Annotated in this window: 92 protein-coding genes, 1 tRNA gene and 9 pseudogenes (1 of these 102 only partly in view); 50 read left to right on the top strand and 52 right to left on the bottom strand. The window is 58.6% G+C overall.

Going from position 1 to position 115,343, the window contains the following annotated elements; genetic code table 11:
- The 8 genes from MUN84_RS07125 to MUN84_RS07090 all read right to left on the bottom strand — a co-directional run.
- Nucleotides 1–695, bottom strand: partial view of a LytR/AlgR family response regulator transcription factor gene (locus MUN84_RS07125; protein ID WP_244697248.1) — the 5' portion only. The gene continues 34 nt to the left of window position 1, outside the view; the window shows 695 of its 729 coding nt (coding positions 1–695); the start codon lies at nucleotides 693–695; its stop codon lies off the left edge, out of view.
- 42 nt (nucleotides 696–737) lie between these two features.
- Nucleotides 738–1,853 (bottom strand): ATP-binding protein, encoded by a 1,116-nt coding sequence (locus MUN84_RS07120; RefSeq protein WP_244697247.1) that lies wholly within the window; start codon nucleotides 1,851–1,853, stop codon nucleotides 738–740.
- Nucleotides 1,844–3,526, bottom strand: a complete 1,683-nt coding sequence (locus MUN84_RS07115; RefSeq protein ID WP_244697246.1) for a histidine kinase dimerization/phospho-acceptor domain-containing protein — start codon at nucleotides 3,524–3,526, stop codon at nucleotides 1,844–1,846. Before MUN84_RS07115 ends, MUN84_RS07120 begins: the two co-directional genes overlap by 10 nt.
- Nucleotides 3,493–4,377, bottom strand: coding sequence for a two-component regulator propeller domain-containing protein (locus MUN84_RS07110; RefSeq protein ID WP_244697245.1), 885 nt, complete (start codon nucleotides 4,375–4,377; stop codon nucleotides 3,493–3,495). The genes MUN84_RS07115 and MUN84_RS07110 overlap by 34 nt, the downstream gene beginning before the upstream one ends.
- 204 nt (nucleotides 4,378–4,581) lie before the next feature.
- On the bottom strand, nucleotides 4,582–5,610 hold the full coding sequence (locus MUN84_RS07105; protein ID WP_244697244.1) for an OmpA family protein: 1,029 nt from the start codon (nucleotides 5,608–5,610) through the stop codon (nucleotides 4,582–4,584).
- Nucleotides 5,607–6,620, bottom strand: a complete 1,014-nt coding sequence (locus MUN84_RS07100; protein ID WP_244697243.1) for a tetratricopeptide repeat protein — start codon at nucleotides 6,618–6,620, stop codon at nucleotides 5,607–5,609. The genes MUN84_RS07105 and MUN84_RS07100 overlap by 4 nt, the downstream gene beginning before the upstream one ends.
- 153 nt (nucleotides 6,621–6,773) lie before the next feature.
- A complete protein-coding gene (locus tag MUN84_RS07095; RefSeq protein ID WP_244697242.1) occupies nucleotides 6,774–7,838 on the bottom strand; it encodes a tetratricopeptide repeat protein in 1,065 nt (354 codons plus the stop codon).
- Nucleotides 7,839–7,987: 149 nt separating this feature from the next.
- Nucleotides 7,988–8,281 carry a hypothetical protein gene (locus tag MUN84_RS07090; protein WP_244697241.1) on the bottom strand — a complete coding sequence of 98 codons (294 nt, stop codon included), beginning with the start codon at nucleotides 8,279–8,281 and terminating at the stop codon, nucleotides 7,988–7,990.
- Nucleotides 8,282–8,471: 190 nt separating this feature from the next.
- Here MUN84_RS07090 and MUN84_RS07085 point away from each other — a divergent pair, with 190 nt between their 5' ends.
- Complete coding sequence (locus MUN84_RS07085) at nucleotides 8,472–8,894, top strand: BrxA/BrxB family bacilliredoxin (protein ID WP_188556178.1); 423 nt, start codon at nucleotides 8,472–8,474, stop codon at nucleotides 8,892–8,894.
- 108 nt (nucleotides 8,895–9,002) lie between these two features.
- Here the strand turns inward: MUN84_RS07085 and MUN84_RS07080 are convergent.
- From MUN84_RS07080 to recQ, 3 genes and pseudogenes are all read right to left on the bottom strand, one after another.
- Nucleotides 9,003–9,781: pseudogene (locus MUN84_RS07080) on the bottom strand (carbamoyltransferase C-terminal domain-containing protein).
- A 55-nt stretch (nucleotides 9,782–9,836) separates the two neighbouring features.
- Nucleotides 9,837–10,709 (bottom strand): carbamoyltransferase N-terminal domain-containing protein, encoded by an 873-nt coding sequence (locus tag MUN84_RS07075; RefSeq protein ID WP_244697240.1) that lies wholly within the window; start codon nucleotides 10,707–10,709, stop codon nucleotides 9,837–9,839.
- A gap of 178 nt (nucleotides 10,710–10,887) precedes the next feature.
- A pseudogene (gene recQ / locus MUN84_RS07070) lies at nucleotides 10,888–13,085 on the bottom strand (DNA helicase RecQ).
- Between the two features lie 174 nt (nucleotides 13,086–13,259).
- Here recQ and MUN84_RS07065 point away from each other — a divergent pair.
- Complete coding sequence (locus tag MUN84_RS07065; protein ID WP_410780075.1) at nucleotides 13,260–14,237, top strand: SIS domain-containing protein; 978 nt, start codon at nucleotides 13,260–13,262, stop codon at nucleotides 14,235–14,237.
- 257 nt (nucleotides 14,238–14,494) lie between these two features.
- The gene (locus MUN84_RS07060; RefSeq protein ID WP_244697238.1) at nucleotides 14,495–15,622 is read left to right on the top strand and encodes a mannose-1-phosphate guanylyltransferase; all 1,128 of its coding nucleotides are present in this window, start codon (nucleotides 14,495–14,497) and stop codon (nucleotides 15,620–15,622) included.
- 95 nt (nucleotides 15,623–15,717) lie between these two features.
- Here the strand turns inward: MUN84_RS07060 and rlmB are convergent, their stop codons facing one another.
- From rlmB to MUN84_RS07040, 4 genes are all read right to left on the bottom strand, one after another.
- Nucleotides 15,718–16,680, bottom strand: a complete 963-nt coding sequence (gene rlmB / locus MUN84_RS07055) for a 23S rRNA (guanosine(2251)-2'-O)-methyltransferase RlmB (RefSeq protein ID WP_244697237.1) — start codon at nucleotides 16,678–16,680, stop codon at nucleotides 15,718–15,720.
- The gene (locus MUN84_RS07050; protein WP_244697236.1) at nucleotides 16,644–17,858 is read right to left on the bottom strand and encodes a GWxTD domain-containing protein; all 1,215 of its coding nucleotides are present in this window, start codon (nucleotides 17,856–17,858) and stop codon (nucleotides 16,644–16,646) included. The genes rlmB and MUN84_RS07050 overlap by 37 nt, the downstream gene beginning before the upstream one ends.
- A 102-nt stretch (nucleotides 17,859–17,960) precedes the next feature.
- Entirely contained in the window at nucleotides 17,961–20,951 is a 2,991-nt protein-coding gene (locus MUN84_RS07045) for a DUF2723 domain-containing protein (protein ID WP_244697235.1), read from the bottom strand.
- Between the two features lie 1,012 nt (nucleotides 20,952–21,963).
- The gene (locus MUN84_RS07040) at nucleotides 21,964–22,725 is read right to left on the bottom strand and encodes a biotin--[acetyl-CoA-carboxylase] ligase (protein ID WP_244697234.1); all 762 of its coding nucleotides are present in this window, start codon (nucleotides 22,723–22,725) and stop codon (nucleotides 21,964–21,966) included.
- Nucleotides 22,726–22,767: 42 nt separating this feature from the next.
- On the opposite strand from MUN84_RS07040, the gene rsfS reads away from it, so the two are divergent.
- Entirely contained in the window at nucleotides 22,768–23,163 is a 396-nt protein-coding gene (gene rsfS, locus MUN84_RS07035) for a ribosome silencing factor (protein ID WP_188556187.1), read from the top strand.
- Nucleotides 23,164–23,262: 99 nt separating this feature from the next.
- Nucleotides 23,263–25,380, top strand: a complete 2,118-nt coding sequence (ftsH, locus tag MUN84_RS07030) for an ATP-dependent zinc metalloprotease FtsH (RefSeq protein WP_244697233.1) — start codon at nucleotides 23,263–23,265, stop codon at nucleotides 25,378–25,380.
- A 78-nt stretch (nucleotides 25,381–25,458) separates the two neighbouring features.
- On the opposite strand, the gene MUN84_RS07025 is transcribed toward ftsH, so the two are convergent.
- Complete coding sequence (locus MUN84_RS07025; RefSeq protein ID WP_244697232.1) at nucleotides 25,459–25,659, bottom strand: hypothetical protein; 201 nt, start codon at nucleotides 25,657–25,659, stop codon at nucleotides 25,459–25,461.
- A 278-nt stretch (nucleotides 25,660–25,937) separates the two neighbouring features.
- On the opposite strand from MUN84_RS07025, the gene MUN84_RS07020 reads away from it, so the two are divergent.
- The 6 genes and pseudogenes from MUN84_RS07020 to MUN84_RS06995 all read left to right on the top strand — a co-directional run bounded on the left by MUN84_RS07020 (nucleotide 25,938) and on the right by MUN84_RS06995 (nucleotide 32,453).
- Nucleotides 25,938–26,600: a lactate utilization protein C gene (locus MUN84_RS07020; RefSeq protein WP_244697231.1), complete on the top strand. Its 663-nt coding sequence runs from the start codon at nucleotides 25,938–25,940 to the stop codon at nucleotides 26,598–26,600.
- Nucleotides 26,575–27,368: pseudogene (locus MUN84_RS07015) on the top strand (UDP-2,3-diacylglucosamine diphosphatase). Before MUN84_RS07020 ends, MUN84_RS07015 begins: the two are co-directional and overlap by 26 nt.
- Nucleotides 27,369–27,483: 115 nt before the next feature.
- Complete coding sequence (locus MUN84_RS07010) at nucleotides 27,484–28,284, top strand: hypothetical protein (protein ID WP_244697230.1); 801 nt, start codon at nucleotides 27,484–27,486, stop codon at nucleotides 28,282–28,284.
- Nucleotides 28,285–28,477: 193 nt separating this feature from the next.
- Nucleotides 28,478–29,640 (top strand): annotated as a pseudogene (locus tag MUN84_RS07005) (zinc-dependent alcohol dehydrogenase).
- 186 nt (nucleotides 29,641–29,826) lie between these two features.
- Entirely contained in the window at nucleotides 29,827–30,522 is a 696-nt protein-coding gene (locus MUN84_RS07000; protein ID WP_244697229.1) for a hypothetical protein, read from the top strand.
- Entirely contained in the window at nucleotides 30,429–32,453 is a 2,025-nt protein-coding gene (locus tag MUN84_RS06995; RefSeq protein WP_244698700.1) for a S8 family peptidase, read from the top strand. Before MUN84_RS07000 ends, MUN84_RS06995 begins: the two co-directional genes overlap by 94 nt.
- 384 nt (nucleotides 32,454–32,837) lie before the next feature.
- Here MUN84_RS06995 and MUN84_RS06990 read toward each other — a convergent pair whose 3' ends face one another.
- Nucleotides 32,838–33,641: a M57 family metalloprotease gene (locus MUN84_RS06990; protein ID WP_244697228.1), complete on the bottom strand. Its 804-nt coding sequence runs from the start codon at nucleotides 33,639–33,641 to the stop codon at nucleotides 32,838–32,840.
- 528 nt (nucleotides 33,642–34,169) lie between these two features.
- Between MUN84_RS06990 and MUN84_RS06985 the strand changes: the two genes are divergently transcribed.
- From MUN84_RS06985 to MUN84_RS06975, 3 genes are all read left to right on the top strand, one after another.
- Nucleotides 34,170–35,384, top strand: coding sequence for a stage 0 sporulation family protein (locus MUN84_RS06985; RefSeq protein WP_244697227.1), 1,215 nt, complete (start codon nucleotides 34,170–34,172; stop codon nucleotides 35,382–35,384).
- Nucleotides 35,385–35,463: 79 nt separating this feature from the next.
- Nucleotides 35,464–35,718, top strand: a complete 255-nt coding sequence (locus tag MUN84_RS06980; protein WP_244697226.1) for a hypothetical protein — start codon at nucleotides 35,464–35,466, stop codon at nucleotides 35,716–35,718.
- Nucleotides 35,654–36,160 carry a gliding motility lipoprotein GldH gene (locus MUN84_RS06975; protein WP_244697225.1) on the top strand — a complete coding sequence of 169 codons (507 nt, stop codon included), beginning with the start codon at nucleotides 35,654–35,656 and terminating at the stop codon, nucleotides 36,158–36,160. The genes MUN84_RS06980 and MUN84_RS06975 overlap by 65 nt, the downstream gene beginning before the upstream one ends.
- 94 nt (nucleotides 36,161–36,254) lie before the next feature.
- On the opposite strand, the gene MUN84_RS06970 is transcribed toward MUN84_RS06975, so the two are convergent.
- On the bottom strand, nucleotides 36,255–36,446 hold the full coding sequence (locus MUN84_RS06970; RefSeq protein WP_044003100.1) for a cold-shock protein: 192 nt from the start codon (nucleotides 36,444–36,446) through the stop codon (nucleotides 36,255–36,257).
- 141 nt (nucleotides 36,447–36,587) lie between these two features.
- Between MUN84_RS06970 and MUN84_RS06965 the strand changes: the two genes are divergently transcribed.
- Nucleotides 36,588–37,535, top strand: a complete 948-nt coding sequence (locus MUN84_RS06965; protein ID WP_244697224.1) for a hypothetical protein — start codon at nucleotides 36,588–36,590, stop codon at nucleotides 37,533–37,535.
- 63 nt (nucleotides 37,536–37,598) lie between these two features.
- On the opposite strand, the gene MUN84_RS06960 is transcribed toward MUN84_RS06965, so the two are convergent.
- The 4 genes from MUN84_RS06960 to MUN84_RS06945 form a co-directional block, all read right to left on the bottom strand.
- On the bottom strand, nucleotides 37,599–38,465 hold the full coding sequence (locus MUN84_RS06960) for a hypothetical protein (RefSeq protein ID WP_244697223.1): 867 nt from the start codon (nucleotides 38,463–38,465) through the stop codon (nucleotides 37,599–37,601).
- A gap of 189 nt (nucleotides 38,466–38,654) precedes the next feature.
- Entirely contained in the window at nucleotides 38,655–39,383 is a 729-nt protein-coding gene (locus MUN84_RS06955; RefSeq protein WP_244697222.1) for a ComEA family DNA-binding protein, read from the bottom strand.
- A 56-nt stretch (nucleotides 39,384–39,439) separates the two neighbouring features.
- Nucleotides 39,440–39,685, bottom strand: a complete 246-nt coding sequence (locus MUN84_RS06950; protein ID WP_244697221.1) for a hypothetical protein — start codon at nucleotides 39,683–39,685, stop codon at nucleotides 39,440–39,442.
- Nucleotides 39,686–39,784: 99 nt separating this feature from the next.
- Entirely contained in the window at nucleotides 39,785–40,759 is a 975-nt protein-coding gene (locus MUN84_RS06945) for a hypothetical protein (protein WP_244697220.1), read from the bottom strand.
- A 123-nt stretch (nucleotides 40,760–40,882) separates the two neighbouring features.
- Here MUN84_RS06945 and MUN84_RS06940 point away from each other — a divergent pair, with 123 nt between their 5' ends.
- From MUN84_RS06940 to MUN84_RS06920, 5 genes are all read left to right on the top strand, one after another.
- Nucleotides 40,883–41,464, top strand: coding sequence for a DinB family protein (locus MUN84_RS06940; protein ID WP_244697219.1), 582 nt, complete (start codon nucleotides 40,883–40,885; stop codon nucleotides 41,462–41,464).
- A 243-nt stretch (nucleotides 41,465–41,707) separates the two neighbouring features.
- Nucleotides 41,708–43,402: a hypothetical protein gene (locus MUN84_RS06935; RefSeq protein WP_244697218.1), complete on the top strand. Its 1,695-nt coding sequence runs from the start codon at nucleotides 41,708–41,710 to the stop codon at nucleotides 43,400–43,402.
- A complete protein-coding gene (locus MUN84_RS06930) occupies nucleotides 43,386–45,263 on the top strand; it encodes an MG2 domain-containing protein (RefSeq protein ID WP_244697217.1) in 1,878 nt (625 codons plus the stop codon). The genes MUN84_RS06935 and MUN84_RS06930 overlap by 17 nt, the downstream gene beginning before the upstream one ends.
- A 137-nt stretch (nucleotides 45,264–45,400) precedes the next feature.
- Nucleotides 45,401–48,010: an alpha-2-macroglobulin family protein gene (locus tag MUN84_RS06925; protein ID WP_244697216.1), complete on the top strand. Its 2,610-nt coding sequence runs from the start codon at nucleotides 45,401–45,403 to the stop codon at nucleotides 48,008–48,010.
- A 153-nt stretch (nucleotides 48,011–48,163) separates the two neighbouring features.
- On the top strand, nucleotides 48,164–48,607 hold the full coding sequence (locus MUN84_RS06920) for a hypothetical protein (RefSeq protein ID WP_244697215.1): 444 nt from the start codon (nucleotides 48,164–48,166) through the stop codon (nucleotides 48,605–48,607).
- A gap of 10 nt (nucleotides 48,608–48,617) precedes the next feature.
- Here the strand turns inward: MUN84_RS06920 and MUN84_RS06915 are convergent, their stop codons facing one another.
- The 4 genes from MUN84_RS06915 to MUN84_RS06900 form a co-directional block, all read right to left on the bottom strand.
- The gene (locus tag MUN84_RS06915; protein WP_244697214.1) at nucleotides 48,618–49,475 is read right to left on the bottom strand and encodes a hypothetical protein; all 858 of its coding nucleotides are present in this window, start codon (nucleotides 49,473–49,475) and stop codon (nucleotides 48,618–48,620) included.
- A 163-nt stretch (nucleotides 49,476–49,638) separates the two neighbouring features.
- Nucleotides 49,639–49,893 carry a 2Fe-2S iron-sulfur cluster-binding protein gene (locus tag MUN84_RS06910; RefSeq protein ID WP_244697213.1) on the bottom strand — a complete coding sequence of 85 codons (255 nt, stop codon included), beginning with the start codon at nucleotides 49,891–49,893 and terminating at the stop codon, nucleotides 49,639–49,641.
- Between the two features lie 173 nt (nucleotides 49,894–50,066).
- Nucleotides 50,067–51,080, bottom strand: a complete 1,014-nt coding sequence (locus MUN84_RS06905; RefSeq protein ID WP_244697212.1) for an NAD(P)/FAD-dependent oxidoreductase — start codon at nucleotides 51,078–51,080, stop codon at nucleotides 50,067–50,069.
- A 134-nt stretch (nucleotides 51,081–51,214) separates the two neighbouring features.
- Nucleotides 51,215–51,634, bottom strand: coding sequence for a hypothetical protein (locus MUN84_RS06900; protein ID WP_244697211.1), 420 nt, complete (start codon nucleotides 51,632–51,634; stop codon nucleotides 51,215–51,217).
- Nucleotides 51,635–52,110: 476 nt separating this feature from the next.
- Between MUN84_RS06900 and MUN84_RS06895 the strand changes: the two genes are divergently transcribed.
- The 3 genes from MUN84_RS06895 to MUN84_RS06885 all read left to right on the top strand — a co-directional run bounded on the left by MUN84_RS06895 (nucleotide 52,111) and on the right by MUN84_RS06885 (nucleotide 56,534).
- On the top strand, nucleotides 52,111–54,966 hold the full coding sequence (locus MUN84_RS06895) for a TonB-dependent receptor (RefSeq protein WP_244697210.1): 2,856 nt from the start codon (nucleotides 52,111–52,113) through the stop codon (nucleotides 54,964–54,966).
- A gap of 48 nt (nucleotides 54,967–55,014) precedes the next feature.
- Complete coding sequence (locus MUN84_RS06890) at nucleotides 55,015–55,164, top strand: hypothetical protein (RefSeq protein ID WP_244697209.1); 150 nt, start codon at nucleotides 55,015–55,017, stop codon at nucleotides 55,162–55,164.
- A gap of 83 nt (nucleotides 55,165–55,247) precedes the next feature.
- Nucleotides 55,248–56,534, top strand: a complete 1,287-nt coding sequence (locus MUN84_RS06885; RefSeq protein ID WP_244697208.1) for a T9SS C-terminal target domain-containing protein — start codon at nucleotides 55,248–55,250, stop codon at nucleotides 56,532–56,534.
- A gap of 328 nt (nucleotides 56,535–56,862) precedes the next feature.
- Here the strand turns inward: MUN84_RS06885 and MUN84_RS06880 are convergent.
- Together MUN84_RS06880 and MUN84_RS06875 are read right to left on the bottom strand one after the other, a co-directional pair.
- A tRNA-Arg gene (locus tag MUN84_RS06880) sits at nucleotides 56,863–56,939 on the bottom strand.
- 131 nt (nucleotides 56,940–57,070) lie between these two features.
- On the bottom strand, nucleotides 57,071–58,804 hold the full coding sequence (locus MUN84_RS06875; protein ID WP_244697207.1) for a DUF2167 domain-containing protein: 1,734 nt from the start codon (nucleotides 58,802–58,804) through the stop codon (nucleotides 57,071–57,073).
- Between the two features lie 212 nt (nucleotides 58,805–59,016).
- On the opposite strand from MUN84_RS06875, the pseudogene MUN84_RS06870 reads away from it, so the two are divergent.
- The 10 genes and pseudogenes from MUN84_RS06870 to MUN84_RS06825 all read left to right on the top strand — a co-directional run bounded on the left by MUN84_RS06870 (nucleotide 59,017) and on the right by MUN84_RS06825 (nucleotide 69,336).
- Nucleotides 59,017–60,155, top strand: a pseudogene (locus MUN84_RS06870) (cystathionine gamma-synthase).
- The gene (locus MUN84_RS06865; protein ID WP_244697206.1) at nucleotides 60,155–60,682 is read left to right on the top strand and encodes a hypothetical protein; all 528 of its coding nucleotides are present in this window, start codon (nucleotides 60,155–60,157) and stop codon (nucleotides 60,680–60,682) included. The pseudogene MUN84_RS06870 and the gene MUN84_RS06865 overlap by 1 nt, the downstream one beginning before the upstream one ends.
- Nucleotides 60,683–61,035: 353 nt before the next feature.
- Nucleotides 61,036–61,563, top strand: a complete 528-nt coding sequence (locus MUN84_RS06860; RefSeq protein ID WP_317239141.1) for an SGNH/GDSL hydrolase family protein — start codon at nucleotides 61,036–61,038, stop codon at nucleotides 61,561–61,563.
- Nucleotides 61,564–61,692: 129 nt separating this feature from the next.
- Nucleotides 61,693–62,037, top strand: coding sequence for a hypothetical protein (locus MUN84_RS06855; protein WP_244697205.1), 345 nt, complete (start codon nucleotides 61,693–61,695; stop codon nucleotides 62,035–62,037).
- An 8-nt stretch (nucleotides 62,038–62,045) separates the two neighbouring features.
- A pseudogene (locus tag MUN84_RS06850) lies at nucleotides 62,046–62,590 on the top strand (MBL fold metallo-hydrolase).
- A 707-nt stretch (nucleotides 62,591–63,297) separates the two neighbouring features.
- Nucleotides 63,298–63,609 (top strand): carboxypeptidase-like regulatory domain-containing protein, encoded by a 312-nt coding sequence (locus MUN84_RS06845; RefSeq protein WP_244697204.1) that lies wholly within the window; start codon nucleotides 63,298–63,300, stop codon nucleotides 63,607–63,609.
- Complete coding sequence (locus MUN84_RS06840; RefSeq protein ID WP_244697203.1) at nucleotides 63,579–66,041, top strand: TonB-dependent receptor plug domain-containing protein; 2,463 nt, start codon at nucleotides 63,579–63,581, stop codon at nucleotides 66,039–66,041. Before MUN84_RS06845 ends, MUN84_RS06840 begins: the two co-directional genes overlap by 31 nt.
- Nucleotides 66,042–66,500: 459 nt before the next feature.
- Nucleotides 66,501–68,069 carry a TonB-dependent receptor gene (locus tag MUN84_RS06835; RefSeq protein WP_244697202.1) on the top strand — a complete coding sequence of 523 codons (1,569 nt, stop codon included), beginning with the start codon at nucleotides 66,501–66,503 and terminating at the stop codon, nucleotides 68,067–68,069.
- A gap of 44 nt (nucleotides 68,070–68,113) precedes the next feature.
- Nucleotides 68,114–68,728 carry a TonB-dependent receptor plug domain-containing protein gene (locus MUN84_RS06830; RefSeq protein WP_244697201.1) on the top strand — a complete coding sequence of 205 codons (615 nt, stop codon included), beginning with the start codon at nucleotides 68,114–68,116 and terminating at the stop codon, nucleotides 68,726–68,728.
- Complete coding sequence (locus MUN84_RS06825; RefSeq protein WP_244697200.1) at nucleotides 68,722–69,336, top strand: hypothetical protein; 615 nt, start codon at nucleotides 68,722–68,724, stop codon at nucleotides 69,334–69,336. The genes MUN84_RS06830 and MUN84_RS06825 overlap by 7 nt, the downstream gene beginning before the upstream one ends.
- An 80-nt stretch (nucleotides 69,337–69,416) precedes the next feature.
- Here MUN84_RS06825 and MUN84_RS06820 read toward each other — a convergent pair whose 3' ends face one another.
- The gene (locus tag MUN84_RS06820; RefSeq protein ID WP_244697199.1) at nucleotides 69,417–70,187 is read right to left on the bottom strand and encodes a hypothetical protein; all 771 of its coding nucleotides are present in this window, start codon (nucleotides 70,185–70,187) and stop codon (nucleotides 69,417–69,419) included.
- 784 nt (nucleotides 70,188–70,971) lie between these two features.
- Complete coding sequence (locus tag MUN84_RS06815; protein ID WP_244697198.1) at nucleotides 70,972–71,979, bottom strand: flagellar motor protein MotB; 1,008 nt, start codon at nucleotides 71,977–71,979, stop codon at nucleotides 70,972–70,974.
- 177 nt (nucleotides 71,980–72,156) lie between these two features.
- On the opposite strand from MUN84_RS06815, the gene MUN84_RS06810 reads away from it, so the two are divergent.
- The 5 genes from MUN84_RS06810 to MUN84_RS06790 all read left to right on the top strand — a co-directional run bounded on the left by MUN84_RS06810 (nucleotide 72,157) and on the right by MUN84_RS06790 (nucleotide 77,255).
- Nucleotides 72,157–73,209 carry a class I fructose-bisphosphate aldolase gene (locus tag MUN84_RS06810; protein ID WP_244697197.1) on the top strand — a complete coding sequence of 351 codons (1,053 nt, stop codon included), beginning with the start codon at nucleotides 72,157–72,159 and terminating at the stop codon, nucleotides 73,207–73,209.
- A gap of 182 nt (nucleotides 73,210–73,391) precedes the next feature.
- Nucleotides 73,392–74,279 (top strand): acetyl-CoA carboxylase, carboxyltransferase subunit beta, encoded by an 888-nt coding sequence (gene accD, locus MUN84_RS06805; RefSeq protein WP_244697196.1) that lies wholly within the window; start codon nucleotides 73,392–73,394, stop codon nucleotides 74,277–74,279.
- Nucleotides 74,280–74,504: 225 nt separating this feature from the next.
- Complete coding sequence (locus MUN84_RS06800) at nucleotides 74,505–75,248, top strand: OmpA family protein (RefSeq protein WP_244697195.1); 744 nt, start codon at nucleotides 74,505–74,507, stop codon at nucleotides 75,246–75,248.
- Between the two features lie 378 nt (nucleotides 75,249–75,626).
- On the top strand, nucleotides 75,627–76,334 hold the full coding sequence (locus MUN84_RS06795; RefSeq protein WP_244697194.1) for an OmpA family protein: 708 nt from the start codon (nucleotides 75,627–75,629) through the stop codon (nucleotides 76,332–76,334).
- Nucleotides 76,335–76,493: 159 nt separating this feature from the next.
- The gene (locus MUN84_RS06790) at nucleotides 76,494–77,255 is read left to right on the top strand and encodes an endonuclease III domain-containing protein (protein ID WP_244697193.1); all 762 of its coding nucleotides are present in this window, start codon (nucleotides 76,494–76,496) and stop codon (nucleotides 77,253–77,255) included.
- A gap of 9 nt (nucleotides 77,256–77,264) precedes the next feature.
- Here MUN84_RS06790 and MUN84_RS06785 read toward each other — a convergent pair whose 3' ends face one another.
- Complete coding sequence (locus tag MUN84_RS06785) at nucleotides 77,265–77,735, bottom strand: hypothetical protein (RefSeq protein WP_244697192.1); 471 nt, start codon at nucleotides 77,733–77,735, stop codon at nucleotides 77,265–77,267.
- 136 nt (nucleotides 77,736–77,871) lie between these two features.
- Between MUN84_RS06785 and MUN84_RS06780 the strand changes: the two genes are divergently transcribed.
- The 3 genes from MUN84_RS06780 to MUN84_RS06770 all read left to right on the top strand — a co-directional run bounded on the left by MUN84_RS06780 (nucleotide 77,872) and on the right by MUN84_RS06770 (nucleotide 79,889).
- Nucleotides 77,872–78,855 carry a radical SAM protein gene (locus tag MUN84_RS06780; protein ID WP_244697191.1) on the top strand — a complete coding sequence of 328 codons (984 nt, stop codon included), beginning with the start codon at nucleotides 77,872–77,874 and terminating at the stop codon, nucleotides 78,853–78,855.
- 158 nt (nucleotides 78,856–79,013) lie between these two features.
- Nucleotides 79,014–79,547, top strand: coding sequence for a gamma carbonic anhydrase family protein (locus tag MUN84_RS06775; protein ID WP_244697190.1), 534 nt, complete (start codon nucleotides 79,014–79,016; stop codon nucleotides 79,545–79,547).
- Nucleotides 79,548–79,607: 60 nt separating this feature from the next.
- Entirely contained in the window at nucleotides 79,608–79,889 is a 282-nt protein-coding gene (locus tag MUN84_RS06770) for a hypothetical protein (RefSeq protein ID WP_244697189.1), read from the top strand.
- 99 nt (nucleotides 79,890–79,988) lie between these two features.
- Here the strand turns inward: MUN84_RS06770 and MUN84_RS06765 are convergent, their stop codons facing one another.
- Entirely contained in the window at nucleotides 79,989–81,317 is a 1,329-nt protein-coding gene (locus tag MUN84_RS06765; protein ID WP_244697188.1) for a hemolysin family protein, read from the bottom strand.
- A 229-nt stretch (nucleotides 81,318–81,546) separates the two neighbouring features.
- Between MUN84_RS06765 and MUN84_RS23655 the strand changes: the two genes are divergently transcribed.
- From MUN84_RS23655 to MUN84_RS06750, 4 genes are all read left to right on the top strand, one after another.
- Nucleotides 81,547–82,236: a protein-disulfide reductase DsbD domain-containing protein gene (locus tag MUN84_RS23655; RefSeq protein ID WP_317239140.1), complete on the top strand. Its 690-nt coding sequence runs from the start codon at nucleotides 81,547–81,549 to the stop codon at nucleotides 82,234–82,236.
- Nucleotides 82,206–83,771, top strand: coding sequence for a protein-disulfide reductase DsbD family protein (locus tag MUN84_RS06760; RefSeq protein ID WP_317239139.1), 1,566 nt, complete (start codon nucleotides 82,206–82,208; stop codon nucleotides 83,769–83,771). Before MUN84_RS23655 ends, MUN84_RS06760 begins: the two co-directional genes overlap by 31 nt.
- Nucleotides 83,772–84,415: 644 nt before the next feature.
- Nucleotides 84,416–84,901, top strand: a complete 486-nt coding sequence (locus tag MUN84_RS06755) for an AsnC family transcriptional regulator (protein ID WP_244697187.1) — start codon at nucleotides 84,416–84,418, stop codon at nucleotides 84,899–84,901.
- A gap of 324 nt (nucleotides 84,902–85,225) precedes the next feature.
- Entirely contained in the window at nucleotides 85,226–86,110 is an 885-nt protein-coding gene (locus MUN84_RS06750; RefSeq protein WP_244697186.1) for an energy transducer TonB, read from the top strand.
- A 69-nt stretch (nucleotides 86,111–86,179) separates the two neighbouring features.
- Here the strand turns inward: MUN84_RS06750 and trxA are convergent, their stop codons facing one another.
- The 16 genes and pseudogenes from trxA to MUN84_RS06670 form a co-directional block, all read right to left on the bottom strand.
- Nucleotides 86,180–86,509 (bottom strand): thioredoxin, encoded by a 330-nt coding sequence (gene trxA, locus MUN84_RS06745; protein WP_135397675.1) that lies wholly within the window; start codon nucleotides 86,507–86,509, stop codon nucleotides 86,180–86,182.
- A 200-nt stretch (nucleotides 86,510–86,709) separates the two neighbouring features.
- A complete protein-coding gene (locus MUN84_RS06740; protein ID WP_244697185.1) occupies nucleotides 86,710–87,078 on the bottom strand; it encodes a hypothetical protein in 369 nt (122 codons plus the stop codon).
- 67 nt (nucleotides 87,079–87,145) lie between these two features.
- Nucleotides 87,146–88,066: a TIGR01777 family oxidoreductase gene (locus MUN84_RS06735; RefSeq protein ID WP_244697184.1), complete on the bottom strand. Its 921-nt coding sequence runs from the start codon at nucleotides 88,064–88,066 to the stop codon at nucleotides 87,146–87,148.
- 102 nt (nucleotides 88,067–88,168) lie between these two features.
- Nucleotides 88,169–88,624 (bottom strand): GbsR/MarR family transcriptional regulator, encoded by a 456-nt coding sequence (locus tag MUN84_RS06730; RefSeq protein WP_244697183.1) that lies wholly within the window; start codon nucleotides 88,622–88,624, stop codon nucleotides 88,169–88,171.
- 820 nt (nucleotides 88,625–89,444) lie between these two features.
- Nucleotides 89,445–90,881 (bottom strand): hypothetical protein, encoded by a 1,437-nt coding sequence (locus tag MUN84_RS06725; RefSeq protein WP_244697182.1) that lies wholly within the window; start codon nucleotides 90,879–90,881, stop codon nucleotides 89,445–89,447.
- An 87-nt stretch (nucleotides 90,882–90,968) separates the two neighbouring features.
- Entirely contained in the window at nucleotides 90,969–94,685 is a 3,717-nt protein-coding gene (dnaE, locus tag MUN84_RS06720; RefSeq protein WP_244697181.1) for a DNA polymerase III subunit alpha, read from the bottom strand.
- A 173-nt stretch (nucleotides 94,686–94,858) separates the two neighbouring features.
- Entirely contained in the window at nucleotides 94,859–95,287 is a 429-nt protein-coding gene (locus MUN84_RS06715; RefSeq protein ID WP_244697180.1) for a hypothetical protein, read from the bottom strand.
- Between the two features lie 331 nt (nucleotides 95,288–95,618).
- Nucleotides 95,619–96,446 carry a LysM peptidoglycan-binding domain-containing protein gene (locus tag MUN84_RS06710; RefSeq protein WP_244697179.1) on the bottom strand — a complete coding sequence of 276 codons (828 nt, stop codon included), beginning with the start codon at nucleotides 96,444–96,446 and terminating at the stop codon, nucleotides 95,619–95,621.
- Nucleotides 96,447–96,491: 45 nt separating this feature from the next.
- The gene (locus tag MUN84_RS06705) at nucleotides 96,492–97,040 is read right to left on the bottom strand and encodes a LysM peptidoglycan-binding domain-containing protein (RefSeq protein ID WP_244697178.1); all 549 of its coding nucleotides are present in this window, start codon (nucleotides 97,038–97,040) and stop codon (nucleotides 96,492–96,494) included.
- An 89-nt stretch (nucleotides 97,041–97,129) separates the two neighbouring features.
- Nucleotides 97,130–98,749, bottom strand: coding sequence for a lytic transglycosylase domain-containing protein (locus tag MUN84_RS06700; RefSeq protein ID WP_244697177.1), 1,620 nt, complete (start codon nucleotides 98,747–98,749; stop codon nucleotides 97,130–97,132).
- 173 nt (nucleotides 98,750–98,922) lie between these two features.
- Nucleotides 98,923–101,109, bottom strand: coding sequence for an outer membrane beta-barrel protein (locus MUN84_RS06695; RefSeq protein ID WP_244697176.1), 2,187 nt, complete (start codon nucleotides 101,107–101,109; stop codon nucleotides 98,923–98,925).
- Nucleotides 101,106–101,909: a carboxypeptidase-like regulatory domain-containing protein gene (locus MUN84_RS06690; RefSeq protein ID WP_262920702.1), complete on the bottom strand. Its 804-nt coding sequence runs from the start codon at nucleotides 101,907–101,909 to the stop codon at nucleotides 101,106–101,108. The genes MUN84_RS06695 and MUN84_RS06690 overlap by 4 nt, the downstream gene beginning before the upstream one ends.
- 147 nt (nucleotides 101,910–102,056) lie before the next feature.
- Nucleotides 102,057–102,703 (bottom strand): annotated as a pseudogene (locus MUN84_RS06685) (O-methyltransferase).
- Between the two features lie 101 nt (nucleotides 102,704–102,804).
- A complete protein-coding gene (locus tag MUN84_RS06680; RefSeq protein ID WP_244697174.1) occupies nucleotides 102,805–103,248 on the bottom strand; it encodes a YDG/SRA domain-containing protein in 444 nt (147 codons plus the stop codon).
- Between the two features lie 187 nt (nucleotides 103,249–103,435).
- A pseudogene (locus MUN84_RS06675) lies at nucleotides 103,436–104,667 on the bottom strand (M16 family metallopeptidase).
- A 338-nt stretch (nucleotides 104,668–105,005) separates the two neighbouring features.
- Nucleotides 105,006–106,043 (bottom strand): glycosyltransferase family 9 protein, encoded by a 1,038-nt coding sequence (locus tag MUN84_RS06670; RefSeq protein WP_244697173.1) that lies wholly within the window; start codon nucleotides 106,041–106,043, stop codon nucleotides 105,006–105,008.
- Between the two features lie 261 nt (nucleotides 106,044–106,304).
- Between MUN84_RS06670 and MUN84_RS06665 the strand changes: the two are divergent.
- The 4 genes and pseudogenes from MUN84_RS06665 to MUN84_RS06645 all read left to right on the top strand — a co-directional run bounded on the left by MUN84_RS06665 (nucleotide 106,305) and on the right by MUN84_RS06645 (nucleotide 110,105).
- Nucleotides 106,305–107,593, top strand: a pseudogene (locus MUN84_RS06665) (aminopeptidase P N-terminal domain-containing protein).
- Nucleotides 107,594–107,923: 330 nt separating this feature from the next.
- Nucleotides 107,924–109,390: an OmpA family protein gene (locus tag MUN84_RS23650; RefSeq protein WP_317239138.1), complete on the top strand. Its 1,467-nt coding sequence runs from the start codon at nucleotides 107,924–107,926 to the stop codon at nucleotides 109,388–109,390.
- A 155-nt stretch (nucleotides 109,391–109,545) separates the two neighbouring features.
- Nucleotides 109,546–109,836 (top strand): hypothetical protein, encoded by a 291-nt coding sequence (locus MUN84_RS06650; protein WP_244697172.1) that lies wholly within the window; start codon nucleotides 109,546–109,548, stop codon nucleotides 109,834–109,836.
- Nucleotides 109,836–110,105, top strand: coding sequence for a DUF4252 domain-containing protein (locus MUN84_RS06645; RefSeq protein ID WP_244697171.1), 270 nt, complete (start codon nucleotides 109,836–109,838; stop codon nucleotides 110,103–110,105). The genes MUN84_RS06650 and MUN84_RS06645 overlap by 1 nt, the downstream gene beginning before the upstream one ends.
- Nucleotides 110,106–110,353: 248 nt before the next feature.
- On the opposite strand, the gene MUN84_RS06640 is transcribed toward MUN84_RS06645, so the two are convergent.
- The 4 genes from MUN84_RS06640 to MUN84_RS06625 all read right to left on the bottom strand — a co-directional run bounded on the left by MUN84_RS06640 (nucleotide 110,354) and on the right by MUN84_RS06625 (nucleotide 113,229).
- The gene (locus MUN84_RS06640) at nucleotides 110,354–111,748 is read right to left on the bottom strand and encodes a hypothetical protein (RefSeq protein ID WP_244697170.1); all 1,395 of its coding nucleotides are present in this window, start codon (nucleotides 111,746–111,748) and stop codon (nucleotides 110,354–110,356) included.
- Between the two features lie 181 nt (nucleotides 111,749–111,929).
- Nucleotides 111,930–112,337, bottom strand: a complete 408-nt coding sequence (locus MUN84_RS06635) for an EVE domain-containing protein (RefSeq protein ID WP_244697169.1) — start codon at nucleotides 112,335–112,337, stop codon at nucleotides 111,930–111,932.
- 51 nt (nucleotides 112,338–112,388) lie between these two features.
- Complete coding sequence (locus MUN84_RS06630; RefSeq protein WP_244697168.1) at nucleotides 112,389–112,745, bottom strand: hypothetical protein; 357 nt, start codon at nucleotides 112,743–112,745, stop codon at nucleotides 112,389–112,391.
- Nucleotides 112,746–112,833: 88 nt separating this feature from the next.
- Entirely contained in the window at nucleotides 112,834–113,229 is a 396-nt protein-coding gene (locus MUN84_RS06625) for a hypothetical protein (protein WP_244697167.1), read from the bottom strand.
- A 182-nt stretch (nucleotides 113,230–113,411) separates the two neighbouring features.
- Between MUN84_RS06625 and MUN84_RS06620 the strand changes: the two genes are divergently transcribed.
- Nucleotides 113,412–115,166 (top strand): helix-hairpin-helix domain-containing protein, encoded by a 1,755-nt coding sequence (locus tag MUN84_RS06620; protein ID WP_244697166.1) that lies wholly within the window; start codon nucleotides 113,412–113,414, stop codon nucleotides 115,164–115,166.
- Nucleotides 115,167–115,343 lie beyond the last annotated feature (177 nt).

Here is a 115,343-nt window from a genome sequence, read left to right as displayed (position 1 = left end):
TGATACGTCTGGCCAATAGGAATGTGCTTCTCGTCGATGACCACCGTGTTGTCTTCAATGGTCTGCACCCGTTTCAGATTAACGATGAAAGAGCGGTGCACCCGCACAAACAGGGTAGAAGGAAATTTTTCCTCTACCGCCCGCATCGTGCTGTACACAATCAGCTTGCTCTTGGCCGTCACGATGTGTACGTAGTCGCCCAAGGCTTCCACGTAGCGGACGTCATCGAATAACACCTTCAGCAGCTTGTTATCCACTTTCACGAAGGTGAACTGCGTGTTTGTGGGCGCGACAATGGTATCGAGGGCTGGGTTCAGGTGAGTTTCGTGGGCGGCAAGAGCTTTCTGGGCGGCCTGCAGGAAGCGGGCGTAGCTGATGGGCTTCACCACGTAGTCAAGTACTTCGTGCTCAAAGGCTTCCACGGCGTAGCTCTTGCTGCTGGTAATAAGAATAACCAGCGGCGGGTGCTGCAAAGTGCGGACTAAATCCAGCCCCGACATCAGGGGCATTTCCACGTCGAGAAACAGCAGGTCGATGGGCTCCGTGCGCAGCACTTCGGCGGCAGCAATGGCGCTGGAGCAGCTGCCGGCGTGCACTAGAAAAGGCGTAGTTGCCACGCAGTTTTCAACGATCTGCAGAGCAAGCGGGTCGTCGTCAACAACCAGGCAGCGGAGAGTGGTAGCAGTTTCGGCCATAACGTCAAAGGTACAAGGTGCCCCGGAAAAAGCACAGGTGGTTTACCCGGTACTTTGTGACAAACGCCGCTGAAGAAGCGGATATAAACGGGTGAACTGCTGTTCTATATCCTCCAACAATTCCGCTAGCGTCCCGGGCTCATGACCTAACCGGCTTTGCTGCTCCAACTGCTCCAGTTGTTGCGCCAGGCCCTCAACGCCAAAATAAGCAACCTGCCCCGGAGCTTGTGCGCCAGAGCGGCTATTTCCGTGCCCGAGGCCGCTGCCGCCGCCAAGTGGAGCTGGCCCAGAAGGGCTGGCGCCTGCGTCAGAAACGTTCGAACAATCTGGTGCACGAAGGCCTCGTTCCCGCCCGCTAACTCCTCCAACAAGCTCCAATCGGGCGGCTGTATGGCCGGCCCGCCCGCAGCCAAACTTGCTGGGCGTACGGGGGTAGGGAAGTAGGGACCGAGCTGGGGCTTCGGTGCGGCCCGTGAAATAGGCCAAGCGGGCGTAGAGTACGGCGGGGTCAAAGGGCTTGGCCAGCGTATCGTTCATGCCGGCGGCCAGGGCCAGGGCCCGGTCTTCGGGTAGGGCCGAGGCTGTAAGGCCGATAAGGGGTAGGCGCCCGGCGTCGGGGAAGAGCATGCGCAGCTGGCGGGCCGCCTCGTACCCATCCATTTCCGGCATCTGCACATCGAGCAGCACGGCATCGAAGGGGTGCTGCTGGGCGGCTGCCACGGCCAAGCGGCCGTTGGCGGCAATAGTTACCTGCACATTCCAGGCTTCCAGGGTTTTGCGGGCTACCAGTTGGTTCAGGTCGTTGTCTTCGGCCACCAGCACCCGCAGGGCCGGCTCGAAGGGCGCTAGGGAAGCCGCCGCTTCGGGCCGGACGCTGGCTTCGTCGGCGGGTAGGCAAGGAATTTCAAACCAGAACGTGGAGCCCTGGCCCTCCGCACTTTCCACCCACACCCGGCCGCCGTGCAGGTGCACAAGGTTACGGGCAATGCTTAGGCCCAGCCCCGTGCCGCCAAACTGCCGGGTGGTGCTAGCGTTGGCCTGGGAAAAATCCTCGAAAATGGCGTCCAGCTTATCGGCGGCAATGCCAATCCCGGTGTCCTGCACGGCAAAGCGCAGCCGGAGGGGCGCTTCTGCCTCTGCCGTTACGCTTACCCGCACGCTAACGCCCCGCGGGTTGTGAATTTGATGGCATTGCCCACGAGGTTTACCAGCACCTGGTTTAGGCGCACGGAGTCGCCGAGAATAGCGGCGGGTACCTCGGCCGCTACCTCGGTGCGCAGGTACAAACCCTTGGCTTCGGTGGCAAACTGGAACATGCGCGCCACCCGTTCCACCAATTCGGGCAGGCGGAAGGGCGCTTGCTCCAGGGTAAGCTTACCGGCCTCCATTTTTGAGGAGTCCAGGATGTCGTTGATGATAACCAGTAGGTTCTGGGAAGACGACTGAATGGCCTCCAAATACTCGCCCTGCTCAGCATCTACGGGAGTATTGCGCAGCAAGTGAGTCAGGCCGATAACCGCATTCATGGGCGTTCGGATTTCGTGGCTCATGTTGGCCAGGAACTGAGCCTTCGCCCGGCGCGACGCCTCGGCCGCGTCCCGGGCTACCACCAAGTCGGCGTTGATCTGCTCGGTTTGGGCTTTTTGCTGGCGCAGCTCGGCGGTTCTTTCGCGCACGGTGGTTTCCAGCTGTAGCTTTTGGCGGCGCAGCGTGATTTCGCGCCCCCGTACAAACGCCCAAATAGCTGCTCCCGCTGCCAGCACGCTCAGCGCGGCAAACCACCACGTGCGCCAGAAGGGAGTTGCAATGCTGAAGTTGGCGGCAACCGGCCTCGACCAAGGGCCGTGTTCCCCGGAGCGGGCCCTAACTTCGAAGGTATACTGGCCCGCGTCGAGGCGCGGAAACTGCGCTTCGTCCACAGTGGTAGGACGGCTCCATTCCGCGTGGTAGCCCCGCAGTCGGTACTGGTACTGTACGCCCGCCCGGCCCGGCAGCAGGCTGATGCCCCGAAACCGAAATGACACCCGGTGCTGGGTAGGCGACAAATCACCTAGTTGCTGGGGCGGGCGGGCAGCACCATCTACCTCGCTGGTTAGCAGGGCTGGCTGCGGCGCGCTGGAGGTAGGCAACAGGTGTGGCGCATCGGTGCGCAGGCGCAGCAGGCCGGAGCGGGTGCTAACCCACATGCAATACTCGTCTTGGGCTGCGGCAACCTGGGGTAGCAGGCCTTGGACCAGTGGATTGTCGGGCAACGTAGCCGGGGCAAAATGCTGCCTGGAATCCGCGAAACTGATGGCATTGCGGTGAATGACTGCCACCTGCTTCCGGCGAAAGTTGGGCTGGAAGCTGCCGCCCCAACGTATGGGTAGCAAGGTGTAGACATAAGGCGAAGCCAACCCCTGCGCAGTGCTGTAGGCTTGAAATTTACCTTTCGAGTAGCACAGGATTCCAGTGCCTTCCGTTCCAATCCACACGCGACCGGCCTCATCAGTCAGCAACGCCGCTACATCAATGCCACCTTGGGGAAAACGATGGTACCGAAACTGCCCGCGCTGCCACACGGCCAGGCCCGTGTCGTGGGTGCCCACCCAAATGCCGCCGGCCGTATCAGTTGTGAGGGCGTAGATGGTGTTGTGCAGCAAGCCATTGGCCGTGGTGAAGTGCTGGGCTGGCCGGGCGGAATCAGCGGGCAAACGGTACACGCCGTCTAGTGCCGTGCCTACCCATAGGTCGCCGTTGGGGTGCTGGGTGAGGGCCGTAATGCTTGCGTCCGTTGGCAGCCGTCGTACCCGCTTCATCATGGGCTTGGGGCGGTTAGCTGAGAGTTGCATTTGCCAGAGACCATGCCCGGTGGTGCCCGCCCACACAGAGGCGGGGGAGAGTTAGGGTTGGAGCCATCGGCAACCGGGTGCCCACGCTCGTCCGGCGTTTCTAGCACCACGCTCGGTGGGTAGGGTAGCAGCTTGCCGGGGAAAACAGTCAGCGGCGAAGTGCGCCGGGAATTCTTATCTAACTGAAACAACTGCCCCGTGCTGAGCATACCAAAGGCTTTATTCTGACTGAACAGCGCCCGCACTGTGCCCGTGGGCGAGTTTTCGGCGAAAGGAAAAAAGGTAATATGCCGGTCTGACCAGCGCCACAACCCCCGCCCGGCAGTCCCAATCCAGACATTATGCTCCCGGTCGGTTAGCACGCATTGGGCTACGGTGCCAGGGGGTAGTACTTGCGATAAGGAAACCGCACCATTAAGAGCAGCCAGTGTTGTATCCGGGGGCGCAATACCCTGCGGGGCCGAAAAACCCGCTGCCCGTGCCGCCTGGGCAGATACCCGCTGCAGCCGCTGCCCCTGCCAGCGCGACACCGCGCCCTGATAGTGCCCAACCCACAGCTGGCCGGTGCGCGGGTGCACGTACAGGCGAGTGACAAAATCCTCGGCTAGCCCATTGGCGGTAGTAAACGTGACGAATTCTGTGCCATCAAAGCGTACCAAACCCTCGGCGGTACCAATCCAGAGGTAGCCGGCACGGTCCTGGGCCAGGGCATAGATGAAGGGCTGCGGTAGGCCCTCAGCGGCCCCAAACTGCGTTACAAACCGCTTAGCCGGCAGTAGCTGCGCCGTAGCCGCGGCACTAAACAGCGCCCAGCACAGGAAAACTAGAACAAACCAACGGCAAAAGCGCATGAACGAAACGGGTAGGATCAGCAAGTTACGCCCTTGCCCTACGGCGCGGGTGGCGCTTTGGCCGGGCGGTAGATTTTCCTCGTTGAATCCCGAGAACAGGCCGCTTGGTGAGCTGCAACTAAACCATAAGACTGCGTTACTACCCGCTGCCTAGGCTGGCAACGGCGGGTAGCAGCGCAGTCTTTTCGCCTTCCTTCGTAGCTCCTACTTGCCTGTCACTTTAAACTCGGTGCGGCGGTTGAGCTGGCGGCCGGCCTTGGTAGTATTGGGCGCCACCGGCTGGGCGTCGCCGTAGCCAGCAAAGGTCAGGCGGCCTTTGTCGATGCCCTTCCCGACTAGGTATTCCACGACGGCTTTGGCGCGGCGCTGAGACAGGTCCTTGTTGTATTCAGCTTTACCTACGTTGTCGGTGTGGCCGGAAATTTCCAGGCGCAGGGCAGGGGTTTCGGTGAGTAGCTTCTGCAGGCGCTCCAGCTCCCCGGTGCTTTCCTTGCGTAGGGTAGCCTTGTCGAAGTCGAAGAAAATATTGTTGAGCACCACTTTCACCCCTACGTCCAGCTTCTTGAGGGCAATGTCTTTCATTACCTCCGAGTAGGCGGCGCCGGCCGGCAAATCAAAGTTTTCGGAGTGGAACAGGTAGCCGTCTTTGCGCACCACAATGCCATAGTTGATACCTGAAGGCAACGATACCAGGTAGCGCCCTGACTGCGCATTGCTCTGAAACGAGGCAATAACTTGGTTCAGGGAGTTGTCGATAACGTCGATGGTAGCCTCGGTGGGTTGCTTGCTGGCCTCGTCGGTAACTACTCCTTTCAGGATAGTTACCTGGGCCGAGGCAATGGCTACCGGCGGGGCCAGCAGGGTTTCCTTAACCGGCTGCACGCGCGAGGCCAGTAGTTGGTCTTCCTGGCTGAGCAATGGCGGCTTTTCGGGCCCGAGAAAGGTAATCTGGTATATGTCCTTGGAGCCTAGCCCATCATCCCGGAACGAGGAGTAGTAGCCGTGGCGGCCCGAGGCGGAAATCACGAAGAATACGTCGTCATCGGGCGTGTTGATGGGCCAGCCCAGGTTTTCCGGCGGGCTCCATTTGCCGTTCTGGAACACCGATTTGAAGATGTCGTAGCCGCCCATGGAGTTGTGCCCCTCCGAAGAGAAGTACATGGTCTTGCCATCGGGGTGCAGAAATACGCCCTCCTCCCCGTACTGGGTGTTAATGGTGGAGCCTAGGTTCACAGCTGGGCCCCGGCCCTCAATTTCAATCCGGTAAATGTCGCGCCCCCGATGCCGCCTTCCTTGTCGGTGACGAAGTACAGGCTGCGCCCGTCCGGGGTGTAGGCCGCCGACGACTCGTGGGCCTTGGAGTTGATGCGGGAGCCTAACTTCTGGGGCTTGCGCCACTGCGCGCCTCGCAGGTTGGCCTCGTTCAGGTCGCCGCCGTTTTCCTCCAGGTATACCAGTAGCCGCTGCCCGTCGGGCGCCAGGCCTACGGTGGCATCGTGGCCCTCGGTGTTTACCGGCTCGCCCAGGTTGCGCGCCGCTGACCACTCGCCCTTGCCCGTGCGGGTGCTTTGGTACACGTCCTCAAAGAAGCCACCGGTTTCGGGGTCCTTTTGGCCACCCATGGAGTTGTCGCGGCGCGAAGTGAACAGGATGACGGATTCATCGGCGGTGATTACCGGCCCGTAATCGGCGAAGGCCGAGTTTACGCCCGGCCCGGCATTGTCGATAAACACGCGGCTGGGTTTAGCCGCCAGCTTCCGGCCGTTCTCGCACTCCCGGATTTTCTTCTGAATATCCTGGCTGAAACCCGCCGTATTCTTGGCGCCGGCCGCCGGGGTAGCACGCTTGTACTCGGCAATGGCCTCGTCCCACTTGGCATTTAGGTGTAGCCCGCGGCCTAGCAAGTAATGAATGCGCGGGTCTACGTCGGGGTTGAGCTGGTAGGCTTTCTGCAGGTATTCCAGGGCCCGGGGCTTAAAGCCGGAGTGCAGGTAACAGTCCCCGATTTTGAGGTTGAGTTGGGCGTTATTGGGGTTGAATTTTTGGGCTGCCAGGTAGTGGGGGAGGGCCTGCTCGTAGCGGGGTGGGTCCAGGTCGTAGAACTCGTCGCCGGCCTTAATTTCCTTCTGTGCCGTTTTCAGCCCTTCCTTATCACTGCCGAACTGGTCTTTGCTGAACTCCACGTTCTGGGCCGTAGCCGCCGTGGCCGAGAGTAGCAGCAGGGCGAGTAAATACTTGTGCATATTCAATGGTGGCGTTACCGGCTCATCATGCAGAGGCGAAGGCGAAGCATCTGGCGTGCTGACGGTGGTATGGTAATTTGATTACTCACGAGCGAGATGCTTGGGCTGCGCCTCTGCAGGACGTTCTGAGTTTAACAGGAGGTAGGTTGCGCCTTATTCAGCTCCGCAGCCGGAATTGGCCGCGTGGGTGTTACCTATTTCCAGCCCCAACTCGGCCGCTTTGCGCCAGTCTTGGCAGGCGGCTTCGGGTTGGCGGAGCATTTCGCGGGCATGGCCGCGGTTGAGGTAGGCTTCGGCGTACTGCGCGTTTAGGCCAATGGCTTTGGTAGCATCGGCTTCGGCGCGCTGGTAGTCCTCTAATTTGAGGTAAGCGGCGGCGCGGTTGTTCCAGGCAAAGGCATAGCTGCCATCCAGGGCCACGGCCTTGCTAAAATCTTCCACTGCGCCTTTGTAGTCGGCCTGCTCGAAGCGGGTGCTGCCGCGGTTGGTGTAGGCGAGGGCGTTATCCTGTTTTTTGGCGAGGTAGTCGTTGTAGTCCTGCAGGGCACCTTTCAAGTCGCCGGCGCGGCGGCGGGTAGCGGCTCGGTTCAGCAGGGCCGGTAATAGCTCGGGCTGCAGCTTCAGCGCTTGGGTATAATCCTGAATGGCGGCGGGCAGGTTGCCTAACTGGCGCTGAGTGCTGGCCCGGTCGTGCCAGGCGTAGGCGTAGGTAGGGTCCGCTTTGATGGCCGCGTCGAAATCAGTCTTGGCAGCTTGGTATTCGGCTTTCTCGAAGCGTAAGGCGCCGCGGTAGTACCAGGCGGGCGCGTAATCAGCCCTCAACTCGGTGGCTTTGCCGTAGTCTTGTTCTGCCTCCGTTGGCTGTTTCAGGGCCTCGCGGGCCTGGCCACGTCCGAAGTAGGAGCCAAAGGTGCTAGGGTCGAGCTTAATGGCCTGGTCGTAATCCTGCACGGCGGGCTGGAAGTCTTTCAGCTCGTAGCGTACAGCAGCCCGGTTGTAGTACGCTTTGGCAAAATCAGGCTTGGCGGCCAAAGCCCGGTCGAAATCCTGCAGGGCGGCCCGGTAGCTTTTTTGATTGTACTTGGCTACGCCGCTGTTATAAAGCTTCTCAGCAAGCTGGGCTGGCGGCAGGGTAGTAGCCCGCACCGTATCTACCTGAGCATGGGCCGCAACAGCTGCCAGCAGTAAGGTAGCGGACAAGAAAGGTATCTTTTTCATAGCATCCCGCCAGTTTCAACGGCGCGGGATAAATATAATTTTAATTACGCAATGGTCAGCAAATCAGATCAATGAATGTAGGCAAGTGTAAATTTATCAAGATGTAATATACCCAATTGTGTTACGCTGCTTATAGGCCGCACGCCGATTTAAGCGGTGAGCTGGGTCCGAACTAACTCTTCCCACTCCCGGCGCAACGTGCCATGGAACGCGGGACGCCCGGCGCGGCGGTACCAATACGCGGCGTTGCCCTGGTCACCTTCTTGGCGGTGCAAAAAGGCGTGCAGCCAGTTCTGCAGTGGGTCGTGTTCATTATCCTGGGCAATGTCGTGGGCTTGGTGCCACTCGTCGCGGCCGGCGTGCCAAAGGGCAATCAGCAGGGGCGACAGGCCGGCGGGCGGCTCCGGCTGGGTCTGCGAGGCAAGGAAAGCGGCGTAGGTCATAGTGGTAAACAAACGGTCCGGTAAAAGCTACCCGCAATTGCCGGACCAAGCTTTACGGAAAGTAAACTTCCGGGCCCGGTTCGTGGTTCTATACGCCGACCGTGGCAGTGCGGCGGCAGTTACGTAATTTCGTGCTGCCGCCGGCCTTCCCGTCGTCGGAATAGTTCACCTTAAAGCCTAGCTTTCACCTATGGCCACGTATCCCGAATACATGGTAGCGCCGATTCGCCAGGACCTCGTTGAGGCCGGTTTCGAGCAGCTGATGACCCCCGAAGAAGTTGACACGGTGCTCAACGAGCAGAGCGGTACCGTACTGGTGGCCGTTAACTCGGTGTGTGGCTGTGCCGCCGCCAAAGCCCGTCCGGCCCTGAAAATGGCCGTTTCTAGCTCCGACAAAAAGCCCGCTAAACTGGTAACAGTATTCGCTGGCATGGAAACGGAAGCCGTGGCCAAGGCCCGCGAGCATATGCTGCCCTACCCACCCAGCAGCCCTTGCATTGCCCTGTTTAAAGATGGTGAGCTGGTGCACATGATTGAGCGTTACCACATTGAGGGCAACGATTTGATGCGCATCGTGAACAACCTGCAGGGTGCCTTCGAGGAGCACTGCTAAACCTGAGCTGCTGCTTTTGCCCATCAGCAAGAGTATCTGACCCAAGCAAAAGCCCGTCACAACATTCGGTGTGACGGGCTTTTCTATTAGCTGCCGGGTGTAGCTAGCTTATTTCCGCAGCAGAAACGGCCCCAGTACCAAGGCATCGAGGCCGGAGCGTAGGTAGCAATCCAGGGCGTCGGCCGGCGACTCTACCATGGGCATGCCGTTGAGGTTGAAGGATGTGTTCAGCAACACAGGTACCTCACTTCGCTTTTCGAAGGCGAGCAACAACTCGTGAAACAGTGGATTATCGTCGGCCCGGACGCTTTGGAGCCGGCCCGTGCCATCGTCGTGTGTGACGGCCGGGAGGCGCTGCTGGGCTAGCGGGAGCAGCGGAAATACCTTTTCCATGAAATAAGCCGTTTCACCCGCTGGCAAATCGAAGAACTCGTGCTGACGTTCCACGGGCACTGCGGGGCAAAGGGCCGAAAGGCTTCGCGGTATTTGATGCTGGCATTTACCCGGGCTTTCATGTCGGGCAGGGTAGGATTCGCCAGAATACTCCGGTGACCTAGGGCGCGCTGGCCCAGCTCCGAAGCTCCCTGAAACCAGCCTATTACCAACCCTTCGTGAAGCAAATCCGCCGTAGCTTCAGTGAGATTAGATGGGCACTCATACTGCAGCTTGCGGCGCTGGAGCTCCTTTTCAACGTCAGCCGCCGCGTATTCCTGGCCAAAGAAATTATGCGTGCTAGCCCGGCTTGGTTCGGCCGGAAGGTTGAGCACGTACTGCCAGCCGTACAAGGCGCTGCCCACGCTGATGCCGGTATCGTCGGGGGTAGCGCCGATGTATACTTCCTGGTAAGGTATCCGTTGGGTGAGCTTGCCGTTGAGCACCGAATTCATGAGTACGCCCCACCCAGCACCAGGCGCCGCTGGCCGGTACGAGCGTGCAGGTTGCCTAGAAGCTCAAACACGACCTCCTCAGTGATGCGCTGCACGGCGGCCACAATATCAAATTCGCGCTGGGCGGGCTCAGCGCCGGGGGTAGGGGCGCTCCGAGCAGCTCCACTAGCTTGGGCGAGTAATAGTGCGGCGTAAAAAACAGGAAGAACTCGAAATAGCGTAGGTCCAGCTCAAAGTGCAGGCCGCTTACCTGAATTAGGGGCCGCAGCACTTCGTAATAGGTCTGCGGATTGCCGCGCGCCGCCAAGGCCATAATCTTCCACTCGTCGCCGTTGGGACGGAAGCCCAGGAACTCCGTGAAAGCGCCATAAAACAGTCCCAGTGAGTGAGGTGTGCGGTTGGCGGCCAGTTCCTGTAGGCCTGCCGTGGTAGCCGTGCCCATCAGCCCCGTGGTGGTTTCGCCAAAGCCATCGGCTACAAAGAAGTCGGCCTCCGCGAAGCCTGATTGCAGCAGGGCATTAGCCAGGTGGGCGCGGTGGTGGTCCACATAATGCAGCCGCATCTGAGTGCCCTCCGAACCGGTCAGCGTTTGATTGATGCAGCTGACGCCGCCTTGCAGTGCGGCCAGTTCATTGAGTGTGAGCTGGGCCAGCTTGCCCCGGTTTTGGAAGGCATCGGCTAGGGTTTGCTGGGGCTGCAGCAGGTAGGGAGCTGGGTTCCAGCCGATAAACACGTCAGCAATATCCGTCAGCTCAATGCCGGCCACCTCGCAGCAATACCGAATAGCCAGCCGCGGAAACGACTTATCCTGTTTCACCCGGCTCAGCCGCTCCTCCGCAATGGCTACCCGCACCCGCCCATCTGGCCCCAGCAAACACGCCGAGGAATGAAAGCCGCTGCAATTGATACCAAGAATGTACTGTGCCATTAGAAATCAGGAAATGCTACCTACCCGTCAAAAGTACACATTCTGAAAACGGCCATTTCGGCCCGGCAACTGGACCCCAACGCTACCCCACCACGCAGCAAAAAGCCCGCCATCTGGCGGGGCTTTCCACTAAATCAACTCCAACACAAAATCCGACAAATCCGTCTGAATCCGTTGTTTAGTTGGCTACCTCACTCAGGAATTTGATGCGCATCAGGCGCAAGTCCTCTTCAGTGTAGTCGTCGGTGCCGAGTTCCTTGAGGGCCGCGGCAATGTTATCGGTTTGGGCCGTCATGAAGTAGTCATAAATCTCCTCCTGCCGCTCCTCATCCAGCACTCCGTCAATGTAGTAATCGAGGTTGAGCTTGGTGCCGGCGTAGCAGATGTGCTCAATTTCCTCCATCAGCTCCCGCATGTCGATGCCCTTAGAGGAAGCAATTTCCTCCAAATCCATCTTCTTGTCGATTTGCTGAATGATGTAAATCTTGATTTTCGACTTATTAACGGCTGATTTTACCACCACGTCGGCGGCCGTTACAATGTCATTCTCGTCCACATACTTCTGGATCAGGGCCAGGAAGGGCGCACCAAACTTCTGGGCCTTGCCCTGGCCTACCCCCGACACGTGGGCCAGGTCATCCATTTTGGTGGGGAAGGTCGTCGCCATTTCCTTCAGACTCGGGTCCTGAAATAGCACGTAGGGGGCAGATTTTTCTGCTGGGCCACTTTCTTACGCAGGGCCTTCAGCATGTCAAACAGGGCCTCGTCATGACCGGCGGCCTGCTGAACTTCTTCTTGTTCCTGTTCCTCTTTCACCTCTTCCTCGTAGTTATGGTCCTTGGTGAGCTTGATTGAATGCGGATTTTCAATGAAGTCAATCCCCTTGGCCGTAATCTTGACCACGCCAAAGTTTTCGATGTCCTTTTCCAAGTAACCACTGAGCAAGGTCTGGCGCAAGAGCGAGTGCCAGAATTGAGCGTCGTGGTCTTTGCCCTGCCCGTAGATGGGTAGTTTGTCGTGGCCGTAGCTTTCCACGTGCGGGTTGTTCATGCCCATGAGCACGGTGCCAATGTGGTCGAGGCCAAACCGTTCGTCGGTTTGCACTACCGCTTTCAGGGCCATGCACACTTCCTCCTTGGCCTCAAACCGCTCTTTAGGGTGCTTGCAGTTGTCGCAGAAGCCGCAGTCCTTCTCGAAATGCTCGCCGAAGTAGTGCAGTAACTGCTTACGCCGGCACACCGCCGAGTCGGCGTAATTGGCCATTTCCTGCAAGAGCAGCTTGGAGTTGTCGCGCTCCGTGACGGGCTTGTCCTTGTTGAACTTCTCCAGCTTCACAATGTCGTCGTAGCTGTAGAACATCAGGCAGTCGCCCTCCAGGCCGTCGCGGCCACCGCGGCCGGTTTCCTGGTAGTAGCCCTCAATGCTTTTGGGCGTGTCGTAGTGAATGACAAAGCGCACATCGGGCTTGTCGATACCCATGCCGAAGGCAATGGTGGCCACAATTACGTCGCAGTCTTCGTTCAGGAAGGCGTCTTGGTTGGCCATGCGCACGTGCGGGTCGAGGCCGGCGTGGTAGGGGAGGGCGCGCACGTCGTTGACTTTCAGCAGCTCAGCAATTTCCTCTACCTTCTTGCGGCTCAGGCAGTACACAATGCCGGCCTGGCCCTTGCGCAGCTTCACGTACTGAATCAGCTGCTTTTTGGTGTTGTGCTTGGGCCGCACCTCATAGTAGAGGTTGGTGCGGTTAAAGGACGTTTTAAAAACCGAGGCATCATCCATCTGCAGGTTCTTCTGGATGTCCTGCTGCACTTTGGGGGTAGCCGTAGCCGTGAGGGCAATGATGGGCACCTGCACGCCCAGCCCATCAATAATGCTGCGAATCTTGCGGTATTCGGGCCGGAAGTCGTGGCCCCACTCCGAAATACAGTGGGCTTCATCAATGGCCACAAAGCTGATGGTAGCCTTGTTGAGAAACTCGATGGTCTCGTCCTTGGTAAGGGATTCGGGCGCTACATACAGCAGCTTCACTTCGCCGCTAATCACGTCCTTCTTGACCTTATTCATTTCCGACTTCGACAAGGTCGAGTTCAGGAACTGGGCATTCACCCCGAAGGCATTCAGCTGGTCCACCTGATTTTTCATCAGGGCAATAAGCGGCGAAATGACGATGGCCGTGCCCGGCAACACCAGCGCGGGAAGCTGATAGCACAGGCTTTTGCCGGCGCCAGTAGGCATGATGACGAACGTGTTATTGCCCGCAATAACGTTCTGAATGATGTCTTCCTGTACGCCCCGGAACTGACCGTACCCGAAAACTTCCTTTAACTTGCCTTTCAAATCAGCCTCTTGCTGCACTTGTTGTTTCACGGCTGGCATGGACATCCTCACTTACTCAATTGGGGTGGTAGATTGGATAAACAACACAACGTGTTGCTTATCCAATCTAAGGATTTTATGGTATTCGGTGCTAAGCGAAGGAGGTAAAGAATTGGGGCCAACCCCAAAGTCACCGGCACTGTTCAGCTCCCGATACGCAATATCAAATTTAGATTGAAACCGCAGAACGAACTCAACTTACTTGCAAAAAAAGTGCTTCAGCAAGAAGCGGAAGCAATTCAGGGAGTTGCCGATGCCTTAGCCCGTACTCCCGATTTTGCACAATGCGTAGAAGCCATTCTCTCTTTGCGGGGAAGGGTAGTGGTAACCGGCATTGGCAAGAGCGCCCACATTGCGGCTAAAATGGTGGCTACCTTCAACTCCACGGGTACGCCAGCCCTGTTCATGCACGCCGCCGATGCCATCCACGGTGACCTGGGCATGATTCAGGCCGAGGACTTTGTAATTGCCATCAGCAAGAGCGGTGATACGCCCGAAATCAAGGTGTTAGTGCCCCTGCTCAAGCGCAAAGGAGTGCCGCTGGCGGCCCTGGTCAGCAACGCTGAGTCCTACCTAGCTGTGCAGGCCGACTACGTTCTGCACGCTCCTGTGGAGCGCGAAGCTTGCCCGCACAACCTGGCCCCAACTACCAGCACTACCGCGGCCCTGGCCCTAGGCGATGCGCTGGCCGTGTGCCTACTGGAGTGCCGCGACTTCAGCCGACAGGATTTTGCCCGCCTGCACCCCGGTGGTACGCTGGGCAAACAGCTTTACCTAAAAGTTGGTGACCTAAGCCGGCAAAATCAGCAGCCGCGGGTGGTAGACACGGCTCCGCTCAAAGAAATCATTCTGGAAATTTCGGGTAAGCGCCTGGGCGCTACGGCCGTACTGGACAGTGATAATGCCCTAATTGGCATCATCACCGACGGCGACCTGCGCCGGATGCTGACCACGTTTGAAGGCCGGCTGGAAGCCGTCCGGGCCCGCGACATTCTAACGCCTGCCCCCGTGACAATTGACGTGGACGATTTCGCCGCGGAAGCCCTCACGCGCATGCAGGACCGCAACATCACCCAGCTGGTAGTGACTGAGCATGGGCACTTCGCAGGCTTTATTCATTTGCATGATTTGCTGCGGGAAGGATTGGTATAGTAGCTCGTTCAGTATGAGTACTTAGGTGCTTCAGCTACAAGTACTGGATGTAGTTGAGGGTTAATGAGTATAATTAAATAATTTACAAGAATTATTATATATAACAAATATTCCGTTATCATTGCCCAAAGTCATAGTAGAGAATAAGCTGCTTATTGGTACATTTTACGCTTCTCGTAACCAGCTTAAGTTTCTCGGTTTGGGCTTTTAATCAGCTTACATCCTCTTGCTAAACACGGGCTTCACGTCCGGCTTCGATGGAACAGCATACGTATCTCGTTGTGATGGCTGGCGGCATTGGCAGCCGCTTCTGGCCCTTTAGCCGCACGCATCATCCTAAACAGTTTCATGATGTGCTGGGGCTCGGGCGCTCCATGCTTCAGCTCACTGTCGACCGGTTTCGGGGAATTTGTCCGCCCAGCAACGTATTTGTCGTCACGAACCGTGATTATACCGAGTTGGTCCAGCAGCACCTGCCGGAGCTTCCGGCCGATCAAATTTTGGGCGAGCCCATTGGGCGGAATACAGCGCCTTGCATTGCCTACGCCAGCTACCGCATAGCCCAGCGCGACCCGGAGGCCATCATTGTGGTAACGCCGGCTGACCACGCCGTCATGCACGAGGAAAACTTCCGGGCGGCCATTCGCACGGCTCTCGACGGGGCCCGCACCCACAATGTGCTCATTACCCTTGGCATCCAGCCCTCCCGCCCCGATACCGGCTACGGCTACATCCAGTTCATCGACGAGCCAGTGCAGCCCCAGCACGTGCAAACCGCTCCTGGGCACGAGGATGGTGTTTTCCCGCAGGAGCTACGGAAGGTGAAAACCTTTACCGAGAAACCTAATTTGGAGCTAGCCAAGATGTTCGTGGCCAGCGGAGACTTCCTGTGGAACTCCGGCTTGTTCGTGTGGCGCGCTGATGCCATAATTCAAGCTTTCCACCAGTACCTAAGCGACATTGCTGAGGTATTCGATGAGGGCTGGAACGAGCTAGGAACTCCTGAGGAGGAAAACTTTATTTCCCGGGCTTATACCCGCTGCCGCAACATCAGCATCGACTACGGGGTGATGGAAAAGGCTGATAACGTATACGTGCTACCCGCTGACTTCGGGTGGAGCGACCTAGGCACCTGGGACTCCCTGCACCGCATGGGCCACCACGACGCCGACGAAAACGTGGTAGACGGCAACGCCCTACTCTACGATACGAGCGAGTGCGTTATTAAAACACCGCCCGAGCGCCTCGTGGTAGTACAAGGCCTGGAAGGCTACATTGTAGCCGAGTACGACAACGTGCTGCTCATTTGCAAGCGCACCGAGGAGCAGCGCGTAAAAGAGTTCGTAGCCGACGTGAAGTCCAAAAAGGGCGTAGGCTATAATTAAGCATTAGGAATCGGAAGCAAAAAATCGAACCGGCTATCATCCTGATACAGAAAGGATGACAGCCGGTTCGATTTTTTGATCTTAGCTACAGCTTTCTACTTCTTCACTAGGCGTTGGCGTAGCACTTCGTAGAGCATAATGCCGCTGGCTACCGATACGTTGAGGGAGCTAATTTGCCCGGCCATCGGGATGCGGAGCTTGTGGTCGGCAAGGCGCAGGTATTCGGGGCTGATGCCGTCTTCCTCGCTACCCATCAGCACGGCTAAAGGACCCGTCAGGTCCACGGTTTCGGCTTCCAGGCTGGCGTCTGACTTTTCGGTACAAGCCACCACCTGCACCCCCGATTCGCGTAGGAAGGTCAGGGTGTCTTTCAGGTTGGGCTCCCGGCACACCGGAATCAGGTTCAGGGCGCCGGCCGAGGTTTTTAGCGCGTCGCCGTTTACTTGGGCGGCGCCGCGGCTGGGCACTACAATGGCGTGTACGCCCATACACTCGGCGTTGCGAGCAATAGAGCCGAAGTTGCGCACATCCGTAATGCGGTCCAGCACCAGCAGAAGCGGGGTTTTGCCTTCCTCGTACAAGCCCGCCAGAATGCTGTCTAGGGGCATGTACTCAATCGGCGACACGTAAGCCACGGCGCCCTGGTGGTTTTTGCGGGTAATGCCGTCGAGCTTCTCCACGGGCACCATCGACACCGGAATGTTGGCCGTTTTGGCCAGGGCCGTAATGTCCTGGGTCATGGAGTTCTTCGTGCCACGCAGCAGGAAAATCTTGTCCAAGGTGCGACCGGCGTTCAGGGCTTCCAGGATGGGCCGTAGCCCGAAAATCATGTCGATGCTACGGTCCTGGGCTGGGCGGTGGGGGTAGCGTGGCTTGTCTGAACGGCTACCTTCAAAACGGCCACCTTCGGCCCGGCTTCCCTCGAACCGTCCTTCCTCAGAGCGGCCTTCTTGCTCGCGCGGAGCTGGCCGCCGGTTAGGAACGGGGCGGTTTTCAGAATCAAAAAATTGGCGGCGCTCAGTTAGCGGCCGGGGCGGGCGGTTCGTCCTTTTCTCCATTGCTCCACGGCGGCATACCAGAGTTGTTCGTACTCGGGACGGCGCACCAGTTCATAGTTATCGGGGGCAAAGGTACTGGGTTTAGCGCGGAACACGAAGGTTCCGCCCAATCCCTGGTCGGCGCGGTAAAGCCACCGTTCTTCGCCTGCCTCCCGGTACACGGTTTCCGGCGGGCCCAGTACTAAGTACAGCATCCCTCGGTCGGAAAGCCAGCCGGCTTTATGGGCGGAAAAAAGTTGGTTGGCTTCCTGTACGCGGCCATAATAGGTGCGAATCAGCTGGCGGGCAATGGTTTGGTTATTGCCGGCCACCGTAAGCCAGAATTGGTCCACGGCTTTTTTGGGGTCAGGGGCATCAAACAGCTTTTTACGCTCAGCTGAAGTTGTCAGGTAGAGTAGGGGTGCAATCAATTCATCGGCCGACGTTAGGGCTGGAAAGGTATTATCCTCCACTAGCAGCCCACTGCGCGGCTCCTGCTCGCTAACCCGCAGCAAATACAGTCCCGCTTGAAACCGGAGCAAGCTGCCTGCCCGGTAGCGCACCGAGTCTTGGGCACTGAGCTTGCGCGGTTGGGCAGGCTGGGCGCCGGGCCCGGCCATGGGCGGAGCGGCGGCTAGGGAACTGAGCGGGTAGCGGTAGGCCTGCACGTTCAGGTCGGGGCCGTAGGAATCAATCATGAACGGTTCCCCGGCGCGTACATAGTGACGCAGCAACGGCTGCCCCACGGAATCAGTCAGAATGAAGGACCGGGACAAATGCTCCGGCGTCAGGCGGAGCCAGGCGGCTTCGCCCGAAGCAGCTTCGTCGGCGGGGCCCGTCGCCAGGCTAAGCACCTGGCCCACGCGCAGGCGGTTCAGAGGTAGGCAGAAATCCAGGGTAGCCGTTTCGCCTTCCCGGCGTAGGCGGCGTGCAACATGACGAACGGTATCTTGCCACAGCACCCGTTTGGCGTCGTAATCAGCCCATAGGGCAACATGCAGCGGAAAGCCGCGCCGGATCTGGGCAGCGCTGGGAAAACGGAGGTAGAGCCGCACACTGTCGCCTTCCCGCCGGGTATCTATTACAATGCGTCGGTCGGGCCGGTACTGGGCAGCAAAATCCCGGCGCGGTGCGGCTGCCAACGGCAGGCTGCTCCCCAGACTTAACAGTGTGAATAACAGGTAGTAAAACGGTTTCACGAGTGGGAGCAGATAAAGAGTAGGAGGACAAGGTAGGCTTTCTAACGACAGAAGCCGACCCCATTGCTGGAGCCGGCTTCTGAGCGGCAAAAACTGTGCAGCTTAGCGCTGGTAGTACTGCTGGAGCAAGCCAATGGCCTTGGTAGCCCGTTGCTGGTCGCCAATCTGCTCGGCGGCGCGGCCGATGCTGTTCAAGGACATTAGGTAGGTCTGGAACTCCTGATCGAAGAGGGCGCTGTTGTGGGTGCTGTAGTAAGCCAGGGCCCGCTCGGCGCGGCCGGTCATGGTGTCCATAATTTCGTTGGCGCGGTCTTTTTCGCCCACGGCCACCAGAGCCGGAATAAACTGCGGCACGTAGTAATCATAAGGAATAGCCTTGTCGGGCATTACCTCGAAAGCCTTGTCGAGCACTTGCTTAGCGCGGGCTTTGTCGCCCTGAGCCAACAAGCTGTTCGCTAGGCGCGAGAACTTGTCGCGGTAGTTAGCCGGGAAGCGCAGGTTGTTCTCGTCGTAGAAGATATTCGGGTTGTTCAGGCCCCGGAAGGCGAATTTCTTCATCAGGTTGTCATACATCAGCTCCGTAGCCACGTAACCCTCGTCGCTACCACCTTTGGGGTCGTAATTCGGGTCTTTGGCGGGCAGGATGCGGTAGGCCATGCCATCGAGCTGGAAGTAGGGTTGCAAGCCCATGAAGTCGCGCGAGTCTACGGTGCTGGAGAAGTACACCGGACGCTGCCAGTTGTTGGTGGCCAGAATGTCCAGAATTACGAGGCTCTTCTTCTCAATGGCGCTCTTGCCTACTTCCCATTCCATGCGCGGCACCAATTGGTCAAGACGGTCGGCGGGAATAATGCCCATTTTAGCCACGGCGGCCGTATCAATGGGCAGGTAGAACTTGCGGGAAGGGAAGGAAAGCAAGGACTTCGAGCCGTCGCCGTAGCTTACTTGCAGCAGCGGGCTGTTCTGTCCTACCAACTGCATAAACTGGCGCACGTCTATCTCCTTAACCGAAGGATTCTCGGCGTAGGGGAGGTAGTCGTTGGTGCCCTGCTTGTAATTAGCATTCTCCATCGAGATGGGCAGCGGCTGCGACTTATACGAGCGGCGCTTCATCTGGTCGATGTACCAGTCGGTGTTCAGGTAGCTCAGTACGGCCACGCGCACGTCGGTGCGTACGCCTTCCACCTCCTGGGCGTACCAGAGCGGGAAGGTGTCGTTGTCGCCGTTGGTGAAGACAATGGCGTTGGGAGCCAACGAGTTCAGCAGGTTCTTGGCCGAATCCACGGAGTTGTAGCGGTCCGAACGGTCATGATCGTCCCAGCCCTGGGCCACCATAATGCCCGGTACTACCAGACCCAGCAGCGTAACCACGCCCGCCCGCGCTGTTTCCGACTTCACCGCTTTTTCCAGCAGCTCAGCCAAAGCCAGCACGCCCAAGCCAATCCAGATGGCAAAAGCGAAAGTGGCGCCAGCAAAGGTGTAGTCCCGCTCGCGGGGCTCAATGGGCGGCTGGTTTAGGTACACCACAATAGCCAGGCCCGTCAGCAGGAACAGCAACCCTACTACCAGGGCATTGCGTCCGTCGCGACGCACTTGGAAGAACAGGCCTAACAAACCCAAAATCAGGGGCAAAGCGAAGAAAGCGTTGCGAGCTGGACTGTCGGCAATGCGCTCCGGCAGGCCCGCGCCGGTGGGGCTACCCCACAAAATGCCTGACTGCTGAATGTCGCCCTCGCGGCCCACGTAGTTCCACATGAAGTAACGCCAGAACATATGGCCCATCTGGTACTTGAACAGGAACGACAAGTTCTGGCCCATGGTGGGCTTCACGCCATCCTGAATGTCAACCCACTTTTTGTAGTTGTAGAGGTGAAGTGGATCAGAGCTATACAGGCGCGGGAGCAGCATTTTCTCGCCGGGCGCGTACTGCAGTTCCGGACGGTACTCGGCCACCACATACTTGTCGCCCTGGCGCACGTAGCGCGGCGCACCGTCTTCCTGAGCAATGGGCTGAGCGTTAAACTGAGGACCATACAGCAGGGGCCGGTCACCGTACTGCTCGCGCTTCAGGTAACTCACGAAGGAAAGCACATCCTCCGGGGCGTTTTCGTTGATGGTAGGGTGGTAGGAGCTGCGGATGGGAACAATCAGGTAGCTGGAGTAGCCAATCAGAATGAACACGAAGCTCAGCATCACGGTGTTCAGCAGGCGGCTGCGGCGCCGGAACGACTGCCGGAAGCCAAACCAGATTAGCCCCACGAACAGCAGCAGAAAAATCACCAGGCCCGAGTTGAAGGGTAGGCCGAAAGAATTGATGAAGAATACTTCAAATGCGCCGGCCAGAGTAGGTAGGCCCGGAATGATACCGGCCAGAATCAGGCCCACAATTACGCTGCTCACTACCAGCGTAATAATGCCGCCCTTGGTGGTGGGGTTTTGGGTACGACGGTAGTAGTAGATAAAGCCTAGGGCCGGAATAGCCAGCAGGTTCAGCAAGTGCACGCCAATGCTCAGACCAATCACGTAGGCAATCAGCACGAGCCACCGGTCCGAATCAGCCTCGTCAGCGCGGTTTTCCCACTTTAGCATTAACCACACCACGGCTGCCGTGCACAACGACGACATGGCGTATACCTCAGCTTCTACGGCATTAAACCAGAACGAATCGGAAAAGGCGTAGGCCAGAGCTCCCACGGCGCCTGCTCCCAGAATCAGCAGGGTTTGGCCGAAGGTAGGCTCCAGGTTCCGGTCGTCGTGCATGCCGGGGCGGTGCAGCACCAGCTTCTTGGCCAGCATGGTGATAATCCAGAATAGGAAAAGCACCGTGAACGAGGAACTCAGGGCCGAGAGCGTATTTACCAGCACCGATACCTTCGTGACGTCGCCGAAGGAAAGCAGGGAAAACAAGCGGCCCAGCAAGAGAAAAGTAGGGGCTCCGGGCGGGTGGGGCACCAGCAGCTTATAGGAGCAAGCAATAAATTCGCCGCAGTCCCAGAAGGAAGCCGTGGGCTCCAGGGTGAGCAGGTAGGTAACAGTAGCAATGGCAAATACCAGCCATCCCACTAGGTTATTCAGGCTTTTGTAACTCCGCATACGAAATAAAGTGAGGCTGACCACGGCCAGCCCGCTGCTGAACGACGGGTTTTTAAGGTCCGGAAAGGAAATCAGTGAAAGATCAAAAGTAGAGAATAAGTAGCGAGAGGCGGTAGGCAGGTTGCGTATCCGGGCTAGTTTCTACTCCGGTAATTACCCGGGTACAAAAAAAGCAGCCTGGGAGCAGGCTGCTTTTGCTGTAAGACTTTCGGGGAAGTCCTAGTTCTGTAGCATAAGGCGTTTGGTTGAAACCACCTTATCGTTCTGCACCAAGCTGTAAAAATACATACCCGGGGCAGGTCCGAAAGGTTCAAATTCATGCCGCCATCGGCCGCCTCCGGCCGCAACCCTACGCTACGCACTTCCCGTCCAATAACGTTGCTCAACCGCAGCTTATAATCAGCCCACGGCAGTTTTTGGCCCACGGAAATAGTAATCAGGCCCCGCGACGGGTTTGGATAAACGGAAAGTGCGGGTGTAAGCGTACGGGCCGCCGCTGAAGTAAGTGCTGCGCTCGGGCTTACTTGTTGCCAAGAGGTAGCAGCTCGCGCCGGAAGCTGGCGCGCCGTAGCGGCTTTCAGCCGGACAGTGGCCGCCAGCAAAGGCAGTTGCCACAGCAACAGCAGCAATACAGGGAAAAAGCGCGTAGTAAGTTTCATGGCATTCAGGCGACGTCTGGGGCGCACAAAGTAAGTGTGCGAAGGAATTAAATAAGTAGGGGCATCCTCAACGGGACAAAGCGGCAGGCAGTGCAGCTGCCACCTGGAATGACAACTACCGTGCCTTGTTGTCAGGGTAGGTTTGCCAGCCAGATGTCTGGTTAGAGGAAGAAGTTGCATGCAGGTTTAAGTAAACTTACGACACGCGGAAGTAAATAGTTGAGGGTGAAGGTAGTAAAATTTCAAACGATAAAGGCGAAATCCTCCTAGCTAGACGTTTTGGCTTAACCGCTGACAACCTGTTAAACGGATATACTGGAGCGGGTGACAGCCAGAAATATTCTATTTCTACCTCATGTATAGCGAATTTCTTTTAAATCAAAATAATACAGTTGGCCGTTGCTGGCAAGGGCTAGGCGACCGGCTTCATCAACCCCCATAATCTGGCCCTTTATTCGGCGGCCGCTCACCTCATACTCGTGCTCCTCCTGAAACTGGTACAGCACCCGCAGGTACTCCGTGCGAAGCGCCCCTACCCGCCCTGCTCGTAACTGCAAATACCGGCGCTCCAGGCTTTCCAGCAATCGGGCGGCCAGCGTGGGCAGTTCATAGGCCCGCCCGGTCAGGCACGTCAAGGAGGTAGCGGTTGCTACGTCAAACTCCCGCTGGTTAATATTTAATCCAATTCCGACGATACTATGCTGAATCTTCGGGCCGCTTAGTGTGTTCTCAATCAGAATGCCTCCTAGCTTTTGCTGGCCGAAGAAAATGTCGTTCGGCCATTTCACCCGCAAGGCTGGATCAGCGCCGAGCAGGACCGTCAGCCAATCATGCACCGCCAGGGCCACGGCTTGGCTTAGCAAAAACTGATCGGCGGCGGGCAAGAAACTAGGGTGCCACACTACCGAAAGCGTCAGGTTTTCGCCCGGTGCGGCCTCCCATTGGTTGCCTCGTTGGCCCCGCCCGGCGGTCTGTTTGTCGGTAATGACGCAACAGCCGTCCGTGGCCCGGTTTTGGACAGCTAACTGGTGTGCCTCGGTGTTCGTCGAGGGGCATTCGGGCAACCAGACAAGCTGTTGGCCCGTGAAGAGCGTTTGGGGGGATATAGCCTCCACGTGTTTTTCGTACTTTGTGACGTTCAAACCTAACAATACCCCATGAAAAGTACCCTGGTTCGGCAGGATTCGGACAAGTTGGCAGATGTAGTAGTGCGCGGCATGCAAGAGAAGAAAGCAGCCGATATCGTGGTGCTCAATCTTAAAGACCTCAAAAATGCCGTAGCCGATTATTTTATAATCTGCTCGGCTTCTTCAGATACGCAAATTGACGCTATTGCCCGCTCAGTAGAAGAGGAGGTAGAAAAGCTCACTGGTCAGAACCCTTGGCAAACCGAAGGGCGCATGAACCGGGAGTGGGTCCTGCTCGACTACGTGGATGTAGTAGTGCACGTCTTCCTGCGTGACCGGCGCCAGTTCTACGGCTTGGAAGAGCTGTGGGGCGACGCGCAAATCACGTACGTGGAGGAAGAGGAAACTCCGGCGGTGGTAAGGTAAAACTCACCCCACGGCGTCTTGCAAAATACTGGCGGATGCGCCAACAATCATTCAAGTGGCGTGTTGCGCCTTTGTTTCTTGTCTTAGCAACCTCAATTCATGTCTGATACGACGCCAAAAAAGAAAAAACCTATGCTGCCCAACCCCGCGCCACGGCCCGGGATGCAGCTCTGGGTGCTGACGGGCTTGGTGGTGCTCATCCTCGGGATGGTGTACCTCTCGCGCAGCAACCCCGTGATTGAAATTACGCAGAAGCGCTTCGAGCAAATGCTTTCGGCCGGCGACGTGCGCGACGTAACCCTCGTGAACGACAAGCAGGTTGAGGTTACGCTTACCTCCGACGCTACCAAGAAGCCTCCGTATGATGCCGAGCTGAAGCGCCGTGGTCCGCTTTCCATGGAGCAAGGTGCTCAGTACGGCTTCAGGGTGGTTGATGGCAAAACTTTTAAGACGGACCTAGACAGGGTGCAGTCTACTTTACCTGCTGACCGCCAGGTTGGTCTTAAGGTAGTGGACCGCACGGGCTACAGCGAGTACGTGACTACCTGGGGCTTCATGATTGTGCTGTTCGTGGGCTTCTGGTTCCTAATGCGCCGCATGAGCGGAGCTGGGGGGCCGGGTGGTCAAATCTTCAATATTGGCAAGTCCCGTGCGGCGCTTTTTGAAGGCGGCGACAAGGTAAAGATTACCTTCAAGGACGTAGCCGGTCTGGAAGAAGCTAAAGAGGAAGTGCAGGAAATTGTGGAGTTCCTTAAGAACCCCTCGAAGTTCACCATCCTCGGTGGTAAAATCCCGAAAGGCGCCTTACTAGTAGGTCCTCCCGGCACCGGTAAAACCCTGCTGGCGAAAGCAGTAGCAGGCGAAGCTGACGTGCCGTTCTTCTCCCTGTCGGGCTCCGACTTTGTAGAAATGTTTGTGGGAGTGGGCGCCGCCCGGGTGCGTGACCTATTCAAGCAGGCCAAAGCCAAGGCTCCGTGCATCATCTTCATCGACGAAATTGACGCCATTGGCCGCAGCCGCTCCCGCGGTAACGTGCCCGGCGGCAACGATGAACGGGAAAACACGCTGAACTCCCTGCTGGTAGAAATGGATGGTTTCGGTACCGACTCTGGGGTTATTATCCTGGCCGCTACCAACCGCCCCGATACCTTGGATTCGGCCCTGCTGCGTCCGGGGCGCTTCGACCGCCAGATCAGCATCGACAAGCCAGACATTAACGGCCGCACCCAAATTTTCAACGTGCACCTGAAGCCGTTAACCTTGGGCCCCGATGTGGAAGCCAAGAAGCTGGCCGCTCAGACGCCTGGTTTTGCCGGCGCTGAAATTGCCAACGTCTGCAACGAAGCCGCCCTTATTGCCGCCCGCCGCGATAAGAAGATGGTGACCATGCAGGACTTCACCGACGCCGTAGACCGTGTCATCGGTGGTCTGGAGAAGAAAAACAAAATCATCAGCCCCGGCGAGAAGAAAGTAGTTGCCTACCATGAAGCTGGCCACGCTATTGCGGGCTGGTTTCTGGAGCACGCTGATCCGCTGGTGAAAGTTAGCATTGTGCCTCGGGGGGTAGCGGCGCTGGGCTACGCGCAGTATCTGCCGCGGGAGCAGTTCCTCTACAACACCGAGCAGCTCATGGACGAAATGTGCATGACCCTGGGTGGCCGCGCCGCCGAGGAGCTAGTGTTCGGCAAGATTTCGACCGGTGCCCTTTCCGACTTGGAGCGCATCACGAAAACGGCCTACAGCATCGTGACCATGTATGGCATGAACGCCAAGCTGGGCAACGTTTCGTTCTACGACTCAAAAGGTCAGAATGAGTATGGCTTCACCAAGCCGTATTCGGAGGCTACCTCGCAGATGATTGACGAGGAAGTACGGACCATTATCGAGCAGGCTTATATCCGTACCAAGGAGTTGCTGACGGAGCGTCGGCACGAACTGGAGGTAATTGCCAAGGAACTGCTGGAAAAAGAGATTCTGCTCCAAGATGACTTGGTGCGCCTCGTGGGTCCTCGTCCCTTCGACAGCCAGACGACGTACCAAGCGCACATGGCCGGTACCGACCGGAGCGAAACGCTCAGCGAGCGGAAGCAGGAACACCCAGGTGTTCCGCTCGGCAACGACCTCCCAGACCTGAATCTGCCCGGTATGGACAAGGACCAAAACGGCACTACTGGCACTGCCACCGAACCTAGTGGTAGCGCAGTAACGCCGCTCTAATCTAGCCCCTGGCACTCACAGAAAAGCCCCTTACCGCTACGGTAAGGGGGCTTTTCTATGAGTAAGAAAGTTGACTTGCTACTTATATTTTGGTTGGCGTTCCTGCAGATAAACTCGGAAAGCCGGTAAGGCTTTGGCCTTCTCAAAACCATGCCGGGCAATGGCTGTCCGTACGGCGGGTAGTAACTCGGCTAGCCACGCCTCAAAATCGGCGGTGGTAGCGTTGTAGCTTTCCGGAGAGGAGGTAGTTGCGGCAAGAGGAGTAGGCCTATCGTTCATGTACAGTTCGTTTTAAAACGGTATTTGCCAAAAGAGTGCCAGCTAATCACTGCCTAGGATTTGTACAAATTGACTTCTTCTACATAGTTCTGATCAAGTATAATAAAGCCCGTTTATAGTCACTATTTGCCTATAAGGTGTTCAAGTACAGCCCAAAATTTTACGGGGTAGTTCAATTATTGCCTCAGTATCGGGTCGGAAATAGGTAAGGGTAGGGCCAGGCTTCTTAAAATCATGCCGCCGTAGAACGCAAACCGAATCCTTGTACCTTTACTTTCATGGCGGATACTTCTCGTGATATTATCCTGCGGCGCATTCGGGAGTCCTTGCGGCAGCCGGCGGAGCAGCCGGCGCGCCCCGACTTTGCGGCGCCCCTGCACCCCCGGCCCACGTCGGATGATGACCTGGCGGTAGCGTTTGCGCAGAGCTTTGTGCGGGTAGGGGGCGTGTTCTACTATTGCGAGTCGGTGGAGCAGTTCTACGATGCGCTTTTCGCCTATAAGCGGGAAAAGAATCTGGAACACCTTTACGTATGGGAGCCCGAGCTGAAAAAGCTGCTGCACGAGGGCAATATTGTTTTTCAGGGCGATGAAGCGGACTTTCGGACCAACGCCGACGCTGGGCTTACGAGCTGCGAGGCCCTAGTAGCCCGCACGGGTAGCGTAATGGTAGCCGCCGGCACGGCTAGCGGCCGCCGCCTCAGCATCTACCCCGATCAGCACCTGGTGGTAGCGCGCACCTCCCAGGTGGTAGCCGACATTGGCGACGCCCTGAAGCTGATGCAGCAGAAGTACGGGCCCGATAAGCTGCCCTCCATGATTTCCCTGACCACTGGGCCAAGCCGCACGGCCGATATTGAAAAAACGCTGGTGCTCGGCGCCCATGGCCCGCGCAGCATCGTCTTGTTTTTACTGGATGACGCGCCCGCCGCAACTACCTGACCTCGCGTTGCCCCCGGGCCGCCGCGTGTATTTTGCTTCTGATTTTCACTTGGGTGCCCCCGATGCTGCCCGCTCTCTGGAGCGGGAACGGCGCATTGTGCGCTGGCTGGATATGGCCGCCCAGGATGCGGCAGCCATCTACCTGCTAGGCGACATCTTCGACTTTTGGTTTGAGTACCGCCACGCTATTCCCGGGGGTTTATTCGGTTGCAGGGCAAGCTAGCCGAACTAACCGATGCCGGCCTGCCCGTGACGTTTTTTACCGGCAACCACGATATGTGGATGTTCGACTACTTCACCAAGGAGTTAAACATTCCTGTCCTGCGCAATCCGGTAAGTCAGCGCATCGGGGGGCACACGTTTCACATCGGCCACGGCGACGGGCTGGGCCCCGGCGACCATACTTATAAGGTATTGAAGCGCGTATTTGCCTCGCCGGTAGCGCAGTGGTTGTTTGCCCGGCTGCACCCTAATTTAGGTATCGGCATTGCTAACCGCTGGAGCCAGCACAGCCGCCTGCAAAACGGCGCCGCTGATGAGCAGTACTTCGGGGAGGAAGAATGGCTGCTGACCTACTGCCGACAAGTACAGCAGCAGTTTCCGCACGAGTACTACGTATTCGGGCACCGCCACCTACCGCTGGATGTGGCAGTTGCCCCTGGTAGCCGTTACGTTAACCTAGGAGAATGGGTCAATTATTGCTCCTACGGCGTTTATGATGGCAATCAGCTGGCGTTGCAGCACTTTGAGCAAGGGAAACAGAGCTAAGAGTATAGCGCCTGGAAATATGAAATGGACTGCTGCCTGTTCCTTAGTTCTAGGGTTGACGCTTACCACTTTGGTTGGTGCACAGGCGCAAACTACGGCGCCCGCGGCGGGCTCTGTGGCACCTGCCGCGCAAGCCGCGCCCGTCGTAACCGTTCCGGCCAATACGAAAGCTGCCGGTAGTACCTGGCAGCTGCTGCGCACTATTGCTCTGGCCCAGCCCGGACCGGCTTCTCTAGACCGTCGCGGTAACCTCTACGTGACGGATTCCCAGAATAATCTGCGCCAGTACGGGCCCGATGGGCAGGCCCTCAACACGTATTCGCCCCCGTTGCCGGGGCATACGGCTCAGGTAGAAGCCTGGAACACGGCCAAAGTTCTGGTGTTCTACGATGACCGCCAACAGGCAGTGCTACTTGACCGGTTTCTGACGCCGATTGGGGAAGTGCGCTGGCCGGACTACCTCGACGGGCAAGTGCGGGCGGCTACCTTGGCTCCCGACGACCGGTACTGGCTGCTCAACGAGTCGGACCTAACGCTGCGCCAGTTTGATGCGGCCCAGAAACGGTTCACCATCACTACCCCGCTCGACCTGCTTATTGGTCGTACCCGCCCCGATTTCCGGTTTCTGCGCGAGTACCAGAACAACCTCTACCTCGTAGACCGCACCAGTGGTATCTATGTATTTGATAACCTGGGTAACTACCGCAAGAAGCTCCCGCTTTTGGGGCTGAGCTACGTTGGTTTTCGGGCCGACGAGCTGTACTACCTGGCTCCTGATGGCCTCCGATTTTTCCACCTGTATACCCTCGCCGAGCGGGCGGTACCCTTGCCCGTGGCGGGCGCCCAGCAGGTGGTTGTCAGTGACCAATATGCCTACGTGGTAAGTGCTGCCGGCATTCAGGTGTATAAAATATAGGCCCTTGCTGAGGGCAGGAAGCTGCGCAACAGCAGCTGACGGCTTGTGAATCAGGAAATAGCCGAGCTTAAGGAGGGCCTGAGGAGGTAGTACGGCCGGGTGGTCGTAACTCGTACTGGGTGCGTGGCGTTATGCTAACAGGCTGGCTTTGAGTCAGTGCCTGTTCTGTTTCACTCCACCATACTATTCAGTTATGAAGGCACTCGTGTATCACGGAATGAGAGACGTGCGCGTCGATACCGTTGACGACCCCGAAATTGAAGATGCGCGCGACGCAATTATCCGCGTGACGAGCACGGCCATCTGCGGCTCTGACCTGCACATTTACAATGGCAGCATTCCGCAGCCTCGGCCCATGGTACTTGGTCACGAGTTTATGGGCATCGTGGAAGAGGTAGGCAAAGGCGTGAAAGGCAAGCTCAAGGTCGGCGACCGGGTAGTGGTGCCGTTTCCTGTTGCCTGCGGCACCTGCTATTTCTGCAACCACCAACTGCCCGGCCACTGCGAAAACTCCAACCCTGACCACTACGGCCCCGAAGGTGGGTTGCTGACCGAAAAAGGCGGGGCGCTGTTTGGCTACACCGATATTTACGGCGGCTATAACGGCGGCCAGGCTGAGTACGTGCGCGTACCCTACGCCGACTTCGGCCCCGAGTAATTCCGGATAGCCTCACCGACGAGCAGGCCCTATTCCTGACGGACATCTTCCCAACGGGTTATTCCGGCATTGATTGGGGTGAAGTAAAAGGCGGCGAAATTGTGGCCATTTTTGGGGCCGGACCCGTGGGTATTATGGCCGCGAAATCGGCGTGGCTGCGCGGGGCGGCCCGGGTAGTGGTGGTTGATACCCTGCAGTACCGGCTCGACAAGGCCCAGCACGCCACAAACTGCGAGGTTATCCGCTGGGAAGATGCTAAGTCGGTAGTGGAGCAGATCCGGGAGCTGAGTGGCGGGCGTGGTGCCGACGTGTGCGTGGAATGCGTGGGCTTCGAGCCTGACCGAGATTTGCTGGACCGGGCCAAGGCCGTTATCAACCTGGAAAAGGGCTCCGATAAAGTGCTGCTGGCTTGCATGAGTGCGGTTCGCCGGGGCGGCATCGTGTCGGTGCTGGGCGTGTACAGCTCCCCCTTCGATAACTTCCCTATTCATCAGTTCTTTGACAAGGGCATTACCCTGCGGGGCGGGCAGGCACCCGCTCAAAAGCACATTGATAAGCTGCTGCAGTATGTAATTGAGGGCAAAGTGGTGCTGGATGACATCATCACGCACCGGCTGCCCTTGGCCGAAGCCGCCCACGGCTACGACATTTTCCGCAATAAGAAAGACAACTGCGTGAAGGTGGTGCTAAAGCCCTAACCGGCGCTCTTTCTTACCTATTCTTGCCTAGTACAAAAAAGGGCCGGCTACTTGCCGGCCCTTTTTTGCGTCGGTTTGGCTTGGCAGACGGCGCTCTGTAATCCGGGCTATTTTCTACTTACATTTGAAAGAGACGACTTCGGTCGTTGCCGATCCTGTTTTGCCTTTTTACAACCAATTCCTGCTATGTCTGCTGCTTCTTTCTGCCGTGCCTATCTCCGTTTCGTGTTGGTAGCCGGCAGTGTGGCTAGTAGCCTGGTAGGTAGGACCCAAACGCTGCCAGTGCGCACCAGCAGCCGGGTAGCCCCGGGCCTAGAAGCCAACCGCGCCGGGCGAGCCTTGCGCGTAAGCGTTACCAACCCGGCGGCTTTTCAGCAGTGGCTAACCCAGCACCAACCGCGGGCTGTGGCAACGGCCGAGCCTCGGCACGCCGGGCTCTGGCAGGTGCGCGGCGTTACGCCCGCTGAGCTAACGCAGTGCCCTTGGGTGAGCTTCGTGGAGGTAGCCGACCGCCGGGCCCAACCCGAGCGCCAACTCAACACCGCTGACCTCGCCGCGAATAAAGTTACCACGGTGCATGCGCGCTACCCCGCCTTAGCGGGCCAAGGTCTGACAGTATCGGTCAAGGAAAGTCCGCTGGACATCAATGATATTGACTTTAAAGGCCGCCTGGTTAACCCCGATCCACAGGCCCAGCTGCTGAATTCGCACGCCACCATTATGGCTACACTTATTGCCGGGGGCGGCAACTCCGCCGTGACCGGCAAGGGGCCGCCTGGCAGGCCCGCATTGCACAGTCGAGCTACGATAACTTACTTCCTGACAATACTACTACGCTTGCCAGCCAGGGCGTATCGGTGCAAAACCATTCCTACGGGGTAGCCGTCGAAAACTTCTACGGCCTCGAGGCTCGCGCCTACGACCAGCAGGTACGCCAGCGGCCCGAGCTGCTGCACGTATTCTCCGCTGGTAATTCGGGTAACCAGCCCGCGCCCGCTGGGTCTTACGCCGGCTTGGCGGGGGTAGCCAACCTCACGGGACAGTTCAAAAATTCCAAAAACACACTGAGCGTGGGCGCGACAGATGCGCTGGGCCAAGTAGTACCCCTCAGCTCCCGCGGCCCTGCCGCCGACGGCCGCCTCAAACCGGAGCTAGTAGCTTTTGGCGACGGTGGCACGTCCGACGCGGCGGCTTTGGTGTCGGGTATCAGCCTGCTGGTGCAGCAGGCTTACCGCGACCAGCAGAGCAAGCTGCCCGCGTCGGCGCTGGTGAAAGCTGCCTTGCTAAATGCTGCCGATGATGCCGGCCGACCCAACGTGGATTTTGTGGCTGGCTACGGGCAGGCTGATGCGCTGGGCGCCGTGCAAACCATTCTGGAGCGCCGCTTTGCGGAAGGTTTGGCTACGCAAAGCCAGGAGCAGATTTTTACGATTACCGTTCCAGCCGGAACGCATCGGCTAAAGGCCACGCTGGTTTGGAATGACCCTGAGGCGGCCGCCAATGCTACTACTACGCTCGTTAATGACCTCGACTTGACCCTGGCACGGCCGGCTACGGGGCAACGCTGGCTCCCCTGGACGCTCAGCTCCTTTGCTCATCTGGACTCGTTAGCCCTACCCGCGCGGCGGCAAGCCAATCACCGCGACAATGCCGAGCAGATTACCCTGGACCTACCAACAGCCGGCACCTACGAATTGCGGGTGCGCGGCTACAACGTAGCGCAGGGGCCGCAGGCCTTCAGCTTGGCTTACGAGTTTGAGTCGGGGCTAACGTGGGTACATCCCACGCGGGCCCGCAATCTGCGGGCTGCAGAATCGGCGTTGCTGCGCTGGCAGTGGGCGGGGCCAGCTACGGCGGCCCGCCTGGAGTATCGCCCGGTGGGGCAACCTACCTGGACTATTCTGGCGCCCTCCGTAAACTTAGCCCAGCAAACGTTTCGCTGGACAACGCCCGAAACAACGGAGCTAGCTCAGTTGCGCCTCCTAACCGGCGCAGGTACCGTGGAGTCGGATACGTTCTTCGTGGCCCGGCCGCTGGCCTTGCAGGTTGGCTACAACTGCCCCGATGAAACCCTGCTGACCTGGGCGCGGGTGCCGGGTGCTACCCGCTACCAAGTGTACCAGTTGGGCGCCACTCACCTGCAGCCCTTCCGTTTAGTGGCGGATACCGCTGTGGTGCTTACCGCAGCAGAAGCGGCTACCCGCCACTTTGCCGTGGCTCCCGTCATACAGGGGCGGGTAGGGGAGCGGGGCAGCACCACGGATGTAACGCAGGTAACGCACGGCTGCTACGTGCGCTCCTTTCTACCCCGGCAATTGGTCACGGATACTGTGCGGCTTGATTTAACCCTGGGCACTACTTATCGGCTGCAGGCAGTGGTGTTGGAGCGCCGCCTGGCGGACGGCTCCTTTCAGACAGTCCAGACGATTACCCCGGTGCGCCGCACCAGCCTAGTGCTAACCGACCCTAGTGCCCTGGCCGGCCGGGCTCAGTACCGGGCTCGTCTGGTGCTCACTACGGGGCAACTGCTGTACAGTGCCATCGAGGAAGTGTTTTTTGTGCCCTCAGCCTCCGATGTGCTGGTATACCCGGTGCCGGTGGTGGCGGGCGAACCGCTCACCTTAGTCGGGCCCCGAGACCAGGCCCTGCACATCCGCATATTCGACCTGACGGGCCGTTTGCGGCTGGAGCGCACCACGGATGGGGGTACTATTCAGGCACAGGATACCCATGCGCTAGGGAAAGGTACCTACTTACTCCGTATCAGCGTTGCGGGCAGCCGCGAGGTAACCCGGCGTATTGTGGTGCTGTAGCAAAATCCCTAAACCGTCCTGTCCGTCACCTAAGTATTCTGCTGGACTTGCGGATGCTAGTTTCGCCGTGCTCGGTAGTGAGACAGTCCAGCTATATAAAGGAGAAGCTTCCCTAACGTGTGCGGCCTGCCGTGAGGGAATTGCGTGTGAAAAGGTGCCGCTTTGTAGGTGACTATGCTTCTCGGTAAGGGCTCTGCAGATTGACGCGGCCAAGCAACTACCAGCAGGGGTAAATAAATTGATGACGACGGGTAGCCTCAGTCGTGCGTCATGCATAAGCTAATAGGCAGGATGCAATGGTCAGCCGTCAAACTCTATTACAACAAAAGCCCTGGCTCGGATGAGCCAGGGCTTTTGTTTGCTTACTGCGTACTACCCGAAAGGCTAGTAAACGTAGTTCAGAGCAGTTACGTCGTTGGCATTGAAGGGGCGGTTAGCGCCGCTGCCAATGCAAGCCAGCATCCAGGAGTTAGGATCTGGGCTGGTGGGCGTGCCGGGGATGTGGATGGCGCCAACGGTGCTAGCACCTTCGTTCGTGGCAGCACCACCGCAGCTGTACTGACGGCTCATGTAGTCCGTGTGACGGAAACCGATGCAGTGACCTACTTCGTGAGCCAGAATGGTAGCAATGTACGTGGAGGCATTGGCCGTGCCAATAGCACCAACGTTAACTGAAACCGAGCCGTAAGGGTTGCCGCCCGAAGGGAAGCCAGCCGAAGCCAGGTAGCTAGAACCCGAAGGAGCCGCGTTCATAACGATGTTGCCACCCGAGGTAACGCGGGAGAAACGGAGGCTCAGGTTTTGAGCATTGTAACGACGGATCAGCTCGTCGGTGGCCGTGATGTAGGCCGAAGGCAGGCTGGTCGAAACGCGGATAGTGATGGTGCGGGGCAGACCACCTACCAGGTTGGTGGTGCGGTACTGCTCATCCTGGCCTACGCGCATCATCTTGTAGTCAGGCGTGCTGGCCAGCATTTCGTCGGTCAGCATGATGTCGCCTTCCACGATTACACCACCGGCTACTTTCTGAGCACCAGCCGTCGAGAAACCAAGCGTTTTGATCTGGTTAACAGTCGTCTCCGATACCTCATTTTTTACTTCAACATTGGCTTTTTCCTGACAAGAGGAAAGCGACAAGCTGGTAGCAGCCAACAGGGCGAGGGGGGCGAGTACTTTTAGTGTCTTCATGTGTTTTGGTTGTGGTTAGGTAAAAGAACGCTGTAAACATAGGCTTTCGTTATCGATATTTCAAAACTAAGGCTCTGTAATTGTCAAAATTATATACAAACAAATAGCGCGTTATCAAACTTGCAATCCTTCTACAGTTGAGCAGAAAATAGGATTTATCCGAATTATGAATTTTTGATGAAAATTGATTTTTAATGGCACGAAGCGAATATTTGCCCCAAATGCTCAACCTCTTGAATAGCACTGCTTGGGCCGCTTCAGGCCGCCAATGAACTGATGATATATTTTGAGGCGTTAGTGCCAGCACTGCCCGCCGCCTTGAAATCTGTATCTTTGTCTAGAACCGATTTCAGGCGGAAGGCTACCTTTCGCTTTACCATATAGATCTTTCAGGCCGTGGCTTGCTCATCCTGCTCCTCCTCCGGCGGGGGCTGCTCCACTACATCTGCCAAGGGCTGCGGCTCTAAAGGCAGCTGCAGTAGCGGCTGTACCCGCCTTAATGTATTCGACTGGCTCCAGGACCTGGATATGCCCAGCGACTTTAAAGAGTTTGACCTTGTAGAAGTCCGCTTTAAGGGCGGACGTAAAGACTTTTACCGCAATAAGAGCCGCCTGCCACTCGTCACGGGTGATGCTGTGGTCGTTGAATCGGCCGGCAGCGGCTGGCATCTGGGGCACGTTTCGCTGAAGGGCGAGCTGGTGCGCCTGCAGATGAAAAAAAAGAAAGTGCCTCAGGACTCGAAAGACATCCGTACAATTTTGCGGGTAGCTACCGAGCAGGACGAGGAACGTTGGCAGGCCGTGCGCGACCTGGAGACCGGCACCATGTTCAAGGCCCGCGCCGTGGTAGATGAGCTGCGCCTGAAAATGAAGCTCTCCGACGTGGAGTACCAGGCCGACCGTACCCGGGCAACCTTTTTCTACTCCGCCGACGACCGGGTTGACTTCCGAGACCTGATCAAGCGCCTGGCTGACGAGTTCCGGGTACGGGTAGAAATGCGCCAGATTTCCTTGCGCCACGAAGCCGGCCGCCTCGGCGGTATTGGTTCGTGCGGGCGGGAGCTGTGCTGCTCTACCTGGCTCACCGACTTCAAGAGCGTCAGCACTACCGCCGCCCGCTACCAGAACCTGAGCTTGAACCCCGCCAAGCTCTCGGGCCAGTGTGGGCGCCTTAAGTGCTGCCTGAACTACGAGCTGGATACCTACCTCGATGCCCTAAAGGATATTCCGCAGGTGCAGCGCCCCTTGCTCACGGAGAAAGGGGAGTACACCCTCCAGAAAACCGACATCTTCAAGAAGAAAATGTGGTTTGCCGTGCGCGGCGACAACAACTGGGTGGTAGTACCCACGGAGCGCGTGCGCGAAGTGCTGGACCTAAACAAGCGCGGCGAGAAGCCCGAAAGCCTACTGATGCCCGTGCGCGAGGAGGAAAAAGCCCCTGAGGTTACGGCCATTGTGGAAGGTTCCCTGGAACGCCTCGACGATAAAATAAAAGCCTCCAAACGCAGCAAGCGCGGCAAGAAGAAAAAGGGTTCCGAGGACGTAGCGCCGGTAACGGCCAGCGCCCCCGGGCCGGCCGCTCAAGCGCGCCCCGCCCGAGTGCTACCCCGAGCCCCGCGAAGCAACTGCCCTTCCGGCCACGGCTGCGCCCGAAGGAGAAGCCGCCCCAGCCGGGGAGGAGCGCAGCCGCCCCCGCGGTGCCGCTGCCCGTCCCCTGAACCGGCGGGGCCGGGGCCGGGGTGAGGGCAAGCGCACCGACGCGGGCCGAACCGGGGAAGGAACTTCTACCCCCGCAGGCGCCGCTGATACTGCCCGCCCCCGCGTGAAGCACGTCCGCCGCGGGCCGCCTCCGCCGGCGAAGCGCCAGAAGGCGCGGCTGGGAGAGGTGACACGGGGGAGGGCCGCCGCAACCGTTCGGGCCGGCGGGGTAGTGGTGGCCGCCCGGGCCGTGGTGGTGCAGGTCCTGAGGCCGGGCCTACTTCTTCTCCTGCTGCCTCCTGATGCTGTTGCGTATGCGTTTCCTCTCTCGTGTACTACCGGCCCTGGCGACGGGGCTCCTGCTACTGTCGGCCTGTGACCAAAACCAGGTATTCGAGAAGAATATCGACCTGAAGTCGCCAGCCGGTGACCCCTACGTGTGGGCCGTGCAAGACAAGCCGACCTTTGAGTTCGATATCACCGACACTACCCAACGTTACGATGTGTACTTCAACATCCGCAACGCCGCGGACTACGAGTACTACAACCTGTACGTGAAGCAAACTCTCACGGCCCCGGATGGCAAGCCCGTGTCGCGGCGGCTGCACCAGATGCTACTGCTGGACCCGCAAACCGGCGAGCCGCGCGGCAGCGGTACCGGCGACATTTACGACCACCAGATTCTGGCCTTGCCTAACCAGCAGTTCCGCCAGGTAGGGCGCTATAAGCTCATGCTGGAGCAGTACATGCGCCAGGACCAGCTCCGCGGCATTATGGCTGTGGGCGTGCGCGTGGCCCGGCGGCCAGCCGGCAGCGAGTAACATAACGCGAGGAGCCCGTAGTTTACCAGCAAAAAACCCCGTTCGGCATGCCGAACGGGGTTTTTTGTTAGGTCAAGACAAGAGTCAGGGTCGCTTAGATGCGCTCCACCTTCACAGCGTTCTGGCCCTTTTTGCCATCGATGATATCGAATGATACCCGGTCGTTTTCGCGGATTTCGTGAACGAGGCCCGTCTGGTGCACGAAAATCTCCTGGCCATTTTCATCTTGAACAATGAATCCATAGCCTTTCGACTCATTGAAAAACTTCACTTTACCGGTTTTCATAGCGGAGTGTAAGCGGTTGTGGGGTGAAAGAATGGCGGTAAATCTACATGGTTTTCCAACTTAGCAAAAGTCTGCCGGGCCGAACGCGGGCGAAAGGGCTACGTATGAAAGCCTATTCCAGCTCCTCCATATACCCTCGCCATGACTGATTCATCTAACCCCGCTTCTTCCACGCCCCAACTGCCTACCTCTCCTGCCACGGCTAACAACGAGCCGCAAGCAAGTGGGGTGGCTGCGGAGCAGTCGAGCCTTGAACCCGTGCCCACGGAACTGCAAACACCGGCGAATACCACTGGTCAGCAGCCCTTTGCCCACGACCCCAACCACGAGCAAAACGAGGTAGCTGGCGCCAGCCGGGGCGAGTTTGGCCGGCAATCAGACCAGGGTATTACCCAGGGCGGGTACGGAGCGGAGCTTAGCCGGGGCAACGCTACCTACGCCGGCACTCTGGATACCCCTGTGCCCACTACTGGCTACATTGGGGAGCGGCAGCAGCAGCCCAATGATTTTGTAAGTAATGAAAATGGCAGCTATGGCACCCAGCCCGTCGGTGCTACGGCGCCCAGTGGGTCGGCCGTCGGCACGGATTTCGCCAACGACAATGCGGCTCCCAAGGGCACTGATTCAGGCTATGCAGAGAACTACGGCACATCCTCGCTTGGGGGAGCCCGGGCCGGGAGCGGCCAGCCCGATGCTAGCCACCGCAACCAACAGGAAGACTACAGACCAAACCATCCGGAGGGTGGCCCCGAGGGCCTGCGGACGGGAGTAGCCCCCACCAACACCAGCCAGGGCAGCAACGAGGCCGATGCCACGCCTACCCGCGGCTCGCGCAGTGGCTACCAGGCTGCTGGCTCCCCTGATGCGCAGGGCGGCCAGCAAAGCGGCTTTGGCTCCAAGGGCGGCTCGTATAATGATGAGTACGCCTCGGCTGCTCCCAACGACCAGCAGGCGGGGGCGCCTACCCGCGGTGACTACGACAGCCAGGATGCCGCGCGCAACTACGGCGGCGCTTCCGACGACCGCACCGGCTCCGGCGAAGGCACTGACTATGGTCCCATGCCGACCCGCAGCGGTGGAGCTGACTAATGGTGCTGCCGCCTCACCGCAACAGCCCTGCCCAACCGCTACGTACGGTTGGGCAGGGCTTTTTTAGTGCTTGCGCGTCACGGAAAACAGCTTGCCTTTCTCGTTGCTGAAAATGAAATCCTGTTCATTCACGAACACCAGGGCCTCAGCCTGCCCTGACTCGGGCAGCGCCAAGTTGCTTTTCAAGCCGTCGAAGAGGCGGCGGCCGGGTAGGCGCTCAAACAGGTAGGCCTGCTCGTAACCCAGCAGCACTACACGCTTGCCATCGGGGCTGATATCGGCGCTGGTAACCCAGGTGGGCAATTGCAGGCTGTCGGCTAGGCGGGCCAGGTGGCGCCCCGGCCGCGCCGGCAGCACGTATTGCTTGAGCCAGTGACCTTCACCCCGGTTTTTAGTGAAGAGGTACAGACTGTCCTGGTAATAGTAGAAGGCCTCACAATCGAAGTTGCGCTTGGGCTTGCGGGGCGGGAAGGCCCGCTGATCGGGGTAGCTGAACTCGATGGTGTCAACTTGGTTGAGGCCAGAGCCGCTGAGCCGGTAAATGCACAGATTGCGCCGCTTGTTCTGGTTGTTGCCAAAGTCGCCCAGGTAAAGGCGCTGCTCGTCGTCCTGGGTTAAATCTTCCCAATCGATGTTCTGCAGGGGTGCCAGGTCCAAGGTTTGTAGCAAGTCGCCCTGGCGGGTGATTTTGTACAGGCGGGCCGTATTGCCGCCATCGGCGTGGGTCCACAAGTCGCCCTCGGGGCCGGCTATTTCCAGCCCTGAGCTTTCGGCTACCCGTTGCCGGTCGAGTCGCCCGATTTCCTCTACCTCATATTGGTCCTCCGCGCTGCCAAAGTCGCCCCGACCTTGGTCGGAGCTACAGCCACAGTAAGCTGCAGCCGAAAGGAAAAAGCCGAGAACTAGCTTCTGAGGCGCTGAGAAAGGCATAAAGGACGCATGAAATCTACAACCCGGGCAAATAATAGCCGGAGCTACGGGAGCCTACGCTAAGTAAGCACGTCCCACGGCCGAAAATTACCATTTCCAGCCGGAAGCCGCCGCACTAGCCGCCGCAAAGGTGGTAGTTGCCTCTGCTCGACCTCAGGGTAACTCAGAATCGGCGCGGTTTATAGGCCTTTATTTCAGCTCCAGATAAGGCGCTAGTTTGTCAAAAGTGGTCTGGTCCAGAATCCGAATCTGACGCAGATCAGTGGGCTGCCGAAACGGGCCGTGCTGCTGCCGAAAAGCAACGAGCACGCGGGCCAGGCGCTTGCCAACGTAGGGGTGGGCCTGCAACATCTCGAACGAGGCATTATTAACATCCAACATAGCTGGCGCGAAGCCCGGGGCCACGAAGGTGTACTTGCGCAGGCTGTCCACCAGGTCGGGCGCGTCGCGCAGGGCATAAATCTCGGCGGTTTGCTCCTTGCTTTGGAAGCCCCCGAGTCGCTGCCGGTACTCTATAATGCGCCGCGCGTAGCCCCGGCCAATACCCCGAATTTGCATGAGCTGGGTGGTATCGGCGGCGTTGAGGTCAAAGGCCGCCAAGCGGGTAGGCTTGTGCGGAAACCGGCTTCCCGCGGTTTGCTCAAACGGCTTACGGTCTGGGTACGGGCCGCGGCTGGGGTAGGAGCGGGCCTCGCGCGGAGGTAGCTGATCCGGCAGCTGCATGTAGGGGGCTAGGCGGGCGTACAAGTCGGGTTCCAGGCCGTAGGTCCGTTGAATCTGCTCCTTAGCCCGAAAGCCGCCAATAACCTCCCGGTAGTGGACCATGCGGCGGGCTACGTAGCTCGGCAGGCCCCGGGCTTCCCAGTCGGTAGCCGTAAGCTGGTTGGGGTCGAAGGGAGTTAGCGCAACTTGGGGCACCGGCCTACGCCGCGGGTAGCGGCTGGCAAAGGCCGGCCGGGTAGTGCGCCGGGCCGCTAGTTCCGTAGCCCAAGCGTTGAGCTGCTGCTGGTCGGGGCAGGGTCATAAGCCGGCAAGGCCGGGCGCAATAGGCGAGGAAGCACCAGCCACAGCACGATCAGGCCTAACAACACCACAAAGCCAGAGGTTTCGCGCCGGGAAAAGCCGAAGTAGCGCCGCACGGCACGCAGCACCGGCCAAGAGCCGCGCCTTCGACCAGAAATAGGAGCAGGCCGGGAAGAAGCGGGGCGCGAAGCGGGCATAGCAGAATAAGTAGAGTTTAGTCATAATATTACTGACTTCGCAAATAAACGAAATCAGCGCAACGCTCCACTTTATTTTATTTCTGCTACCCGTGGCGCCTACCGCCGAATCTTCACATCTACATCGTAACGGTAGCGGGGCGGGCCCCCGAGTGGAACGGCAAAGAAAGGCAGAGCCACGTCGTACTGGTCCGTCACGTAAAACACTAGGTCGTTGGAGGCCTTGGAAAGCGAGGTGATTTGCAAGTCCAGGGACAGGCCGTGCTCCTTGTCCGTGATGGGATGGACGCTGTTGGCCCAGCGGTTGTCGCCGCTCACGGTGGCGGAATGACCGTTTTTGGCGACGCTAAAGATTTTCAGGGTCACGTCCCCATCCACGTCGAAGTTGCTTTGCTTAATGCTCACTACCCGGTCGTTCACGAAGGGGTAGAGGTGGGTTTTGGCCTTGAGTTGGGGCGAAAGCCGGAAGCTGTACTCGTAGGTAAAGGCATTTCCACCTTCCACGGGCACGTTCTGGGTAGGCGACGTGCTCAGGAAATATCGGTACAGGTTGCCGTCGTCGCCCTTTTTGCCCTGGGCCACCAGCTTAAACACGTAGCCATCAAACTCCTTGACAAATTCGCCCTCCAGCGGGTTAAGGGGCCCGAAGGTGTACCAGCGGTTGTCATAGGTTTTCTCGGCACCGAAGGCCATTTGCTTCAGCAAGGTACCCGAGCGAAAGTTGCCCTGGGGCTCGGTGCGGCGGGCATCGGGGCCGGAGTGGGCGCCCGGCCCGCCGTAGAGACTGAACTCGGTGGTAGTGTTCCAGCCAAACTTGGCCTCGTCATGCTGTCCGCCGCAGTCGGGGTCAAACAGGCGGATGTAAACCGGCTGGCGGTTTTCCTTCGGAACCAGAAAAAAGAACGTCTGGGTGAAGTCATCGTCGCCCCAGCTTTTATCGGCCTGCGCCCCAAACGTGACCAGGAACGCTACGTTTTCGCCCGGGTTGGGCACGGCCTGGGCCGTGGCCCCGGTGGGCAACAGCATCGTGAAAATCCCCAGAAAGCTCAGCAGTACGTATAGAAAACGAGGCATGCCCCGAAGGTACGCTACCCACTGAATTTTACTTCAATCTGGCCGCGCAAGCACTACGGACATTGACGAAACCGTTTGCGGGGTGTATCATTACAGTCTATTCCGCTTTACCGCCCGTCCACTATGAGCGCCACCGCCCGTCGCACAACTGATTTTCTGGATTCCCTGGCTGCTGAACTGCAGCGGGTACGGGACATCACCAACCGCCGCTTCCGTCCGCTTACTGACGACCAGCTGAACCGGGGGCCGGGGCCGGGCAAATGGAGCGTGGGCCAGTGCCTGGAGCACCTCAACATCGTAGGCGGACTGTACTTGCCGGTAATGAGCCGCAAAATTAAGGCTGCCAAGGAGCGTGGCTCCAAACCGGCGGAGCTGGTAGTACACGGGTTTTTCGGGCAGAAAATGACCGAGGCCATGCGGGTGCCGGCCACCGAAAAAACCATGAAAACGCCCCAGCAGTACGCCCCCAGCGGCTCGCGCCTACCCCGCACGGTGCTGGAGGTGTTCAGCCGCCAACTTGATGAGCTGGACAGCCTGATTGAGCAAACCCGGGACATCAACGCCAACGCCGTGCGTATTCCTAACCCTATTATTCCGCTGCTGCTCCCGCGCCTGACCGACGCCTTGGAACTGCTGGTAGAACACATGAAGCGCCACATCCTGCAGGCCGAGCGGGTGCTGGATGGCCAGCGCATCAACGCCTAACCCAGGAATTTCCCGCGTTGCTTGGTGGACAGCGAACCAGAGGCAGGAAGTATTTTAGAGCGAGTACTGGCCCTCGCCACAGCCCGAATCCCGGGTTGCTCCGCTTGGAGTGGCCGGGGATTCGGGCTGTAGGGGTTGCCGCGGCGAAAAGAAAAAGAGCTTTTTAGCGAGGAGCTGTATGGAATCAGCGCGGCCCCGGCATCAGCTGTTTACCAATTTGCCCGCCTGATCCGTTCTACCCCTATGCGTCCTTTCCTGTTAAGCTTGCTGGCCGTGCTGCTGCTGTTTTCCGCGGGCTCCTCCCAAACTACCCCGCCTGGCAACGGCCCCAGCGGCAACCCGGCTACCTGGAAAAAGATAGACCAACTGCTGGCCAAAGACCAGACAGCTTCGGCTGCCAAGCTGCTGGAGCCCCTGTACCAGCAAGCCCGCCGCCAGCAGAACACACCCGAGCACCTACGGGCCTTGCTCTATAAGCTGCGCCTGCTGGAAGCCCGGGAGGAGGAGGCCGATGTGCAGGCGATTCAGTTGGTAGAGCAGGACTTGAAAACGGCGCAATTTCCGGCCCGGCCGGTGCTGCACAGCCTGCTGGCCCAGCTCTATGAGCGCTACTACCAGGGGCACCGCTACCAACTCTACGACCGGACGCGCACCCAACCCGATACCGCCGACCAAAGTCGCACCGACCTGCGCACCTGGGATGCCGCCCGCTTGGGTGCGGCCGTAATTCGGCACTACCGGGCCTCGGTGCAGGACGAGCCCCGCCGCCAGCAGCAGCTAAAATTAACTACCCTGGGCTCCCTCAGCCGGGGCGGCAGCACTGAGGGTCGCGCCCTGCGCCCCACGCTGTATGAGTTGCTGGCCCACCGCGCCGTGGAAGGCCTTCGCAACGATGAATACTACGTAACCCGGCCGGCTCAGCAGTTCCAGCTGACGGATGCGGCCTTGTTTGGTTCGGCTGCGGAATTTACCCGCCTAAAACTGCAGGCCCCAGTAGCCGACTCGCTCAATGGGCAGTTCCATGCTCTGCAGGTCCTTCAGCAGCTACTGGCTTTCCGCCTGCAAGATGCCGCCAACCCCGCCGCCCTGGCCGATGCCGACCGGTTGCGCCTGGAATTCGTGCACGAGCACTCGGAGCTGCCCAACAAAGCCGAGCTATACCGCACTGCCCTAGCCCGCGCCGCCGAAATGTACAAGGTCCTACCCATCAGTGCGGAGTTCCGGGTGCTGGAAGCCGGTACCTGGCAGGAAACCAACCCCGCTAAAGCCCACGAGCTGGCCGTAGCGGCCGCCACGCAGTTCCCAAAGTCGCGGGGAGGACGGCAAGCGGCGGCCCTGCGGCAGCAGTTGGAGCGCATGGAGCTAGGTTTTACTGCCGAGGAGGTGCTGCTGCCCAATCAACCCTGGTTGCTGCGCCTGATGGTGCGCAACGTCCCGCGCCTCTACGCCACGGCCTACCGCATCAACAACGCTCAAGTTCTGCGCCAGCTGGAGCGGCCGGAACTCCAGCAGGATAAAACCTGGCGCCAGCGCTACGCCCGGGCCTTGGCCGCCAAGCCCGCCGCTACCTGGACCCTCGACGCACTTGGCCCCCAGGACTTTCGCAGCCACACCGTGCAGTACGCCGGGCCGGCTTTGCCGCTGGGGCACTACCTCATTGTGCTCAGCACCGCTGCCAACAATCCCAACAAGGAACAGCCCGGCGCGGTTACCACCTACGGTCAGGTGCAAGTGAGCGAGCTAAGCTACGTGCGCCGCAGCGCCGGCCGTACCGCCGGCCCCGAGTTGCTGGTGTTGCACCGCCAGAACGGCGCGCCCCAGGCCGGCGTGCGGGTACTGCCCTTTCTCGCTACCTATAATCAGGCGGCTCGTCACATGGAAGTGCGGCGGGGCAGCCTGATCAAACTACCACCGGGGGCAGGTGAAAATTCCCCTTAGCACTTCGTCAGACTACACGCAGTTCAGTCCGGCACTGTTGAGCTACGGTGCTGACTCCCTCTGGACGGAGGACCTGGGCAATTTTTACTCCCGGAATAATCAGCCGCAACAACCAGAAAGTCGTCCGCGCTGGCATTTATTTCTGTACACCGACCGCGCCATTTACCGCCCGGGCCAAACGGTGTACTTCAAAGGCATTCTTACCGAAACCATTCGGGCTGTCACGCGGCCCTTCACGAAGCATGGGGTTGCCGTAGAGCTAAAGGACGTGAATGGCCAGACGGTGAAGACCCTGAAATTTACAACCAATGACTTCGGCTCCTTTCACGGCTCCTTTGTGCTGCCCACGGGTTTGCTAAACGGCGAAATGTCGTTGCAGACGCAGTACGGCAGCCAAAGCTTCGCCGTGGAGGACTACAAGCGGCCTACCTTCCAGGTCGCGTTTGAGCCAGTGAAAGGCGTGCCCGTGCTGAGGCAGGAGGTAACGGTGCGCGGCACGGCCACGGCCTACGCCGGCCAGCCCATTGACGGGGCCACGGTGCGCTACCGAGTGGTGCGGCGCACGTTCTGGCCCCTGTACGGCCGCAGCATCTACGGCAATAGCCGGCCCGAGCAGGAAATTCTGAGTGGTACCACTCGCACCGATTCGGCCGGAGGCTTCGCGGTAACGTTCCTTGCCAAAGGGGAGGTTCTGCAACAAAGCAAGCGCGGTGGCTGGGCCCCTGGCTATGTGTTCGAGGTAACGGCCGACGTGACGGACGCCGCCGGCGAAACCCGCACCGGCACTCAGCGCGTGAGCCTGGGCACCGAGGCCCTGACGCTACGCCTGGAGCTACCCGAGTTGCTTAACCGCGCCCAGTTGCCCACGCCCCGCCTCATCAGCACCAATGCCGCCGGCGAGGCCCAGCCCGCCAAAGGTCAGCTGCGCCTTTACCGCCTCACGCCACCCACCCGCGCCCTGCGCCCCCGCCTCTGGGAGCGGCCCGAGCGCGAGGCCCTGAGCCAAGAAGAGTTCAAGCGCCGCTTCCCGCTGGATGCCTATGGCAAGGAAGACAACGACAGCACCTGGGCCCGCACCCTGGTGCTTACGCAGGACTTCGACACCGACAAAACCCCGCTGCTGCCCGCCCTGCAAACCGCCCTGGCCACTCAAACGCCGGGCCGCTACCTGCTGGAAGCCACGGCTAGCCTAGGAGCGGCCGGTCAGCCTGCGGCCCGCACGGAGCAGCGGTTTACCCTCTTCGACCCCACCACTACTACCCTGCCCGTACCCACAGCCAACTGGTTTGTGCCCCTGCAAGACAGCGTAGCGCCCGGCCAAACGGCCCGCTTTCTGGTGGGTAGCTCTCAGGAGGGCGCCCGAGTGCTGCTGGAAGCCGAAGCCAAGGGCGAAACCCTGCACCACCAGTGGCTGACGCTACGCGCCAATGAGCAGCGCGTGGTGGCAATACCCGTGCCCGCCGCCCTCGGTGAAACCCAACTTTACGTGCACCTCACCCAAGTGCGCGATAACCGCCTCTACACCCACATGGCCCCAGTGCAGGTAGCCACGCCGCCCGCCCCGCTGGTGCTCAGCATTGCTACCTTCCGTGATAAGCTACAGCCCGGCCAGAAGGAAACCTGGCGCGTCACCATTCACCAGACCGATGGCAAACCCGCCGACGCCGAGCTGCTGGCCACGCTCTATGATAAGTCGTTGGACATATTCCGGCCCCACGATTTCGCCGCCCCGAAGTTCTACCAGCCTTATTTCCCCCCACACTGGCCTGGAACGGCCACTTCGGGACGGAGGATGGGGTGGAGCTGTTCAACCGATACGTTGCCTCATATTACCCGGCTGCCATTCGCTACCCGCATCTGAATATGTGGGGATTATGGGGCAACGATGAAATTCCGGACCAAGAGGAATCAAAAGATAAAGTAGTAGCCTTGAAAACCATAAGAGGCAACACTGATAATCCTGCTGACTTAGCCGGTTTAGAATCTAGTGAAGGCGCTATGGCCGTTGCTGATCAGGAAATGGCTCCAATGGCCGCCGCTGTATCTGCTCCTAGAATCCAAGTGCGCGGGGTAGTACGGTCGGCTAAGTTCCGAGAAACTACTAATAGTGGCTCCACGCCTGCCGCCTCTCAACCCGACCTCAGTGGCGTGCAGGCTCGCAAGGATTTTCGCGAAACAGCTTTCTGGATGCCCGCCGTGCGTACTAATGCCCAGGGCGAAACTGTGCTGGAATTTCAACTGCCCGAAGCCGTGACGCGCTGGCAGCTGCTGGCCCTAGCCCACGACCAGCAGCTACGCACCGGCCTGCTGCGCCAGGAGCTAGTAACGCAGAAGAGCCTGCAGGTAACACCCAACGCCCCGCGCTTTTTCCGGGAAGGCGACCAGCTGACTTTCTCGGCCAAACTCAGCAACCTCACCGCCCAGGCCCTCAACGGTACAGCCCAACTTCTTCTGCTCGATGCCCGCACCCAACAGCCCCTAGAAAACCAAGTGTTACGCGGCCCCGCGCAGGTAAAATTCAGCCTCCGCGGCAACCAGAGCCAAGCTGTCAGCTGGAACCTTACCCTGCCCGAAACTGCCGAAGACCAGCTCCCCATCGAGGCCATAACCTACCGCGTAGTGGCGCGGGCGGAAGTGGCTAGTCAGTCTGAAAAAGGCAAGACCGACCGTAAGCTTCGTAAGAAGTCAAAGGGTAGAGAATCAGCGGCTCAAAACCAAGGCACGGTAGAAGACGGGGAAGAAAATACGCTGCCAGTGCTGCCTAACCGCCTGCTCATTACCGAAAGTCTGCCGCTGGCGGTGGTGGGCCCGGCTGCTCGGGAGTTTGAGTTGAAGAAGCTCACCAGCACTACCTCCAGCACCCGCCGCAACTACTCGCTCACGCTGGAAATGACGCCTAACCCGGCCTGGTACGCCGTGCAGGCATTGCCCTACCTTATGGAGTACCCCTACGAGTGCTCCGAGCAGACCTTCTCCCGCCTCTATGCCAACCTGCTGGCCGCCAAAATTCTGCAGAGCAACCCGCAGCTGCGCACCGTGCTGGCTGAGTGGCAGCGGGCCGCTCAGGCCGGCGACAAAGCTGCCCTGAGCAGCAAGCTGGAGCAAAACCAGGAGCTGAAAGCCTTGCTACTGCAGGAAACGCCCTGGGTGCGCGACGCTCAGAACGAAACCGAGCGGATGCGCCGCCTTGCCGAGCTATTTGATGAGCCCCGCCTGAAAGCCGAAACTGCCCGTGCCCTCACCAAGCTCCGCCAAATGCAGCTACCCGACGGGGCCTTCCCTTGGTTTGAACGCATGCCCGCCGACCGCTACATCACCCAGCTCATTGTGGCCGGCTTCGGCAAGTTGCAGAAACTAGGCGCTTTCGAGGCCCAACAAGACCCACAGGCCCGGCAAATTCTGCAGAACGCCGTGGCCTACCTGGATGGGGAGCTGCAGCGCGACTACACCCAGCTCCGCAAGCAGCCGAAAGTAGACCTTAAGCAAGACCACCTTACCGACTTGCAAGTGCAGGCCTTGTGCGCCCGCAGCTTCTGGCCGGCGCTGGCCGTGCGTAAGGAGGCCCAGCCGGCGCAGGCGTACTATCAGCAGCAAGCCGCTACCTATTGGCTCGGTCGTACGCGCTACGTGCAGGCGTTGGCGGCCCTGGCGTTGCACCGCGCCAAAACCCAGCCCGCTGCCGTTAAGCGCATCCTTACGGCCCTGCAGGAAAATGCCCTGCACTCGCCTGAATTGGGCATGTATTGGAAAGAGGTGCGCGGCGGCTACTACTGGCGCGAAGCCCCTACCGAAACCCAAGCTACCCTCATTGAGGCTTTTGATGAAGTACTGAACGACCAGAAAGCTGTGGATGAAATGAAGCTGTGGCTACTTAGCCAAAAGCGCGTGCAGAACTGGGCAAGCACCCGTGCCACCGCCGATGCCTGCTACGCCCTGCTACTGCGCGGTTCCAATTGGCTGCAACCCACCAAGCCCCTGCAGGTAGCGGTAGGAGGGAAAGCCGTGCAGCCTACCAGTCAGCAGGCTGGCACCGGCTACTACAAAGTAACCTGGCCCGCCACCGAAATTAAGCCTGCCCAAGGCCGCGTAACGGTGCAGAAGCCCGATGCCGGCGTGGCCTGGGGCGCCTTGTACTGGCAGTACTTTGAGCAGCTAGATAAGATTACGCCCGCCGCCACGCAGCTGCAACTGGAGCGCCGCCTCTACCGGGAGCAGCGCACCGCTGCCGGCCCCGTACTGGAGCCCCTCACCGCGGCCACGCCCCTGCGCGTCGGCGACGTGCTGGTGGTACGCCTGGTACTACGCGCCGACCGAGACCTGGAGTACGTGCACCTCAAAGACCAGCGCGCCGCCGGCCTGGAGCTCATCGGCCAGACTTCTGGCTACCGTTACCAGGGCGGCCTGGGCTATTATGAAAGCCCCCGCGACGCGGCCACCAACTTCTTTATCAGCTACTTTTCTAAGGGCACCCACACCTTTGAGTACCGCCTGCGGGCGGCCCAGGCCGGCAATTTCTCGGGCGGCCTCTCGCAGCTGCAGTGTCTCTACGCCCCGGAGTTTACGACCCACTCGGCAGGCGTGAGGCTACAGATTGCCGCCCAGCCCTAACGGCTGCCGGGTGGTAGTATCGGCGGAAGGAGCTGTACTATACCTGCAGATTATCTGAACTTTAGCAGAGCGTTTTGAGCCAAGCCTTTGTGAATAGTACATTTGCCGCTCGTTTATTTATCAGGAAGGATGAAGTTGATGCATAAACTAGGAATGGTTACCGTTCTACTGCTCTGGAGCAGCGGTGCGGCCTGGGCTCAGGGAGACAAAAAGGCGCAAACAGCTACCCCCACCCAGCTCCCCGGCGAGGAAAAGCTTTCGGCGCGGGAACGGGCTGAGCGGGATTTTCTGATGCCCGTGCGACGCAAGCAGGCCGCTACCTTGCGGGCCGCCGCTGAGGAAGCCGGAGCCCACCAGCCCGCCGTGGAAGTAACCGCCCGCAACCTAGAAGCCACCGAGGACGACAAGCCTGCAGAAACCACCGAGGCTAAAGCCGCTCCCGCTGCGGTTCATCACCGCAGCACAACCCACCGGCGCACTTCCTCATCTTCCCACCGCCGGAGCACAAGCAGCCACCGCTCGTCATCGGCGCGCAAAAAAACAACGAGCAAAAAGTCGACTGCCAAGAAAAAAACCACCAGCCGCCGACGGCGCTAACGAAGGGGCACTACTCGGCGGCATCCTCAGTTGACGGCAGAGAATGACTGTAGCGCGGCGTGTGCCATTGCCGGTACTTCTGCTTACCAATGGCACGGGGCCCCAAACGCAGACCATACCCCAGCTGGGCCGTGACGTAAGAACCCCGATGCCGTAGGGTTATGTTACCCTGTTGAATGGTACCCGTATTATCCAGGTACTCCAAGCGTTGGGTGCTGACTTCCACCAAAGGCAGCAGGCCGCGCTGATAGTCTAGGCTGAACAATAAGAACTGCCGACCCGGAAAGGTGTAGTGTACTTGCAGCGAGGCGCCTGCCAGGGGCGTCATTCGGCGCGGAAAGTGGGTGTTCAGCAACACCAGGGGCTGGTCGGGCTCGGGCCAGGTGTTAGTGTTGCCTCCGGCCGTAAAGAACCAGTTGTATGTTGCCAAGCTGCGGCGTAACTGATAAGCGTACCCCACAGTAAGGCCAGCGTCGATATTCCAGCGCGGCCCTATGGAAAAAATATCCAGGTACTGCAGGCCCAAACTGGTGTGCAACAGGCCCATGGCGCCAACACCAGTTCCCTGCCGCCCATACTGGCTGCGGTACTGTAGCATAGGGGACAACCCGGTAATGTGCTGGCCAGCAGTTAGTCCCAGATGCGGAGTCAGCGGAAACATGGTCCGGAGCTGAGCGGCCAGCTGAAAAGAGGCCCCGCCACTAAAGCCCGCTGGTGCGGTAGAATGGCCGAGGCTGGCGGCGGAAAGCGAAACGCCTATGCTGCCGCTTATTTCCGGCGTGCGTTGCGCGTAGGCCGTGCTGCCGGCTACACTACTGCCCAGCACCAAAAGCCCGCTTAACTGCAAGACACGTAATAAATTGGTCATAATTCAGAGTAGGATATGGATACAGGTATAATGCGTAAACCAACGGCTAAATAATAGCTTTTCTCCAGACCAGCCTAGCAGCCTGCAAGCAAAAAGCAGAACCCTACGGTGCTAGCACCGCAGGGTTCTGCTTTTTGCTTGCAGGCTGCTTAGCCGCTACCCCTTACGCGTCTTGGGGCATGAGGCGCACTACTAGCCCGTCGAGGCGGGGGGTAATGCGGATTTGACAGGAGAGGCGGCTACCCTGGGTCATCACGGGCAGGCTTTCCAGCATGGCCAGCTCATCGTCGCTGGGTTCCGGCAGCTCAGGACCGGCCAGCACCTCCACGTGGCAGGTGCCGCACAGGGCCATGCCGCCGCAGGTAGCCTGAATGTCGTAGCCATCGGCCTTCATGATTTCCATCAGGCTCAGGCCCATATCGGTGGGGGCAACTACCTCCCGGCGCTGGCCGGGGCTTCCTCCACATACACGCGTACTTCGTCGGTCATATTATAGGGTGTGAGGGTAAGAGGGTAGGAGGGCGTGAGGGAAAAAAAGTAAGAAGGTGCTGCTGCAAACTCCTGCCCTCACACCCTCTTACCCTCCTGACCTTACAAGGTGGGTACCCCGTTTACAGTGGTGTATTTGAGTACGTATTTCTTGTCGGGATTGATGTATTTGAATGCTCCCTGGCACATCAGGGCAGCCTCGTGGAAGCCGCAGAGAATGAGCTTGAGCTTGCCCGGATACGTGTTGATGTCGCCGATGGCAAAAATGCCGGGCTCGGAAGTGGAGTAGTCCACGGTGTTTACTTTCACGGCATCATCTTCCAGCTCCAGCCCCCACTCGCCAATGGGCCCCAGCTTGGGCGTGAGGCCGAACAGCGGAATAAATGAGTCGGCCTCTACCTGCGCAGCCGTGCCGTCGTTGGCCGTAATCGTGACGCCGTGCAGCTGGCCGTTGCCGTGTACGTGCGTTACGTTGCTGCTCAGCACCAGCTTCACTTTGCCGGCCTCGTGCAGGTTCTTTACTTTCTCGGCCGAGTCGGCGGCCCCGCGGAAGGTAGTGCCGCGGTGTACCAGGGTCACTTCCTTGGCCACGTCGGCCAGGAAAATGGTCCAGTCCAGGGCCGAGTCGCCGCCGCCGGCAATAACTAGGCGCTGGTCGCGGAAGGTTTCGGGGTCGCGCACCATGTAGTACACGCCCTTGCCACCCTCAAAATCAGCTAGGCTGTCGATGGCCGGCTTGCGCGGCTCAAAGGAGCCCAGGCCGCCAGCAATAGCAATGGCCTTACACAGAATTTCGGTGCCGTCAATGGTAGTCACCCGGAAGGAGCCGTCCTCCAGCTTTTCGTAGCCTTCTACCCGCTCACCCAAGGTAAACGTAGGGTGGAAGGGCTCAATCTGGCGCATCAGGTTCTGAACCAGGTCACCGGCCAGCACTTCCGGAAAACCGGGAATATCATAGATGGGCTTCTTGGGATAAATCTCCGACAGCTGCCCGCCTACCTGGGGTAGGGCGTCGACTACGTGACAGCGCAGCTTCAGCAGGCCCGCTTCGAATACGGCAAACAGCCCCACCGGGCCAGCTCCGATAATGCAGATATCGGTGGAAACAGAATTCATTAGCAGAAGGTGAAATTAAAAAGATGGCGACCAGAACGCAGCAGTATAACCACCTAGCCGCCCAAAACGTTGGGGCGAGCCTCGTTCGCGGCCGCAAAGATAGGCAGGCTACGGCAGCCGACCCACCTTCACGCTTAGGCTACGAACCCAGACGTCACCGGCGCGTTGTGTTCCTGCAAAAAACGCTCTGCCTCGGCCCGATCCGTAAACCGAAAGACGGGCAACGCCAGCCGCTCCCCCAAGGCCCGACTCAGAGGCTGCATGGTAAGCGAGAAGGGGTGAACCTCAGCCATAGCGGCTAGTCCGGCTGCTTTAAGCAGCTCTCGCAGCGTCACGTACAGGGGCAGCAGGCGCACATTGGGCCCCAGCGTGCGCGACACGTCGCAGAGCATGGTAAAGCCGGGGCGGAGCTGCTGCAAAACGCGCTGCCAGTCAGCTAAAAAATAGGGCATGTCCTGGGCTAGCGTTTGCTCAGCACGCCGCTCATATACTACGTGGTTGTGAAGCAGGCCTAGGTAAATCCGATATTCAGGTCGGTAGGCGACAAGTTGCATAAGGAGTAGCAGGTAGCAGCAGCATACCGACAAACGGCTCAGCTCACAAAAAAGTCCCTTCTATAAAAAGATAATTCACATTCAGGTTCGTGGCACCCCACTGGTGCTGGTAGGTTGGCCGGAAGAATCAATAGGCCCAGCGCAGTAACGTAGGTATTCAGGCAAGCTTACTTCTCCTTTATTACAAGCGAAAAGCACACGGATCGGCTACCCCCAACGGGCGGGTAGAAGCTGGGCGCCGCAACGGGCCTTCAGCTAGCTCCTTGGGCTCGCGCGCCAGCCCAGCAGACGCGGCTGGTAGCATTCGGTCGCGCGGCTTTTAACCATGCAAGTGAAAATTGTAAGCGGTTGATAAACAAAAATATATGATATAAAAGGGCGCTAGAGCGCTGCGTTGCGGGCGGCTGAGTCAGGTAACAATTCAATAAACTAGGGGCATATTGGGGTAACAGGGTGGGTCTACTTTTGCTGCCACTATGCAGAACACAATTACCCGGATTACCCTCGTTTTTCTCCTCTGCTGCGGTACCTTGTTTACGGCCCTGGCGCAGAGCACCGGTACTATTCAAGGGGTGGTGAAGGACGCCGCCACCCGCGAAGGAATAGTGGGAGGCACGGTCCACCTGGATAAAACCAGCATTGGCGGCCCCACCGACGTGGATGGCAACTTCCGGCTGGAAAAAGTACCGGTTGGGGAGTACGCCTTGGTGGTGTCGTCTGTCTCGTACAAAACCACAACCATCCAGAAAGTAACCGTGACGGCCGGCAAAACGACCGTAGTAAACACTCAGCTGGAAACCGACCAGCAGCAGCTCAGCGAGGTAGTGGTAACGGGCGTGCGCCGCACCAACACGGAAGTCTCAGTCATCTCGGAAATCAAGCAGGCCAACGTGGTCGTGAGCGGGGTTTCGTCGGAGCAAATCGTGAAAACCCAGGACCGGGACGCGGCTGAGGTTGTGCGGCGCATTCCGGGCGTAACCATCGTCGACAACCGCTTTATTCAGGTGCGTGGCCTGAGCGACCGGTACAACGCCGTGTGGCTCAATGATGTAACGGCGCCCAGCTCCGAAACTGACCGCAAATCCTTTTCCTTCGACATTGTGCCCAGCTCCCTGCTCGATCGGGTGCTGGTGTTTAAAGACCCCTCGCCGGAACTGCCCGGTGATTTTGCGGGCGGCCTGGTAAAAGTGTACCTGCGCAAGCCAGCCCAGAATGAGCGCCTATTGACGGCCAACTACTCCTCGGGGTACCGCAACGGCACCACGGGTAAGGACTTTTTCACCGACAAAACGCAGGCCGGCGACGCCTTCGGGTTTGGTGCCGTGAAGCGGGGGCTGCCGGGCGGCTTCCCTACCCTGGGCACTGCCTACCAACAGTATGAGCGGGATTTCTACGCCAAACAGCTCGAGAACACCTTCCCGATTTACAAAATGAAGGCCATGCCGGATGTGCGCTTTAACGCGGCCTATCTGGACCAGATCAACCTGAAAAACCTGACCATCGGCAGCATCACGTCGGTGAACTACACCAACACGTTTACCCGCTTCCAGATTGACCGCAACCAGTTCGACGGAGCCGGCCAGCGCACCGACCAGTTCAAGGATGATCAATCTTCGAACAACGTGCGCCTGGGGGCCATCCAGAACTTTAACGTGGTGCTAGACAACGGCGACCGGCTGGAGCTGCGCAACCTGTTCAACCAGCAGGGCCGCAACCAGGTAACCACCCGCCAGGGCTACGACAACGATGGCCGCCTGGTGCGTAACAGCTACCAGCTCGGCTACCAAGGCCGCACCACCTACACCGGCCAGTTAGCAGGCCAGCACACCTTTAATAAGGAGAAAACGACCCTCGATTGGGTAGGTGGCTACGGCTACTCGAACCGCAACGAGCCCGACCTGCGCCGCGTGTCGTACCAATCGATTCCTTCGACTACCGAAGGCGGTGCCCCTACTGAAACTGTGCTAACTCCGGGTGCCGGCCAGGTAGACGTGAACAACGCCGGCCGCCTGTACCAGAAACTTTCCGAGCACAGCTACACCCTGAACGCCAACCTTAAGCACCAGGTGAAGGTAGCGGAGCGGACCGTGGAGATTGGGGCAGGAACGTACCTAGAGTATCGGAAGCGCCATTTCCAGGCCCGGGCCTTTGGTTATTCCCTGAACGCGGCGGGCCTGCAAGGGCTGCGCAGTGAGGCCGTAGGCAACATCTTTGACCCCCAGAACATTGGCGCCGACGGCTTCCGCCTGACCGAAGACCTGAACTCGACTTACCGCTACAGCGCCTCTAATGAGCTGGAAGCGGCCTACCTCTCCTTCAATATCCCCATCACGGAAAAGCTCAAGCTGGTAACCGGTGCCCGCTACGAGCGGAACGTGCAGTCCATTGCTACGGGCATCAACGGTCAGCCTGTGGAGCAGGAGGTAACCACCAACTTCGTGCTGCCTTCCGCCAACTTCAGCTACAGCATCAACGAGAAAAACCTGGTGCGGGCTTCCTACGGCCGCAGCCTTAACCGCCCCGAGTTCCGCGAAGCCGCCCCGTTCTTCTACTACGACTTCGACTTCAACGTGCTGAACTACGGCTCGTTGTACCTGAATCCGCTGACGCCGCTCAAGGTAGCTACCATCGACAACCTGGATTTCCGCTACGAGTTCTACCCCTCCAGCGGGGAGCTGATTCACGTGGGCGCCTTCTACAAGAAGTTTCATAATCCCATTGAAAACACGGTGGTGCTGACCACCAACCTGGCCTACACCTTCGCCAATGCCCCGAGCGCCTACGCCTACGGGCTGGAGCTGGACCTGAAGAAAAGCCTCAACTTCCTCGACAACGCCTTCGGGACAACCGGCCTGCGCAACCTCTCGGCCGTATTCAACGCCTCCCTGATTAAGAGCCAGGTATCCTTGGGCGAGAACTTTGTGGCCTGGGACCAGAAGCGCGCCCTCCAGGGCCAGTCGCCCTACGTGTTCAACGGCGGCTTGTACTACCAGACGCCCACCAACAGCTGGCAGGTAACGGCGCTTTACAACGTGTTCGGCCCCCGCATTCTGTTTGCCGGCAGCAACGACTACCCCGACGTGGTAGAGCTACCCCGCCACACCGTGGACCTTTCCTTGACCAAAACGGTCACCAGCCGCCTGACTCTGAACGCCGGGGTGCAGGACGTGCTCAACCAGAAAGTAAACCTGGTGCAAGACTTCAACCGCGACAAGAAGTATGAGGCGAAGAATGATCCTTCGCTGGCCGGCTACCGCCGGGGCACTTACTACACGCTGGGCCTGCGCTTCAACCTGGAGCCCCGCGCCCGCGCCCTCACGCCGCTTCCCTAACGTTTCCTTTCTCTGCCTTTCCGCAACGAGTTTCATTTCACCCTTCGTATGAAAAAGAACACGGTATCTCTGGCTTTGGCTGCCACGCTGTTAGTAGGCCTGGCGGCCTGCAGCAAGGAGGACACAACGCCGGCTCCTAACGTAACCGGCAGCGGCACCACCCCCACGCCACCCACCACTACCCCACCGGGCAAGTAGTAACGGTAGGCGGCACGGGTATCACGTCCATTACCACCAATACCACCTGGTCGGCGAGCAACAAATACTTGCTGAAGGGCTTCGTGTACGTGCGTTCCGGCGCTACCCTGACCATTGAGGCAGGCACCATTATTAAAGGGGATAAGGACACCAAAGGCGCGCTTATTGTGGAGCCCGGCGCCAAGCTGATTGCCGCAGGCACGGCCGATAAGCCCATTATCTTTACTTCTAACCAGCCGAAAGGCGCCCGTAACTACGGCGACTGGGGTGGCGTTATCATAGCCGGCAACGCGCCGGTGAACACCCTGACGGGCACTTCGCAGCCCGTGGTAGAAGGAGGCATTGACACCAAATACGGCGGCACCAACGAAGCCGACAACTCTGGTACGCTGCAATACGTGCGCATTGAATTTGGCGGCGTGGCCTTCTCGCCCGACAATGAAGTGAACGGCCTGACGCTGGCTGGGGTAGGTAGCGGCACGACCATAGACCACATCCAGGTTTCCTACAGCGGCGACGATGCCTACGAATGGTTTGGCGGCGCTGTAAACGCCAAATACCTGGTGTCGCACCGCACCTTCGACGACGACTTCGACACGGACAACGGTTTCTCGGGCAAAGTGCAGTTTGCCGTTTCCCTGCGCGACCCTTTGCAAGCCGACCAGTCGGGCTCGAAGGCCTTTGAGTCGGACAACGACAGCCGGTCGAACCCCACGAAGCCCCAGACTTCGGCGGTATTTACGAACGTGACGGCCGTGGGGCCCATCATCAACACCAGCGGCGGCAGCTACAGCCCCCAATACACGGCGGGCGCCCACATTCGCCGCAACTCAAGCATTAGCATCCTGAACTCAGTGATTATGGGTTACCCCACTAATGTGCTGATTGACAATGCTATGACAGCCGCCAACGCCGCGGCCGGCGACCTACGCTTCAAAAATAACATTGTGGCCGGCAGCCTCACGGGCTCCAACTCTGCCGGTGGGCAGCGCAGCCTCATTTACATTGGCGGCACGGGTGGCGGCGGAAGCCTAACGACCAACAACGTCATGGCCTCCGATTCCTCAGCTTGGGGTAGCGCCGTCGGGCCAATTACCTGGCTTAAGGCCAACGGGAACCGCCGCTATATCACTGCTGATAACGTGCAGCTGCTGAACCCCTTCAACCTGACGGCCCCGAGCTTCCTGCCGCGTAGCGCCTCGCCCATTGTGGCCACGAACGGCGTAACTGCCAACTTCACGGACAGCAAAGTATCGGATAGCTTCTTCACCAAAGTAAGTTACGTGGGCGCCTTCGCTGGCACTGGCGCTTCCAGTGACAACTGGCTGACGGGCTGGACGAACTTCGACCCCCAGAACACCGACTACTAAGTGCCTTAAGTGCTTGGTTGCTACTAGAACAGAAAAGCCGGAACTGAGGTCAGTTCCGGCTTTTCCTGTTCTGGTAAGTGTGCACTGGGGCCCAATGTGCGCAACTGCTGCCACTGTTTCTCCTGTACTCCTACGGCTTTGATTTCTGCTGCTGCTTCTAGCGCTATTTCACTCCTAGATTAGGTTTGTAGGCACACGCAGCAATTTATGAGGATACGCATAGCCAGCAGTGCAGCTAGAACGTTTGAAAAGTAAAACCGCACCCTGCGTCACAAACTAAAAAAGAAAAACCCCGATTCTAAGGTAGAATCGGGGTTTTGCAAGTGTGTGGTGGTCACGTAAGGAGTCGAACCTTAAACCTTCTGATTCGTAGTCAGATGCTCTATCCAATTGAGCTACGCAACCGTTATTTACCGTGTAGCGGAGCGTTCCTCCGTTTTGGTTGTGCAAAGATAGCGGGGAAAAAGCGGGCGGTGCAAATGAGAAGGTGAAATTTGTCCTGAAAAACCTGGCTGGCAGCTGCAAGGCGCTGAATTTCAGCTGAAATTTTTTTCCTCGTGTTTCACTCCGCGCTCCAGGGCGCGCTTAAGGGCCCGGGTAAATAGGAAGTATAGCCCGAACAGGGATACCGCTACCAGTACCACCACCAGCACCTTGCCAGCCGTGCCCGTGTCGGGGTCCTGAATGAGCAGTAGCACGTCCTGGGCTTTCGTTCCGAGCCAGTAGAAAAACAAGGTGCGCGGCAGCATTCCGACCACCGAAGCCGTCAGAAACTGGCGGCGCGGCACCCCCATCACGGCCAGAATAAAGGTGATAAGGGCAAAAGGCAGCACGGGGGAAAGGCGCGTAAGCAACACTAGGCGCCAACTGTCAGCTCGCAGTTCGTGCATGATGGCGTGGGCCTTCGGGAATTTCTCCAGCAGCCCAATGAGCTTGCCTTTGTCGAGGGAGGTAGCCAGCATGTGCCCGAACAGGGCCGCCAACACGTAGGTCAGCAACATGCCAGCAAAGCCGGCCCAACCAAAGTAAAAGGCCGTAACCAGCACGACCACCGTGGTGTGCGTGAGAGCAAACGTCATGGTGAAGGCCACTACCACGAAGTAAAGCAGCATTTGCAGCGTGGAGGGGTTGCGCAACCACTCAGCGTTTTCGTGCAGGCCCCAGGCCAAGGCACTGTCGCCGACCAGTGGCAGCACCGCCAGCAGAAAAAGGGAAACCAGGGTGGACGTATTCTGGTGGAAAAGCTCTTTCAGGAAAGCCATAGGCAACAAAAACAAACGGGCCGGCGCACACGTGGCCGGCCCGAAGGTAAGAACGTAAGAATGGCTCGGAAGGCTACGCTTCCGGATCGGTGTTGGGGGTAGGGCCCCGGCCAGGGCAGGCTCCTCCGTGCCTTTAGCTCCGAAGAAGCGGCGGATGGCCGTCCAGGCGCCAGCCAGCAGGGCCAAGCCAATTTTCCAGAACTTAAGAAGCAGGGCGAAGAAACCTACTTTGGCCAGCACCTTGCCTGCTACCAGCCCGCCAATGCCGTAGGCTGCCACCTCGTCCAACTCGGGGTTAAAGTCGGCGTATTGCAGGCCTTTGCTAAAGGAAATGCTGGTGATGACGGCTGGAATAGTTTGGCGCACCTCAGCAAGCTGACTCACCGAGCCTACTGCGTTCAGGTTTAGTACGCCCTTGCGGCCCAACAGGCGCACGTTGTAGTTGAGCGTGTTTTCCATGGCTTGCCCAAACTTCAGCTCCTTGGCCCAGTGCAGCACGTTCAGGCTCTTATCATAATAAGGCTTGGCGGCCCAGCCTACTAACGTAACGGGCTCGTAGCCAGCATCGGCGCGCTCTTGGTTGGCTTCCTCGGTGTCAGCCTGCATGTCCTTGAGCAAGTCATCGTAATCAATGTCCTGGGCGTCATCGTCTTTCACGTAGCCCATCTTCTCGTATTCGACTACGAAAGCCCAGCTGCCGGCATCCAGGGGGCCTTTGCTGTCGGGAAAGATCATGCCCAAGGACTCGCCGTTGGGGTTGCCCCAGAACTTGGTGAGCACCTGCGTGCTTTGCGCGGCATCGAGGTAGCGGAAGCCAGCGGGCAGCGTGATTTCGCCTACGCTCTCGGGTAGTGTGATGCGCCCCGTCTGGTAATGGAGCGTGGCCTGCAGGGAATCAACCTTGGCCTGGTAGCGGGCGGCTGAGTCGGTAGAGGTGGGGGTAGAGGCAGCCGCAAAGCTGGCAGCCGGTACTCCGGCCAGAGCCAGAAGAAGTAGAAGTTTTTTCAAGCGTATAAATAGAAAAAGGTGACATAGATTTTGCTGACAAGATAGGAATATACCCAGCTAACCCGCGCGCTTCTCACTGCCTACACAAAAATAAATTGGCGAAAAGCGAGCTACTTAATCGTGTTAGCTGTTGTAGGGGCCACGTGGGAAAGAGGCCTGTTTTTTTACCTTTGCCGCTCCCATCACCTACCCCTCTTCTGACGCTACATCCTATGAAATTCGGAACCAAAGCCATCCACGCGGGTGTGTACCCAGACCCCACCACCGGGCCATCATGACCCCAATTTATCAGACCTCGACCTACGTGCAACGCTCTCCCGGCGACCACAAGGGTTTCGAGTACTCGCGCACCCATAACCCTACCCGCTCCCAGCTCCAGGATGCGCTGGCGGCCCTCGACAACGGCAAGCACGGCCTGGCTTTCGCTACCGGCATGGCCGCCATCGACTGCATCGTGAAGCTGCTGCAACCCGGCGACGAGGTCATCAGCACCAATGACCTGTACGGTGGTTCCTACCGTCTCTTTACCAAGGTGTACCAGAACTACGGCATCAAGTTCCACTTTGTGCCCATGCACGATATGACGGCCGTGGAAGCCGCCGTGACGGAGCGCACCAAGCTAATTTGGGTGGAAACGCCTACCAACCCCCTGCTCAACGTCATTGACATTGCCGCTGCTTCGGCCGTAGCCAAAAAGGCCGGGGCCCTGCTCGTGGTGGATAACACCTTCTCGACGCCCTACCTGCAAACTCCGCTGGAGCTGGGCGCCGATATGGTGATGTACTCGCTGACCAAGTACATGGCCGGCCACTCCGATACGGTGATGGGTGCCGTGATTGTAAACAATGATGAGCTGCATGAGCGCCTGAGCTTCTACCAGAACGCCTGCGGCGGCACGCCCGGCCCCCAGGACTGCTTCCTGGTGCTGCGCGGCCTCAAAACCCTGCACGTGCGCATGCAGCGCCACTGTGAGAATGGCCGCAAAGTAGCCGAGTTTCTCAAGGCCCACCCCAAAGTGGGGAAGGTATACTGGCCCGGCTTCGAGGATCATCCGAACCACGCCGTGGCCGCCCGGCAGATGCGCGACTTCGGGGGCATGATTTCCTTCGTGCTTCAGGGCGACCGGAAAGAAGATGCCATTGCAGTCCTCGAAAAATTCCAGCTCTTCTCCCTGGCCGAAAGCCTGGGCGGCGTGGAAAGCCTTTCGGGCCACCCCGCCACCATGACCCACGCCAGCATTCCCGCCGAGGAGCGCCGCAAGGCTGGCCTCTCTGACTCGCTGATTCGGTTGAGCGTGGGCATTGAGGATGCTGAGGATCTGCTGGAAGACCTGCAGCAGGCCATTGGGTAGTGCAGGCAGGCAAGATACTTCTTGGGGTAGGCCTGCTGCTGGGCTCAGCTGGTGCGGCCGTGGCTCAGCAGCAGGCTCCGAAGCCGGCCGGCGCGCCGTTTAGCCGGGCCAATATCATTTTGGCCTACACTTCTGCTCCGCCTGACTCCGTACTGACGCGGCTACGGCAGCATGTAGCCTCCCGCGGGTTTATCATCGACAGTCTGGACGCTTCCCGCGGCTTGCTGACAACCAAGGTGGTAGTGCCCGCCCAGCGCCCGGAGGAACAGCTGAAGCTGCGGGCTGTGCGCGTGGCAGGCGGCTGGAAACTGACGGGTCTGTTTACGTTGGAAGGGCCCGGACGCGGCAATGCTACTGCGTTTCCGGCGCAGTTCCTGGGCCTGGAAAACGCCCCTGCCAAAACCGCCTTTCGGCAGGTGGAAGCCCTGGCCCGGGCCGTGCCCCAAGCCACGCTTCGCTATGACCGGGGCAAAGTCAATTTTAGCGCCTTCACGCAGCTGGAAGAAGCCCTAAAAGCTGTGTGGTAGCAGAAAATTACCTTGTTTTGAACGCCCGGTCTTATGGCCGGGCGTTCGTGTTTGGGGTGGGGTAGGCGCGGCCCCAGGTTAGCCGACAAACTGGGGGTAGGCAAACGCCGGTGGCAATCTGCCGCAATGGAAATGGCGTACATCCTGGCTCACGTTTTCTATCTGCCTGCTTTCCTGATGCGGATTCTCCCTTTTCTCTTCCTGCTGCTGGGGTTCAGCTGCACCCAGCCCACCTCAGATCCGGCTCCGCGGCCTTCCGTGCCTACTGCGCCAGCCCCCAACAGCGCCCCCATCAGCTACCTGGCCCTCGGCGACTCTTACACCATTGGCGAGGGGGTAGGGGAGGCCGACCGGTGGAGCGTCCAGCTCGCCCGCCAGGGCCAGACGGTCGGGATTCAGCCCCCGACATCATTGCCCAAACGGGCTGGACCACTGCCCAACTGCTTCAGGCCATTCGGGCCAGCAATACTACGCGCACCTACGAGCTAGTTTCCTTGCTTATTGGCGTGAACAACCAGTATCAGGGCCTGCCGCTGACTACCTACCGCGCCGAGTTTCGGGAATTGCTGCAAACGGCCACGCGCTTTGCCGGCGGCCGCCCAGGCCGGGTGGTGGTGCTGTCCATCCCGGACTGGGGCCAGTCGCCCTACGCCCGCCGCCTAGACCACGCCCGGATTGCCTCCGAAATTGACCAGTACAACGCTGTAGCCCGGCAGGAGTGCACCCAGGCTGGCGTGACTTTCGTTGATATTACCGACCTGACCCGGGCGGCGGCTGGCGACCCAACCCAGTTTGCCAATGACGGGCTGCACTACTCCGGTAAGCAAATGCAACAATGGGCTCTGCGAGCGTGGCCAGTGGTGCGCCAGCTGTTGCTCTAAGGGCAGCCGGCACGGGGTAGGTGGCAGAGAAGGGAGCCGGCAGAAGCTACCCCTTTTTGCGGCCCCATAAGGTAAAAGCTGCGCGGCCCCGTCAGCGGGGACAGGCTTGCCTATCGGGCCTTTGATTTTATGAAAACACCTTCCCGCTTTACCGGCAAAAAGTACCTGAACACCGTGCCCACCAGCATGGCCATGAACTACGGGCGCCTATTGCGCCGCTGGCTGCTGGGCAAGGAAGAGCGGGAGCCCCGCCGGCCCCTGGGCCCCTTCCGCACCGATGCGGCCGTTTTGCAGGAGCCCGTACCCACCACCGCCCTCCGCGTTACCTGGTTCGGGCATTCGAGCACCCTGCTGGAAGTTGATGGCAAGCGGTTTCTGACTGACCCAGTGTGGCGGCTGCGGGCCTCGCCGGTAGCCCTGGGGCCCAAGCGCTTTTTCGCCCCGCCGCTACCACTGGCTGAACTGCCCAACTAGACGGCGTTATTCTCTCCCACGACCACTACGACCACCTCGACAAAGACGCCATTCGAACGCTGGCTCCAACCGGCGTGCACTTCTACTGCCCACTGGGGTAGGCGCCCACCTGCGCCGCTGGGGCGTACCCGCCGCCCAGATAACCGAGCTAGACTGGTGGCAGGAAGTTCAGGTAGGAGAGACCCACACGCTGGTTGCCACGCCCGCCCGGCACTTCACCGGCCGCCTCACCCGCGACAATACGCTCTGGGCCTCCTGGTGCCTGCTCGGGCCCACGCACCGCGCCTTTTTCGGCGGCGACTCCGGGCCCTACGAATCGGGCTTCCGGGAAATAGGTGCCGCCTACGGACCTTTCGACTTGGTGATGCTCGAAATTGGCGCTGCCGATGCCCAATGGGCCGATATTCACATGGGCCCCGATGAGGCGCTGGTAGCACACCAAGCCTTGGGCGGCGGGGCCCTGCTGCCCCTGCACTGGGCCACGTTCAACCTGGCTTTTCACAGCTGGTACCAACCCGCCGACCGCCTCGTAGCCGCCGCTGCCCCGCCGTGAAGCTGCTACTACCCGCTCCCGGACAGCGCGTAGAAGTAGCCGCCGGGCCACTGCCTGGGCAGTGGTGGCAGGCCTATCGGTAGGCGTAATGGGCTCTGGTTAAGCAGGCTGACTCACGCTAGCAACAGAACCCACTAACTGCCTCGCCTCCAGCTTCGCATGATGTTCTGTTGCGCTGCTTTTCACACACTAAGCAAGTAGTAACCTAAATAAGAGGGGAGGCGCAAACAAAACCGCTGGCTGCTTGTAGTAACCGCACTTGCAGCCCGAAGGAGTAATTCGGGCTGCGTCTTTTACCATTGCCGCGTGAAAAATTACTTCTCAGCCGCTTCTGCTTGGCAGGTCCGCCGGTTGAATCCAACTGGCGTTTTAGTGCATATGTCTTGCTTGCCCGCTGCTGTGGTGGCAGCCGGGGCGCAGGTTGCTGTTGCTGTTGTAAGTAAAGTGCATGGCTGCGTATGAGCGGCCCCTGGGCTAGTAGCTGCCCGTTTTTCATTCCTCCTGTTGCTTGCTGTTTGAGCTGAACGCTACCGGCCCTGGCCCTCAGGTTGCGTATGCGGCAAAGAGGCCGTTGGTTTCACTGGCTGCCTCACGCGCGTGCTGGCTCCGTGTTGATGGAGGAAAACCTGTCCCTTTCGTGAGTTGAACCGGCCACGGTCCCTGAATGGGCGCTGATGACTGGCCGTATGTTTCTTTTTCCGTTTCTTATGAATTCTCTTTTCCCAAGCCGAATCGGGTTGGTTGCGGCATTGTCGCTGACCAGCTTGGCTGCTGTGGCCCAGAACGTGTCCGTATCGGGGCGCGTAACCAATGCTGCCGGGCAGGGCCAGCCGGGCGTAACGGTGCTGGAGCGTGGCACCACCAACGGCACCAGCACCGACGCCGACGGCCGCTACCGCCTGGAGGTAGCACCCACGGCCACCCTGGTTTTCTCCGCCATCGGTTCCACTACCCAGCAACTCCCCTCAACGGTCGGACCAGCCTGGACGTGCGCCTTACGGACAATGAAACGGCCCTGAATGAGGTGGTAGTCACTGGCTCGCGCGCCACGGAGGGCCGGTCTAATATCCTGACTACCTCGCCCGTCGACGTTATTTCGGCCCGCGAAATCAAGGCCTACGCCCAGACGGACGTCACCCAGATTCTGACTTACATTGCCCCTTCCTTCCAGAGCAGCCGCCAGACCGTAACCGATGGCACCGACTTCGTGGACCCCGCTACCCTACGCGGCTTAGGCCCCGACCAGGTGTTGGTGCTGGTGAACGGCAAGCGCCGCCATACCTCGGCCCTGGTGAACATTAACGGCACGCCCGGTCGGGGCTCCGTGGGCACTGATATGAATGTTATTCCGCCCGCAGCCATCAAACGCATTGAGGTGCTACGCGAAGGCGCGGCGGCTCAGTACGGCTCCGATGCCATTGCCGGCGTTATCAACATCCAACTTAAGGACGACACCACCGGCGTGTTTGCCAGCAGCACCGTGGGCCAGACAGTGGAAGGCGACGGGGAATTGGTGCAGGCTGATGCCAATGCCGGCTTTGGGCTCGGACGCCGGGGCTTTGTGAACGTGAGCGGGCAGTTCAGTAACCGTAGCTTCGTAGACCGCAGCCGCCCCGATACGGCCCCACTAATTTACCTAGGCAGCGGCGGCAACTACCCCAGCGGCCTCACCGACCAGCAAAAGCGGGAGTTGAAAGCTCAGGACGATGCCCTGGTAGCCGAGCGCGGCTTCAACCGCCGCAACATCCGGGTGGGTAGCTCCGACGTCCGGACCTACGGGGGCTTCCTGAACGCGGCCTATACTTTGGCCCCGAGCCTGGGGCTGGAAGCTTACGTGACGGGCGGCCTAACCCGCCGCACCGGCCGGGCCGGCGCTCTTTACCGCTTACCCAACCAAGCTACCCAAAGCGACCTGACCATCTACCCGAACGGCTACCTGCCCTTCATTAACAGCACCGTCGATGACGCCTCCTTGATTACGGGGGTGCGCGGCACGGTGCTAGGCTTCGCCGCCGATCTGAGCAATACGTACGGCCGTAATAGCCTCCGCTACGACGTCACGAATACGCTGAACGCTTCTTTGCCTCAGGGCACTAGCCCCACGGCGTTCTACGCCGGCACGCTCACATTTCAGCAGAACACCGTGAACTTGGGCTTCTCGCGCAAGTTTACTAGCGTGCCCGCCCTGAGCACGTTGAACGTGGCTTTCGGGGGTGAATTCCGGACGGATATATTTGAGATTGAGGCCGGTGAGGAAGGCTCCTACCTGGCCGGCACCCGTACCGTGAACGGGGCCCGCGCTGCCTTCGGAGCCCAGGGCTTCCCCGGCTACAAACCCCAGGACGCTACCAACCGCACCCGTACCAACGTGGCTGGCTACCTGGATTTGGAAAGTGACATCACGGAAAAGCTGCTGGTAAGCGTGGCAGGTAGGGCCGAACGGTACTCCGATTTTGGCAACAACGTGAGTGGCAAGCTAGCCGCCCGCTACAGCCTGCTGCCCGATCTGGCCGTGCGCGGCAACCTGGGCAACGGCTTCCGGGCGCCCTCCTTGCAGCAGCGCTACTTTACCAACTCCAGCACCCAGTTTACCAGCGGAGAGCTGCGCGAGGTGCTCACCACCAACAACGACGACCCCCTAACCCGGGCCTTCGGCATTGGCTCCCTGAAGCAGGAAAAGTCGAAGAACTACAGCCTGGGCCTGACGGCGCGCGTACTCCGCACGATTACGCTCACCGTGGATGCCTACCAGATTGACATTGACGACCGAATTGTGCTTAGCAGCCAGTTCAACCGCGGCAATGCAGCCGTGAATACCATTCTTGGCACGCTGCCGGTGCAAGGCATCCAGTTCTTCGCCAACGCCGTGAACACCCGTACCCGGGGCCTAGATGTGGTAGCCAATGAGCGGTTGCAGCTAGGCGTTGACAGCCGCCTGACCCTGACGGCAGCGGCTAACTTTAACGAAACCACGGTGCGCAGCTTCAACAGCTCGCCCTTCATTGATGCCAACCCCAGCCTGCAAAACACCCTCTTCGACCGGGCTCAGCGCGCCCGCCTTGAAAACGGCCAGCCCCGCAGCAAAATCAATCTCAGCGCCGACTACGGCTACCGGATTTTCAGCGTGAACCTGCGCACGGTGCGTTTCGGGGAAATCCAAACCAAGGACGCCAACCCCGACCGTTCCTACATCGACCAGACGTTCGCGGCCAAGTGGGTAACGGACCTCGTACTCAGCGCCCAAGTGCACAAGAATGTGGGCGTGAGCATTGGGGCAAACAACCTCTTCAACGTTTACCCCGACCGCCTCTACCAGGACCCCAACAACAACGAGCAAAGCCTAACCTACTCCACACTGGATGCCACCAACCGGGGCCGCTTCCCTTACAGCTCCAACCAGTTCGGCTACAGCGGCGCCTTTTACTTTGGCCGCCTGAATGTGTCGTTTTAAGCGCTGATCGCCTTGTTATAGAAAAGCCGCTCAGATAAGATCTGAGCGGCTTTTTGTGTTATTAGGCTAGTTCGTCTGCTCTACGCCCACACCTAGCCAGCTAGTACAATGCTGCTTGTCATTCCGAGTGAAGCGAGGAATCTGAGCTAGTTGCTAACGAACAACCCAGATTCCTCGCCTCGCTCGGAATGACAGCAGGTACGCCTCAGAATGACAAGGGGCTATGACCTGGAAGAGCAGATTTGCCGCGTCTGATAGCTAATTGAGCAGGCTCAACAGAAATAACGGATATAAGATGCTGAACCCAATAGACTTGGGTTGGCGGCCCCTTGCCTGCAGAGCTGAACAACTCTAGTGTTGTGTATTACCATTCCATGATTATATTGACTCAATTGTAGTCTGCTGCGCCGGGAGATTCTGCAAGTCACCTACTGCCTAACGCCTCTTACCTCAGATTGTATGAAGAGACTTCTCCTGCCCGCCGTTGCTATTGCCCTGGTAAGCCAGGCGCAAGCCCAGAACGTCACCGTTACGGGGCGCGTGACCAATGCCGCCGGCCAGAGCCAGCCGGGCGTAACCGTGCTGGAACGCGGCACCAACAACGGCACCAGCACCGATGGCAACGGCCGTTTCGAGCTTTCCGTGTCGCCTACTGCTACCTTGGTTGTCTCGGCCATAGGCTCGGCTACCCAGCAGATTCCACTCAATGGCCGCACTACCCTGGAGGTGCGCCTGCAGGATGCCGCCACCGATTTGAACGAGGTAGTCGTAACCGGCTCACGCGCTACCGAAGGCCGTTCCAACGTGCTGACTACCTCGCCCGTCGACGTTATTTCGGCCCGCGAAATCAAGGTGTTTGCCCAAACCGACGTCTCGCAGATCCTGACCTACATCGCGCCCTCGTTTCAGTCGTCCAGGCAGGCAATTTCCGATGGCACCGACCACGTGGACCCAGCCTCCCTGCGCGGCTTAGGCCCCGACCAAGTACTGGTGCTGGTGAATGGCAAACGCCGCCACTCCTCGGCCCTGGTGAACATCAACGGTACCGTGGGCCGCGGCTCGGTAGGAACTGACCTCAATACAATTCCGAATGCGTCCATCAAGCGCATTGAGGTCCTGCGCGACGGGGCCGCCGCCCAATACGGCTCCGATGCCATTGCCGGCGTTATCAACATCCAGCTCAAGGACGACACGACCGGCGTGCAGGCCAGCAGCACCGTGGGCCAGACCTACGAGGGCGACGGGCGCCTGTACCAAGCCGATGCCAACGTGGGCGTGGGCCTGAACGGGCGCGGGTACCTGGATTTGAGCGGGCAGTTTAGCAACCGGGGCTATACCAACCGTAGCGGCGTAGATACGGCTCCGTTGATTTACTTGGGCGGCAACAGCGGCACCTTCCCCGCCAGCGCCAACACCGAGCAACTGCGCCGTGACCTAAAAGCCCAGGACGACGCCCTGGTAGCCCAGCGCGGCTACGACCGGCGCAACCTGCGCCTGGGTCAGTCGGAGGCTCGCACCTACGGCGGCTTCCTGAATTTTGGCTATACCTTGGTGCCCGCCGTTGGGCTGGAGGCCTACGTAACGGCTGGGGCGTCGCGGCGCACGGGCAAGGCCGCTGGCTTTTACCGCCTGCCCAACCAAATTACGCAGACTGATGCCACCCTGTACCCCAACGGTTTCCTACCCTTCATTAACACCACCATCATTGACCAGTCCATTATTGTGGGGCTGCGGGCACGGGCCCTGGGGTTCGACATTGACCTGAGCAACACCTACGGCCGCAACGAACTGGCTTTCGACATTAGCAACACGCTCAACGCTTCCCTACCGGTGGGCATCAGCCCCACGAATTTTTACGCCGGTACCATTGCCTTTCGCCAGAACACGAGCAACCTAAACTTCACGCGCCGCTTCACCAACGTAGCCGTGCTGAGCACCCTGAACGTAGCCTTCGGGCCGAGTACCGCGACGATAACTACCAGATTGAGGCCGGTGAACGAGGCTCCTACGAAAACTACGGCCGCATAATTGCGCCGGGTCCGCCGCCCACCTTCGCGGCGGCCGGGGCCCAGGTGTTTCCTGGCTACCAGCCCTCTGATGCCCTGAACCGCTCCCGCACGAATACGGCCGGCTACGTGGATCTGGAGAGTGACATTACGGAAAAGTTGCTGGTAAGCGTGGCGGGTAGGGCCGAGCGGTACTCCGATTTTGGCAACAACGTGAGCGGTAAGCTGGCTGCCCGCTACAGCCTGCTGCCCGATGTGGCCGTGCGCGGAGCAATCAGCAACGGCTTCCGGGCCCCGTCGTTGCAACAGCGCTATTTTACCAACACTAGCACCCAATTCGTGCAGGGTGCTCCCAACCAGGTGCTGACCGTTAATAACGACAATCCTATTGTGCGCAACGGCTTTACGGCTGGCGGCGTGGGGCAGCAGGGCTTCGGTATTGGCTCGCTGAAGCAGGAAAAGTCGAAGAACTACAGCCTGGGCCTGACGGCGCGCATCCTCAAAACCGGTACTATCACGCTGGATGCCTACCAGATTGACATTCAGGACCGCATTGTGCTGTCCTCGCAGTTTAGCCGCGCTAACCCCACGGTGGCCGCCATTCTCGGAACGCTGCCGGTAAGCCAGGTGCAGTTCTTTGCCAACGCCGTGAACACCCGTACCCGGGCATTGATGTGGTAGCCAACCAGCGCCTCGACCTGGGTCCCGGCCGCCTAACCCTGACGGTGGCGGCCAACTTCAATGAAACCGAGGTGCGTAAAGTCAACAGTTCCCCAACCATTGATGCCGACCAAACCGGCCTGCAAAACACCTTATTCGACCGCCAGCAGCGTGGCCGCCTCGAAAACGCCCAGCCCCGCAGCAAAATCAACCTCACGGCCGGCTATACCCTGGGTATTTTCAGCGTGGAAGCCCGCACCGTGCGCTTCGGGGCGGTGCAATACAAGGATGCTCGTCTGGATAACCCCGGTGCTAACAACGGCTTCCTGTTCTCCAGCATCGACCAGACGTTCTCGGCCAAATGGGTAACCGACCTGACGCTGAGCGCCCAAGTGACCCGCCAGATCGGCCTGACGGTAGGGGCCAGCAACCTCTTCGATGTCTACCCGGATAAGTACCGCGTGAACGTGTTGAACAACGAGCAAAACGTGGCCGTAGGCGCTTTAGCCTATAACTCCTCTCGCGACAATACCAACCGGGGCCGCACCATCTACAACCCCAACCAATTCGGCTACAACGGCGGCTTCTACTTCGCCCGCGTTATCGTGAACCTGCCTACTTCCAATTAAACAGCTGTAGTGTGCGGAAGAAAAACGGCCGGCTCCCTCTAGGAGAGCCGGCCGTTTGGTATCGTGATAACCAGCAAACACTACTCACGCAGGAGCCGCACCTGCCGCCCATCAGCAGTGCGGGCTACATAGATGCCGGGAGCAAGGCTGGCGGCTGGCTGCCACACCACACTGCCATCCGGCTTACTAGTCAGCTGAGCCACCGTGCGACCCAGCCCATCCAGGACGCTTACCGTTTGAGTTCCGGCTTGGCCGAGTTGGAACTGCACCTGCTCGCGGAATGGGGTAGGGGTGGCAAAAATCGACAAAGGTTGCTTACCAAATTTGGTAGATAAAACTTGGCTGGTAACCAAGAAAGTAAGTGTCCGGCTGTCGGAGCCTAAGAGGGGGCATCCATTATCAGTTACGGCAACAGGCAGATAATAGCGGCCCAGCGGCAGGTTGGCCGGAACCTGCCACGTTAGGCGGGATTGGGTAGCCGACACAGTTTGAAGTGAAACGCCAGGCACAACGGTAGCAGCGGCGGTGCTAAAACTCAGCATCTGGCCAGCATCAGCGTCACTGGCATCCAGGGTAACAGAAATGGTCTGCCCTGGATTTGCCCGGATGGCTTTTTCGAACGGCTGGGTAGCCGCTCCGACCTGAAGAGAGGTGAAAGTAGGATTGGTATTACCACCAGGATTTGCCAGGTACGTAATGTCGCGGGTAATACTCCCAATGAGCGTCCAGGTAGAGTTGATACGCCGATACTCTTCCACTTTTACAGCTATAACGTAGGAGCCCACTATCAGTGAGAAAGGAGAGGTAGTAGCTTCGCCGGTAGCGGTGTTGAGCTGGAACGGAGAAGGCATAAACCCCGCAACTGGCTGAGCGCAGGGGAGAGCTGGTAAAGCAGCGCGGTACCCTCCTCCATCCATAGGGGTGACTAGCTTATGCACCAATGAATCGCCATCAGGCTCGAAAGAGCTAAAGCTGTAGCGCTGCATTTGGTTTCCTTGTAGGGTAGGAAAATCAGTATTAATAAACTTAGGAGAAGTGTTAATCAGCCCCGTCGAATTGTCCAGTAGCGCTTCGATATACACGCCCTGATCAATTGGGTTAGTAATATTCATTATACCACCGGTTCGATTTACTTGACTTACGTTCAAAACCCACCGCGCTGGTGGTAGCTGCACTTCTGTTTCAAAGACAACTGCCCGTATGGCGCTGGGGCTGGTGCAACTAATAGTGTTTAACGTGAACTTCCGAGTTGCTGTTAATGGAACAATAAAGCTACCCGGTAGCAAATCTGAGCAGCCGCCGCGGCCACACACTAGTGTAATGTGGCTAGTTCCCGCTGGTCCAACGCCTTCATAAAGTTTTACCGTGATGTGGTATCGGTCGGGAGAACCACTCACAGGCTCATAAAAAAAATTCACCACCCCGATTATGAGTGGCGAATAACGGAGTAGTAATTAATAAAAGGGCCCCAAGTGCCATCAGCAGGCGGAACACCGAAGAAGTGGGCATGGTAAATAGGTTAAGAATGAAAGGAGTATGTTGTAGTAGTCGGAGCTAAGCATTACGGCCCGATATAAGTAGATGTAGCGGCTATTAAGCCGCTACATCTTGTTTCCAAGATAGTTAAGCGCCGTCTTACTTCCCACTTGCCGTAGAATTGCTGTCCAGAATCTTGAGCAGTTCGTTGAGCTTGGGCGTCAGGATGATTTCAGTGCGGCGGTTCAGGGCCTTGTTCTGGGGCGAGTCGTTCTGGGCCACGGGCACGTATTGGGAGCGGCCCGAGGCCGTGACGCGGGCCGGCGCTACCCCGCCCGTGGTAAGTAAGCGAGCAATTTCGGTGGCGCGCAGCACGCTCAAATCCCAGTTGTCCTGCATGGCGGCGGTGGGGCGGCTAAAGGCTACGTTATCGGTGTGGCCTTCTACGACCACGTTCACGTCGGGCTGGTTTTGAAGTACGGTAGCCAATTGCTTCAGGGCCTCCTGGCCTTTGGGGTCCACTTTCGTGGAGCCGGACTTGAACAGCAGCTGCTCGGAGAGGGACACGTACACTTTGCCATCCTTCATTTTCACCTGCAAATCAGTGCCTTGGAAGCCGCGCAGGGCGTTCGTTACGCTGGCTTTGAGGTCGTCCACGGCTTTGTCTTTTTCAGCCAGGGCTTTTTGCAGCTCCGCTAGTCGGGCTTCGCGCACTTTCAGGTCGGCGTTGAGCTTGTCGATGTCGGCGCGGCTTTTCTTCAGGTTGGTGTCCAGCTCGCCCAGCTCGGCCTCGCGGCGGGCCAGGTCCTTGGCTACTTTGTTGTAGTCGGCCGACTTATCGGCCATGGCGCGGTCGGAGTTCTTGAGCAGCTTGTCGTAGGAGTCGGTGAGCTGGGTGTTGAGCTGCTGCATGCGGCGCAGGTTACGGCCGGTTTCAGTGGAGTCGTCCACGAGGCGGCGGGTGTCGAGGCGCAGTTGGACCAGTTCATCGGAAGCCTTTTTTAGCTCCGTCACGGCTTGGCGCTGCTGGCGCTCCAGGTCGGTTTTGGCCTGCTCAGTGGCCGTCTGGCGGGCTTTCAAATCGTCGTATTTCTTGGAGGCTACGCAGCCGGGCAGGGTAGCGGCGGCGAGCAGGGCGGCCACCGTGAGGGTAGAAAAGCTTTTCACGAACAAAGAACAAAGTAGAGCCAAGGGTAAGGAAGCGAGCCGGGGGCCAGGCATTCCGGTGGCAAGGTACGGGCCCGGGGCCGGAAGTTCTACCAAACTAGGGGCCGCCGGCGTGGCCTCTTGGCTATATTTACCGTATGTCCCCCTCAGCCCTTTCGCAACTAACCCGTTCTGTGTATGGCCTCTATCCTCGATGACCTCGCCCCGGAAACCCTAGCTCTACTGGAACACCAGTGCCACACCATACCCAAAGAGCAGCTGCACCGCCCCGGCCCCGATTTTCTGGATGACTACTTCGTGCCATCTAGCCGCAGCCCCCAGGTATTGCGCAGCTTGGGTCAGCTCTACAATCACGGCCGTTTGGCGGGTACCGGCTACCTCAGCATTCTGCCCGTCGACCAAGGCATTGAGCACACCGCCGGCGCCTCCTTCGGACCGAACCCCATGTACTTCGACCCCGAGAATATCATTCGGCTGGCTCTGGAAGGCGACTGTAACGCTGTGGCCACTACGTTCGGCACCTTCGGAACGGTAGCGCGCCGCTATGCCCACAAGATTCCGTTTCTGGTGAAAATCAACCACAACGAGCTGCTAACCTATCCCAATACTTACGACCAAATTCTGTTTGGCTCGGTGGAGGAAGCCTGGAATTTGGGCGCAACGGCCGTGGGCGCTACCGTGTACTTTGGCTCTGAAGAATCGAACCGGCAGATTCAGGAAGTAGCGGCGGCATTTGAGCGGGCCCACGAGCTGGGCATGGCCACGGTGCTCTGGTGCTACACCCGTAATAACGCCTTCAAAACCAAGGACAAAGATTTCCATGTGGCCGCTGATCTTACTGGCCAAGCCAACCACTTGGGCGTTACCATCGGGGCCGACATCATCAAGCAGAAGCTACCGGAAAACAACGGTGGCTTCAGCACCCTAGGCTTTGGCAAAACCCACCCGGCCATGTACAGCCAGCTGGCCTCCGACCACCCCATCGACCTGACCCGCTACCAGGTAGCCAACTGCTATATGGGCCGCATTGGCCTTATCAACTCCGGGGGCGAAAGCCTGGGCAACGGCGACCGGGATGCAGCCATCAAAACGGCCATCATCAACAAGCGCGCCGGTGGCCAAGGGCTGATTTCGGGCCGCAAAGCCTTCCAGCGTCCCTTCGCCGAAGGTGTGGCCCTGCTCCACGCTATTCAGGATGTGTACCTTGACGACAGCATCACGCTGGCGTAAGAAGTAAAATGGTGACTGAGTGTCTGCTGCTTCACTCACTCCTCACTTCACAATTTCGCCACTTCACAAATTCACTATTTCACCATCTGGCTTAACTTGCACCGTGGAAGCAACCTCAGCCCGGTAGTAGCTGCCCTCCCCGGCCTTCCCCTCTCTCACCGATTCCAAGCATCCCAACCCCTATGTCTTCCTGGTTTAAGCGCAAAGAAAAAGGCATCGTCACGCCCACGGAACAGAAGAAGGAGACGCCCGACGGCCTGTGGTATAAGTGTCCGGAGTGCAAAACCGTGGCTACCATGGCCGAGCACAAGCGCCTGCTTTCTACTTGCGGCAGTTGCCATCACCACGACCGGATTGACGCGGCCGAGTACTTTGATTTCCTCTTCGACAACCACGAGTATCAGGAGCTGGACGCCGAACTGCGTTCCGCCGACCCGCTCAATTTCGTGGACACGAAAGCCTACCCCCAGCGCGTAGCTGCTACCGAGAAAAACACCGGCCTCAAGGACGCCGTGCGCGCGGCCCACGGCCAGCTCAACGGCCTAGGCCTGGTAGTAGCCGCCATGGATTTCAAGTTTATTGGGGGTTCCATGGGCTCGGTGGTAGGCGAAAAAATTGCCCGCGCCATTGACTACGCCCGCCAGAACCGCCTGCCTTTCCTGATGATTTCCCGCTCCGGTGGCGCCCGTATGATGGAGGCTGGCTACTCCCTGATGCAGATGGCCAAAACCTCGGCTAAACTGGCCCTGCTCTCCGAGGCCGGTATTCCCTACATCTCCCTGCTGACTGACCCGACCACGGGCGGCGTTACGGCCTCGTTCGCCATGCTCGGCGACTTTAACATTGCCGAGCCCGGCGCCCTGATTGGCTTTGCTGGCCCCCGTGTTATCAAGGAAACCATTGGCAAAGACCTGCCCAAAGGATTCCAGAGCGCTGAGTTTGTGTTGGAGCACGGCTTCCTCGACTTTATTGTGGACCGCAAGGAGCTCAAACAAAAGCTTACCGATTTGCTGACCATGCTTAAGCCTGTGGAAGTGCCTGCTGCTGAGAAGGCTGTACTAGTTCGATAAGTAGCGGCCCGCCGCCGGAATAATTTTCGGCAAGCTTTTTGGAAAAAGCCCGTTGAACGCACAAGTGGTGCATTCAGCGGGCTTTTTGCTGCGGCTTATCAAGCTTTGCCTGGCTGCTAGTAGCATAGAAGCTACGTTATAGTTGCCGAACATTTTTTCCTTAACCGTAGTAAGAAGGCCCAAACAACTCACCCGCCTCTTTCCCTTCACTCAAGTTCCAAGAATATGACTTCTCGCACTTCACTGTTGACCCTATTGATGGCTCTGGTGCTCTTCGTAAGCTCCTGTGCTAGCACCAACACCCGCAACCCTAACATTCCGGAAGCAGACACCAACGGCACGGGTCCGCGCAAAACCGGTACTAGCCGTACCGTGAAAGGCGGTGCTATTGGCGCTGGTGCTGGCGCAGTAGCCGGAGCTGTGTTGGGCCGCGTAATCGGTGGTAAGTCGGGTACGGCGGCCGGCGCTATTATCGGGGCTGCCGTGGGCGGCACTGGTGGCGCCCTGATCGGCCGTCGCATGGACAAGCAGGCCGAAGAACTGCAGCGTGATATGCAGAACGCTAAAGTGGAGCGCGTAGGCGAAGGCATCAAAATTACCTTCGACTCGGGCATCCTGTTCGATACCAACAAGAGCGACCTGCGTGCGGCTTCCATGACGGAAATCCAGAAAATGGCCGAAGTCCTGAAGAAATACCCTGATACCAACGTACTAGTAGAAGGCCACACCGACAACACCGGTTCGGATGCCATCAACCAGCCCCTGTCGGAGCGCCGGGCCCAGGCCGTCGCCAACTACACTCAGCAGCAAGGCGTTGATGCTGCTCGCATCACGAGCAAGGGCTACGGTTCTAGCCAGCCCATTGCCGATAACACCACGGCTGAGGGCAAGCAGGCCAACCGCCGCGTTGAAATTGCCATCTACGCCAACGAAAAGATGAAGAAGGCTGCCGAAAACGGCACGCTGTAAGCTTCTTCCGCTTTGCACAGCAAAAAGCCGCTCCCACTGGGGCGGCTTTTTTTGTTAGTTGTTTTTAGAACTTTCTACCCTAACTGGGAAATAGAAGGAAGGGTAGTAAAAGGACTTTTACGGGGTGTGACCCGAAAAGCAACCGGCAAAATTCAGTGATTCAGAAGGAGTTTAGCAGCAGACGTGGCAGAAGCAAATCGGGTAGTATAGCGAGCTGCACAGGTTTTTGCATAATTTTATCCGGGTCTACACGTTTTTGGCAAGGTGGTTGCAAACTAGGTATTCACAGAGGAGGTAGCCGAAAGAAAGTTGTACCGAATACCTTTGCCGCTAGATTGTTCTCTTACTTCAAACCAACACCCTTTTACTTCTGAACTCATGAAGAATCTTCGTTCCTTGTTCGCCTTGCTGCTAGCGGTTTTGCTGCTAGGCAGCAGCTACGCTGAAGCACAAACCACAACGACTGCTAAAAAGCCGTGGAGCAAAACCGCTAAAGGTGCCGTTATTGGTGGTTTGGGCGGTGCTGCCGGCGGCGCTGTTCTGGGCCGCGTGATTGGCGGTAAGTCGGGTACGGCCAAGGGCGCCATCATTGGCGCGGCCGTGGGCGGTGGTGCAGGTGCCCTGATTGGTCGTCGCATGGACAAGCAGGCTGCTGAACTGCAAAAAGAAATGGCCGGCGCCAAAGTAGAGCGCGTAGGCGAAGGCATCAAAATCACCTTCGACTCGGGCCTGCTGTTCGCTAAGAACTCTTCCGCACTGACCTCGGCTGCCCAGGAAAACATCAAGGACCTGGCAAGAACCCTGGTTAAGTATGGCGACACTAACGTCATCGTGGAAGGCCACACCGACAACACCGGTTCGGATGCCATCAACGACCCCTTGTCGCAGCGCCGGGCCCAGGCCGTGGCTAACTACACCCAGCAGCAAGGCGTAGACGCTTCGCGCTTCACGGTGTCGGGCTACGGCTCGAAGCAGCCCATTGCCGACAACTCCACGGAAGCTGGTCGTCAGGCCAACCGCCGCGTAGAGGTGGCCATCTTCGCCAACGAGAAGCTGAAGAAAGCTGCTGAAAAAGGCACTATATAATAGCTACCACAGCTACGTAAAAGCGGAGGCTTCCAAATTGGGAGCCTCCGCTTTTTTGTGAACGGCCCTGAATGAGGTGAGCTATAAAGACTGCTCCCTGGCTGAGTCATAACGCCAGCCTTGGCGCAACCCCGTACCGGACTCGGCGGTACAACGGTTATGCCCATAACTTACGACTCTGCCGCCCCCGAAAAAACCAACGAGAATCATCGGATTCTAGATCAGTTCTACCCTCCACTCACCCAGGGTACTACGCGCCGCTCGCCTATGCGGGAGTTGATATCTACCGTATTGTCGCACCGCACTACCCACGCCGACGAAGAGCTGGCCTACGACCGGATGCTGGAAGCTTTCGGCGACTGGGAAGGGGTAGTGGCGGCGCCTACCGCGGAGCTGGCCCACGCCATCCGGACTACCCGCTGGCCCGATACCCAAGCCCCACGCATTCAGGAAATCCTGCGCCGCATTAAGGCCGAACGAGGCGAGTACAACCTGGACTTTCTGGAGGAGTGGCCAACGGAAAAAGGCATGCAATGGCTAAACGACATGCCCGGCATCGGGCTGAAAACGGCCTCGCTAGTGTTACTCTTCAACTTCCGCAAGCCAGTGTTGCCCGTGGATACGCACGTACACCGAGTAGCCCAGCGGGTAGGCATGATTGGGCCGAAAGCCTCCGTGGAGAAAGCCCACCAAGTATTGCTGGAGCAACTGCCGAAGGACTCGCTGCTACTGCTCAACTTTCACAAGCACAACTATTGGCACGGCCAGAAAATCTGCTTTTTCACCAAGCCAGATTGTGCCCGCTGTCCGCTGAAGGGTTTCTGCAACTACTATCGGGAGCATTATGGCCCGGCTACCGCGGAGGCCCTGGCCGCTACCCCCACCCACTGGGACCCAGCCTGGGGCAGCCTGCCTCACTGAAACCACTTGCTATTGCAGCCGCGCAATTCGGCTCTGAAGGGTGTCCACCAGCGGGTGTAAGTAGGCCGGTATATTCCGCTTCTGCGTGTCAATCAGCCAGAAACGCCGGGTGCCCTGGTCGTTCAGTTCGAGGTAGTAGCCACCCCAGTCGCCGGCGTCCGGCTGTCCAATCACATGCCCAGATTCGGCGAGCAGTTGCGTCGGAATCAGGTTGGGTAGGTCGCTTACCTGGGCGTAGTCGGTGGTGGGGCGCGCTACAAACTGACCTTGGTAGGGAGTAGTGGCGCTGGGGTACTGATCTTGGGTATCCTCGGCCAGCGTGCGGGCGCGGGTATTCAACTGATAGATTTCGATGCACCGTTCGCCGGAACACTCCCCGTAAAAATGGCCGAACACTAGCGTGCTGGGGGCTGCATTTTCTTTGGCGCAGGCCATGAGAAAGGTAGTAGCCAAAACAAAAGGGTATACTGCAAGGCGCATAGTAAGGTCGTTTAGTGGATAATGGAGGTTGTGGAAGGAGCCTTCAGCCCCGGAATAGTTGCATGCCGTTACTTTTCCTCCGCGGTCTGGTTTAGTAGAAGCGGCTTGGGGCCGCGTGCTGTACCTTTACCTGCCTATGCGCCTTGTTCGTCATCCGGTCCTCTGCAACTACTACGTTACCTACCGCTGTAATGCCCGGTGTTCTTTCTGCGACATCTGGGAGAAACCCTCGCCCTACATTCAGCTGGCCGACGTGGAGCGCAACCTACACGACCTGAAGCGGCTAGGGGTATCGGTAGTGGATTTTACGGGGGGCGAACCGCTGCTGCATCGCCAGATTCATGAGTTTGTGGGCCTGGCGCACGATATGGGATTTATCACGACCCTTACGACCAACTGCCTACTATATCCTAAATACGCCGAAAAGCTCCGGGGCAAAGTCGACATGCTGCACTTCTCCCTGGACGCCTCCGAGAAGGAAGTGCACGATAAAGGTCGGGGCGTGGCCTGCTTTGACTTCGTGCTGGAAAGCATTCGGGTAGCCAAGGAGCTAGGGGAGCGGCCCGACATTCTCTTCACGGTATTCCGGGAAAATTTGGCCGACCTGGAAAAAGTGTACGAGCAAATTACCCGGCCCAACAAGCTAGTTCTAATTCTGAATCCGGCTTTTGAGTACAACACCGTGGACGCGGGCGAGCAATTGACGCCCGCGGAGCTGGATTATCTCTCGGCCTTTGGCAAGCGCCCCGGCGTGTATCTTAACGAAGCATTTATCCAGCTTCGGCGCGACGGTGGCAACCACGTAGCGGCGCCCATCTGCCGGGCCGCCAGCACTACCCTGGTTATTTCGCCCAGCAATGAGCTAGTGCTACCCTGCTACCACTTAGGTGAGCAGAAATTCCCCATCGACGGCCAGCTCTATGACTTGTACCAGTCGGCCCCGGTGCAGCAGCTAGCTGCTCTGGAAGGCCGGCTGCCGCAGTGCGAGGGCTGCACCATCAACTGTTACATGCAGCCCAGCTTTGCCGTGGAAACCAGCAAGTATTTCTGGCAGGCTCTACCCAGCACGCTCAAATATAACTGGGAAAAAGGCACCTGGAAGCGTATGCTTGCCCGGTGAAGTAGTGAGTCTGGGGAATTGTGGATTGAAAAATAGAGACGTTATCATCTTGAACGGAGCGAACGATAATGGCCGGTTTGTTCACCACGCGCTACTTACTTAACCACGACTTTCTCTCCTGGTCAACTTGTTAATTCTTCAAATCAGCACTTCATCTTATGCCGTTACTGCTACCTGTTCAAGGAAAATACCCGCAGTTGGGAGCCAACTGCTTTGTAGCTGAAAATGCTACTATTGTAGGAGACGTTACGCTGGGAGCCGACTGTACCGTGTGGTTTAACGCCGTGGTGCGCGGAGATGTAAACAGCATCCACATCGGTGAAAAAACGAATATTCAGGATGGCGTCGTAATTCACTGCACTTACCAAAAGTCGGCTACCACCATTGGTTCACGGGTAAGCATCGGGCACAAAGCTGTTGTGCACGGCTGCCGCGTGGAAGACGACGTGCTCATCGGTATGGGCGCCATTGTGATGGACCAAGCGGTAGTGGGGGCGGGCTGCATTATTGCGGCCGGCGCCGTGGTGCTAGAAAATACCCAGTGCGAACCGGGTTATCTGTACGCTGGCATCCCCGCTCGTAAAATCAAGCCTGTTACTGAGGAGCAGCGCGCCAACATGCTCCGCACCGCCGATAACTATGTGCTGTACGCCAGCTGGTTTCAGCCGGAGTCGGAGAGCAATAGTAAGTAATTTGCAGGCGTGCAGCGGAGCTTGTAGTTTAGGGTTTTCATACCCTTTATCATTTTACGAATGCGTACTTTTTACTCTTATGTATTAGCTGGTTGGCTGCTATGTGCCGGTGGGGCATCTTCCGCGGCTCCAGTTAGCGCCATTTCTGACGAACCAGGCAAACCAGCCTTGGTAACTACGCTACCTGCTGTGCCAGCCCAGACGCCAAAGTCGGAAATGGTTAATCAAAAAGATGCCAAAACGACAACGATGAGCGTACGGAAAGACAAGTCCGGCTCTAAAAAAGTATGGCTGATTGTTGGCATTGGGGCGGCTCTAGCCCTCCTGCGTATTCTGCTATAGGTATTTGTTCTGCCTGTACGTAAAGCAATCAAAAGCCCCGTCAGCTTGTCTGACGGGGCTTTTGATTGCTTCGCAAATTGTGTTTTTGACTTATGAGGTTTACAAGGCCAGCGTTTCGTCGGCTTCTTCCTGCTCTTCTTGAGTCGTTACGCGCAGCTGCACTAGCTCCACGGCGCGGCGGGAGCGTTTCAGCACCCGGAATTCGTAGTTGTCGAGCACGGCCACGTCGCCGACCTCCGGAATGTTACCGTAGAGCACATTGAGCAGGCCGCCTACGGTTTCGTAATCGTCGCCCTCGGGCAGGGGGTAGGGCAGGTACTCGTTGGCGTCGGGAATGGCTGTGGCAGTGTTTACGCGGTATTCCGACTCCGACACTTTCTCTACTACCGGTACCTCATTGTCGTACTCGTCCTGGATTTCACCCACGAGCTCCTCCATGATGTCCTCGATGGTCACGATGCCGGACACGCCCCCAAACTCGTCTGAGACGATGGCCATGTGCATGTGCTTGCGCTGAAACTGGCGCAACAGGCGGTTGATTTTCTTGGTTTCAGGCACGAAGTAGGCCGGCCGCATAATCTTGGCTAGCTCAATGGGCTCGTGCCGACGAATAATCTGCAGCAAGTCCTTCACGTAGAGCACGCCCACAATGTTGTCGATGTTCTCTTCGAACACCGGAATGCGCGAGTAGCCCTCGTTGTACACCATTTCCAGCACGCCGTCCTCGGGCGTATCTACGGCAATGGCGCAGAGCTTGGTGCGCGGCACCATGATTTGCTTCACCATCCGGTCGTTGAACTCGAAAACGTTTTCCAGCAGCTCGTGCTCTGACTCCTGAATTTCACCGCTCTGCTTGCTCTGGTCGAGTAGCAGGCGCAGCTCCTCAGACGTGTGTACCTCCGAGCCGTGGGTAGCATTGCCCCCAAACAAGCCAGCTACCATGTTGGAGAGCCGGTCCAGAATCCAGATGAAGGGCTTGGTTACAAAGGCAAACGCGTAAAGGGGCGCCGCAATGGCAATGCTAGTCGTTTCGGGCTTCTGAATAGCCAGCACTTTGGGGGCCTGCTCCCCAAGCACGATGTGCAGCACCGTAATCAGGGTAAACGACGTGAACAAGGCAATCTGGTGCACGGTCGCGTCGGAGAGAGTGATGCCAAACTGGTGAATAATGGCCATTACTACTTCCGCTACCACACTTTCCCCAATCCAACCCAGCGCCAGCGAGGCCAGGGTAATGCCCAGCTGGGTAGCCGATAAATAGTAGTTCAGGTCGTGCAGCATGTTCTGCACGAGTTTGGCCAGGCGGTTGCCGCTCTGTGCCTTTATCTCAATCTGCGAGAGGCGAACCTTGACGAAGGCAAATTCAGCGGCTACAAAAAAGCCATTCACCAGCACCAGCAGAATTGTCAGTAATATTTTTAAGCCCATAGGTTTGGAGGCGAGACTCGACCGGCCTGCCTTCCTTTGTAAGGCAAAAGTACGACATTCGGCGCAAGCGGTTCGGAATGAATGACGAGGCCGCCGGGCACAAGGTTATGGTTGGCCTAGCAAGTAATAGGCGGCGGCCATAAAACTCCTGTTGCCATCCGGCTGTTGCGGTTTCTGCCGACCTTTGTATTTCCTGTCGACTTTCTCTTGCTGTTTCTTCCCCGAACCCATGCCCCGCAGTAAATTTCTTCTGCTTCCGCTGGTGCTGCTGCTCCTGACTACGTTCAGGGCCGCCGCCCAAATTCTGACGCCTACCACGCTTTCTACCGCCCTTAGCAAGCCCACGGCCAAGGTAGGTGAGGAGGTGGAACTCATCGTGAATGCCCGCATCGACAACACCTGGCATCTATACGCCACCAATTTCGACCCCGACCTGGGCCCGACGGTGTTTACCTTCACCTTCGCCAAAAGTCCGGCCTATGAGTTGGTGGGCAAGCCGCAGTCCATCGGCACCAAGAAAAAATTCGACGAAGTATTTAAGGGCGACGTAACCTACTTCGAACGCACCGGCCAGATTCGGCAGCGCATCCGCCTGCTCCAGCCCGGGGCCCTGACCGTGAAGGCCGAAACCGAATTTCAAACCTGCACCGACGTAGATGGCCGCTGCATCCCGGGCGAGGAAAGCCTGAGCTTCGGGCCCATTGAAGTAACGGGTACGGCCGCCCCAACTCCCGCGGCTACTTCCAAGGGCGCGACGGGTGCGGTAGTTGCTCCCCCCGCCGCTGTTGCTACCACAACTACTCCCGACACGGCAGGTACGGCCGTCAGCCCCGCGCAGACAACCACCGCGTCCGCAACGGTTACTGCCCCGACTCCAGCGCCGGAAGCGTGGCCGTTGCTCCGGTTGAGGCGGCAGTGACGCCGCCTACCAGCCTGGCGGCTAGCAGCGCAGCCGCAGCTACTGATGCTACCAGTGGAGGGTTGTGGAGCTTTGCGTTGGCGGCCTTCGTATCGGGGTTACTGGCCCTTGTCACGCCCTGCGTGTTTCCCCTGATTCCGATGACCGTGTCCTTTTTCACGAGCGGCTCGGGCAGCCGGCAGCAGGGCATTCTTAAGGCCGTGGTGTATGGCCTGTCCATCATCTTCGTGTACGTGGTAGTCGGTTTGCTAGTCACCATTTTACTGGGGGCCGATGGCCTGAATTTAATTAGCACCCACTGGCTGCCCAACCTCATTTTCTTTGTGGTGTTCGTGGTGTTTGGGCTGTCATTTCTGGGCTTGTTTGAAATCACGCTACCCCACGGCATGGTCAATAAGATTGATGCTCAGGCCGACAAAGGTGGTTGGGGTGGCGTATTCTTCATGGCCCTCACCCTGGTAGTGGTATCCTTTTCCTGCACCGGCCCCATTGTGGCAACCATTCTGAGCTTGGCTGCCCAGGGCGAGCGGGTAACGCCCGTGGTTGGCATGTTGGGCTTTTCGCTGGCGTTTGCGCTGCCCTTCACGTTGTTCGCCATTTTTCCGGCCTGGCTGAAGGGTCTGCCCCGCTCGGGCGGCTGGCTAAACACCGTGAAGGTGGTGCTGGGCTTTGTGGAGCTGATGCTAGCCCTGAAGTTCCTGAGCATGGCTGACTTGGCTTACCACTGGAACTTGCTTCCGCGTGACATCTACCTCGTGCTCTGGATTGCCTTGTCGGGCCTGCTGGGGTTCTACCTGCTGGGTCGCTTCAAACTTTCCCACGACTCCGACCTGACCCACCTGAGCGTGGGACGCCTGTTGATGGCCGTGCTGGCTTTCAGCTTCATGACCTACCTAGTGCCCGGCCTGTTTGGAGCCCCGCTGCCCCTGCTGGCCGGTTACCTGCCGCCCCAAAGCCGCAACGACTTTACCCTGGCCCGCCCGGAGCAAGTGGCATCTACCCCCGTTAGTGCCACGGGTAACAGCCTCTGCGAAGCCCCGCGCTACGCCGAGTTTCTGGAGCTACCCCACGGCCTGCCCGGCTACTTCGACCTGGAGCAAGCCAAGCGCTGCGCCCGCGCCCAGAACAAGCCCATCTTCATTGATTTCACGGGCCACGCCTGCGTAAACTGCCGCAAGATGGAGGCTACCGTCTGGAAAGATCCGCAGGTGCTCAAGCGGCTGCGCGAAGACTTTGTGGTGGTAGCTCTCTACGTGGATGATAAAGCCAGCCTACCCCAAAACGAATGGTACGTTTCTGCCCACGACGGCAAGCAGAAAACCACGCTGGGCAAGAAAAACGCTGATACGCAGCTTACGGGCTTCAACGTGAATGCCCAGCCCTACTACGTGCTTCTCGACCCCAACTCGGCAACTGACTTGGCGCACGCCCTAACGCCCCCCATTGCCTACGAGCCCGACGTTGCTGCCTTTGTTCAGTTCTTGGATGCCGGATTAGCCCAATTTCGTCAGCAGGCCGCAGTAGCCGGTCGCTAGCTACAGGGGCCCTCATAAAGCAGAAAGCCTACCCCGGTACTACTACCAGCGGTAGGCTTTCTGCTTGATAAATGAATAGATAGAACTGAGCCCGAGTTGTTACACCCAGCGGGAAGGTTGTTGGGCGCTTCAACGCGTTAGGATGAGTTAGGGGTAAAGGCGGCTTTTTTTACAATAACCAGTGCTTATCCGATGATAAACTGCGAACTTTGCGGCCGATTTCGCCGGGTAGCACTGGTTGCAATTTGCGTAGGAACCATCAACAAAAGAAAAGGCGGCACCCACCCAGATGCCGCCTCTCGATTCAGAACGTACCCACCCAGATACGTCCCGTTTTTCCTCCTCACTTAGTCCACCCAATACGTATTCGTGCTGTAGAAGAAGGAGTCGAACCTTCACGGAGTAGTTAGCCGGCCGCCGGACCAGTTTTTCCCGAATCTCCACCCTCGAGAGAGGAGGGCATGTCTGCCAGTTTCATCATTCTACAGTGTGTAAAACAATCCCCTGCCGTTCGCGTTGGATTATGACAAATGTAGCAGGTTGATTGCTGTGATAAAATAATTTCAGACATTTGAAAAAATATTTACATACTTTTTAAAAAGCGCCTGCTTTCATTGTAATATATACAATCAACCAGTAAAAAAATGGCCCGCAATTACGAACTTGACGACACCGACCGGAAGATTCTGGCTCTGTTGATTGAAGATGCCAAGATGCCGTACACTGAAATTGCCCGGAAGGTGCATGTTTCGGGCGGTACCGTGCACGTGCGCATGGCCCGGCTGGAGGAGCTGGGCATCGTACAGGGGGCTACCCTCAAGATTGACTATCAGAAGCTTGGCTACGGAGTGCGCGCCTTCCTCGGGATTTACCTGCAGAAAAGCTCGGTGTACGAAAGCGTAGTAGAACAGCTGCGCCAGATTCCGGAGGTAGTAAGTATTGATTTCACAACGGGCGCCTACGGTATTTTCGCCCGACTAATCTGCCGCGACACCAACCATCTGCGCGAAGTACTCCACGAGCAGATTCAGCTTATTGAAGGCATTGAACGCACGGAAACCCTAATTTCTTTGGAAGAAGCCTTTAACCGTCCTATCCAACTTCAGGAAGTGGAAGAGCGTACCAATTAAGCTCACGTATTCCCTTAGCTTACCAGCCTTGAATGCCGTTACCTCTTGTAGTTTGGGGTAGCGGCTGCTGCGTTTTTGAGGGGTTCGGTAGGGCATGGTAACGAGGCGCAATTGGCTCGCAAAAAGCTAGAATAGTATTTTTTTGGTTTAGTTGGATTGTGTCTTGGGCGCTGATAAACTGTTAGTTATATTTCGTACCATCCGTTGTGGTTACTTAAGCTGTGGTCTACTAACTAGCTGCTCATGAGAATACGTTACGCTTTTCTCTTGCCTGCCCTATTGGCAGCACACCTAAGTAGTGGGCAGAGTCTGCCAGCCGTGTATTTGAACAAGCGGGATGAGGCCACCATTCCCGACAGTGCTACCCACTACCGCATCGTGGATCGGAAAAGTGACCTGCTCGGAACTTACTCCATGCGGGAGTATTCGCTTTCCGGCACGCTGCTGCTGCGGGGCACTTTATCTTCCATTGACCCGCCTGTGCGCAACGGCCTGCTTACCTGGTACCACCCCAGCGGCAGCAAGGCCGGCCAAGTTCACTACAACAATGACGAAGCCGATGGCCTCTACATTGGCTGGTACGATGACGGCCGTGTGAGCCAGCGCGGGGAGTACGCCGACGGACAACGGGTAGGACGCTGGATTTCTGTGCACCGCAACGGCCAAAAACGCTCGGAAGGGCGCTATAATCTGGGCCGCCCGGTGGGCGAGTGGCATTACTATTACGATACGGGCGAGCTAAGCGCCATTGAAATGCCCGACCGTCAAGGCAAACCCTTGGCCTTGGCTTTCTTCAACAAAGATGGCTCTCCCTACATGGGCAAGGTACGCACGCGGGAGCTGCCTCAGTTTCCGGGTGGAGAGGCAGCCTTGCTCAACTTTGTGGCCCGCAACACCACCTATCCGCGCAACAGCCGCCGCAAAGGCATTACGGGGAGCGTGTACGTAAGCTATACGGTGGGAGAAGATGGCCACGTGGGACAGGTACGAGTGGTGCAGGGCCTCGCGCCGGAAGCCGACCAGGAAGCCCGGCGGGTGGTGGCTAGTCTGCCCGCTTTTGAGCCGGGCCGGGAGTACAACCTGCCCACGGCCATGACCTTTACCATCCCCATCTACTTTGCCCCGAATTTCTCGCTGCTCTCCGGACTGCGCCCACCCCAGGTACCGCCCTCCGAGGCCCGGGCTTCGGCCCCGATGAGGAGTAGATAACCGCCATTCAATCAGAAAGCCCCGCTCCTTGGTTAGGAAGCGGGGCTTTCTGATGGGTAGCTGGCTACACTAAGCCGTTACCTGAGCGTCAAGCTTTTGGGCCAGTACATGCTTGGGCACGGCACCTACTTGCTTGTCTACAATCTGACCGTTCTTGAACACGAGCAGCGTCGGGATGCTGCGGATGCCAAACTTGGCCGAAGTCTGCGGGTTCGAGTCTACGTCAACTTTGCCAATGATGGCTTTGCCTTCGTATTCGCCAGCCAGCTCTTCTACTACCGGGCCTACCATGCGGCAGGGGCCGCACCACTCGGCCCAGAAATCCACGAGCACGGGCTTATCGGAGTTGATGATCTGGTCGAAGTTAGCATCGGTAATTTCGATGGCTTTATGTCCCATAACAGTAGGGGGTTTAATGAAATGTGTGTGCTGTTTACGGTCAACCGGGCCGCAAGGTAGCAGATTGCGTTTCAACAAGGCTCGGGCCGGAAAGTTCATTCGGCCAAGGTGGCAGCCCGCCCGGCCAATATGGGCAAAGCCCGGGCGGCCCTGGCCGCGCTCAGGCCAGGCCACCCGGGCCGCATTACACGAAGGATAGCTTACGAGTGATAGGCCCGGGCATATTCCTGCGCCCGGTTACGGAGCTTATAGAACACATAGAGATTAAAGAAGTGCATGCCGCCCAGAATCAGAATGATAGTGCCAATCTTGATGCTGAGTGTTTCCACCGATTGCTGGTAACTGGTAACCGCATCGGTGCTGCGCAGGGTGAGGGTAGCGTAACCGATGTTGATGAGGTAGAAACCTGTCAGCAAAAGTTTGTTCACGGAGTCAGCCAGAGGCTCATTACCGTGAAAAATATCGACCAGGAACGTGCGGCCGTTCTTGAAAAGCGTGCGGGCTACCCATACCGTCAGCAGCACCGTGGTGGGCAGATACACCCCGTACACCAGCAGATAATAGTTCATGATTTTGAGAGGTTAGAAGTGAGAAAAGAAAAGGGATAAGCGCGTTATTACTTAATAGAAGGTACCCTTACGCCAGTTGCGGTAGCAAATCAGCCAGGGCCGTAGGGCAGGAGGGGTAGCGGAACTGAAAGCCCGCCTCTAGCAGCCGTTGGGGCACCACCTTCCGGCTTTTCAGAAGTAGCTCGGTTTCGGTGCGTAGCAAGAAGGCCCCAATTTCCAGCAGCCACCGCGGCTGCGGCAAGCGCCAGCGCGGTTGGTAATGGGCGGCCAGCACAGCATTAAACTCGTGGTTGGGCAACGGCTGCGGGGCGCACAAGTTGAAGGTGCCTTCCAGGGCGGGGCGAGCCAGTAAAAATTCCACGGCCCGGCAAAAATCCGTGATGTGCAGCCAGCTCATCCACTGCTGTCCACTGCCCTGGGGTGTGCACAGCCCAAACCGGGCCAGCCGGGCCATGACTGGCAGCGCTCCACCGTCAGCCCCGAGCACAATGGCAGTGCGCAAGGCTAAGCGCCGGGTACGGGGGGGAGGAGCAAGCCATAATTCTGCCTCCCACTGCTGCGCTACCATTTCCGAAAAGTCGCGGCCCAGTTTGCCGGTAGCTTCCGAGTTAGCGGGTTGCTCGTCGGTGGTGTGCGCGTAAATCGTAGCCGAGGAGGAATTCAGCCACACCGCCGGCGGATTCTGGCAGCGAGCAATAGCCTCGCCCAGCGCTCGGGTGCTTTCCGTGCGGCTGCGGGTTATAGCGTACTTGTTAACGGCATTGTAGCGGCAATCTACGCTCCGGCCCACCAGATTAATAACGGCCGCGGCCCCTTCTAGCTTCGCCGCCCAGGAGCCTAGCGTGCGGCCGTCCCAGGCCGTTTCGCCAAAGCGTTGAACCCGGCGCGTAAGCGTGAGTACCTCGTAGCCCAGCTGCCGAAAGTAGCGCGCCAGATGATTGCCTAGGAACCCGGTACCACCAGCTAAAATTAATCGAGGCTGATTCATGAGAGTAGGGAATAAGGAGAGGAGAAATGGCCTTTTGTGATTGATTGTGTTTATTCTGAACTTTCAATAAAATTTGAAATAAAAAAGCAAAAAAATAAGCGCTTAGGTGCCCGGGCGCATGAGCTTCATAAACGTGCTAAGAAACCAGTTTTCATCAGCCTTAATAAGGGTAGCAGCAGCTCGATCAGCAAACTCGGCGAAGTTGTGGATGCTACCGATCATCTTGGTAAACGCTTCGGCTTCTTCGGGAGTAGTTGTGGTAGAAGGCTCTACTTGGCTGATTTCGCCAAGTACCCGCATAATGGGCTCCAACTCGCGCTTGCGTCGCTCCTTCAGAATCAGGGTAGCTACCCGGTGAATGTCTTTCTCCGCCGAAAAAAACTCTCGCCGCTCCCCGGGTCGCAACTCTTTGCGCACAATGCCCCAGTCAATGAGGGCGCGCACGTTCATGTTCACATTGCCCCGGGAAATCTGCAGCTGCTCCATGATGTCCTCGGTGCTCAGCGCCCCCACCGACACCAGCAACAAGGCGTGCACTTGCGCCATTGTGCGGCTCACGCCCCAGGCCGAGCCCAGAGTGCCCAGCCTTCAATGAATCTACGCTTGGCTTCGTCGAGTTGCATGGTTCAAATGTAGAAGAGTATTTTAAACTTTCAATAAAAATTGAAACAATATTTTGAAGAGACTGGTCCGCCGGGATAAGAATGTTTTTGATAAGTAGGGACACTGATTATAGGTTGATTTTTGATGGGGAACATGCTGCTGTGTATCAGGCAGAAAATAGCTTGATAACTATTCTTACTGCTCCAAATAAGGCCGCTAACACAACTAGGAAGGCCAGCACGCTCAAAGCCGGCGAAAGTGGGAAAAGCAGCAGCCCCAAAACTGTAAAAATGGCCGCACCGGCCAGTAGTCCTAGGCAGCGCAGAAATGCAAACGCGGCTTCTCCTCCTGATACCTGCGGTTGAATTGCCCGGTCCTTACCAAAAGCCTGGGGTACGAGTATAGGCAGACTACCTATCCCAGACCTCGGAAGGATAATTCTACTAGGAAGCGTATGCTGCTTACGCCGTGTGGCACGTGTTCCTTCCGCCGAACAACGTAGCTTGGGAAGCCGCTGTACTGCTACTAATGGGTGGTAAAGAGAATAGCCCGTGAGCGTATCAGAAACCTGGCGAGCCGTTGAGAAAACCAACTGCTGGGGTGCCATACCAGGGGCGGGCGGTTCGACTGACAACCGAATAGCCCCGATAGCAAGAGACTTACCAGTACAATCCTTACTTTCTGCATACTAGCCGGTTGGTTGAAAGTGCCCGTTCACTACAAGCAGGTGCGTGAGAGAATAGGTGGCGAGGTGGTTCTCTGGCCGATTGATAACCTATTTACCCGCACTTTCCCGAAGCTTATCCAACTCATCTAGGTCAATTTCGCCCTGGGCTGCCGGTACCCAGCGCCACGCGGGCCTATGGTTGGAAGGAGCATCGGCGCTGACTTCCAGGTAGCTGGGCTGAGCGGCGTCGGGAATGAGGAGCTGGCAGAAATCGGCGCCGGGTAGCCGCACCTCCAGCCGCAAAATGCGGCCGTAGTAGGGCCAGCGAATTTCCATGTACTCATTCGGGCCAATGTAAGATACCTGCTTCGTGCCCATAAACACGGTAGCAGGTGCCGTTATAGCATCAGCCCGGCGGTAAATATAGATATAGCAAGTATCGGGATGAGCTGGGCGCGACTGGAGCGGGCTAGGATAGGGTGCCAGTTGGCCAGTACGCATATCCACCTCGTAGCCGGTTGGCTCGCCGGTATGGTCGGGAGCCCTGACGGTAGCTACGCCCATTGCCCCGGCTCGCACCTGTGCTTCGGACCGAGCCCGCGCGTACTCCAGATCAAGCGGCGCCTCCCCAACGAACGTGAAGAAGTTACGCTGGCGAACGAGGGGAAAGTACTTCTTTTGGTGTTGCACGTACAGCTGCCAGCCATCGGAATACGCCCAGGCATCGAGCGGTATGTGTTTTTTAATGTAGTTGTTATACACGAAAGGGCGGATCTGTTGGACCCCAGCCCACAATATCCGGCTCATTTGCCCGCCCAGCTTTGAAGGAATTGTATCAAGCTGAACTAAAGAAGTAGAATCGGGGAGGTTAGCCAGAAACTGCTCGAACGTGTAGTAAATGCCGGCCCGGGGAGCTTTGCGCAGGATGGCAGGTAGGGCCGCTGCCGGATCAGAGGTAGTGGTGGACATCGTACTACGAAGGAGTTCCAACGGCTGGGCCGGGGTGGCGGCAGCCCGTTGCCAGGAAGCATCCTGTACCTGCCCCAGGCACTCCTGTAGTAAAGCAGCCAAGTGGTTGTCATGAAACCGGGTGGTTTCCATGGCGCTCTTGGTTCGGCGAGCGGCTATACTCTGCATGAAATGGTATCCGTCAGGCAGGTGAGCGTACACGTCCGCCGCTAAGTCCGCGCTGGCTTCCTCCGTAAAACCGTTCAGAACTTCGCTTACGCGCAGCTGGCGCAGGCAAAGCACCACCGGACGGTCCGTGGGTCGGGCCGGCAATTGCTTCTGCAGAAAGGTTGTTAACTCCGTTTCCAGCCCATTACGGAAGAGCACTGCCGTCGGGCGGTTATCTAACTTCCGGTACACAAGGCCGATACTAGATTTGTTGGCTCGGCCATCCAACACCTGCTCCACATATATTGTGCGGGCGGGTAACTGAATGGTTTGCTGGCTTAAATTCAGGTAGTACTGTTGCGCCTGAGACGGAAGAGTAGTAAAGAAAGTAAAGAATAGAAAGAAATTGAAGGCGTAGAGTTTTCTCATTAATCCTGGAAAAATAACACGTAAATACCCCGGCTAGGTGAGGAATGAAGTCTGGCTAGCCGGGGTAAATGAAAGTAAATCAATTGCTTAAATCAACTGGCAGGCGTCGATTTCCATTTCGCGCATTTTGCGGATGAATTCTTTGGGCTCAATGCGGTAGCGGCGGGAGTAGGTGTCTACCGTCAGGTGTTCATGGGGCTCGGCGAACTTGATTTCGAGCTTCTTCGAGCCGGCGCAGCCTTCCACGGCTTCCATGAACCGGTCCATGAAGGGCTCCGTGATGGTACGCAGGTCCAGTTGCACGCGCACGCCGTTGGCGAGCTTCTCGGCCACGTTGAACAAAGGCTCCATGGTCAGAATCTTAAACTCGAACTGGTCGGAGTCGCGGAAGCGCTGGGCGTACTTGCCGCGGATGTACATGGGCGGTACCTGCTCCTTGTCGTAGTTGCGCGGGTTTATCAGGGCCGAGAAGCGGGAGTAGTCGTCGCGGAACAGGGCTAGGTTCAGGCTCGACTCGTAGTCTTCCACGCTGAAGGAAACGAAGGGCTGACCGGTCTTGGTGGTTTTAAACAGCACATTGGAAATCAGGCCTGCTACCGTCACCTCGCGGTTTTTGTAGTTCTCTACCTTGTCCAGCCCGCAGGTGCAGTAGGAGTCAATTTCCAGCTTGAAGTCATCTAGCGGGTGGCCGGAGAGGTAAAAGCCTACTACCTCTTTTTCGCGGCGCAGCAGCTCCGTAGCGGCCCAAGGCTCCATGTCGGCCACTTTGGGTAGGGGCATGGCTACGGCCCCGAAGGCCCCGCCCCCAAACAGACTCTGCTGGGCCGAATCCTGGTCGGCCTGGTACTGCTGGCCCATACGCACAGCCTTCTCAATTAGGTTCTGGTCGCCGCTGGGCGCTTCCACGAACTGACGGCGGTGGTAGCGTTCAAACGAGTCGAAAGCGCCCGAGAGAGCCAAGCTTTCAAACGTTTTCTTGTTCACGGCCCGCAGGTTCACGCGCTTCGAGAAGTCGAAAATATCGGTGTAGGGGCCTTTTTTGTCGCGCTCCTGCACAATGTTTTCAATGGCGGCCTCGCCCGCGCCCTTCACGGCGGCCATGCCAAAGCGGATCTGGCCCTTTTCGTTTACGTTGAACTTGAGGATGGATTCGTTCACGTCGGGCCCGAGTACGGCCACGCCCTGGCGGCGGGCTTCTTCAATAAAGAAAGTCACCTTCTTAATGTCCGACATGTTGTTGGTCAGCACGGCGGCCATGTACTCGGCGGGGTAGTTCGCTTTCAGATAACCCGTCTGGTAGGCAACCACCGAGTAGGCAGCGGAGTGGGAGCGGTTGAAGCCGTAAGCCGCAAACTTCTCCATCACGTCGAACACCTCGTTGGCCTTTTTGGCCACAATGCCGTGCAGCTTCTTGGCGCCCTCGCAGAATTTCTCCCGCTCCTGGGCCATCTTTTTCATGTCTTTCTTACCCATGGCCCGGCGCAGCAAATCGGCGCCGCCCAGGGAGTAACCGGCCAGAATCTGGGCGGCCTGCATGATCTGCTCCTGGTACACCATAATGCCCTGGGAGTAGTTCAGGATGGGCTCCAGCAGCTCGTGGGGGTATTCAATTTCCTCGCGGCCGTGCTTGCGGTTGATGAAGTTCGGGATGAACTGCATGGGGCCCGGCCGGTACAGGGCGTTCATGGCAATCAGGTCCTCGATGTTGGTGGGCTTGAGGTCCTTGAGGTACATGCGCATGCCCTCGGATTCAAACTGGAACGTGCCAATCGTGTCGCCGCGCTGGTACAGCTCGTAGGTTTTGGGGTCGTCGAGTGGAATGTCGTCGATGTTGATGTCGACGCCGTGGTTCTTCTTGATCAGGGCCAGGGCGTCCACGATAATCGTGAGCGTCTTGAGCCCCAAGAAGTCCATTTTCAGCATCCCGGCACTCTCAATCACCTTACCGTCGAACTGGGTCACCAGCAGGTCCGAGTCCTTGGACGTGGACACCGGAATGTACTTGGTGATGTCGTCGGGGGCGATGATGACGCCGGCGGCGTGGATGCCCGTGTTGCGCACCGAGCCTTCCAGCTTCTCAGCCAGACGCAGAATTTGCCCGCGCAGGTTGTCGGGGGCGTCGTCGCGCCGAATCATGTCCAGCTCCTGGTTTTCGGCAAAGGCTTTTTGCAGGGTGGTGCCTACCTGCTCGGGTACCATCTTGGCCAGTTCGTTGGTCTGGGGCAGGGGTAGCTCCATGGCCCGGGCCACATCCTTGATGCTGGACTTGGCGGCCATGGTACCGAAGGTGATAATCTGGGCCACCTGGGTTTTGCCGTACTTACCCACCACGTAGTCGATGACGCGCTGACGGTTCACGTCGTCGAAATCGATGTCAATATCAGGCATCGATACGCGCTCCGGATTCAGGAAACGCTCGAACAGCAGGGAATACTTAATCGGGTCGATGTTGGTGATGCCCACGCAGTAGGCTACCGCCGAACCGGCCGCTGAGCCCCGGCCCGGCCCTACGGCCACGCCCACACTGCGGCCGTGGTTGATAAAGTCTTGGGTGATAAGAAAGTAGCCCGCAAACCCCATCGTTTCAATGATGCGCAGCTCATAATCAAGGCGTTCCTCGATTTCCGGCGTGCGCTCGGAATAGCGGGGCGGCTTGGTCATGGTCACCACGCCTTTGCCGGCACTCGGCCCGAAAGCCCCCACGTAGGTCAGCTCGCGCAGGAATTCATCGGCGTTGGCGAAGGGCGCGGGAATGGGAAAATTAGGGAGCAAAATGTCGCGCTGCAGCTTGGGCGGCGTGATTTTGTCTACGATTTCGTTGGTGTTGTCCACGCTTTCCGGCACGTCCCGGAACAGGTGGTTCATCTCGTCCTGGCTCTTGAAATAGAACTGGTCGTTGGGGAAACCGAAGCGGGAGCGGGGCTTGGGCATTTGGGCTTCCTCATCAATGCGCATGAGCTGGCGGCGCACCTGGTCGTCGGAGGAAGCCAGGGGGCGCAGGTTGTCGAGGTGGTCATAGAGCACCTTGTTTTCCCCCGAAACCAGCCGGAAATACTTGGTCTGGAAGTCACCCACCGGAATGCTGTGCTCCTCGCCCGTGTTCACGCACAACAGCAGATCATGGGGCGCAAAGTCGGTCTGGTCAACGTAGTGGGAGTCGTTGGTGCAGATAACCTTAACGTTGTACTTCTGGGCCCACTTTAGCAGCACCTGGTTCAGGTCTTCCTGACTTTTACCCGTGTTGTCGATGTTCTCGATGCCGTGGCGCTGAATTTCGATGTAGTAATCCTGCCCGAACACATCCAACCACCATTGCAGCAGCTTCTCGGCTTCTTCCTCGGTTTTCCAGAGCAGGGCTTGCGGGATTTCGGCGCCGATGCAGCAGGAAGTAGCAATAAGCCCTTCGCTGTACTGCAGCAGCAGTTCCTTATCGATGCGGGGGTATTTGCTGTACACGCCCTCAATAAAGCTCATGGAGCAGAGCTTGGCCAGGTTCTGGTAGCCGGCCTGGTCCTTGGCTAGCAGCAGCTGGTGGTGGCGCACGTCCCGCTCGCCTTTTTCGCGGCTGAAGCTTTTCTTGTGCCGGTCCTCTACCAGGTAAAACTCGCAGCCCACAATGGGCTTCACGTTGTACTTATTGGCTTCCGCTACAAAGTTGAAGGCCCCAAACATGTTGCCGTGGTCGGTAAGGGCTACGGCGGGCATGCCATCGGCTTGAGCTTTTTTCATCAGGGCCGAAATGCTGGCCTGACCATCGAGCAGGGAGTATTGGGTGTGGCAGTGGAGGTGCGAGAATACAGGCATGGGCAACATACCGGGCACCGTTAGGGCGCCAAGCGGAAAGTAAAGTTACCCACGAAACAGCCGCCGGAAAAGAGTGCGCGGCAAGGGATTTTAGCGTATAATCAGCAAGCAGCCGCCGGCAATTTGGCCTCCAACTACTCACAAGAAGGCCCAATTCACAACGTAAGCGGGCACTACTGCTTTAGCTTAGTTAACTCAGCCTGCTCCAACTGGGTTACGGCCTCGGCCAGCTGGGAATTTTCTTCAACCCGCCGGTAAAACCGTTTAAACTCAGGGCTGCGGGGCATGGAGTTCATGTCGGACCACACCTTGCTGGCGGTGAGCCGGCGCTGGGCCTGTTGCCGCTGCTTCTCGGAAAGGGCAATAAGCCAGCCGTACAGTTCTACCGCTACACTATCCCGGCGCGGCGACATTTCGGCTACCATGCGCCGGGCTACCCGAATGGCCGCCGTATCGGTGGTGGTAGTGAATAGCTTTCTAGAATAGGCTACGTAGTCGTGGATGTAGGTAAGCAAGTGCACTTCCGCGCGCGAGGTTGGTACCAGCTCCGGCGCCGACGAGGAAGGTGCCCCCTGTGACAGCGCAGTTGCGGGCAGCAACATAAATCCACTGAAACAGGTGGCTAACCAGCGTATTCTTGACGGGTTCATGGGGGCAAGCTACAAACTGAACAAGAAAACGAAGCTCCGTCCTTAGTTGTTCGCCTCACCTCCCGCTTCTCGCTGCTGAATGATGGAGAGGTGAAATCAGCTACAACACGCGGCGATAGTGCAGTTTTATGAGGCAGGGCTAGTACGTAGTCAGGGCCAGTTAGGAAGAAAACCAGCGGGTAGTAGCCAGCCAGAAGCAGCGGGCGTAGGAAACGGCTGCGGTAGCGCACAAAAAAGGCCACCTGATTTGTCAGGTGGCCTTTTTTGTGCGCTGTAGGGTAAGCTACTTGGTAGCTTCCACGGTCAGTACTTCTCCAATTTTCACGGCTCCATCGTTCTTGCTGTTCCACTCCTGCAACTGCGCCGGCGTGACCTTGTACTGCTTGGAAATGCTAAACAGTGTTTCGCCCTTTTGCACGGTGTGGCTGCGGGCGGCCTTTGGGGTAGTGGCTTTTGCCGGGGCGGTGGGCTGGGGCTTTGCAGGTGCTGGTGCTGCGCTGGGGGTAGTTGTTTTGGCTGACGTTCCGGAAGCTGTAACGGCCGGAGCAGCTAAGGCAGCACCAGCTACCTTGGCAGCTACGACTGGCGCCGGTTGCGCCTTGGCCGGGGCCGGAGTAACCGTGGCCACAGTGGCCGGCGCTGCAGGTGCAGGTGAGGCAGCCGGTGCTTTGGTCGTGCCCACGAAACCCGAGGCGTGCAGGCGCGCAGCGGCGTCTTTGAGGGCCGGATTCTTGGCCGCGCGGGTATCGAAGTTCTTAAACTGGGGGCTGCGTAGCAGCGTGTTCAGCTCTACCTGCCAGGGTTGGCTCCGCAGGCGCTGGGCCAGGAGCTGCTGCTGCTCGCGCGGCAGGCTGGCCGTGTAATGGCTCAGTCGCTGATTCAAAGCGGGAATTTCGACCAGCGCCGCGTCAATCAGCGCCACGGCGCGGGTATCATTGGGCTCGAAGTAAATGGCCCGGAGCTGGCGGACGCTGGTTTGCACCAAACCCGACATCACGCGCACGGAATCGTCGGAAAGGGTAGGGGCGGGTGGGGCTTGCTGGGCCTGGGCGGCAAAAGAGGCCAGGGACAAGCCGGTCAGCAGATAAAAGGTACGGGCTAAAAAGCGCATGAGAAATAAAAGCGGAAACTAACTCAAAGACGAAAAGGGTAGGACTTACTTAGCGGGCTTGATAACAAGTACTTCGCCCGGTTTCACGGAGAAATCAGGCTTGCTGTTCCACTCCATAATTTGCTTAATGGTAACCCCGTACTTGCGCGACACGCTGTACATGGTTTCCCCAGCTAGCACCGTGTGCCGCACGGAGGCCGGTGCGGCCGGGGCTGCAACGGCAGGAGCCACTGCCGGGGTAGCGGCCGGTTTAGACGCCGCAGGCACGGGTTTGGAAACCGGAGCGGAAGGAGCTACTGCACCGTTTTCTGCAGCAGGAGCGGTAAGCCGCAACACCTGACCGATGCGCAGGGAAGGATTTGGGGGCAGGTTGTTCCACGCTACAATATCGGCGGGGCGCAGGCTGAAGCGCCGGGCCACCGAGTACAGGTTTTCCTTGGGCTGCACCACGTGCTGGCCGCTGGCCGGAATGGGCTCCACCACGGTAGGAACTGGCATGGCTGGGGCCGCCGGGCGCGGAGCACCCGAAACAGCCGGGGCCACTGGGGCAGAAGCGGGAACAGTTGTCGTTGGCTTGGTTGCCGGGGCTGGCACGGGAACGGAAGCCGGGGTTACAGGCGCCGGACGAGGAGCAGGGGTGGCGGCTGGCTCGGCAAGGGGCTCTTCGTCCTGGGGTTCGTCGGCTACGGCGGTGGTAGCAGGCAGCGGCTTTTTGAGCGCGGGGGCGCTCGGCGAGGGGTTCGGGGTAGCAGCAGGAGTAGCGGCCGGGGGAGGTCGTTGAGGTTTTCAGTGTGCTCGTCGGTGGCACTGTCGGGCTGTACTACGGTGCCGCTTTCTTCTTCCACAGCATCTTCCAGGACGCGGCTGGAGCCCGCCGTACGACCCATGTACGGCTCAGTTTCGTCCAGCTTGCGCTTCTTTTCCGGCTGCTTGGCTGGGGCAGCGGGGGTAGGGGCCGGTGCTGCTGATGCTGTTGTTGGAGTAACGGCGGGGGCAGTGGCCGTTGCAACGGGCTTTTCGAAAGCGGCCAGGGCCGTGGCGTTGTTGCCATCGGCGTATTCAACGGGCACATTTTTGGGCCTCGTGTGCTGCAGCCACAGCACGCGGCCGGGGCGCAGTTCCTCGTTGCGGGCCATGCGGTTCTTGCTCCAGATAGCCTTGGCCCGCATGCCGTACTTCTGCGACACGATGGCCACACTTTCGCCGGGGCGGGCCACGTGGTACTCCACGGCGGCTTTGTCGCGCTTTTTCTGCACGAAGTAGGGTTGGCCGGGTACAATGTTGTCGAAGGCAAACAGGTCATTGTACTGCATGAACCGCTTCATCTTCAATCCCGCCCGCTTGGCCAAGCTTTCCTTGGTGTCGCCGGGCAGAGCCACTAGGGCGCGCAAGCCATTCACCCGCACAAAGTCGGCGTTTTCCGGGTCGGGGGCGGGCTGGTTGAGAAGCTGGCCGGCGGTAGCGTTTTTCTGCTGGGCGGCCAAGGCTGTCAGCTGCAAGGGGTCCGTAATGGGCACCAGCATGGTGTACACCCGGTCGGTGGGCACGGTAGGAGCCAGTAGCCAGCGGTTGTGCTTGGCAATGTCCTCGGGGTTTTGCTGCAGGGCCTGGGCCATTATCGACAGGGATTTACCCGCCGGAGCCGGAAACTCCTGAAACAGCAGGGGCGGCCGTGTATTCAAGCCCAGCGCCGGCTCAAAGGCTACTTTATGGGCCAGGAAAGTCAAAATGTACGGGTTGGTCTGCTCCGTAACTTCTACTTCGGTAGCGTCGAAATCAGTAGGTATGGTGTAGGGTTTGGTGCCGGTGAGGCCTAAGTTGTAGCTGAGCAGCGTATTGGTCCAGTTATGAAACGTTTTGTTGTTGCGCAGCAAATACTGCGCAGCCGCTTTCGAGGAGGCCACTACGTGCTTACGCTCATCCACGGCATCGTTCATCACCAGCCCAAAATCGGCGGCCGACTCGCGCTTGAACTGCCAGTAGCCCACGGCATCGTGAATGCTCTGGGCGTCGCCTTGCAGCCCGCTTTCCTGCAGGGCCAGGAAGTGAAAGTCCAGGGGTAGTCCTTCCTGTTGAAATACCCGGTCAATGAGCGGAAAATAGGCATCGGCCAGCACCACGCGGGCCTGGAAAGAGGCCGGATGACGCCGCAGGGCATCTACTTTTTGCTGGATGGCCGCCCGGCCGCCCGGCGTGAGGCGCAGGCGCAAGCCCGCTAGGCTAAGCTCGGCAGGCACCGGAACAGTTTGCCCCGCTACCAGCAGCGGCAGCAGGAAAAATAGCAGGAGTACAACTCGTTTCATAAACAGGCAAGCAACAAGCCGGGCCGCTCGCACATGCGTTGCCAGCCCCGTCAGTCTACAAAGTAGAGGAAAAAATGGGTGTCGACGGGCCTCTTTGCTGCAAATCCAATAGAAAGGCAGAATACTACCCTAGACTTACCTCCGGCTTCTAGCATCGTTCTGGGGGTGAGGCCCTACATGCCCCCACCGGGCGGAGGCCCGAACCCGCCCGGTCGCTGGCCGCCGGGGCGCTGGCTCTCACCAGGCAGGGCGTCGGGGCGGCCACTGCCGCTGAAGCTGCGGATGTTGTAGGTGAACATCAGCATGAAGTAGCGCTGCAGGATGTTGGTCTGAATGTCCTCGGTGTAGGCGGCTGTGATGTTGCGCTGGATGCTGTTGTTCTGGCCCAGCAGGTCAAAGGCAAACAGCTTCACTTCCGCCTGCTGCTTCTGGCCCAGCTTTTTGCCCACCGAGGCATTCCAGAGTACAAAGTTCTGGTTATAGCCCGCCGACAGGCCCGTGTACATAATGTGGTTGACATCGGACTGTACCGTGACGCCCTTCACTACAATCCAGTTGAAGCGCAGGGTAGTATTCTGACGGAAGTAGCGGCTGTTGAGCTGCTGGCGCAGGGTGTTGCGCACGTAGCTCTGGCTGGAGTTCGAGGACAGCGTAAAATCCAGCTCGGGGCTAATGTTGCTGCTGAGCACGGCGCCCAGCCCCACGTTGGGCGTACGGCTGTAGTTCAGCTCCCCGAACACCAGGCCCGGCGTCTGGGCGTAGGTGGCGTTGGCGTTCAAGTTCAGATTCGACTTGATGAAGGCCAGCGGCAGGCTGTAGTTAATAAAGGAGCGCAAGGAATACTGCTGGTTCAGGTTGACAGGCCGCGTGAGTTGCCCCCCGGCCGGAATAACTACTCCGCCGGCTATTATGGGTTCGGCGCCGGCATATATCGTGTTGTTAGTAATGTAGTTATCGACGTAGGAACCGCCGAGCAGGGCAAAGAAGGAAGTCGACTTTTCGGGCACGGCCGAGGAGTAGCGCAGAAACAGGTTGTGGCGGTTTTCCTGGCGCAGGTTGGGGTTGCCGGTGGTCAGCTGCAGCGGGTTGGAGTTGTTAACTACTTCCTGCAACTGGCTGATGCTCGGCGGATTGGTGTTCATGCGGTAGTTTACCCGCAGGTTCTGCTGCTTCGAGAAGTTGTAGCGCAGCTGGGCATTTGGCAGCACGTTCAGGAAGGTGCGCTGGGTAGTGCCGGGGCGCGGAAACTCCTGCTCGCTGCGGAGCTGGGCGCTTTGCACGGCCGCGCCCACCGCCCACTGGAAATCCTTGGTCTGGAAGCGGTAAGTAACCTCGCCGGTATTGGTGAGGTAGCGGCTCTGAAACACGTTGCTCAGCGTGTCGTTCAGAATGGAATAGCGCTGCTCGCCGGGCGAGAAGTTGTAGGTTTTCTTGTCCGAGTCGTTGGGAGTGTAGGAGACGTTGTAGCCCAGCTGCAGAATGCTGTTTTGGCCCAGAGGCTCCGTGTAGTTGACGTTGCCGGTCCAGGCCCAGCCGGTTTGCGCCAGCTCCGAGAACTGATTGAGGGTAGTTGTGCGGAGCGTGTCCCGGCGCAAAAACGAGGTAGTGGAAAACAGGTTGTTGTCGCCGTCCTTGTTGTTGTAGCTCGTGTTCAGGCCCAGCGAGAAAGTGCGGCCGCGCTTTTGGAAGCGGTGGCGGTACAGCAGTTGGTTGCTGGCCGTTAGGCCCGTCAGGGCCGAGCGGTAGCTGCTGTTGTTGGTGCCTTGGTCAGTGCCCGCCTCGCTGCCCGTGGCCTCAAACGTGCGTCCATCGAGCAGGCTGGTGCCGGTGTTGCGCTGCATCGAGAAACTGGGCCGCCACAGCAGGGAGTTCAAGGAGTCGAACTTGTGGTCGAGGCGTAGATTGAAGCGGTTGTTGATGTTGCGGCTGCTGGCCAGGGAGTTTTCGTTGTAGCGTAAGTCCTGAGTTTGGCCGGTGGGCGCCACGTAGCGGCGCAGCAGGTTGGTGCGGCTGGTGTTGTCGCTGAGGTTAAAGAAGTAGCTACCCTGCACGTCGGTTTTAGAGCCCCAGCTGTCGGAGTAATTGAGGCCCAGGGCGTGAGTTTTCGAGATGCCGCCCTGCTGGCTCACCAGGAAGTCGCCGGCATTATTGCCACCCCCACCCTGGCCGCCTTGTCCGCCACCGCCCACTCGGCCGCCGCCCTGGCCCCGCTGGCCCTGCCCGCCGCCTCCGCCCTGGCGCGAGGAGCCCACTACCCCCAGCAAATCCTCGGTGCCGAAGTTCTGCTCGTTCACATTGTTGCTCTGGGCTACCACGGAAAGGCGCTGCTTTCCTTTAAAGGAATTGATGTTGCCGCTCACCCGGTATCGGTCGTCCTGGGGCCGTAGCCGGCCAGCACCCGCCCGAAGGTGCCGTTGCGGAAGCTGGGCTTGGTTACAATGTTGATGGTTTTCTGCTGGTTGCCATCATCAAAACCCGTGAACTGGGCTTGGTCCGAAGACCGGTCGTAGACTTGAATCTTGTCGATGACTTCGGCCGGAATGTTCTTGAGCACAGCGTCGGGGTCATTGCCGAAAAACTCCTTGCCATCCACCAGCACCCGCTGCACCTGCTCGCCCTGGGCCTGTACCCGGCCCGAGGTGGGGTCCACGGTTACACCCGGCATTTTGGTAATTAGGTCCTGGGCGTTGGCGTCGGGATTGGTTTTAAAGGAGCCGGCATTGAACTGCGCCGTGTCGCCCTTCTGCACGGCCGCGGCGGCCCGGCCTACCACTTCCACCCCTTTCAGGGCAATACCGCCGCCCGCCTGCAGCCCCAGCGTGCCCAGGGCCAGCGGCTGCCCGGCGCCTACCTCCACCGTGCGGCGCAGGTTCTGGTAGCCCAGAAAAGAAACGACCAACACGTAGCGGCCGGGCGCCACGCCGGGCACCGTAAAGGAGCCATCGGCCTCCACGGCAGCCCCGCGCCGAGCGGAGTCGGGTATCTGGGTGAGCAGCACGTTGGCCCCAATCAGCGGCGACTGGTCTTTGCCGTCAACTACCCGCCCACTGACGGTAGTGGTTTGCGCCTGCGCCGCCCCCGGATAAGTAGCGTAAGCAGGAGCAGCAGGAGTAGAAAACGTTGTTGCATCAGTCGGAAAAAATGAGTCCCTAGCCGGGATAGACGCAAATTCCGAGGGTTCGTTTAACGCAATCAGCCGTGTTCTATATAGATGTTCAGTAATTGTAAGGCTACACCTTGAAAACCAAGGTTTTATTTTAGAGGAATTGCAAGAAACGTACGCCGATGCAGCCTGTGCTTGGCCTTACTAAGACTTCTTTCGCACCAGCAGTAGCCCGTCGCGCAGGGGCAGAAACACGTTTTCTACCCGCTCATCGGCCTGCACTTTATCATTGAAGGCGCGCACGGCGTGGGTATCTTTGTCGGCGGCTTTTACGGGGTAGGAATCTACCACTTTGCCACCCCACAGCACATTATCAATCAGCAGAAACCCGCCGGGCCGAACCTGGGGAGCACCAGTTCATAATAGGTGTCGTTGTTGATTTTGTCGGCGTCGATGAACACCAGGTCCCAGGGTTCCGCCAGGGTAGGTAGAATGCGGCGGGCGTCGCCGATGTGCAGCTGAATCTGCTCTTCCCGGCCCGCTTCGCGCACGTAGCGCCGGATGCGGCTTTCCAGCTCCGGGTTCTGCTCAATGGTGTGCAGCACCCCGTCTGGGGCCAGCCCCTCGGCCAGGCACAGCGCTGAGTAGCCCGTGAACGTGCCCAGCTCCAGCACCCGCCGGGGCCGTATCATGTGGCTGATCATGCTCAAGAGCCGGCCCTGGGCGTGACCCGAGAGCATGCGGGCGTGCAGCAACTGCACGTGGGTTTCGCGGTTCAGGCGGGCCAGCAGCGGGCTTTCGGCGGTGGTATGGCGGTCGGCGTAGAGCTGGGCTTCGTCGGCGGAGTACATGGTAAGGAAAATAGAACTGTCATTCCGAATGCAGTGAGGAATTTGGGGTAGCTACCAGGAGGGTAGGCCGGATTCCTCACTGCGTTTGGAATGACAGACGATTAGGATTCAAGAAACGGAACCAGGAAGAATTTCCAAACCAGAAAGCCCGACTTCCCGGCCTCGTACACCGCATTTACTACCTGATACAGCCCTTCGTAGCGGTAGCCGCTGCCAGTTTCGGTGGGTACTTTGCGAAATACACGCACGGGCAGTTCGGTTTCCAGGCTGCGGCGCAGCATCACGTTACGGCCGGTCATTTCCTGGTTGGTCACCTGCTTGCCGGTGCGTGGGTCTCGGCCACCGCTGCCGGAGTAGATGATGTCTTCCTCCCGAAAATCATCGTCCTCGTACTGGTCAGCCAGGATAATTGAGTCGGCTCCTTCCAACTCACTACCGCTCACGCCCGCCCGGGTAGGTCGGTGCAGGCCCGCCCGGCTCAGCGCCAGCCGGTTCTCTAGCACGTCGCCGGGCCGGTAGTAGCTGATATGGCCGAAAATGGGCATAGAAAGTAGGGTAGGAGGGTGTGGGGGTAGGAGGGAAAGAGGAAAAAAACCATCGTACTTGTGCCCGGCGGCCTTTATTCGCGCTGGCTTGGTAGGCGAGCTTATCTACTATTTCCTTCGTTGGTTTGCCGGCATAACTAGTTGCACTCTTACCCGCTCACCTTCCTCCCCTCATACCCTACGCAAGCTACTCCGGCACGTACTGGAGCACGCTTAGGTTGTCCTCGTGCAGAATGTCGTTGGCCAGTTCCAGGAGCTGGGAAGAGGTAATGCCCCGAACCTGCTCGAAGATTTCGTTGATGCTTTCTACCCGGCCCAGGTCGAGGGTGCTTTTGCCCAGCAGCTGCATAAGGCCGCCGTTGCTTTCCTCGGCCATGGCCAACTGGCCCATGAGCTGCTCCTTGGACGTATGCAGCTGGGAAGTGCCCAGAGCTTGCTCACGCAGGCGCTTCAGCTCCTTTTGCACCAAAGAAATTGTGCGGTTTACCTGCTTTTTCTCGGTGCCGAAGTAGATGCCAAACAGACCCGTATCGGTGTAGGGCGAGTAAGTGGCGTCGATGGTGTACACCAGACCGTATTTCTCGCGCACAGCTAGGTTCAGGCGGGAGTTCATGCCGGGACCGCCCAGCAGGTTGCTCAGCAGGAAAAACGGAATGCGTCGCTCGTCGTGCAGGGCGTAGGCGGGGCCGCCAATCAGGCAGTGGGCCTGGGTTATGGGCTTGCGTTCCACCCGCTCCAGGCGCTGGTAGCCGGAGAAAGGCGTGCGCAGCCGCTCGCCCAGCTTGGCCGGCAGCGGGGCCAGAAATTTATCGGCCAGGCGCTTTACTTCCTTGAAGGGCAAGTTGCTGACGGAGCTGAACACCAGCCGGTCGGTGCGCACGTTATCCTGCAGAAACTGCCGGAAGTCGGCCTGCTGAAAGCCCGATACGCTTTCCCGAGTCCCTAGAATGTTGTGGCCCAGAGTGTGACGGGCAAATACTACGTCGTCGAAGTCGTCGATAATGGCGTCCTCGGGGCGTCGTGGTACATGGCCATTTCCTCCAGAATCACGCCGCGCTCCTTCTCAATCTCCTTTTCCGGGAACACCGAGTGGAATGTGAGGTCCGTCAGCAGCTCGAAGGCCCGCTCGAAGTGGGTGCTGAGCAAGGAGGCGTAAAAGCAGATTTTCTCCTTGGTAGTGTAGGCGTTCAGCTCGCCGCCTACCGTTTCGAGGCGGTTGAGAATATGGAAGCTCTTGCGCTTTTCGGTGCCTTTAAAGGCCATGTGCTCCCAAAAGTGCGCCAACCCCAGCTGATGAGGTTTTTCGTCGCGGGAGCCAATATCCAGCAGGAAGCCGCAGTGCGCAATTTTGGTGTGCAGAACTTGTTTATGCAGAACCCGGATGCCGTTAGGCAGCTCGTACAGGTCGTAATCAGACATTTAGTTAGGATCTTAGGGACTTGGGGGCTTGGGAACTTGGTTTATCTAGCTTAACCAAGCACTACCCCGGCCCTGTATAACCACGCAAGTGCGCAGCTGGTTGCAAAGGTACGAGTAGTGAAATGGTGATTCGGTGAGTTGGTGATTGAGTGATTCGGTGATTGAGCGAATTAACACACCGCCTGTCATCCTGAGCGAAGCGAAGGACCTTATCACGCCTGAACGAGTCGTTGCTACGATGCCGTGCTTTCGTGACAAGGTCCTTCGCTCCGCTCAGGATGACAGATGGGTTTAAAGTTATTTCCCTCGCTGAATCACTCAATCACTAACTCACTGAATCACCGTTTCACCAACTCACTTTCCGCCAAGGCAGCTAGTAACTGCTGGGTTTCGATGCCGTGGGCGCAGCGGAAGTGGCCGAGCGGACATTTGCGGTAGCCGTGCAGGCCGCAGGGCTGGCACTCCAGCTTTTCCTCAATCTGCACTACCCTCGAAAACGGGCTCAGCGGCCCGAACCCGAAATACGGTACCGTGGAGCAGTACACGGCGCACACCGGCGCACCCACGGCCGAGCACAGGTGCATGGGCGCCGAGTCGTTGACGTAGTTGAGGGTAGCGCCGCGCATGAGGGCCGCCGAAGCCAGCAAGGAAAGTTTGCCAGCTAGGTTAACGACGCCTGGGCGGGTAGTGGCCGCTTTAATTCGCTCACAGTCCTCTACATCGGGTGGCCCGCCGAGCAGAAACACGGTGTACTGCGGCGGGAGGGCAGCCAGTAGCTTCAGCCACTGCTCCTCGGGGAATTGCTTGGTAAACCACACCGAAGTTGGGGCGATGCAGAGGTAAGGACCACCGGCCGCGTTGCGAACCACTTGGGCCGCGGCGGCCTCGTCGGCGGCCGTGGGGTAGAGGCGGGGCGGCGTCAGGGGGCCGTCGTAGGTGGGGTCTAGCAGGTGCAAGTTGCGCGACACCTCGTGCACGCCCGCCCCAATTACGTGCGGAATGGCCCGGGTAAAGCGGGCCGCGAACGGGTTTTTGTCGAAACCGATGCGCTCCGTTGCGCCCGAGAAGGCCGTGAGGAAACCCGTGGAAGCAAACCGCTGCAACGTCACCACGCGCCCGTACTGGGCGCGGCGGATTTGCTGCAGCAGACGCCACAGGCCGCGGTACTTGTCTTTCTTTTTGTCCCAAATAAGCACCTGCCGCACGTGCGGATGGCTTCTCAGCAGCCCTTCGTTGCCCTTACGCACCAGAAAATCAACGGGTGTACCGGGCTCCGTGCGCTGCAAATGCTCCAGCAGCGCCGTACCCAGAATGACGTCGCCGATGAAAGCGGTTTGAATGAGCAGAACGGCGGAACGGTTGGCAGGCTCGGGCATAGTGCAATAGCAGGCCACAAAGATACCGCTTACTCGCACGTTCACCACCTTTTTGTCTTATTACTGGCCGGAGGGTAGGGGATGCTGGCTGCACAAGCCCAAACGAGCGGCCGAAAGGAAACTTCGCCGGCCCGGCCGCCCGTAGCACACCTCCCCCGCAGCCAGCTCCTCCCAAAGCCGCGCGGAACTGCCTAACTTGCCCCGGCCGCTGCGGCGGCTGCCATTGGTTTCCGTTTGTGCCACCTTTTCCGCTTGCCACTCATGCGCTACGGCTCTATTTCGCCCGATTTATTTACGCAGAACCGCCGCCGCTTCACCCAGCTGCTGCCCCCGGCTTCCCTGGCCATCTTCCAGTCCAACGACATCATGCCCACCAACGCGGATGGCACCATGCCATTCCGCCAGAACAACGACCTGTTCTACCTTTCCGGCGTTGACCAGGAGGAAAGCATCTTGGTCATCTTCCCCGACGCGATACTGCCCCAGCACCGCGAAATTCTGTTCCTGAAAGAAACCTCGGAGCACATTCTGGTCTGGGAAGGCTATAAGCTGACCAAGGAGCAGGCCCGCGAGCAAACCGGCATCCGCACCATCATGTGGCTCGACTCCTTTAAGTCGGTGCTGCCGGCCCTCATGAATGAAGCCGAAAACGTGTTCCTGAACGCCAATGAGCACATCCGCTCCGTGGTGGAGGTAGAAACCCGCGACGCCCGCTTTATCAAGTGGATTAAGGAAGCCTACCCCTACATACCTACCGCCGCGCGGCGCCCCTGCTGCACCAACTGCGCGCCATCAAGAGCGAGGAGGAAATCCGGCTGATGCGCCGCGCCGCCGACATCACCGAGCAGGCCTTCCGCCGCCTGCTGGGCTTTGTAAAGCCGGGCGTAATGGAATACGAAGTTGAGGCTGAAATCTTCCACGAGTTCCTGCGTAACGCTTCCCGCGGCCCGGCTTACGGCTCCATCATCGCCAGCGGAGCCAACGCCTGCATTCTGCACTACGTCAGCAATGACCGGGAATGCAAGGACGGGGACGTGCTGCTTCTGGACTTCGGGGCTGAGTTTGCCAACTACGCCGCCGACCTTTCGCGCTCTATCCCTGTGAACGGCACCTTCACCAAGCGCCAGCGCGACGTATACGAGGCCGTATTGCGGGTAATGAAGTTTGCTACCTCCCAGCTCGTAGCCGGCAACAATATTGAAGAATACCATGCCGCCGTGGGCCGCCAAATGGAGCAGGAGCTGATTAAGCTGGACCTGCTCAACGAACAAGATGTAAAGAACCAGGACCCCGCGGCGCCGCTTTACAAAAAGTACTTCATGCACGGTACCTCGCACTACCTGGGCCTAGATGTGCACGATGTGGGTGCTAAGTACCGCGTGTTCGAGTCAGGTATGGTATATACCTGTGAGCCAGGCATCTACATTCGGGAAGAGGGCCTGGGTATTCGCCTTGAAAACGACATCCTTATTACCAAAACCGGTAATGAGGACCTGATGAAAAAGATCCCGCTGGAGGCCGACGACATTGAGCGGCTGATGCGGCACTAGGCGGCGCCCGTTCAAACCAGTTTGGCTCTGTTGAAGACGCTCCCCGGTCGGGAGCGTCTTCTTTTTCTATAAGTCAATAAATTGGCCTTATCTGAGAAAAAATTTTATTGCTGCAACACGAATGCAAAACCGCCTCCTGCTATACGTGGTAAATATAAATAACTGAATATGTAGTTGTTGAGCTTGGTAAACACGGCTTTAAAATGGGTTTTTGCCAGCTGAAGGGCAACTTTATTAGGATAAGGAAGGTATAGGCGGATAGCTCGGATTCATCCTACCCGGGCGGTGGCGGCTTCCGCCTGTGCAATTCTTCCACCTAATATCGCCCTCATGAGACACCTTTTAACAACTTCAGCGGCCCTGGGGCTGACGCTTCTGGCGGCGGCGCCGCGGGTCCAGGCGCAGAACGCCGACCGCAAGACGGCCATCGGCCTCAACGTGAGTGCCATGCAGTACAAGGGCAACTTCGGTTCTGACTACTGGAACTGGAGCGAGAACAAGTACGCGCCCGGCCTGACGATCAGCCGCTACCTGACCAGCGGCCTGGACCTGCAGCTGAGCGGCAATTACGTGGAGCTGAAGAAGACGGCCCCGGCCGGCGCCCCTTACTTCGGCAGCAACTTCGCCACCAACGTGGTGAATGTAAACCTGGGCCTGAAGTTCAAGCTGCTAAGTGAGGATTCGCCCGTGCGCCCCTACCTGCTGGCCGCCCCGGGCCTGACCTACACCAGCCGCGAGGGCACCATCTTTCGCAACAACCGCACCGAGCCCACCGACCAGGACAAGAACTACTTTGACTTGTTCGGGGCCGCGGGCATTGACTTCCGCCTGGGCGAGGCCGTGCACCTGTTCGTGCAAACCGGCCAGCACTTCCCGCTCAACGCCAACATTGACGGCGACCCTGCCCGCGACGACAACAGCATCGACGACCGGTTCTTGCAGCACACTGTGGGCCTGAACTTTGCCTTGGGTAAAGCCAAAGACACTGACAACGACGGTGTGTCTGACCGCAAAGATAAATGCCCCGACACGCCCGCTGGCGTAGCAGTTGACGAAACCGGCTGCCCACTTGATGGCGACAAAGACGGCGTTCCAGATTACCAGGACCAGTGCCCAACGGAAGCTGGCACGGCGGCCATGCAAGGCTGCCCCGACCGGGACAACGACGGTGTGGCTGACAAGGATGACCAGTGCCCCGACCAGGCTGGCCTACCCGCCCTGCGCGGTTGCCCCGATGCCGACGGTGACGGCGTAGCTGACCAAAACGACAAGTGCCCCGGCACCCCGGCCGGTACCCAGGTGGATGCTAACGGCTGCCCGCTGGTAGTAGACGCCGACGGTGATGGTATCCCAGATAGCGCTGATAAGTGCCCCGACACGCCGCGCGGCGCCAAAGTAGACGCCAACGGCTGCCCCATGGAAATTGATCCGGGCGTGCGCAAACTGGAGCAGCCCATCCGCTTCGAAACCAACAGCACCGTGATTAAGCGCACCTCCTACGGCACGCTCGATAAGATGGTGAAAGCCCTCAACGACCACCCCGAGTACAGCCTGCGCGTGATTGGCCACGCTGACTCCCGTGGTACCGATGAGTACAACCAAGCTCTGTCGGAGCGGCGGGCTGGTTCGGTGAAGCGTTACTTCACCGGCAAGCAAGTTGACCCCACCCGCATCGTAACGGAAGGCCGTGGCGAATCGGAGCCAGCGGCGCCGAACACGTCGTCGAAAAACATGTCGCAGAACCGCCGGGTAGAGTTCAAGTTTGAATTCTTCATTCCGAATGCTCCCCAGCCCTAAGGCCCGGTAGCAACCTCCAGAAAAGCGGCGTGCCTCTAGGCGCGCCGCTTTTTTTACGGGCTGGTGCTGATGGTAAGCGCCACCGTGCCAACAGCCAACCGCTTGCCCGCGTACAGGGCCCTACAATCTCTCTTCTCAATCTACACCTACCCCACATGAAGCTTCGTAACTTCTCCTTCCTGCTAGCCGTGGCTTTGTTGCTGCTGGCTGGCTGCCGCGCCAGCGGCCCGGGCCAGCCCGCCCGTACGGTCGCTGAATTCTTCAACAAATACGAAAACCGTCCTGGCTTTAAAGCCACCGATTGGAATGCGGGCCTGACCACACGCTTTTTGCTCGGGCGCATTGCCAAAATAGGCGGCGACAATGACGTAAGTCAGGCCCTAACCGCCATCCGCAGCGCCCGGATCATCACCTTTGCCCCACCACCGGCAGTGCCCGCGACCTAGTGGCCGAAGGGTTAGACAAGGAAGTGGAAGGGCTACTGGCCAATGAGCGCTACACTCCTTTAGCCGTGTCAGCCTCCGCCGATAATCCGAATCAGCTGCGTTACTCCGTGCGCGAGCAAAGCGGCCGGGTGTCGGAGTTTGTAGCCGTGGGCAAGCAGGAGTCAGCCGATTCGTTTGTGCTGGTTTCGGTAGCCGGCAACTTCACCCGGGAGCAGGTCAGCCAACTGGCCAAGATCCTGCCTAATGTAGTGGGCGAGGCCAGCCGGTAGTCATCCGCTTGGTTTGAAAAACAAAAAAGCGACCCTGCCAGCTGGCAGGGTCGCTTTTTTGTGTGGGGGCGCCAAGGCTTACTTGAATTCCAGCACATTCAGGAAGAACACTTCCCGGTCGGGGCCCTTAGTGGGCTTGATGTGCTGATAACCCGAAGCTAGGAAGCGGCCACCATACCAAGTGATGAGTTGCTCCTGTTGGGTATTGGTGGTTTTTTCGGCGGCCTCGGTGGTAGTAGTCTGGAGTTCTACCTTCCAGTCGTTGGGGTAGCGGTAGTCTGGTCTACCATTTTGTAATAGAACTCATTTTCTTTCAGGTAGGCCATTACCAAGCGGCGCCCGTCGCCTAGGGGGCGCACCCGCACGGCTTCCTGCAACGAGAAATGCTCTACCTCATCAAGCAGAAAGGAATTATCCCAGAGTAGGTTGCCCTGGCGGTCGAAACCACAGATTAGGGCGTGCGTGGTCCGGTAGCCCTCATTACGCCGATTCACGGCGTTGTAGGAGCGCGCCAACGGGCCGAAGTTGTTGCCGTAGCCGTAGTTGTAAAGGCCACCCAGGTTGTTGTAGCTAGACGTGTTATAGCGCGGGAAATACACTTCGGCTACCAATACGTACCCCTCGGGGCTGGGCAGCATATCGTGCATGAGCAGGCGGTAGCGGTGGCGGTACTGACGGTCGGAGGCGCGAAGCCGCTCACTGCGTTGCCGCATGCGGGCCACCCGCGCGGGCTTCATAAAGTCAAAGAAGTGCTTGAAATTCAGGAAATCGTAGTAGCGCAAGGAGCGGCGCTGCCCGGTGGGCGTAACGCCAGCGTTTAAATCGGCGGCAAACAAGCCCTGGGAGTAGCGAGAATCGCGCAGGGTATAGGTGCCCGCCAACAGCCGGGCGGCGCTGTCGCCGGGGCTGAGCTGGGCCTCCAATAGTCCCCGCTCACTGCCCGCCTGCACAAACTCGGAATGCAGCAGCTGCCCGTTGTCAGAGAGCTGCTTGAGCTGCAGCCGCGACTTAAACCCGTTGGTTTCGCTCAGAATCAGCTCGGCGCGCTTAGTTACAGAGTCGGCCAGGAACGTGAAGGTAGCGGGCAAGGGCTCATACACCGAAGGCAGAAACCGGAAGGTGGCGGCCCGTAAATCCAGCAGCAAAATGGTCAGGTGCATGTCGGCCTCCACGGTTACGAACAGGTTGCCATCCAAGGCTTTGAGGTCGTGCACCTGGCGGGCGCGCTTAGTTTTGAACTCCCCCGTACCTAGCTCTCCGGTGCGTGAGTCGAAGGCCGCTACCCACAAAGTGCCTTCCGTAGTGCCCTGGAACAAGGCATACACATCAGTGCCCTCGGCGCAGATCTGCCGAAACTCGTAGCCGCGTGGCACGGGTAGGGGCACCACCTGGCCCGGCTGAAGGCGGTGGTCAAACTTTTGGAAGGTATACTCCGATTTGCCCGTCAGCAAGGGTTCCTTTTCTACTAGCAGCACCAAGCTGCTGTCTTCCAGCAAGGGCTGCACTAGCACGTCGCTGGAGTAGGCTTCCAGGGGTAGCTCCAACCGGTAGGGCTGAGTGGGCACTACCGGGGGCTTGGGCGCTTGGGCTGCCGCCGCGAAAAAGCAGAACAGCAGGCCAGTAAAGAGGTACAGGTGTCGCATAAGGAGGGCCGAAAAGGGTGGGAGCCGCTGGTTAAGTAAGATACGGTGAAACCCGCACAACACCTAACTGAACCGCCTGGCAGTCCGGCATTTGTTCGGCGCTCTGGCCCTGGTAACGCAAGCTGCCCAGGCCGCTGGCGGCCTGGGCAGTAGGTACATTAGTAAAAACTGGAACGGGCGCTTAGTTGGCTAGCTCCAGCAGCACATCAAACTCTTCTCCCTTGAGGGGCATCACCGAAAGCCGAGACTGACGCAGCAGCCCAATCTGCGAGAGGCGGGCGTCCTGCTTTATTTGGGCCAGGGCTACGGGGCGGGGGAGGGGCTGATGAGGTTTCAGGTGCACCGCTACCCAACCGCTGCCGGCTTCGGCGGTGGCATCGGGCGCGGCTGGCGCGGCTACTGCCGCAATGCCCACTACCTGCTTGTCCGTGACGCTGTGGTAGTACAGCACTAGGTCGCCGGGCTGCATTTGCTGCAAGAAATTGCGGGCCTGAAAGTTGCGGACTCCGGTCCAGTCGGTGCCACCGTCGCGGGTAAAATCGGCCCAGGAGTAGGCCGCGGGTTCGGATTTAACGAGCCAGTAGTTCATAGCCCGCAAGCTACAAAAGAAGCCGCAGTGCCTGCTGGCGCCCTGGCCGGGCTAGTACACCCGGCGCGCCTGCAAGCTTTGCTTGTCTAGGAGCTTAACTTCCAGCAAATACCCCGGCCGCGTGCCATCCGTAAACCGGATGCGGTACTTGTGGGCATCTTCTCGGGTCCAGGCGCCGGGGCGTGATTCCAGGCCGTCGGCGGGGCCTGGTCCTTCCTCCACAAACTGACCATCGGCCTCCAATCGGAAGCTGTCGTAGCGCCACCCGACGTTCATCTGGGGCTCGGACTTGAAAACAAAGAAGTCGCCCTCCTTTTGCTGGAAGGTGTTGTGCCAGGTCTGGCCAAATAGTAGCTCAGCTGGCACCGAGGACTCCTCTTTCTTGCAACCGCTCAGAAAAAGGACCATTACAAAGCAGACAAGCAAAGTAGCGCGCATAAGTCAGGAAATCAGTACGCCTAAGGGAGCCTCGCGCCCGCCGAATGGTTGCACGGCGCTACGGCTCTACCCGGCGCACTTTCAGCATGTCGTTTTCCAAGGACACAATTTCCAGGGTGTAATCGGGCTCCTTTTTATCGTCGAGGGTGATGCGCAGGCTATGGTCGTTGAGAGCTGACCAGCGGCCCTTGCGGCCCTCAATGCCATCGGTGGGGGCAATGTCGTACTGGGTGAACAGGCCGTTGTGGTCGAAGGCAAAGCCGGTGCGGCCCCGCGAGGGCGGGAAGGCGTAGGTGTTGGGCCGGTACACGCGCACGTCGCCCTGGTCTTCCTCGTGGGCGTGCAGCCAGGTGCGCTCTAGTTGCTTGAGCTGGGTAGCCGTTTTGGGGTCGTTGTTGCAGGTAGCGGCCAGCAGCAGCACGCTTAAAGAGCACAGGAGCGTGAACAGACGCATGAAAGAGCGGTTTACGTGAGCAGGAAGTAAAAGAGGAAATAACCGTTACCTAAACGGCTTTCGTAGCAGGAAAGACGATTCCCGGCCCGCTTCCCGCTCCGAATGTAGCAAATCGGAGGCCGGGAACTGTGTTTCGGCCGGGAGCACGCGAATGCCTCTCCCACAAGTTACCTTTGCCCGCTATGGACAACCGCGCCCTTATTCGTGCCTTCCGCCTCACGGCCCAACTGCTGGAGCTGCACGAGGAAAATCCGTTTAAAATCAGGGCCTACGAGGGCACCGTGAATGCCCTGGAGCAGCTAAGTGTGCCCGTAGCCAGCATTGAGCGCCACGGCCTACCCGACCGCACGGGCCTGAGCAAAACTGCCGCCGCCAAAGTGGCCGAAATGCTGGATACCGGCTCGTTTGAGGAATTGACGCGCCTGCTGAGCATCACGCCGCCCGGCGTAATCGAGCTGCTGAACATCAAGGGCATCGGCCCCAAGAAAATTCGGTCCCTGTGGAAAGAGCTGGGCATTGAAAGCCCCGAACAACTGCGCCAGGCCGCCGAAAACAACGAGGTCAGCAAGCTCAAAGGCTTCGGCCAGAAAACCCAGGACTCTATTCTGGCGGCCCTTGAATTTACGAGCCAGAGCCAGGGCAAACTGCTCTATCCGCAGGCGGAGGAATTGGCTGAGGACTTGGCCCGCCGCGTGCACGAGGTAGCCGGGGTGGAGCAAGCCGCCGTAGCCGGCGAAGTGCGCCGCCGCCTCGAAACGATTGAAACTGTGCTGCTGGTAGTGGCTACTACCCAGCCTGCCGAGGTGCACACTTTGCTAGACCAGTTGGAAGGCATTACGCCCGATGCGCGCCGCAGTGGCCCCTTTGCCTGGCGCGGCACGGCCACGACCTCCGGCGTAAAGGTGGAAATCGTGCTGGCTACCCCCACCGACTTCACCAACCAGCTGCTGCTGCACTCGGCCGCCGAACCCCACCTGAGCGGGGCTATTTCGACGGAAACCCGGCCCGGCCAGCCCGCCACCCTGCGTCAGTGGTTAAAGCGGGAACGGTTTGCCTCGGAGCAGGACCTCTACCAGCGCGCTGGCCTGCAGTACGTGGAGCCCGAGCTGCGCGAAGGCCTCGGCGAGCTGGCTTTGGCCCGCGAAAACAAGCTGCCTACCCTGCTGGAAGACCAGGACCTGCGCGGCTCCCTGCACAACCACAGTACCTACTCCGACGGTAGCCACAGCCTGCGCGAAATGGCCACGTTCCTGCGCGACCAAGGCTACGAATACCTCGGCATCTGCGACCATTCGCAGGCGGCGCACTACGCCAACGGCCTGCAGCCGGAGCGCGTGCGCCAGCAGCAGCGCGAAATAGATGAGCTCAACCAGGAGCTGGCCCCGTTCCGCATTTTTAAGGGCATTGAGTCGGATATTCTCTCCGATGGCTCCTTAGACTACCCGCCCGCGGTGCTGGAAACCTTCGATTTCATTGTGGCCTCGGTGCACTCCAACCTGAAAATGGACGAGCGCAAGGCCACTACTCGCGTGCTGCGCGCCATCGAAAACCCCTACACCACCATGCTGGGCCACCCTACCGGCCGCCTGCTGCTGCGCCGGGAGGGCTACCCCCTCGACCACAAAGCAATTATTGACGCCTGCGCCCAGCACAACGTCATTATCGAAATCAACGCTAACCCCTGGCGCCTCGACCTGGACTGGCGCTGGGTACGGTACGCCCTAGACAAAGGCGTGCCGCTCAGTATCAACCCCGACGCTCACCACACCAACGGCTACGCCGACATGCGCTACGGCGTGCTCATGGGCCGCAAGGGTGGGCTAACCAAGGACATGACCTTTAACGCCAAGTCGGCGGCGGAAGTAGCAGAATACTTTGCCCAGCGCAAGGCCGGCATTAAAGCTCCGCTGGAATTCAAGGATTCGTTGTTTGGGTAGAGGTGATACGTGGTAGGTAACAGGTGACAAGCCGGGTCGTCGTTCCGAGCTTGGTGAGCGGTCTTGCGGGCTGACTCTGAGTAGCACCACAATCTCAGCCCGCGAGATGCTTCGCCTTGGGCTCTGCACGGCGTTCTTGTAGTCCTTAAACCTATCACCTCATCACCATTCACCTGT

The organism is Hymenobacter sp. 5516J-16, assembly GCF_022919335.1.
Lineage (GTDB): Bacteria > Bacteroidota > Bacteroidia > Cytophagales > Hymenobacteraceae > Hymenobacter > Hymenobacter sublimis.
The sequence above is the reverse complement of the archived record's forward strand: the minus strand, read 5'-3'. Positions and strand labels throughout refer to the sequence as shown.

Excerpts from the sequence above, each read along its gene's own strand:
- MUN84_RS06960 (WP_244697223.1), bottom strand. The coding sequence starts at position 38,465 with ATGCCTTTCTCAGCGCCTCAGAAGCTAGTTCTCGGCTTTTTCCTTTCG.
- MUN84_RS06945 (WP_244697220.1), bottom strand. The coding sequence starts at position 40,759 with ATGCCTCGTTTTCTATACGTACTGCTGAGCTTTCTGGGGATTTTCACG.
- trxA (WP_135397675.1), bottom strand. The coding sequence starts at position 86,509 with ATGGGACATAAAGCCATCGAAATTACCGATGCTAACTTCGACCAGATC.
- MUN84_RS06755 (WP_244697187.1), top strand. The coding sequence starts at position 84,416 with ATGGCCCGCAATTACGAACTTGACGACACCGACCGGAAGATTCTGGCT.
- rlmB (WP_244697237.1), bottom strand. The coding sequence starts at position 16,680 with ATGGAGAAAAGGACGAACCGCCCGCCCCGGCCGCTAACTGAGCGCCGC.
- MUN84_RS06650 (WP_244697172.1), top strand. The coding sequence starts at position 109,546 with ATGAAGCTTCGTAACTTCTCCTTCCTGCTAGCCGTGGCTTTGTTGCTG.
- MUN84_RS06965 (WP_244697224.1), top strand. The coding sequence starts at position 36,588 with ATGACTGATTCATCTAACCCCGCTTCTTCCACGCCCCAACTGCCTACC.
- MUN84_RS06620 (WP_244697166.1), top strand. The coding sequence starts at position 113,412 with ATGGACAACCGCGCCCTTATTCGTGCCTTCCGCCTCACGGCCCAACTG.
- MUN84_RS06790 (WP_244697193.1), top strand. The coding sequence starts at position 76,494 with ATGCCCATAACTTACGACTCTGCCGCCCCCGAAAAAACCAACGAGAAT.
- MUN84_RS06990 (WP_244697228.1), bottom strand. The coding sequence starts at position 33,641 with ATGAAGACACTAAAAGTACTCGCCCCCCTCGCCCTGTTGGCTGCTACC.
- accD (WP_244697196.1), top strand. The coding sequence starts at position 73,392 with ATGTCTTCCTGGTTTAAGCGCAAAGAAAAAGGCATCGTCACGCCCACG.
- MUN84_RS06845 (WP_244697204.1), top strand. The coding sequence starts at position 63,298 with ATGAATTCTCTTTTCCCAAGCCGAATCGGGTTGGTTGCGGCATTGTCG.
- MUN84_RS07090 (WP_244697241.1), bottom strand. The coding sequence starts at position 8,281 with ATGACCTACGCCGCTTTCCTTGCCTCGCAGACCCAGCCGGAGCCGCCC.
- MUN84_RS06635 (WP_244697169.1), bottom strand. The coding sequence starts at position 112,337 with ATGAACTACTGGCTCGTTAAATCCGAACCCGCGGCCTACTCCTGGGCC.
- MUN84_RS07100 (WP_244697243.1), bottom strand. The coding sequence starts at position 6,620 with ATGCACAAGTATTTACTCGCCCTGCTGCTACTCTCGGCCACGGCGGCT.
- MUN84_RS06775 (WP_244697190.1), top strand. The coding sequence starts at position 79,014 with ATGCCGTTACTGCTACCTGTTCAAGGAAAATACCCGCAGTTGGGAGCC.
- MUN84_RS06710 (WP_244697179.1), bottom strand. The coding sequence starts at position 96,446 with ATGCGCTTTTTAGCCCGTACCTTTTATCTGCTGACCGGCTTGTCCCTG.
- MUN84_RS06625 (WP_244697167.1), bottom strand. The coding sequence starts at position 113,229 with ATGCGTCTGTTCACGCTCCTGTGCTCTTTAAGCGTGCTGCTGCTGGCC.
- MUN84_RS07000 (WP_244697229.1), top strand. The coding sequence starts at position 29,827 with ATGTCTGCTGCTTCTTTCTGCCGTGCCTATCTCCGTTTCGTGTTGGTA.
- MUN84_RS06740 (WP_244697185.1), bottom strand. The coding sequence starts at position 87,078 with ATGAACTATTATCTGCTGGTGTACGGGGTGTATCTGCCCACCACGGTG.
- MUN84_RS07020 (WP_244697231.1), top strand. The coding sequence starts at position 25,938 with ATGGCGGATACTTCTCGTGATATTATCCTGCGGCGCATTCGGGAGTCC.
- MUN84_RS06795 (WP_244697194.1), top strand. The coding sequence starts at position 75,627 with ATGAAGAATCTTCGTTCCTTGTTCGCCTTGCTGCTAGCGGTTTTGCTG.
- MUN84_RS06895 (WP_244697210.1), top strand. The coding sequence starts at position 52,111 with ATGCAGAACACAATTACCCGGATTACCCTCGTTTTTCTCCTCTGCTGC.
- MUN84_RS06735 (WP_244697184.1), bottom strand. The coding sequence starts at position 88,066 with ATGAATCAGCCTCGATTAATTTTAGCTGGTGGTACCGGGTTCCTAGGC.
- MUN84_RS06950 (WP_244697221.1), bottom strand. The coding sequence starts at position 39,685 with ATGCCCGCTTCGCGCCCCGCTTCTTCCCGGCCTGCTCCTATTTCTGGT.
- MUN84_RS06920 (WP_244697215.1), top strand. The coding sequence starts at position 48,164 with ATGGTTACCGTTCTACTGCTCTGGAGCAGCGGTGCGGCCTGGGCTCAG.
- MUN84_RS06970 (WP_044003100.1), bottom strand. The coding sequence starts at position 36,446 with ATGAAAACCGGTAAAGTGAAGTTTTTCAATGAGTCGAAAGGCTATGGA.
- MUN84_RS06905 (WP_244697212.1), bottom strand. The coding sequence starts at position 51,080 with ATGAATTCTGTTTCCACCGATATCTGCATTATCGGAGCTGGCCCGGTG.
- MUN84_RS06780 (WP_244697191.1), top strand. The coding sequence starts at position 77,872 with ATGCGCCTTGTTCGTCATCCGGTCCTCTGCAACTACTACGTTACCTAC.
- dnaE (WP_244697181.1), bottom strand. The coding sequence starts at position 94,685 with ATGCCTGTATTCTCGCACCTCCACTGCCACACCCAATACTCCCTGCTC.
- MUN84_RS06855 (WP_244697205.1), top strand. The coding sequence starts at position 61,693 with ATGAAAACACCTTCCCGCTTTACCGGCAAAAAGTACCTGAACACCGTG.
- MUN84_RS07095 (WP_244697242.1), bottom strand. The coding sequence starts at position 7,838 with ATGAAAAAGATACCTTTCTTGTCCGCTACCTTACTGCTGGCAGCTGTT.
- MUN84_RS07075 (WP_244697240.1), bottom strand. The coding sequence starts at position 10,709 with ATGGCACAGTACATTCTTGGTATCAATTGCAGCGGCTTTCATTCCTCG.
- MUN84_RS06785 (WP_244697192.1), bottom strand. The coding sequence starts at position 77,735 with ATGCGCCTTGCAGTATACCCTTTTGTTTTGGCTACTACCTTTCTCATG.
- MUN84_RS06940 (WP_244697219.1), top strand. The coding sequence starts at position 40,883 with ATGAGCGCCACCGCCCGTCGCACAACTGATTTTCTGGATTCCCTGGCT.
- MUN84_RS06630 (WP_244697168.1), bottom strand. The coding sequence starts at position 112,745 with ATGGTCCTTTTTCTGAGCGGTTGCAAGAAAGAGGAGTCCTCGGTGCCA.
- MUN84_RS06800 (WP_244697195.1), top strand. The coding sequence starts at position 74,505 with ATGACTTCTCGCACTTCACTGTTGACCCTATTGATGGCTCTGGTGCTC.
- MUN84_RS07025 (WP_244697232.1), bottom strand. The coding sequence starts at position 25,659 with ATGAACGATAGGCCTACTCCTCTTGCCGCAACTACCTCCTCTCCGGAA.
- MUN84_RS07110 (WP_244697245.1), bottom strand. The coding sequence starts at position 4,377 with ATGCGCTTTTGCCGTTGGTTTGTTCTAGTTTTCCTGTGCTGGGCGCTG.
- MUN84_RS06765 (WP_244697188.1), bottom strand. The coding sequence starts at position 81,317 with ATGGGCTTAAAAATATTACTGACAATTCTGCTGGTGCTGGTGAATGGC.
- MUN84_RS06680 (WP_244697174.1), bottom strand. The coding sequence starts at position 103,248 with ATGCCCATTTTCGGCCATATCAGCTACTACCGGCCCGGCGACGTGCTA.
- MUN84_RS06925 (WP_244697216.1), top strand. The coding sequence starts at position 45,401 with ATGGCCGTTGCTGATCAGGAAATGGCTCCAATGGCCGCCGCTGTATCT.
- MUN84_RS06770 (WP_244697189.1), top strand. The coding sequence starts at position 79,608 with ATGCGTACTTTTTACTCTTATGTATTAGCTGGTTGGCTGCTATGTGCC.
- MUN84_RS23655 (WP_317239140.1), top strand. The coding sequence starts at position 81,547 with ATGCCCCGCAGTAAATTTCTTCTGCTTCCGCTGGTGCTGCTGCTCCTG.
- MUN84_RS06935 (WP_244697218.1), top strand. The coding sequence starts at position 41,708 with ATGCGTCCTTTCCTGTTAAGCTTGCTGGCCGTGCTGCTGCTGTTTTCC.
- MUN84_RS07115 (WP_244697246.1), bottom strand. The coding sequence starts at position 3,526 with ATGCAACTCTCAGCTAACCGCCCCAAGCCCATGATGAAGCGGGTACGA.
- MUN84_RS07085 (WP_188556178.1), top strand. The coding sequence starts at position 8,472 with ATGGCCACGTATCCCGAATACATGGTAGCGCCGATTCGCCAGGACCTC.
- MUN84_RS06670 (WP_244697173.1), bottom strand. The coding sequence starts at position 106,043 with ATGCCCGAGCCTGCCAACCGTTCCGCCGTTCTGCTCATTCAAACCGCT.
- MUN84_RS06985 (WP_244697227.1), top strand. The coding sequence starts at position 34,170 with ATGCCCAGCGACTTTAAAGAGTTTGACCTTGTAGAAGTCCGCTTTAAG.
- MUN84_RS06640 (WP_244697170.1), bottom strand. The coding sequence starts at position 111,748 with ATGCGACACCTGTACCTCTTTACTGGCCTGCTGTTCTGCTTTTTCGCG.
- MUN84_RS06915 (WP_244697214.1), bottom strand. The coding sequence starts at position 49,475 with ATGACCAATTTATTACGTGTCTTGCAGTTAAGCGGGCTTTTGGTGCTG.
- MUN84_RS06700 (WP_244697177.1), bottom strand. The coding sequence starts at position 98,749 with ATGAAACGAGTTGTACTCCTGCTATTTTTCCTGCTGCCGCTGCTGGTA.
- MUN84_RS23650 (WP_317239138.1), top strand. The coding sequence starts at position 107,924 with ATGAGACACCTTTTAACAACTTCAGCGGCCCTGGGGCTGACGCTTCTG.
- MUN84_RS06910 (WP_244697213.1), bottom strand. The coding sequence starts at position 49,893 with ATGGGCCTGAGCCTGATGGAAATCATGAAGGCCGATGGCTACGACATT.
- MUN84_RS06835 (WP_244697202.1), top strand. The coding sequence starts at position 66,501 with ATGAAGAGACTTCTCCTGCCCGCCGTTGCTATTGCCCTGGTAAGCCAG.
- MUN84_RS06725 (WP_244697182.1), bottom strand. The coding sequence starts at position 90,881 with ATGAGAAAACTCTACGCCTTCAATTTCTTTCTATTCTTTACTTTCTTT.
- MUN84_RS06715 (WP_244697180.1), bottom strand. The coding sequence starts at position 95,287 with ATGTTGCTGCCCGCAACTGCGCTGTCACAGGGGGCACCTTCCTCGTCG.
- MUN84_RS06820 (WP_244697199.1), bottom strand. The coding sequence starts at position 70,187 with ATGCCTTCTCCGTTCCAGCTCAACACCGCTACCGGCGAAGCTACTACC.
- MUN84_RS06900 (WP_244697211.1), bottom strand. The coding sequence starts at position 51,634 with ATGCAACTTGTCGCCTACCGACCTGAATATCGGATTTACCTAGGCCTG.
- MUN84_RS07045 (WP_244697235.1), bottom strand. The coding sequence starts at position 20,951 with ATGCGGAGTTACAAAAGCCTGAATAACCTAGTGGGATGGCTGGTATTT.
- MUN84_RS06810 (WP_244697197.1), top strand. The coding sequence starts at position 72,157 with ATGGCCTCTATCCTCGATGACCTCGCCCCGGAAACCCTAGCTCTACTG.
- MUN84_RS06975 (WP_244697225.1), top strand. The coding sequence starts at position 35,654 with ATGCGTTTCCTCTCTCGTGTACTACCGGCCCTGGCGACGGGGCTCCTG.
- rsfS (WP_188556187.1), top strand. The coding sequence starts at position 22,768 with ATGAAAAGTACCCTGGTTCGGCAGGATTCGGACAAGTTGGCAGATGTA.
- MUN84_RS07060 (WP_244697238.1), top strand. The coding sequence starts at position 14,495 with ATGGAACAGCATACGTATCTCGTTGTGATGGCTGGCGGCATTGGCAGC.
- ftsH (WP_244697233.1), top strand. The coding sequence starts at position 23,263 with ATGTCTGATACGACGCCAAAAAAGAAAAAACCTATGCTGCCCAACCCC.
- MUN84_RS06890 (WP_244697209.1), top strand. The coding sequence starts at position 55,015 with ATGAAAAAGAACACGGTATCTCTGGCTTTGGCTGCCACGCTGTTAGTA.